Raw genomic sequence first — 113,177 nt, forward strand, 5'->3', positions numbered from 1 at the left:
CGGGCCAGGGATAGGTGAGCTTCCAGGTCGGGACCGGCCCCTCGATCACGCGAGCCCCCTGCCCCGAGGCCCCCGACCATCGGACCGCGGCGAACACAAAGGGCTCGTTCAGCAACGCCGGCGCGTTGCGAACCGACACCGCCGTCAACGCGCCGGTCCCCGACAGGCCGACCATGCCGGCCCCCAGCCCGCCGAGGGGGAACACGATGCGCTCCGCCTTCGCCCCGGAATAGGTGGAATGCGATCCGTTCTGCGCCACGCCAGACATCCTTGACCAATTACCTAGTGACCACTAACTTTCTTGCGACGCGGCGGTCAAGCGCCGAACCCGAGTGTCCCCATGCCCTTTCCCCGCCCGACCCAGGAACAACTCGATTTCTTCGCCCAGCACGGCTGGCTGGTGGTCGAGGATGCGATCCCGCAGGCTGACCTCGACCTTCTGGAAAGCAAGTGCGAGAGCCTGCTGACCGACAAGGAGCGGCTGGCCTTCGACTGGGCCTGGGACGAAAACGAGGATCGCGAGAACCGATCGTTCCGCATCGTCCAATCCTGGCCATCCCTGGTCTGGAAGGAGATCGCCGACCAGCCCTACCGCAAGTGGCTGGTCGACTTCGGCTCGGCCCTGATGCGAAAGCCCATGGCGTTCTGGTACGACCAATATCTGGCCAAGCCGGCCGGCAAGAGCGTGCCCACCGAATGGCACCAGGACGAGGGCTACTGGGGCCGCGATCTCGACGACAAGGGGATTACCTGCTGGATTCCGCTGCAGGACGTCGACGCCACCAACGGCTGCATGCATTTCATCGACGGCGGCCACCTCGACGGCGTTCTGCCCCACCGCCGCGTGGAGGGCATGGCCAGCGACCTCCTGACCTGCAGCCCCGACGAGCAGCGCACCGTGGTCTGTCCCATCAAGCGCGGATCGGTGACCTTCCACCACTCGAAGACGCCGCACATGACCACCGCCAACACCTCGCGGCGCTGGCGCAAGGCGGTCGCCAACCACATGAGCGCCGTCGGCGTCGAAGGCGAAGGCGACCACTACCCGTGGCGCGTGCACGTGAACCAGCGACTGGACATCGCCGGGGCGGCCGAGAAGCGCTGAACTCCGGGCTGGCTTGTTGCGGGAAGCGGCGGGTCGGACCTCGCCTGGGACGCACTCGACGATATCCGGAACGGCGGCAGGGTGCGCGCTTGAGCCTGGCGGCCGGACGTGCTGGGGTTGGAGCCACCTTGGCCTTGATCGCCTCGTCCGTGTCCAGCGCGGCGCTGGCGGGGACGGGCCGTGAGCCCGGCGGCGGCGACGCCCGCACGACTTCTATCCTTCGAACGGACGCCTCGAATTGACAGACACCGCGCCAGCCCCGCCGAAGCGGACGCGGGCCCGACAGCAGAGAGCCGAGGATACGCGCCAGGCGATCCTGGACGCCGCCACCATCGAGTTCGCCGACAATGGGTACGACGGCGCAGCGACCCGGGCCGTCGCGGCGCGCGCCGGGGTGAACCAGCCGCTGGTGACCTATCACTTCGGGAGCAAGGAGGGGCTCTGGCGCGCCGTGATCCAGGCGCTGATCGCCGACTACAGGGCCCAGTACGAGGCGCACCTGACGGAGGTCACCGATCTCGAGCCGGTGGCCCGCCTGCGGGTGATCCAGGAAGAGTTCATCCGCTTCAGCGCCAACGGAACGGTCTTCCACCAGATCATGGCGCACGTTGCGCGCAAGCCGAGCGAACAGCTCACCTGGATGGTCGAGGAATATCTGCGGGACGTCTACGAGACCCGGGCGGAGTTGATCCGCGCCGCCCAGGCGGCCGGCAAGTACGTCGCCGGCGATCCTTTCCACCTGCAGTACCTGTTCCTGGGCGCGGTCACCCGCATCTACCTGCTCGCCGCGGAGGTGGAACAGGTCGCCGGCTTCTCGCCGTCCGACCCCGATTTCCTCGATGAGCACGTGCGGGTCTGCCTGTCCCTCTTCTTCCGGGACTAGGCGTGCGGCGGACTGCATTTTAATTTGATCGATCGATAAAAATAAGTAACATGCCAGTCAGCAGCGCCGGAGAGCGGCTGCGTAGGGAGGGCATGTTGAGCAGCTCATTGAAGAGTGGGCGCCGGCGCACGGCGCTGGCCAGCGCATCGATCGCGGCCTTGGCGGGTCTGGCCGCGTCCTCGGCGACAGCGGCCGAAACGGCCGAAGCGATCGTCGGCGAGGTGGTGGTGACCGCCCAGAAGCGGGCGGAATCCCTTCAGGACGTCCCGATCGCCATCTCGGCCTTCAGCGGCGACCAACTGGCGGCGGCCGGCGTGGACGGCTCGGCCGAGCTCGAAAAGGTCACGCCCGGGCTGGTGATGAGCGAGTCCGGCCGTGACGGCCAGATATTCATCCGGGGCGTCGGTTCAACGCGCCTCAGCGGCGCCGGCGCCGATCCGAGTTCGTCGGTCTACATCGACGGGGTCTACCGCTCGCGCGGCAGCGCGGCCCTTCTCCAGCTCCTGGACGTCGAGCGGGTGGAAGTGCTCCGCGGACCGCAGGGCACGCTCTATGGGCGCAACTCGACGGGCGGCGCCATCCGCTACATCAGCAAGTCGCCGGAGCCGACCTTCGGCGGCGAAATCACCGGCGGGCTCGGCGACTACGACCTGCGCCGGGCGAGCGCGCGGGTCGACATCCCGCTGATCGCGGACCGCCTGCTCGTCCGGGGGTCGGTGCTGCGGGTGAAGCGCGACGGCTACATGAAGAACCTGGAGCGGCCCGGCGAGACCTTCGGCCGCCAGAACCTGACGGCGGGCCGGCTGACGGTGCTATTCACGCCGAGCGAGACGCTGAGCGTCACGCTTCACGCCGGAGCGTCGAAGGACGATTCCGACCAGACCGCGCTGAAGCACTACATCGATCCGCTGGGGCCGTTCAGAAACGCCGAGATCATCGCCGATCCGCGCAAGGTGCGCGCCGACTACGGACCGCGGAAGGCGCCGGTGAAGACCTCCTATGTCGATGCGACGGTCGCATGGGACCTGGGCTTCGCCACCCTGACGTCGATCTCCGGCTATAACTCGCTGGACGCCGGCCCCTATCAGGGCGACCTCGACGTGACTGAAATCGCCGGCGTCACCGACGGGCGCGACGGGCTGCCGAACGGCATTGCGGACGGGGGCAAGACCTACACCCAGGAATTCAACCTCACATCCAAGGGCGCCTCCTCGCTGGAGTGGGTGCTGGGCGCCTTCTACCTGCACGACGACAACTACACGGTCCGTCAGGGGCTCTACGTGCCCCTGATTCCGGCCCTGGCCGCCAACCACACGACCTACAACGCCTTCGGCGACACCGACGCCTATGCCGCCTTCGTGAGCGGTTCCTATCAGGTGACGCCGCAACTGCGCCTGAACGCCGGCCTGCGCTACAGCCGCGAGACCAAGTCGATCGACCGCGGCCGCTACCTGAACTTCGTCCTGCAAGGCGCGACCCATCACGACCGCAAGACCTGGGATTCGTGGACGCCCAGGATCGGCGTCGACTTCACGCTGAACGACGACGCGATGCTGTATGCGTCCTTCTCGAAGGGCTTCAAGAGCGGCGCCTTCAACGCCTCGTCCTTCGATCCGGCGGTCAATCCCGAGAAGATCGACGCCTACGAAGCCGGCGCCAAGACGCGCTGGTTCGACCGTCGCCTGACCCTGAACCTCGCGGCCTTCTACTACGACTACAAGGACCTTCAGGTGCAGGGCCTCGATCCCAACCGGATCGGCGTGGAGATCATCAGCAACGCGGCGGGCGCCGAGATCAAGGGCGCCGAGCTCGAGGCCAACTGGCGGGTGACCTCCAGGTTCCGGCTCGACGGGTCGCTGACCTGGCTGAACGCCGAATACACCGACTTCCCCACCCTGGCCGGCAATCTGAAGGGCAACAAGCTGCCGAACGCGCCGACCCATACGGCGAGCCTTCGGGCGGAGTACACGATCCCGCTCGGGGAAGCCGGCGACCTGCGACTGAACGGCGACGCGTACTTCAGCGCCCGGCGGTACCTGAGCGAGACCAACAACCGGCAGAACGCCTCGCAGCCGGCCTACAGCCTCTACAACGCCCGGGCCACGTTCACGCCCGCCAACGGCAACTGGGACGTCTCGATCTACGGCAAGAACCTCTCCGACGAACTGGTGTTCTCCCGCACGGTGACCCAGGCGGCCCTGCTACGCACCGGCTTCCTGGCCTATCTCGAGCCGCCCCGGACGTGGGGCGCCGAGGTCAGGTTCCGGTTCTGAGGCCAGCGACGCGAACGTCGCCCGCCGGCGCCGCTCCGGCGCGGGCGGGCGACGCCGACGGGTCGTGACGCATGATGCGCACCGCAAATCCAGCCCCATCGCGTGCCGCAGGAACCGAGCCGCAGGCCGAGGGCCTCTACGGCGTCTATGTCCTGGCCGTCCTGGTGCTGGTCTACATCCTGAACTTCGTCGACCGCCAACTGCTCTCGGTGTTGGCCGAGGCCATCAAGCGCGACCTCGGGATCAGCGACGCCGACCTCGGCTTCCTCTTCGGCACCGCCTTTGCGGTCTTCTATGCGGTGCTCGGGCTTCCGCTGGCCAGGCTGGCCGACACCTGGAACCGCAGGACGCTGATCGCCGCGGGGCTGGCCGTCTGGAGCCTGATGACCGCGCTCTCGGGCCTGGCGCGCGGTTTCCTGCCCCTGGCGCTCTGCCGCTTCGGAGTCGGCGCCGGCGAAGCCAGCGCATCTCCGGCCGCCTATTCCCTCCTGTACGATTGCTTCCCGCCCCGGGTCCGCACCACCGTGCTGGCGATCTATTCGAGCGGCGTCTTCCTGGGCCAGGGGATCGGCCTCTTCCTCGGTGGAACCCTGGTCTCGATCTGGGCGCGCCAGTGGCCGGACCCGTCAGCCGCCCCGCTGGGCCTGCACGACTGGCAAGCGGCCTTCATGCTGGTCGGGACGCCGGGCCTGCTCCTGGCCCTCTGGATCCTGACCTTGCGAGAGCCGATCCGCGGACGGCTGGACGGGATCGAGACCGCGCCCCATCCGCACCCGGTGCGCGACGCCCTCGCCGTCCTGCGCGCGATGATCCCGCCGTGGAGCCTGATGGCGCTGATCGCCCAGGGCCGGAGCCGGGGCCCAGCCTGGACCAATATCGCGATCCTGGTCGGCCTCGGGGCGTTGGTCGCCCTCCTGGTGCGGGCGACCGGCGACGCCGAGCAATGGATCGCCCTCGGCGCCGGGGCCTACGCCGTCGTCGCCTGGGCGCAGAACCTGCGCCTGCGGGACCCGGACGCCTTCGGCCAGATCTTCGGCGCGCCAGCGTTGCAGCTCACCGTGTTCGGGGCCGCCGCCGCCAACTTCATGCTCAGCGGCTACGGCTTCTGGACCGTGCCCTACTTCCAGCGCCAGTTCGGGTTGAGCGCGGCCGAGGCCGGGCTGATGGTGGGCGGCGCGACAGCCGCCATGGGCTTCGTGGGCGTCACCATCGGGGGATACGCCGCCGACCAGCTGCGGGCGCGCCACGTGGCCGGCAAGCTGGTCGTGGTGCTGGTCAGCCTGATCGGGTCGCTCGCCTCGGCGATCTGGCTGCTCGCCGGACGGGATCCCGACGCGGCGTTCCACGGGACCCTGTCGCTCCTGCTGTTCTCCTCGGCGGGGCTGGGCCCCTGCGTCTCGACGCTCAACGACCTTGTCACCCCGCGCGTGCGGGCGACCACCTCGGCCTTCGGCTTCATGGTCACCTACCTCGTGGCGGGCGCTCTGGGGCCCTACCTGGTCGGCAAGGTCAGCGACGCCCTCGCCGGCGGCGGCGTTCCGCCCGGCGAGGCGCTGGGCCGCGCCATGGCCGCAAGCCTTCTGATTCCGGTGGCGGGCGTAGGCCTCGTGCTCCTGGCGATCCGCGCCCTGGTCCGCGATGCGTCGCGCCACGACCGCTCCGCCGCCCGCCGTCCGCTCTGATTTCCGTATCGTGTTCAGGATCCTTCATGCCGCCCAGTTCCGAATTCCCGACCGGCCTTGGCCCCCTCTACGAGCTGACCACGCCGCTGGAGACCCGCTCGATCTCGTTCGAGAACCCGACAGGGGCGCGGGGGGGCGGCGGCCGCGCGGCCAGTCCCCTGGGCGTGGGGCGCAAGGGCGCGCCGGCGCGGTTCGTCGCGCCCGGGGAGACCGTGGATCTGGCCGATATCGAAGGACCGGGGACGATCCGGCACATCTGGATGACCACAAGCCTGACGCCCGAGGCGATGCGCGGCCTCGTCATCCGCGCCTGGTGGGAGGACCAGGAACACCCGTCGGTGGAGGCGCCGCTCGGCGACTTCTTCGGCTTCGCGCACGGCTACACCCCGCCCTACGAGTCCGAAATCCATTCCGTCGGCGAGCGCAACGGCCTCAACATCTGGCTGCCGATGCCATTCCGCAAGCGGGCGCGGCTGACGCTCTCCAACGAGCTGGGCAAGCCGACCCCCCTCTTCTACCAGATCGACTACACGCTCGGCGATCGCCACGCCGCCGACGTGGGCCGGCTCCACGCTCTGTTCCGCCGGGAGAACCCCACGACGCCGGGGCGCGACTTCGAGATCCTGCCGCAACGCCGCGGCCAGCCCGGCCGCTACCTCGGCTGCGTCATCGGGGTGCGGCCATTGTCGCCCGACTGGTGGGGCGAGGGCGAGGTGAAGATGTTCCTCGACGACGACGGCGACTTCCCCACCATCGCCGGGACCGGCGCGGAGGACTACGTCGGACTGTCGTTCTGCATCCAGCAGACGCCCTTTCGCCTCCACGGCGCCAACTGGCGGGAACGGGACGACCGGATCGATACCGGCCGCGTGTCCATGTACCGCTGGCACACGCTCGACCCCGTCTTCTGGCGGCGTGAGCTGAAGGTGACGGTGCAGCAGATCGGGCTGGCGGCCACGTCCCGGCCCCCCGCCACCTTCGAGGCGTACGCGGACCTGTTCCGCGAGCGCGCCGACGACTGGTCGGCGTGCAGCTTCTGGTACGAGGCGACGCCCAGCGCTCCCTTGCCGCCGTTTCCGCCACTCGCAGACCGCATCGCCGACCTTCCGCCCGGCCACGCGGCCCAGACCTGATGAATGGAGCCCCTCTCATGAGCTACCCGACCCCGACGCCCGATCAGGTCGCCTTCTTCCAGCGCCACGGCTGGCTGGTCGTCCAGGACGCCATCCCACAGGCGGATCTGGACCTGATCGAGACCCACTGCCAGCGACTGATCGACGAGAAGGAGTCGCTGGCCTACGACTGGGCGTGGGATGCGCGCGAAAGCAAGGACGAGCGCACCTTCCGGATCATCCAGTCGCGGCCGCACTTCGTCTGGCCGGAGATCGAGGACCAGCCGTTCCGGAAATGGCTGGCGATGTTCGGATCAGGCCTGATGAACCTGCAGATGGAATTCTGGTACGACCAGTTCCTCGGCAAGCCGCCCGGCAAGAGCGTGCCGACCTACTGGCATCAGGACGAGGGCTATTGGGGCCGGAACCTCGACGACAAGGGGATCACCTGCTGGATCCCGCTGCACGACGTCGACGCCACCAACGGCTGCATGCATTTCATCGACGGCGGCCACCGGCAGGGCGTCCTCACGCACCACCTCGTCGATGGCGTTCAGAGCGATCTGCTCACCTGCGAGGTCGATGAGGCCGATATGGTGGTCTGCCCGCTGAGCCGGGGCGACGTGACCTTCCACCATTCAAAGACGCCGCACATGACGACCGCGAACACCGGCGACGCCTATCGCAAGGCGCTCGCCAACCACATGCAGGCCGTCGGCGCCGGCGGCGAAGGCGATCACTACCCCTGGAAGGTCAAGGTGAACCAGCACACCGGGGATCGGTCGCGTCCGGGCGAAGGGGCCTGAACGCACCCGGGCGGCGCCGGCGCGTGGCGAACCGCCAGGCCCCCGCGTTCAGCCGCACGTCCGGCCCTGACACGAGCCATCCAGCGGCTTCCAGACGATGGCCCCGGTGCGGCGCGCTCGCGCGGCGGCGCCGTGATCGTCGGCCACCGCGGCGTAGAGGCGATCTCCCCGTCCGTTCACCGCGGGCGCGAAGCAACGCCGCGAGAACGTCTGGGTCTCGAGCGTGCGGCCGGCATGGTCGATGCGCATGACCCGCGGAGACCCGGCGTCGGCGAACCACAGGCCATGCTCTCCGGCCGCGCAGCTTCCGTCGGGCCACGTCCCCGGAGCCGGAGCGATCGTGCGCGCGCCGCTTTCCAGGTCGAAGATCGACACGCGCTCGCCGAAGGTCTCGGGCACGTAGAGGCGCCGCTCGTCGGCGGACAGGCTGATCCCGTTGGGAAAGCGGATGTCGTCGTGGAACAGCACGCCCTGGCGCAGGCTGGGCTCGACGAGGATGATGTTGCCGGACGGGCGCGGCGGCGCGGCGTCCAACTCGGAACCGATCGTCGCCACATAGGCGCGCCCTTCGCGGCTGACACAGAGCCCGTTCGGCCGGAGGCGCGCCAGGGGCGCGACGTCGGCGTAGGTGGAGGGGCCTCCGGCCTTCGTGAAGGCCACCACGCGGCGCCCTACGACATCGACGACAAGCAGCGTCCCGTCGGGCAGCCACCCGATGCCGCCCGGCGTGAAGCCGAGCTCGATCCGCCGCGCTTCCCGGCCGTCCTCGTCCGCGGCGAGGATCAGGTCGGCGCCGGCGTCGATGAACCAGAGCAGGCCGTCACGCCACCTGGGTTCCTCCGGAAACGAAAGTCCGCCGACCAAGACCCTTTCTTCCGGCTCGATCCGCCCCGTCATGACGCACGCAGCGCGTTCAGGACGTAGGCCGTGGTAGTGTAGTGGCCGACCAGGAACAGCAGTTCGATGACGAGTTCGGCGCCGAAGCGATCGTGAAGCCGATCCCAAAGGCCGTCGTCGATCGTTGAGCGTCCGTGCAGCGCGTCCGCAAGGCCGGCCACGAGCTCCCAGCGCGGCTCGGGCCAGGCCTCGGCGGACGCATCCTTCCATCCCGCGAGCATGGCCGCAGGAAGGCCGGCGGCGATCGCAGCCGGCCAATGGCTGCGCCACTCGTAGTCGCAACCGGTGTTGTGGGCGACCCGGAGGATCGCCAGCTCTCGAAGGTCCGCCGGCAGTGCGCCCTTGGTCAGGAGCTCCGAGCCCAGGCCCAACCAGCGGCGGTAGAGGCCGGGATGGTTCGCGATCAGCCGCTGACCGACGGAGGGCGGCGCGCCATAGTGCCCGGCGACGCGCGCGAACAGGGTCGCCAGGGGCTCGCGTTCCGTGTCGGCCGGAACGGGCGCCAGGCGCGGGCCGGGCGATGTGATCGACCCCAGGTTCACGATGCCCCGCCATTGAGCTGTTCCACCAGCGCGAGCCGGTCGTAGACGACCTGCTGGCAGGCGACCTTCCCGTCGACGATCCGGTACCGCGCCACATAGGGGCCCGAGATCCGGACGCCGGTCGGCGCAAGGGTCTGGCCGCCCGGCAGGGCCAGCGGACCGGTGTGCAGACCCGACATGATCGCGAAGTCGACAATCTCGTCGCCGTCGACGAAGCGGTGGGTGGTCTCCACCTCGTTTTCGCTGAACGCGTCGAGCCAGACGTTCTCGGCCAGGACGCGGGCCGCCTTGCCGACCAGTTCCACGCCCGGAGCCTGGTAGCTTACGTCTTCAGCCCAATGCCGCGCGATGCCGTCGAGGTCTGATCGCCGGAAGGCCGCGTGCATGGCGTCCACCACCTGGGCAGGGGTCGGAACGGGTTCGGTCATGGTTGTCTCCTGGCAAGGGGCTGCCGGAGCCGGGGGCGACCCAGCCCCCAGCGGTTCTCGTCACGCCTTCCGGGGCGCGAGGGACGTCGGGTAGCGGTCGCCCACGATCGCATCGGCGGGCGCGGCGCGATCGATGGCGGCCATGTCCTCGCGGCTGAGCGAGACGCCCAGGGCGCCGATGTTCTCTTCCAGCCTGTCCAGCCGGCGCGTGCCGGGTATCGGGACCACGTGCGGCCCGCGCGCCAGGACCCAGGCCAGGGCCAGTTGGGCGACCGTGCAGCCCTTCGCGGCCGCGATCCCGGCCAGCCGGTCCACGACCGTCAGGTTCTGTTCGAGCGCGCCGGGCTGAAAGCGGGGCAGGATCGTGCGGAAATCGGCGCCCGTGAAATCCTCCGGGCTCCTGTAGGCGGCCGTAAGGAGGCCGCGTCCGAGAGGCGAGAACGGAACGAAGAGCGCGCCGATCTCGCCGCAGGCGTCGACCATCGCCTCGACCTCGGGTCCGCGCGTCGACAGGGAATATTCGCTCTGAACCGCGGCGATGGGATGGACGGCGTGCGCTTCGCGCAATTCGCCCACGGTCACCTCCGAGAGGCCGAGGTTCCGGACCTTCCCTGACTCGACCAGGCGCGAGAGTTCGCCCACGCTGTCCTCGATCGGCGTGATCCCGTCGAGCCGGTGGAGATAGAACAGATCGATGGTCTCGACGCCGAGGCGTTGAAGCGACGCCTCGCAGGCGGCGCGGATATAGGCCGGACTTGTATCGCGCCGCTGGTCGGCCGGGGTCGCGCCGCGGACGATGCCGCACTTGGTGGCGATGACCACCCGGTCCCTGTTGGCGCGCACGAAGCCGCCGATCAGCCGCTCGTTCTCGCCGCGGCCGTACATGTCGGCCGTGTCCAGGAAGTTGACGCCGAGGTCCAGCGCGCGCTGCAGCACCCGCTGGGCGTCACCCGGGTCGCTGGCGCCGTAGAACTCGGACATGCCCATACAGCCCAGGCCGAGCCGGGACACCGTGAGCGACGTCGTTGTGGTGGCGGTCTGCATGGAGGTCTCCAGTGTGCTTCAGGCCGACGCGGCGAGGGGGAGCTGGCTCACGACGGCGACGCGCCGGCGGTGGGCCGAGGGTGAAGAGGCGCCGATCAGGCGCGCCGCGGCCCCGCTCGCGGTCGCGCCGGTCACGAACGCGGTTTCCAATTTCGTCATCACCACCATCGGATAGCGGTTGCTTTCTGGATTTCACTTGCTCCGCGACCTAGTCGCTTGCGATCCGGATTGCAACTGCTATTTCGAAGACATGGCGACGCCGCGAAAGAGACTCACCCGCGAGGAAAGCCAGGCGCAGACGCGGCAGCGCATCGTCGACGCGGCGCGGGCCGTCGTGGCCCGCAGCGGCTTCGCTGGGGCCTCGGTGCGCGATATCGCCGAGGAGGCCGGCTACACCCAGGGCGCGCTCTACTCGAACTTCGCCGGCAAGGAGCCGATCATGCTGGAGCTGCTGCGCCAGCACATGCGCGAGGAAGCGGACCAATTGCGCGCCATTGTCGAGGGCTCCGACGCCGGGGCGTCGCTGGCGCGGCTCGGCGCCTGGGCGGCGACGCTCAACGCCGACGTCGACTGGTCGATGCTCGCCCTTGAACTCCAGCTGCTCGCCCACAGATCCGCGACCTTCGCCGCCGAATACGACGCGGTGCACGAGGCCCATGCGGAGGAGCTCGGGCGCATCGTGGCGGCCTTCTACAGATCCCAGGGCCGCGAACCGCAGCTAGACCCACGCGAACTGGCGGCGGGCTACATGGCGCTGGCCCACGGCCTGGCCCTGCAGCGTCGCAAGGACAGCGAGGCCCCAGCCGGGAAGCTCATCATGACGTTCGTCGAGGCCCTGCTCGCCGGCGCCAAGCCGAGCGCCGGCTGAGCCACACGCCGGTCGGGATCAGGACGCCCTGCCGCCTGGACCCGGGCGGGACCAGTTCGGGCCCCATCCTTCCCTTCACACACGATATGACATACGTTCTATTTTAGATGTTTTGAATAGTTCGAGTTTGCCATGATCGTTGTACGTCCCATCGCCTTGGCTGCCGCCATCGCGGCGTCCGCGTTCCCGGTCGCGCCCGGCGCCCATGCGGCGGCCCGCACCGAGCCGGCGCCTGTGGCGAAGGTCGAGACGGGGTGGCTGGTCGGCCGCGACGAGGGCGGGACCTCCGCCTTCTACAACATTCCCTACGCCGCGCCGCCGGTGGGCGAGCTGCGCTGGCGCGCGCCGCGTCCGCCGGCGCGATGGGCCGGGCGCCGCGACGCGCGGACGCCGGGCCCTTCGTGCCCCCAGCAGACGCCGGGCGGCGGACGGCCGAACCTCGGCGGCGTCACGGGTGGGACCGACGAGGACTGCCTGCAGGTCACGGTGTTCGCGCCGCGCCGCGCGCGCAAGGCGCCGGTCATGGTCTGGATCCACGGCGGCTCGCACCGCACCGGCGCGGGCTGGGTCACCAGCGGCGGCGCGTTCGCCCGCGACGGCGTCATCCTGGTTGGCGTGAACTATCGCCTGGGGCCGCTGGGCACGTTCGTCCACCCCGCCCTCCTGGCCGAGGCCAAGCCCGGGGAGCCCGTCGGCAACTACGGGCTGATGGACCAGATCGCGGCCCTGAAGTGGGTCCGGCGCAACATCGCCGCGTTCGGCGGCGACCCCGACAACGTCACCCTGTTCGGGGAAAGCGCCGGCGGGATGAGCGTGCAGTTCCTGATGGCCCAGCCACAGACCCGCGGACTGTTCCAGAGGGCCATCGTGGAGTCGGGCGCGGGCTGGTTCCGACACCAAGGCCTGGAGGAGAAGGCCGCGCAGGGCGTGGAAATGATCCGGGCGGTCGGCCTGGAGAACGCCACGGCGGCCCAGTTGCGCGCGCTGCCGGCGGACGAACTGATCGCCAAGGCCTGCTGCGAGTTCGCGCCGTTCGAGGACGGGCGGCTGGTGAAGGAGACGCCGACCCAGGCCTTCGCCGCCGGCCGGGTTCCCGACGTGCCGCTCATCATCGGCTGGAACTCCGGCGAGGGCGTGCTGATGAGCCCTTCGCGCCCCTACATGTCGGCCACGGTCACGCCCGAGATCCGCGCCGCCTATCCCGAGGAGGCGGCGGCGGGGGAGATGGTGCTGGCGCGGGCGAATTTCGCCGACCGGTTCATGGGCGCGCCCGCCAGGTGGGTGGCGGCGCAGGCCGCCGGAGGCAAGCCCTCGTGGCTGTACTATTTCACCTATGTCGCGACCCGCTTCCGGCCGCGCCCCACGGCCTGGCACGCGGACGAGATCGACTTCGTGTTCGACGAGTTCGACCCATGGACCTCGCCCGACAAGATCAGCGCGGAGGATCGCGCCAAGGCCACCCAGGTGCACAGCTGCTGGGTGGCGTTCGCCAAGACCGGCGTCCCGGCCTGCGCGGGCGGGCCGGCCTGGCCGACCTACGATCCGGCGAGCGACCGCCTCCTGGAGATCGGCCGCGAGAACCGGGTCGTCAGCGGCGTCCGCAAGCCTCAGTTCGACGCGCAGGAACGTCTCGTCCTGCCTGGCTTGCTCGCCTCGCACTAGGCGGCGGGATCAGCCGGCCGCCGCCAGGCTGCGATAGAGGGCGCGCACGCCGAAGGTCCAGGGCGCCGCCGCGTCTGTGTGGACCACGCGGTTGGTGAGGACGCCCAGCTTCGGCGAGCCTATGCGGACGATGTCGCCGGGCGAATGGGTGAAGCCCATGCCGGGCGCGCCGCGATCCTGCGTCGGCGTGAACAGCGTGCCCAGGAACAGCATGGCGCCGTCCGGGTACTGGTGATGCGCGCCGAAGGTCTGGGCGACCAGGTCCAGCGGATCGCGGCTGATCTGGCGCATGCTGCTGCTCCCGGTCAGGGCGAAGCCGTCGAGGCCTCGCACCGAGAGCTGGAGTTCGGCGGTCCTGACGTCATCCATCCCGAACGCCTCGTCGAACAGCCGGATGAAGGGGCCGACGGCGCACGAGGCGTTGTTGTCCTTGGCCTTGCCGAGGAGCAGCGCGCTGCGCCCTTCGAAGTCGCGAAGGTTCACGTCATTGCCGAGCGTGGCGCCCACGACCTCGCCCCGGGCGTTGCAGGCCAGCACGACTTCCGGCTCGGGATTGTTCCACGCCGAGTCCGGCCGCACGCCAATGTCGGCGCCGGCGCCCACGGACGCCATCGGCTGGGCCTTGGTGAAGATCTCGGCGTGGGGGCCCAGCCCCACCTCCAGGTACTGCGACCACAGGCCTTCAGCCTGCAGCACCGTCTTGAGCCGTTCGGCCTCGGGCGAGCCCGGCCGCACACGCCGCCAACCCTCCCCAAGCATGTCGGTCAGGCGCCCGCGCAGGTCGTGCGCCCGGCCCGCGTCGCCGCGGGCCTGTTCTTCGATGACCCGCTCCAGCAGGCTGTCTGCAAAGGTGACGCCGGCCGCCTTCACGGCCTGCAGGTCGCATGGCGCGAGCAGGCGTATCCGCTCGCCGCCCAGGTCCGAAATGCGCCCCAGCGCGAAGCCGCCGGCCTGGCGGACCGCCGCGCAGACGTCGGGAAGGTCGAGCAGGTCGGACATGGTCGGCGCAAGCTCGCCAAGGTCGATCAGCCCGTCGCCCCGGACCGCCACCACCCTCGGCCCGCGCCCTTCCAGCCACACGCGCCCGACGAGGACGGCCCGCTCGGCGTCGTCCGGCAGGAGGTCGGCCGTATCGATGGTCATGCCCCAACTCCGTAGAATTCGGCGGCCGTCCCGCCTCGCACGCGCGCCTGATCGTCGGCCGAAAGGCCGCCAAGCAGGGCGTCGGCCGCGTCCGACCAGGCGGCATAGTCGCCGTTCAGGTTCAGCACCGGCCAATCACTGCCCCACATCAGGCGCGAGGGTCCGAAGGCCTCGATCAGGACGTCGGCATAGGGCCGGAGATCGGCCGGCCGCCAGCCGGGCGCGGCCTCGGTGGCGAGCCCGGAGAGCTTGCAGTAGGCGCCCGTCGCGGCCAGGGCGCGCATCGCCTCGCGCCACCCGGCCAATTCCCCGCCTGCGATGTCGGGCTTGGCGCCATGATCGATCACCACCCGGAGACCGGGGTGGCGCGCGATCCGGCGGCCGAGCGCGGCGAGGTTCGCCGGCCGGACCAGGGCGTCGAACCGCAGGCCGGTCTCGACGATCGCGTCGAACACCGGGTCGAGGTCGGCGCGGGCCAGCCACCCCGCATCGGCGATGTCCTGGACCATGGGCCGCAGCCCCAGCAGGCCCGGTCGGGCCGCGGCGGCGCGCACCCGATCCACGGCGTTCGGCGCCTCGAAATCGATCCATCCGACGACCCCGGCGACGAAGCCGGTCCGCGCCGCCAACTCGAGCAGGAAGTCGGTCTCGGCCTCGCTGGGCGCGGCCTGGACCAGGATCGTCCGCTCGATCGCGCCGGCGGCCAGATGCGGCGCCAGGTCGTCGGGCATGAAGTCGCGAACGATGGCGGCGGGCGCCCGCTCCAGCCAGCCGTAGTCGCCCCGCGCGGGCCGCCAGAAGTGCTGATGGGCGTCAATCCGCACGGCCGGCCTCGCCGTCAGGCCGGATCACGCCCTTGCGCAGGATGATGTTGCCGTAGAGCCGGGCCTCGCCCGTGGCGACGACCACGAACGCTCCGCGCGCGCGTTCGTAGAACGCCTGCCGCTCGATCGGCTCGATCGGCCCGCCATAGCCAGCCCGTCCAAGCGCCGCCGCGAACGCCGCGACGATGGCGGGCGGCTCGTCCTGCGGCGAGACGGCGGCCATGCGCCAGGCCGCGACCGGACCGAAGTCGTCGAGCGGCATCAGGGACGCGACGGCCTCCAGCATCCGCACGGCGTCGACCCCGTCGCCGCGACAGACCCGCCTGGCGATCGACGCGGCGGGAAAGTTGGCGTCGGCGATCACCAGTTCGTCGCCGTGGCCCATCGCCCGCAGCGCCGCGAGCAGATCGGGGCCCAGGATCGGATCGACGCCCTTCAGCATCGGCGAGTGCGCGGTGCAGCAAACATGTTAGTCGCCGGGTTAGATCACAAAGCGCTTGCGATCAACCCTGCAAGCCGGCGCGAGACCGCAGGGCTGGCATTTTACGGCGCCACCCCCTCGCCGCCTTGCGGCCGCCCGCGATGCGGACGCCCCGCCGGCCGCTCCATCTCGGTGTGTTTGACTTCGAACTAACATTCCAGCATTGAGGAAACATGACGCTTCAGACCCAGTCGCGCGACCTGCTGAAGACGGACCGCGTCTACCTCATCCTCCGCCAACGCATCCGCGACCTCGAGCTGCCGCCCGGCGCGCCGCTGCGGAAGGAGGAGCTTGCGGCCGAATTCGGCGTCTCACGCGCTCCAGTCAGCGACGCGATCGCGCGCCTGGCCGAGGAAGGGCTGGTCGACGTGTTCCCGCAGCACGGCAGCTTCGTGGCCGAGATCCGCGCCGCGGACGTACGCGAGGGCCTGTTCATCCGGACGGGCCTCGAGGTCGAAGCCTGCCGCCGCGCGGCGGCGCTGCGGACCCCGGAGCTCTGCGCGGCGCTGACGGCCAACATCGAGGCGCAGGGCGCCGCGCTCGACGCGGGCGACCTGCAGCAGTTCTACGAACTGGATGAAGCCCTGCACGAGCTGATCTTCGGGGCCATGGGCCACACGCGCGTCATGCGGTTCCTCGACTCGGCCCGCGCGCCGCTCGACCGGATGCGGCGGCTGGTCCTGCCCAAGGGCGAACGGCCCCAGGCCACCTACCGGGAGCACCGCTGGGTGGTGGACTCCATCCTGACCGGCGACCCGGAGCTGGCCGGGGCGGCCATGCGGGCCCACCTCAACGCGGTGAGCGAAGCGGTGGAGGAGCAGCTTCGCGCCGCGTCGTCCGAGACGATCCGTTGAACCTTCCCACGCGCGAGTTGCGGCTGCGCGGAGGCGGCGCGCTGCGGCTGAGCGCGCTCGGGTTCGGCGCGGCCCCCCTCGGCAACATGCTCCGGGCGCTGGGCGAAGCCGAGGCGCGCGAAACGGTGGAGGCCGCCTGGGCCGAGGGCGTCCGCTACTTCGACACCGCGCCGCTGTACGGCCACGGGCTCTCCGAACGCCGCGTCGGGGCGGCCCTCGCCGAGCGACCGCGCGACGCGTTCGTGCTGTCGACCAAGGTGGGCCGCCTGCTGGACCCGTGCGCGCCGGGCGAACAGGACGCCGGAATCTACGTCGACGTGCCGCCCGTCCGCGCGCGCTTCGACTATTCCTACGATGGCGTGATGCGCTCGTTCGACGAGAGCCTCGCGAGGCTGGGCCTGGACCGCATCGACATCGTCTATGTGCACGACGTGGACGCGCACACCCATGGCTCCGACCTCGCCGCCGAGGCGCGCATCCGCGAACTGCTCGACCAGGGCGGATGGCGGGCGCTGGATGCGCTGCGGCGTTCCGGGACCATCCGGGCGATCGGCGCCGGGGTCAACGCCTGCCGGCCCTGCGAGCGCCTGCTTGAACTGGCCGATCCCGACGTCTTCCTGCTGGCAGGACGCTTCACCCTGCTGGACCGCAGCGCCGCGGAGCGCCTGCTGCCGGCCTGCGAGGCGCGCGGCGTCGGGCTGGTGATCGGCGGCCCGTACAACAGCGGCGTCCTGGCCACGGGCGCCGTTCCGGGCGCGCGCTACGACTACGCCCCCGCTTCGGCGGCGATCCTGGCGCGCGTGCGGGCGCTCGACGAGGTCTGCCGTCGGCAGGGCGTGAAGCTCGCCGACGCCGCCTTGCAGTTCCCGATCTCGCACCCGGCCGTGGTCAGCGTGATCCCCGGCGGACAGACGGCGGACGAAGTGCGGCGCAACGCGGCCGGTTTCCGGTCGCCCCTGCCCGACGGTCTCTGGGCGGACCTGGACGAGGCCGCGCTTCAGCCGGCGAAGGCGTAGGCGGTCTTCACCCGCGTGTAGAACTCGGCCGCGTAGCGGCCCTGCTCGCGCGGACCGTAGCTGGAGCCCTTGGCGCCGCCGAACGGGACGTGCGGATCGACGCCGGCGGTGGGCAGGTTGACCATCACCATCCCGACGCACGCATCCTGGCGGAAGGCGGTCGCATGCTTCAGCGACGTGGTGCAGACGCCCGCCGACAGGCCGAAGGGCGTGTCGTTCGCCACCGCGAGCGCCTCGTCGAAATCGCGCACGCGGATCACGGCGGCCACGGGCCCGAAAATCTCCTCGCGGGCGATGCGCATGCTGTTGTCCGCCTCGGTGAACAGCGCCGGCGTGAGGAAATGGCCGGGTGTCGGGCGCGACACGCGCTCGCCCCCGAACAGCAGGCGCGCGCCCTCGCGCCGCCCGATCTCGATATAGTCGCAGTCGACCTGGAGCTGCTTTTCGTCGACCACGGGGCCGATGTGGACGCCGCTCTCCAGCGCGTGGCCGACGACCAGCCCCTTCAGACGCTCCACCACGGCGGCGACGAAGCGATCGTGGATCGCCTCGGTGACGATCAGGCGCGAGGAAGCGGTGCACCGCTGCCCCGTGGAATAGAAGGCGCCGTTGACCGCGCATTCGACGGCCAGGTCCAGGTCGGCGTCGTCCAGCACCACGAGCGGGTTCTTGCCGCCCATCTCGAGCTGCACTCGGGCGTTGCGCGCCATGCAGGCCTGCCCGACCCGCGCGCCGGTGGCGACGGAGCCGGTGAAGCTGACCGCGGCGACGCGCGGGTCGTCGGTGAGCGCCGCGCCGACCACCGACCCTGGGCCCATGACCAGGTTGAACACGCCGTCCGGCGCGCCGGCCCGCTGGATGATCTCGGCCAGCGCCCAGGCGCAGCCGGGCGTCAGCTCCGCCGGCTTCAGCACCACGGTGTTGCCATAGGCGAGCGCGGCGGCGGCCTTCCACGCCGGGATCGCGATAGGGAAGTTCCAGGGCGCGATGAGGCCGACCACGCCGAGCGGCTCGCGGGTCACCGACACCTCGACGCCCGGCCGGACCGACCGCAGGGCGTCGCCGGTCAGCCGCAGGGCTTCGCCGGCGAAGAACTTGAAGATCTGGCCCGCGCGGGTGACCTCGCCGACGCCTTCGGACAGCGTCTTGCCCTCCTCCCGCGCCAGCAGCTGGCCGAGTTCGGCGGCGCGGGCGATCAGCTCACTCCCGACGGCGTCCAGGATTTCGCTGCGCCGCTGGATCGATCCGCGCGACCACGCCGGAAAGGCCTGCGCCGCGGCGGCCACGGCGGCGGCGGCCTGCTCCCCGTCGGCCTGGGCGTAGGCGTCGATCACGTCACGGGTGTCCGACGGATTGATATTGGGCCGGGCCGACGGCGAGGCGACCCATTCGCCGCCGATCAGTTGAGGCTTCATCGAGAGACTTCCCATCAGGTGATGACGCCAGGCGCCCAGGGGGTGAATTCAGCATCGCCGAAGCCGTGGCGCTCGCTGGCGCTCGGCTCGCCGCCGGCCAGGTCGATGATGGCCTCGAAGATCTCGCGGCCCTTGTCGGCGATGCTCACGCCGTCCTCCAGGATGTCGCCGCAGTTGACGTCCATGTCGTCGCGCATGCGCCGATAGAGGTCGGAGTTGGTCGCCAGCTTCAGGCTGGGCGCGGGCTTGCAGCCGAAGGTCGAACCCCGGCCGGTCGTGAAGGCGATGAGGTTCGCCCCGGCCGCCACCTGGCCGGTGGCCGACATCGGGTCGTAGCCAGGACTGTCCATGAAGACGAGGCCCCGCGACGGCAGCGGTTCGGCATATTCGATCACCGCGTTCAGCGGCGAGGCGCCGCCCTTGGCCACCGCGCCGAGCGACTTTTCCAGGATGGTCGTGATGCCGCCCGCGATATTGCCGGCCGAGGGATTGTCGTTGAGCGTCCCGCCGTCCGCCGCCGCGTGGGCGCTCCACCAGGCGATGCGCCGATCGAGGGCGGCCGCGACGTCGGGCGACACGGCGCGCGACTTGAGGAGGTGCTCGGCGCCGTAGATCTCCGGCGTCTCGCTGAGGATCACCGTGGCGCCGTGGGCCACCAGGATGTCCGACGCCGCGCCCAGGGCCGGGTTCGCGGTGACCCCCGAGAAGCCGTCCGAGCCCCCGCATTGGAGGCCGAGCGCGAGATTGGAGACCGACACCGGCTCGCGCTCGACTCCGGCCGCCGCGTCCAGCAACTCGGTCACAGCGCGCGACCCGGCCTCGATCGTCTCGACCGTGCCGCCCGTCGACTGGATGTCCATCGTCCGGAGATTGGCCAGGTCGCCACAGGCCTCGACCAGCGCCGACAGCTCGTTGCTCTCGCAGCCCAGGCCCAGCAGCAGCACCCCGGCGAAATTGGGGTGGCGCGCATAGCCGGCGAGCGTGCGCCTCAGCGTCCGGATGCCCTCGCTGTCCCGACCCATCGCGCAGCCGTAAGCGTGGGTCAGGGCCACCACGCCGTCGACGCCGGGCCAGGGCTCGAGCGCGGGCTTGCGGAACCGATCGGCGATGGCGCGCGCGGCGGTGGCCGAGCAGTTCACGGTGGTGATGACGCCCACGTAGTTGCGCGTGGCGATGCGCCCGTCCGCGCGCCGGATGCCCTGGAAGGTGCGCGGTTCGGCCGGCGGGAGTCTGAGAGCGCCGACCGGCTCGCCGTGGCGCGGCCCCAGCCGGTCCGGCATCGCGGCGTTGTGGACGTGGACATGGTCCCCGGCCTCGATCGGCCGGGTCGCGACCGCGATGCTGTTGGCGTACTTCACGACGAGGTCGCCCGGACGCAGGGACGCCACGGCCATCTTGTGACCGGCCGGAATCGGGGCGCGGACCCGGACGCCTTCGACCTCCTCGCCGGGCGCCAGGGGCCGGAGGGCCGTGACCACGTTGTCGCGCGCATGCAGCCGCAGGAAGGAGCGTGTCACGGCGGGCTCAGGCGTGCGTAGCCAGGAAGGCGTCGACATCGCCGACGTCGATGACCTGGGTGCCCAGCTCGATGCGCTTGGGGACCTGCTCGCCGTGGAGGATGCGCATGGCCTGCTCGATCGCCTCGGCGCCCGGCGGCTCGTACACGAACGTCGCGGTCAGGGCGCCGTCCTTCACCCACTTGGCGCCCTCGGTGGGTATGCCGTCGATGCCGATGAAGCGCATCTCGCCCTGCCGGCCCACGTCCTTGGCCGCGAGGTAAGCGCCGTACGCCATGGGATCGTTGTGGGCGTAGACGAGGTCGATGGCCGGGTGCGCCTTCAGGGCCGAGGCCATGATGTTGTAGGCCCGATCCTGCTTCCAGTCGGCGTCCTGCCGGTCGACGAGGCGGACGATCCCCGGCTCGGCGTCGGCGGCCTCGGCGAACCCCTTGTGCCGCTCCTGGGCCGGGGTCGAGGCCATGCCGCCCCAGATCTCGACCATCCGCCCCTTGGCCTTGCCCTTCCCGCCGAGCAGCCCGACGGCGTAGTCGCCGGCCATCCGGCCGATCTTCAGGTTGTCCGAGCCGATGAACTGCCGATAGGCCTCGGTGTTCACCCCCCGGTCCAGGACGATGACGGGGATGCCGGCGGCCGTGGCGGCCTCCACCGCGCCGGTCAGGCCCGCGCTCTCCTTCGGCGAGATCAGGATCAGGTCGACCCGCTGGCGGATGAACGCCTCGACGTCGGACACCTGTTTCTCGGTACGGTCCTGGCCGTCGGCGATGGTCAGCGCGATTTCGGGATGCTTGGCCGCCGCCTCGCGCATCTCCCGGCTGAACAGCACCCGCCACGGCTCGGTCGTGGTCACCTGGCTGAAGCCCAGCCGCCAGCGCGCGGCATTCTTGCTTCCGCCGCAGGCCGCCAGCCCCCCGGCGAGGCTCACGCCCAGGCCGAGCCCGAATATGCGTCTATCGATCATGTGGCGCCTCCCGCGCGGCGCAGCCTGGGCAGGCGACCCTGTTGCAGCGCGACCGCCGCCACGATGATCACGCCCTTGAGGACTAGCTGCGCATTGCTGTCGATGTTGCAGAGCTGGAAGATGTTGGTGAGCAGGCCGAAGATCAGCACCCCAGCGAGCGCGCCCGTCACCGTGCCCTTGCCGCCCGACAGGCTGGCCCCGCCGATCACCACCGCGGCGATGGCGTCCAGTTCCAGGCCGACGCCGGCGTCCGGCTTCCCTTGGCGGTACTGGGCCGCGTAGAGCACCCCGGCGAGCGCGGCGAGAAGACCCGAAAACGCATAGACCGCCACCTTGGCGCGCCCGACCGCCAAGCCCGCCAGGCGTGCGGCCTGTTCGTTGCCGCCGATGGCGTACACCGTTCGACCGAACCGATGCTTGGCCAGGACGACGCCGGCCGCCAGCACCACGGACAAGAACACCAGGCCGGGAACCGGCACGCCGCCCACGGCGGACCGCAGCAGCTCGAAACCGGCCGGGGCGTTGACGCCCGTGTAGATCGGATAGACCGACTGGTCCGCCCCCGCCGTCAGCCGGGCCGCGCCCTGGACCGCCACCATGGTGGCCAAGGTGGCGATGAATGGCTGCAGCCCGCCGACCGAGACCGCCGCGCCATTGATCGCCCCGACGACAAGGCCAGCGCAGAGCACCAGCGCGATCGTCGGGACGACGCCCAGTCCGCCTGGCAGCAGCGGCCCGATCACGGCGAAGACGCCGGCGGCGGTCAGGAGACCGAGCGCGCCCCCGACGCCATGAGCGACCAGCCCCCCGGCGCGGCGGGCCAGCAGCCCGTGGATGGCGGCGTAGACGGCGGCGCCGGTGACGAGGGCCGTGGCGCCGCATCCCAGGACCGCGCCGCGGTTCCAGCCGTCCTGCGTGAGCAGCATCGCCGTGAGGGTGCAGCCCAGGGCCATCACCGAACCGACCGACAGGTCGATGCCGCCGCTCAGGATCACGAAGGTCATCCCGACCGCGATGATCCCCGTGATGGAGACCTGCCGCAGCACGTCGGTCAGGTTTGGCAGGCTGAGGAAGATGCTCGCGCCGCTCGAATCGGCGGGCGACAGCAGGGTCCCGGCGATCAGGACCAGCAGCATCCCCCAATAGAGTTTCGTGGACGCCACCAGCGAAAGCGCGGCGCCGCCGCGGACAGGGTTCATGCCGCCTCCAGGTGCTGGAATTCCGGCTGGACGGGACCTCCGGCCGACGCGAAGTCGAGAAGCGTCTCGGCGGTGGCCTCGCCACGGCTGAACCGGGCGGTCGGCCGGCCGTCCCGCAGCACCAGGATGCGATCCGAGAGCGCCAGCAGTTCCGGCCAGTCGGAACTGGCGAGCACCGTCGCCACCCCGGCCTCGGACAGCTCGCCGATCAGGCCGTAGATGGCGGCCTTCGCCCCGACATCCACGCCCCTTGTGGGCTCGTCCAGCAGCAGCACCCGCGGCCGCCGCGCCAGCCACTTGGCCATCACCACCTTCTGCTGGTTTCCGCCCGACAGTTCGCCGACGGCCTGGTCGGGCCCGGAGGCGCGCACGGACAGCCGGCGCATCATCTCGTCCGCCAGTTCGGCCGCGCGCCGCGCCGAGACCCAGCCCAGGGCGCTGAGGCGGTCCAGCGAAGCCAGGCAGATGTTCGAGCCGATGGACTGGCCCAGGACCAGCCCCGACGCCTTGCGATCCTCGGTCACATAGGCGACGCCCTCGGAGATGGCCTCCCGTGGCGCGCGCGGGTCGAACGCGGCGCCGTTCAGCATCATCCGGCCGGTCCAGGGAGCGGGCGAGGCCCCCGCGATGACCTCCAGGAGTTCGGTACGCCCGGAGCCCATCAGCCCGGCCAGGCCGAGCACCTCGCCCTCGGCCACGCGGAAGCTGACTCGATCGAGGCCGCGCCGCGCGCCACGGTCCCGCCGGACCAGATCGGCGACCTCGAGCACGGTCCGCCGCGGCGTATCGGAGGTCGACGGCGACGGGGTGGCGATCGCTTCGCTGACGTCCCGGCCGAGCATGTGCCGGATCAGGTCGGGCCGCGACACCGCCGCGGCCGGCGCGTCGCAGACGACACGGCCGTCCCGCAGGATAAGCATGTCGGTGGCGACGGCGAACACCTCGTCCAGCCGGTGCGAGGTGAGGATGATGGCCACGCCCTCCTCCCGCAGCGCGCCGACCAGGGCCAGGAGCCGGTCGGCCTCGGCGGCCGAAAGCGCGGCGGTGGGTTCGTCGAGGATGAGTATCCGCGCGCGGGTCGCCAGCGCCTTGGCGATCTCGACCACCTGGCGTTCGGCCACGGAAAGGGCGCCGACGCGCTCCGACGGAAGCCGCGCCAAGCCCAGGCGGGCCAGGATTTCGGCCGCCGCCGCGTTCATCGCCCGCACGTCGACCAGCCCGGGCCCGCGCGTCGGCTCGCGGCCCAGGAAGATGTTCTCCGCCAGGGTCAGTTCCGGGACGAGCTGCAGCTCCTGATGCACCATCGCGATTCCGGCGCGATGGGCGTCGGCCGGTCTCCGGAACGTCAGCGGCTCGCCGCCGACCGCCAGCCCGCCGCTATCCGCTTCGAGCGCGCCGCACAGGATGTTCATCAGGGTGCTCTTGCCCGCGCCGTTCAGCCCCATGAGCGCGAGCACCTGGTGGGGCCGCACCGTCAGCGAAACCCCCTGGAGCACCGGGTTCGCGCCGAACCGCTTCCAGAGCTCGCGGGCTTCCAGGAGGGGCGGCGGCAGGCCGTCGTCGCCTCTCCCCGCTCCCTCCTGCGCCGCAGCCGCCGACATCGTCATCCCCATCGCTTCTAACATGTTAGTAACAAGCATGCGAAGACGCTTCCAGCCATTTTCCGTGGCGTCGTCAGATCATAAACATGTCAGATGGCGGTGACCTGCGAGATAGCGCCCAGGAAGCGGTCGAGGGTGATGTTGCGACCGCAGACAACGACCGCCACGTTCCGCCCCTTGAGGCGCCCGGCGGAAGCCTCCAGCCCGGCCAGCGCCAGCCCCGCGGCGCCTTCGACGATCCAGTGCTCGTGCTCGGCGAGACGGCGCATGCCCGAGACGATCCGCGCCTCGTCGACCTCCACGCAGGTCGGGGCGATCGCCGCGGCGATCCCTATGGTCACCGAGCCGGGCTCCACGCCGCCGGCGGTGGCGTCGGAGATGGTCGGCGTCTCGTCCACCGGAACCGCCTTCCCCGCGCGCATGGAATGCAGCAGGCTGACCGCGTTCGCCGGCCAGGCCGCCACCACCTCGACGTTCCGGCCGCACGTGGCCATGACCGCGCCGACGCCAGAAAGCAGTCCGCCCCCGCCGACGGCGACCACCACTGCGTCGAGCGTCGGGGCCTGGTCCAGCAGTTCGACGGCCAGCGAGCCCTGGCCCGCCACCACGTCGGGGTCATTGTACGGCGAGACGTAGGTGAGATTGTCGGCGTCCGCCGCCGCGCGACCCGCGATCTCGGCGGCCAGAGGATCGCCCTCATGCAGGACGAGCTTCGCGCCCTGGTCCGCAATGGCCTGCAGCTTGGCCGCCGAGGCCGAGGCCGGCGCATGCACGGTCACGGGAACGCCGAGCTCCCGGCCCGCGATGGCCAGGGCCAGGCCATGGTTCCCCGTGGATGCGGCGACGACGCCCCGTCGCCGTTCGACCTCCGAGAGCCGCGACAGCTTCGTATAGCCGCCCCGGAACTTGAAGGAGCCGCCGGGGAGCAGATGTTCGCACTTCAGCAGGACCTCGCAGCCGCAAAGGCGCGAGAGGGCCGGGCTGTGCGTGAGAGGGCTGGCCGGCGTGCGCCGCCGCAGGCGCCTTTCGGCGTCGCGCGAGCTGGCGGCGATGTCAGCGAGCGTTTGACGCGAAGCGTCGATCCGCGCCAAATCCGACGCACTCATCGTCACCTCGGCAAAGTTGCGGAACGCACCATTTGCCCCCCAGCCAGACGCATGCTATTTCCAGAATAGACTGTTTGTCAAATTCGATGGGGATGCGATGCGCGAGCTTTCGGACGGCCAGGCCTATACGCCAGGCCTGGAACCCAGTTTCGCCGTCGCCGAAGGCATCGCGATGCTGTTCTCGCCCTTCGTGGAGGTGGTGATCCACGACCTCGCCAGCGAGGCCATCGCCCACATCGCGAACCCCCAGTCCCGCCGCACGCCGGGGGACCCGTCGCAGCTCGAGGAACTGGACTTCAATCCGTCTCAGCGGGTCATCGGGCCGTATGAGAAGACCAACTGGGACGGGCGGCGGATGAAGTGCGTCTCGATCGTGCTGCGCGAAGCCGACCGGCCGATCGGCATGATGTGCATCAACGTCGACGTTTCCGCCTTCGACCAGGTCCGCCGCGCGCTGGACGGCTTTCTGGGCGCCCCGCCCCAGGACGACAACGTCAAGGCGCTGTTCGTCCACGACTGGCACGAACGCATCAACCGCTTCGTCACCGACTGGTGCGCCGAGCGGAATATCCAGCTGTCGAACATCGACCGCGCGTCGCGGCGCGAACTGATCGACGGCCTGAACGGCATCGGCGCGTTCCAGGCGCGACGCGCCCCGGCCTATGTGGCGCGCATCCTCGGGGTCAGCCGGGCGACGGTCTACAACGAGCTGAGCGCCCTCCGCCAGGACTCCAACCCGGCGTGAAATGGTTCGACAAGGAAGCCATCCTGGCGGCCATCGACGCGGATCAGGTGATCGAGACGATCACCCGGGCGTTCGTCGACCATTCCGCCGGGAAGGTGCAGTCCCTCGCCGTCGGCCACCTCAGGTTCGACCGTCCGCCCGGCGACGTCCACGTCAAGGGAGCCCACATCGGCGGGCGCGACCTCTTCGCGATCAAGATCGCCGGCAGCTTCTACGAGAACCCCACGCGCGGCCTGCCGTCCAGCAACGGCATGATGCTGGTCTTCGACGCCCTGACTGGCGCGCCCCTCGGGGTGCTCTCGGACGAGGGCGCCCTGACGGACCTGCGCACCGCGGTCGCCGGCGCCATCGCCGCGCGGCTGATCGCCCCGACGAACCCGCGCATCCTGGGCGTGGTGGGAGCGGGCACGCAGGCCGCGCTCCAGGCCCACTGGATCGCCCGCACGACCTCGGTTGAGAAGGTCAGGGTCTGGGCCCGCTCGCCCGAGCGCGCCGACCGGCTTGCGGGCCTGCTGCGCGCCGAGGGTCGCGACGCCGAGACCGCAGTCAGCCTGGGCGACCTCTGCCGCGAAGCCGACATCATCGTGACGACGACGCCCGCGCGCGACCCGCTGATCCGCGCCGACGCCGCCCGCCCGGGGCTGCGGGTGGTGGCGGTCGGCGCGGACGCCCCGGGCAAGCGCGAGCTGGCGCCGGAGTTGGTCGCGGCCGCCCAGCTCATACTCGTGGACTCGCGCAGCCAGTGCGCGGCCTACGGAGACAGCGCCGGCGTCGTGGAACCGGCGCGGATGGTCGAGATCGGCGAGGCCCTGGCCGCGCCGACGGCCCTGCGCCTGCCCGACGGGGCCATCGCCATCGCCGATCTGACGGGCATCGGCGCGCAGGACGCGGCCATCGCCGAACTGGCCTGGCGCAGTCTCAATCCATCCTAGGGGGACATCGTTTGAGTTCGATCCAGAAGCGCGCCATCCGGCTCGCCCAGGCCTTCGCCGCCGCCGGCGCGATCGCGATCGCCACGCCGTCGTTCGCCGCCGCCCAGGCCGTCGCGACCGCGTTCACCCCCACGGCCTCGCAGGCGGCGCTGATCGAACGCGCGCGCGCCGCCGGCGCGAGCGATCTGACCACGCGCAGCGCGGCCGACGGCGGGATGATCCTCAACGGAAAACTCGACGGCCGGCAGTTCGCCCTGGCGATCCCGCCGGGCTGGACGGGCGACGCCCTGCTCCACGCCCACGGCTACACCCTGCCCGGCTCGCCCCTGGAGGTCTCAACCGACCCGACCTCGCCCCTCTCCGGCGGCGCCGGGATCATGGCCATCGCCTATCGGGACGGTCTCGCCGCCGGGCACAGCGCCTATGGCAAGTCGGGCATGGCCGTGGAGGCCGGCGTCGTCGCGACCCTGCGGCTGCAAGCGTTCGTGAAGGCGCTCGGCGCGCGGCGGGTCTACGTGAACGGCGCGTCCATGGGCGGCAACATCGTCATGGCGCTCATCGAGACCCGGCCCGACGCGTTCGCCGGGGCGATCGCCCAGTGCGGGGTGACCGACGGCTGGGAGAGGGAGCTCGGCCAGCTGAGCGACCTGAGGGCCGCCTACAACTTCCTCACCGCCGGCACGCCGTACGCCCTGCCGGGCGTCCAGGACGTCACCCGGTCGGCCCTGCCGATCGCGCCGCCGCCTGGCGAGAACGGCGACCTGTTCCGGCTCAAGCAGGCGCAGCAGTTCACCGCGCCCATCGTGGCGCTGTTCAAGGCCGCCAAGGCGGCGCCGGAGGGGCGCGAGGCCCGGATCGTCCGCCAGATCGCCTCCATCGGCGGCTTCGAGCCCGAACTGGCCTCGTTCGCCCTGCCCCTGACCACGCTGGGGTTCGGCGCGGACGACATGCGCGAGACGTTCGGCGGACAGGTCTACGGCAATGTCGGAAAGGTCTATCGCAGCCTGGAGATGACGCCGGCCGAAGCCGAGGCCTTCAACCGCGGCGTCCAGCGGTTCGCCGCCGATCCGGCCGCCGTGGCCAAGGCGCGCCAGTGGCGACAGGTTACGGGCCGGTACCGCACGCCGCTGGTGACGATCCACAACCGCATCGATTCCCTGGCGCCCTACGCGCACGCCGAGAGCCTGACCCGCATCGTGGCCAAGGCGGGCAACGGCGCCCGGCTGATCCAGTTCACCGCCCCGGCGGTCGAGGGCCCGCTGCCCATTGGCGGCAAGGGCTACGAGCACTGCGGCTTCAACCAGGACGAAATCCAGAACACCTGGCGCACGCTGCGCACCTGGGTGGAGACCGGCCGACGGCCCGCCGTCCCGGAATGATGCTCAGGCCGGATAGTCGGTGAGCGCCTCGCCCAGGGATTCGCGCAGCGGCTCCAGCCATGGCTCGAACATCCGCCACCGTCCGATCCCGTCGGACGAGATGGGCCGGCGCACCTGATCGGCGCTGGCCGTGCGCACGGGCCGCGGATTGCGGTGGAAGTCCAAGCATGCTGGATCGAACGGCAGGCCGCAGGCTTCGAGCAGGGCCCGGATCTCCCGCTCGGGATCGGCCACGAGCCGCTCGTGGAACACCCGCCAGACCCGGCCCGGCAGCACCTCGTCCACATGGGCCATCAGGCGCACGTAGTCGGCGTAGTAGCGGCCGATGTCGGTGAGCCCGTACGCGAAGGGCTGACCGCGCGCGAAATGCTGCACGAAGCACGAGACGCCGCAGTCCAGCGGATGGCGCCGCGCGTCCACGATCCGCGCATTGGGCAGGATCAGGTGGATGAGCAGGACGTGCATCCAGTTGTTCGGCATCTTGTCGATGAACCGCGCCGCGCCGCGGCGCCGATGGATGCGCGTGCCGTCGAGGTACCGGCGGCCCAGCTCGGCCAGGGCGTCGGCGTCCAGCGCCAGGAGCGCGCGCACATAGGCCTCGCCGGAACCGTCCGTCCGCGCCTCGATCTCGGCGGCCATGGTCGTGATGTCGGCCAGCTCCATCGTACCTTCCACGTCGGGATGGCTGGCGAGGATCTGCTCCAGCAGGGTCGAACCCGACCTCGGAAGGCCCACGATGAAGATGGGGTCGGGCGAAGGATCGCCGCCGCCCTGGCGATCCGCCAGGACCGATCGGTCGACGTGGCGGCGCAGGGCGTCCACATGCATGGTGGTCGCGTCCGCATCGTAAGGCAGGCTTTCGCGGCGCATTTCGTTGGCGCGGGCGTAGTGGGCGAAGGCGTCCTGTGCCCGCCCCTCGATCTCGCGCCCGCGGCCGAGGGCGAAATGCAGGTGCATGCGATCGTCCGCGCTCAGGCCGTCCTGCGCGAGCGCGGCCTCCATCCGCGACAGGTCTTCGGCGGCGAACCGGAAGGTCTTCAGGTTGGCCAGGCTCCACCAGGCTTCGCCCAGAGAGGGCGCCAGCGCCACGGCCTGACGGTAGGCGCCGACGCAGTCGTCGCGCCGGCCGACAGTCTTCAGCGCGTGGCCGCGGCTCATCCAGAGCCGGGCGTCCCTGTTCGGGCCGTCATGGGCCAGCACCGCGTCGTAGTCGGCGATCGCCGCCTCGTAGTCGCCGGCGCGGCTGAGGATCGCCGCGCGCGTCACCCTGTAGCCGAGGTCATCGGGCGTCGCGGCCAACAGCAGGTCGATGTCCTCCAGGGCCGGGGCCGCCCGTCCGCGCCGATGCCGCGCGACCGCCCGGTTGAAGCGCGCGGCCGCGAAGCCGGGCGCAAGCTCCAGGGCGCGGTCCAGCAGCGCCTCGGCGTCAGCGAGCCGTTCGATCCGGATCGCGAGCTCGGCCAGCATGCGGATCGCGGCGACTTCGGTCGGCCTCGCCCGCAGGATCGCGCGCAGCCTCGGCTCGGCGTCCTCCAGACGGTTGGAGGCGAGCGCCATCGCGGCCTCGCGCATTTCCGGATCGCGGGGCGCCGCCTCGACCTGGCGCAGATAGGCCTCGGCCGCGGCTTGCGGATCGCCGGCGACCAGCAGCGCGTCGCCCAGCATCCGCCAGGCATGGGGATGGTCGGGATCCTGCGCGAGCAGTTCGCGCAGACGCAAAATGGCGCCCGCAGCCTGTTCGGCTGCGGGCGAGTCTGGCGTCGGACGGGTCGTGGGGAGGGAGTTGTCCGTCTGAGCCTCCTTAGAAGGTGCGCGAGACTTTCACGCCGACGTTACGCGGGCGGATCGGCACCTGGTAGATTCGGCTGCAGACCGAAGCCGGGCACGAGGTGAGGCGCGCCAGTTCTCCGCGGCTGTCGAGCACGTTCCGCGCATAGACCGAGATGCGCCAGTCGACCCAGTCGGCGCCCGCGGCGAGATCCAGCGTCTCGAAGCCGGGGCTCTTGCCCTGGATCACGCGGTCACGCGTCCGCAGGCTGCTCCAGTTGCCCCCCTGGTGCGCGCCCGTGGCTTCCACGAACATCTCGGCGTCCCCCATCGTCCAGTCGTATCGCACCGAGAGCGAGCCCTTGAACGTGGGCGCGAACGGCAGCCGCGAGCCGGCCGGCGCGATGGGCGTGGCGCAGGTGAGGATCGGATTCCCGTTGGCGTCGATCCGCCCGCAGTAGTTGTCCAGCAGCTTGGCGTCGATGTAGGAGGCCGCGCCGTTGATCGAGAAGCCATGGCCCAGGACCGCGGCGAAGTCGGTCTCGACGCCGCGCGAGCGCGCCTGGCCCACGTTGCGCACCTCGGCGATGTTCGCCGTCGTCTGCACGAAGAGCTGGAAGCCGTCCCAACGATCGTTGAAGACGGCGCCGTTGAAGCGCACGCGCCCGTTCGCCCACGTGGTCTTCCAGCCCGCCTCGTAGTTCTTCAGGTAGTCGGGCTCATAGGCGGCCGACTGCGGCGCGCGGTTGATGCCCCCCGGCCGGAAGCCCTCGGAGTAGGTGACGTAGAACAGCCGGTCCCGGTCCGGTCTCCACGTCGCGTTCAGACGTCCCGAGAAGCCGTGGCCCTTCGCCGTGCGATCGACGTTCGTGCATGGACCGTCGCCGTAGATGGTCGGCCCGAAGCAGCGACCCTCGCTGCCACGCAGTCCGAAGAAGCCGACGATGTGGTTCGACGCCTTGAACAGGCGGCCGCCGGCCGTGAGGGTCAGCGAGGGCAGGATGTCGTAGGAGACCTCGCCGAACGCGGCGTAGTCCCGGTCGGTCCGCTGCTGATCCGTGAGCCATTGGGTGTTGGGCCAGCCGGTCACCGACAGCGAGGTGGCCAGGCCGTCGATGATGTACTGGCTCTGCAGCTCGTGGCGCTGGACCTGGAAGAACAGCCCGCCGGTGGCGCGCAGGCGCTTGTCCTGCGGCGTCGCGATCCGCAGTTCGTGGCTGTCGTGCGTGTACTGGCTGATCGAATGGGTGTGCTGGGACGGATCGATGAGCTGTCCCGCGTTGTTCTGGATGATCTGCCCCATGCCGAACAGGGTGTCGTAGAAGTACGAGTAGTCGGAGTAGTCGAAGTAGGTGTTGAACTTCCGGTTCAGGTAGGCGCCGGCGTAGGTCACGTCGAGATCGCCGACCTTGCCCTGGATCGTCATCGCGGCCTGCCAGTAGGTGTCGTCGCGGTGGTCCGGGAAGAAGCGCTCGACCTTCAGGTCGCGGCCCAGGATCTGATAGGTGTTTCCATCGGCCTTGGTCTTCTGGATCAGCAGCCCCGGCGTGACCGTCCAGTTCTCGTTCAGGTCGACCCGCAGCGCGGCGCGGGCGCCTGAAACCTCGACCTGGTTGAAGTCCTTCTTGGCGATGTCAGCATTGCTGATGGTGATGCCGGAGCTCGGATAGGTCCGGGTCGCGGGGACGTTGTCGATGTAGCCGGGATCGATCCGGTTCCACGCGACCGCCCGCAGCGTGACCTGGTCGGAGACCGGCACGTTGATCATGCCCGCGATCGAATAGCCGACGCCGCCCTTGAAGGTGGTGTTGCCCTCGACGTCGAGGCGGCCCTTGGTGACGCCCGGCTCGGGCTTGTTGGTGATGATCCGCAGGGTGCCCGACTGGGAGCTGGCGCCGTAGAGCGTGCCCTGGGGTCCGGCCAGGGCCTCGACCCGGCTGATGTCGAACATCTGGATGTCGAGGGTGCCCTGGATCGTCGTCACCGGCTGTTCGTCCAGGTAGACGCCGACGCTGGGCAGCGAGCCCGAGGCGCCGCCGTCGGGGCCGCTGGAGATGCCCCGCATGAAGATGTTGCCCACGCCCGGCACGATGCTGCGGATCGAGACCGACGGCAGATGGCGGGCGATGTCGACGAAGTCCTTGGCGTTCAGCCGGTCGATCTTCTCCTGACCCAGCGCCAGGATGCTCAACGGCACGTCCTGAACGTTCTCGGCGCGCTTCTGGGCCGTGACGATGACGGCCTCCAGTTCGGACGGCGCCGCCGCCGCGGCTTCTGCGGCCATGGCGAACGTCGGACCGCTCAGCGCCAGCAGGGACACCGCCCCACCGCACATCAGCTCCATGGTTCGGCTTCGACGCACCCTCATTGAATCCCCCTCTTCTGAATTGGCTTCTTTGATTTCGTCTAACTTAGACTTTTTGTCAATCACAGAGCATGGAGAGCCGCGGCGGGCGCCCTTCCACGCCGGCTTCAGGTTCGGGCCAGTCCTCGCCAGGCGCCCAGAATGGTCCACCCCACCGCGGCGGCGGCCACCACGGCGGCGGTGGTCAGCACCATCGGCCATTCCTGTGTGGCCATGACCGCGACGACCAGCATCGCGGCCGCCGCTCCGAGGACGCGGGCCATCCAGGCCAGGCGCGCGCCGCCCCGGCCCCGCAGCCGGATCAACGCCGCGCCGGCCATGGCGTAGACGCAGAGCATGAAGATCACCGCGGCGTTGATCACGAGCGTGAACTGGCGCGCGATCGAGGGCTGGGCGATGAGCACGATGATGACGGTGAGCAGGACGCCGTTGGCGATGAAGTTCGCCCGCGATGGCGGGCGCGGTTCGGCGGGCGGCGCGCGCATCTCCACGGCGAGCTGGCCGGCCGTCGAGGTCAGGAGCACCCATCCGCCGAGCGTGCCACCGGCCTTGAACGCCGCGCACAGGGCGACGACGACGGCGAATGACGCGCCGGCCATCCGTCCCGCCGCGTCGGCGAAGGGCGCGGACGACGCCGCCAGGACGCTTGCCGGCAGGATGCCGGTCAGCGCCGTGCAGGCGGCCAGGTACACGACCGCTGCGATCAGCACGCCGCCCAGGGTGGCGATCGGCGCGGTTCGCTCCGGGTCGCGCAGGGCGCCGGCCGCGACGCAGGCGCTTTCCAGGCCCAGGAAGGCCCACAGGATCAGCACCACCGCGCCCGGCAGGACCTCCGCCGCCGGCTTGCCGCTGACATTCCATGACGCGCTGAACACGGCGGGATCGAACATGAACCAGCCGAACACGCCGGCCGCGAGCACGGGGGCCAGGCCGATGGCCAGGGTCCAGCCCTCGAGCTGCGCCACCAGCCTGGGACCGGCCAGATTGAGGAGGACGAACAGCCAGGCGACCGAGACGGTGCAGGCGGTCGCCGCCGGCACGCTCGCAAGCGATGGGACCAGCGCGGTCAGATAGCCCGTGACCGCCAACGCCAGGGCGACGTTCCCCAGGACGCCCTGCAGCCAGTAGAGGACGGCGGCGACGAAGGCCGTGCGTGGGCCGAACGCCGACGAGATCGAGCCGACGAAGCCCATCGCCTGGTCATGGCCCAGCATCGCGAGCCAGGCGAAGACTCCGGCGAAGACGAGCGCCATCGCAATGGCCGCGAACCAGCCCAGCAGGCTGATCGACCCGATGGCCGCCAGGCTGGCCGGCAACAGGTAGACGCCCGAACCGATCATGCTGCCCGCGACCAGCAAGGTCGCCAGCAGCGGCCCGAGCGTTCCGCGGGCGGCGCTCACGAACGTCCTTGCCTCGTCACGTTCGGCGGCTCAGTGCGGCTTGGCCGTGGCCGCCTTGAGGGCGGCGTCGATGGTGGCCAGCGCCTTGTCGGTGATGGCGCCTTCCGACACGCCCTGCAGATCGCGCAGGCTCATTGCCTTGAACTGTTCGTACGCCGGGTGCGTGGCCAGCGCCGGGAGCTCCCGGTTGACGATCTCGCGCCCCTCCCAGCTCATCATGATCGCCTCGATGGGGCTGTCGATCGTCAGCGGTCCGCCCGCGACGAAGGCCGGGCGCGCCGGCTCCACCAGCGGCTTGAACTGCAGCGCCGCGTCATCCGGCAGCTTCGGGAACGCCGCGTGCGGCTCGGCCTGGTACCAGAACGCCACCGACGAGAAGCCGTCGTCCAGTGGCCGGTAGCGCAACGGCGACTTCCACCCCAGGGCCTGCACCGTCACGCGAAGGTCCGACTTGAACCGGATCGGATCCAGGATGTGCCAGCGGTACTCCCCGATCCGCCGCTCCCGGCCGGACATGTAGTACTGGGTGGCCATGTCGGTCTTGTTGTGGGCGTGGAAGCCCGAATAGGCCGTCGAGTAGTCGGTTTCCTCGAGACGGCCCGTACCCCGGTGGCGATAGCCGTAGGAGCCGAGGAAATAGTCCTCCTCGCCCGTGTAGTTGATGGTCGGGAAATCGCGGTCGCCGTCGAGGTAGAACTTGAACTCGCCCTCGCCCCACCAGCCGGGGCTGAAAGCCGAGTGCGTCAGGTAGGTGCCCACATAGTGGCCCCGCCCCTTCACGCCATCCAGCAGCACATAGACGTCCTTCGGCTTCAGCCGGTCGACCTGGCGGAACTGGGCGTGGAAGTAGGCCGCGTCAGGCGGCACGTCCTGCAGCGCGTAGTCGATCTGGTAGTAGACCTCGTTGGTGTGCTGCGAGCGGTTCTCCAGCTCGATGCGGAACTTCCTCCGGAACGGCATCTGCCAGAAGCTGTTCAGGCCGCTCTCGGGGTTCACCGCCACCACCGCCGAATCGATCAGCGCGGTCGATTCCTTGCCGAAGGCCGCGGCGAAGAAGTCGCCGACCGGCGTCTCCACGGAGGGCGTGGCCTCGCCGTCCCAATAGATGCGCAGGATCATCGAGCGGTAGGTCCCCTTGCCGCCGATGGTCATCCAGATGTGGTTGATGATCCCGGGGCCGGACGCCTCGCCCAGCACCGTCCGTCCGCCCGGCGGGATCTCGATGTACGGATTGACCTTCCAGCCCAGTCCGAGGTCGGTGGCCTGGACGCCGGCGCTGCCCTTGTCGAGCGGCGTGCGCGAGCCGCCGCCCTTCTCGCCGGTCAGGTTCTCGGGGCTGATCGAGCGGCTCTCGGCATCGCTCAGACGGTAGAGATCGCCCACCGGGGGTCGCGCCGCCGCGCCCGTGGCGGCGAACGCCAGCATCGCCATCGCCAGTCCGGCGCCTTTCGCCGCAACCCGCACCGCCGAACAGATCATGCGCAACCCCCTGCCCCGACGCGTATGCGCTGGAGGACCACTAGAGATATTCTAATGTGGATTCTTTGTCTAATCCATTGGCGCCGGATCAGGGGAGGCCAGGCGCCCCGCCCGCCACGGCCGGCGCGGCGGTTCCGCGCGCCGGCGGGATCTGCATGACGGCGTCGGACGGCAACGCCGGGAACGGCGCGTGCGGCTCCAGCTGGTACCAGTAGGCGACCGAGGCCAGGGAATCCGACAGCGCGAGATAGCGCCCGTTCCCGCTCACCCGCGTCGGGGTCGCGTCCTTCCAGCCCAGGTTCTGGATCGTGACCTTCAGATCCTTCTGGAACCGGATCGGGTCCAGGACGTGCCACCGATATTCCCCGTGGCGTCGCTCCCCGTCGGCCCGGAAGTAGTCGGCGTCCACCTCGGCGGGCTTCAAGGCGTAGAAGCCGGAGTAGAGCGAGGCGTAGTTCACCTCGCGCGGTCGCCCGTCGGCCCCGCGCTTCACATAGATGTACGAGCCGAGGAAATAGTCCTCCTCTCCGGTGCCGGCGATCGTGGGGTATTCCTGGTCGCCGTCCATGTAGAACTTGACCTCGCCCTCGCCCCACCAGCCGGGGCTGAAGGCGCCGTGCCCGAGATAGGTTCCCACGTACTGGCCCTGGCCGCGAACGCCATCCAGGATCGTGTAGACGTCGCCCGCCTTGAGCGGATTGGCCATGCGGAACTGGGCGTGGAAATAGCCGGCCCGCGGCGACACGGGCTCCAGCGCGTAGTTGATCTGGTAGTAGACGCGAAGGATCTTGCTGCTGCGATTTTCGATGGTCATGCGGAACTTCTTGCGGAACGGCATCTGCCAGAAGCTGTTGAACCCGCTGCCCGGGTTCACCGCGACCATCGCCGAATCGATCACGGGCTCGGCCCCACGGCCCCAACCGGCCGCGAAGAAGTCGCCGACCGGCGCCTCGACCGAGGGGGTGGCTTCGTCGTCCCAGTAGATCCGCAGGATGGCCGAGCGATATTCCGCCAGGCCGCCCAACGTCATCCAGACGTGATTGATGATCCCGGGTCCGGCCGCCTCACCCAGGCGATAGGTCGTCCCCGGGGCGATGTTGACGTAGGGATTGACCTTCCAACCCTTGCCCAGCTCGGCGGCGGCGTAGGATGCGCTGCCGTCCTTGGCCTCGAGTCGCGCGCCGCCGCCCCTTTCCCCCGTCGGGTTTTCAGGGCTGATCGACCGGGACTGGGCGTTCGTCACCTCGAACAAAGGAATGGCGCCCGGCGCGGGCGCGGCGGCGGCGGCCGGGCCGGCGCCCACTGCGATCATGGCCAGCGCCAGAATCGTTCCAACCAACCCACGCATTCGCCACCCCTCCGATACCATCTAACATTCTAGTAGCGAGAAATTTAGATCGAATCGACGGATTCTTCCGAAGATTCCCGCCATCACACATGTCAGGATCGAAGATGCGGCCTCTCCGCGCCCGGCCTCAAGGCTTCGGCGCGACGCTCAGCAGATAGTCGAGCGCCGCCAGGCTCTGGGCCCGCACGCCCACCTCCAGCGCCGCCTCGTCCACCACGTTGAACAGCGGCGAGTGGTTCACGCCCGGGGGGAAGCCGATACCGAGGTCGTAGAACAGCCCCGGCATCTCCTGCTGGTAGAAGGCGAAGTCCTCGGCGCCGGTGATGAACTCGATGTCGTCGCGCACGTCGCCGCGCGCGGCGCGCAGGAGCGTCGGCTTCATCTGCGCCGTCAGCGCCGGATCGTTGCTGGTGACCGGGTTCGGCGGACCCCACTCGATATGTCCGCTTCCGCCATATCGGGCGGAGATGCTTTCCACGGCCTTCTCGGCCCGCGCCATGATCTCCTTTCGCAGGCCCGGATCAAACGAGCGCAGCGTCCCGGTCATGGTCAGCTCTTCGGGGATGATGTTGTAGCGCACCCCCGCGTTGATGGTGGAGACGGACAGGATCGTCGGCGTGACCGTGACCTTGATCTGGCGTGCGGCGATCTGGTTGAAGGCCTGCACCACGTCAGCCGCCATCGACACGATATCGATCCCGGCCCACGGATTGGCGGCATGGGTCTGCCGGCCGTTGAGCACGATCCGGTAGCTGTCGTCGGCCGCCATCATCGGACCCGACCGCCACGCCAGGCGGCCAGGCTCGCCGGGCGCCACATGCAGGCCGAAGATCGCGCCGGGCCGCGGCGAGTTCAACGCGCCTTCCTTGACGACAAGCGCCGCCCCGCCCTCCTCGCCCGCCGGTGGCCCCTCCTCGGCCGGTTGAAGCAGCAGCACCACCGTTCCGGGAATGTCGGCGCGCATCCCGGCGAGCACCTCGGCGGCGCCCATCAGGATGGCCACGTGCGCATCATGCCCACAGGCGTGCATCACCGGCACGGTTCGGCCGTTGTACTCGGCCGTGGCCTTGGAGGCGAAGGAAAGCCCCGTTTGCTCGGCCACCGGGAGCGCGTCCATGTCGGCCCGAAGGGCCACGACGCCACCCGGCCTGCCACCTTTCAGGATGGCCACGAGGCCGGTCTTGGCGACCCCCGTGCGAACTTCGAAACCGAGCTTGCGCAGGTGCTCGGCCACCAGCTTGGAGGTGCGGAACTCGCGGTTGCCCAGCTCGGGGTGCTCATGGATGTCGCGCCGCCAGGCGACCACCTTCGGCTGCACCGCGCTGGCTGCGGCGAACACCGCCGCGTCGAATGGTCCGGGCGGAGGCGGCGCTTCCCGCGCAGGGCTGGGCGTGACGATCGCCAGCGAAGTCGCCAGCGCCAGCGCGACGCCCTTCGTCGTAGCCGCCCAATCCATGTGCGTTTCCCCCCAAAGATCGCGCAGACATCTGTTCCAGTATGGACAATTTGTCAAATCCAGGTCGATGGACCTGTCTGTCGGTCGCAACGAACCGCGATGGCCTGACGCTTCAGCCGATGCTGGTCTTGAGGCTCCGGTCGCGGCGCCGTGCCGGGCGGGGGCGTCCGGCCCGATTCAGAAGCGCATGGGACGATAGAAGCCGCCGGCCGCAACCCCGCGGGATGTCACGCGCCGCGCAGCAGGGCCTGCAGGCGGTAGGCGGCGACCACCGCCTCGCCGCGCGCCGCGACCGCCGCGCTCTGCGCCGCCAGCAGGTCGCGCTGGGCGTCCAGCAGGTCGAGCGTGGGCTTCTGGCCGACCCGGACTTCCTGGCGCACGTCGTCCAGCGCGCTGGAGGCCGCCGCCGTCTGGGCCGTGGCCGCGACCAGCACGGCCTTGGCGGCGGCGAGGTCGGACCAAGCGGAGATCACCGCCTCGCGGACGTTCGCCTCGGCCCCGTCGCGAGCGGCGCGAGCGGCGCGGACGCCGGCCTTGGCCTCGGCCACCTTGCCGCCGATGGCCCCCCCGGCGAACAGGGTCCAGCGGCCTTGGACGCCCACCGTGACGTCGTCGGCCTGATAGCCGGGGAAGAACTTGTCGCGCACGGTCGAGGCCGTCGCCGTCAGGGCCACCGACGGCAGCCGCCCCGCCTCGGCGTAGCGGGCTCCGGCCTCGGCGGCGCGCAGGCCCGCCTGGGCCGCCACCAGCGCCGGGCTGGCGCGCAGGGCCTCGGCCACGGCCTCGTCCAGGCTGGCGGGCGGGGCCGGGCCGTCCGGCAGGGGCTCCAGCGCCTCGGGCTCCACGCCGATCACCGCCAGGAAGTGCGCGCGGCCCCGGGCCACCGCGCCCTGGGCCCGGGCGAGGCCGGCGCGGGCCTCGGCCAGCCGGGCCTCGGCCTGGTTGACGTCGGTGCGCGGGATCTCGCCGCGCTCGAAACGAAGCTGGGCCTGGCGGCCCGCCTCGACCATCCGCTCGACCTGCGCCTGGTTCAGCGCCAGCATCTCGCGTGCGCTCAGCACGCCGACATAGGCGTCGGCCACGCGCGCCGACAGCAAGGCCCGCGCGCCGCCGGCCTGGGCGAACGCCGCATCCCGCCCGGCTCGAGCCTGGTCGAAGGCCGCCAGCGCGGCGCCGCCCGAGAACAGCGGCTGGCGCAGCTCGATGGCCGCCGAGCGCGGCTTCACGTCGGCCTCGCCGAAGCCGAAGAACCCGCCGAGGTCGGTGGTCCCGGAACCGGCGTCGGCCATCACCGACACGCTGGGCAGGAACCCGGCCCGCGCCTGGGTCACACGCGCGGCGGCCGCGTCGGCCTGGGCCCGGCTCTGCGCGAGGTCGGGATTGGCCTTGGCCGCCAGGGCGATGGCCTCGTCCAGGGAGAGCGCGCTCGCAGCCGCCGGCGCGACCAGGGCCGCGACCGCCACGGCCACGGCGAGGCCGCCGCGCCAGCTCACCGGAAGGCGACGCCGGGCTTCACGCCCAGCCGCTTGAAGATCATCGCCGCCGGGCAGAAGCCGGTGAACGCGGCCTGCATCATGTTGAGGCCCGCGAAGATCGACAGCGCGATCCACCAGGGATGGACGAAGTGGGCCAGGGCCACGCCGAGCAGGACGACGAAGCCCGCGAACGCCAGCACGGCGCGATCGACGGTCATCTCTCAATCTCCGTTTGGAAAGGGGGCGGGGCACGCCGCGCCTCAGGTCTTGAGCTTGCGGACGCCCATGACGTCCAGCGCCAGCTTCTCGTAGAACGGCTCGCTCTCGCCGCGCCGAACCTTGCCCAGGAAGTATTTCTCGAAGCCCACCTTGGCGAGATGGACCCACTTGCCGCTGGCCGACCAGTTGACGTTGCGGGGCGGGATCTGCGGCTGGGCGACGAACGCCACCCCGCCGTCGCCGAAATCGGCCAGGCAGATGGCGTTCCAGGTGGCTTCGTGCGCCGGCTCGCCGCCGGCGAGGATCGCCTTCAGGTTCCGCGCGATCGCGGTGACCATGCTCTCGATCATGAAGCCGGTCTTGGGCACGCCCACCGGCACCGGCGTCTTGCCGGTCGGCGCGATCGCCACGCAGACGCCCAGCGCGAAGATGTTGGGGAAGGCCGGATTGCGCTGGTGCTTGTCCACGACGATGAAGCCGCGCGGATTGGTCAGGCCCTCGATGCCGCGCACCGCCTCGACACCCCGGAAGGCCGGCAGCATCATCGAATAGGCGAAGGGCAGGTCGTGCTTGGCCTTGGTGGAGCCGTCCTCGGCCACCTCCTCCACATGCATCACGCCGTCCTCGACCCCGGCCACCTTGGCGTTGGTGATCCACTTGATGTGGCGCTCGCGCAGCTCGCTCTCGAGCAGGCCCTTGGTGTCGCCCACCCCGTCCAGGCCCAGGTGGCCGACATAGGGTTCGGAGGTGACGAAGGTCATCGGCACCTTGTCGCGGATCTTCCGGCGCTTGAGCTCGGTGTCCAGGATCATCGCGAACTCGTAGGCCGGGCCGAAGCACGAGGCGCCCTGCACCGCGCCGACCACGATGGGGCCGGGGTTCTCCACGAAGCGGTCGAAGGCCGCCGCGGCGTTCTCGGCATGGTCGATCTGGCAGATCGACTGGGTGAAGCCGCCCTCGGGGCCCAGGCCCGCGATCTCGTCGAAGGCCAGCTCCGGCCCCGTGGCGATCACCAGGTAGTCGTAGTCCAGCGTCGAGCCGTCGTTCAGCTCCATGCGGTTCTCGGCCGGGATCAGCCGGCTCGCGCCCGAGGTGTTGAAGGCGATCCCGCGCTTCTTGAACACCGGGGACAGTTCGGCCGCGATCTCGGCCCGCTTGCGCCAGCGCACGGCCACCCAGGGGTTGGACGGGACGAAGTAGAACGCCTCGCCCTTGTTGACGACATGCACCTCGGCGCGGTCGCCGACGGCGTCCTTGATCTCGAATGCGGCCACGGCGCCGCCCAGGCCGGCGCCGAGAATCGCGATGCGCGGCTTGCTCATCAAACGGTCTCCTCCAGTCACCCTGGCGTCCCGGCGCAGGCTTTCGCCGATCGGCGTAGCCCGCCTTGACAACGATCACATCGTTCCGCGGTCGGTCGCGATACCGGTTCAGGGTCGTCGCTTGACTGAATATTTGAAATCACGCATATACGCAACTATGAATTTTAACGTCGAGCGGATGCGGGCTTCAGCCCATGACGCCTGCGGCCTCCTGAAGGCGCTGGCCAATCCGCATCGCCTGATGATCGTCTGCTCGCTGATCGACGGAGAGAGGTCGGTCGGCGCGCTGGCCCAGTCCCTCGGGGTCCGCGAGACCCTGGCCTCGCAGCACCTGGGCCTGCTGCGGCGCGACGGCGTGGTCACCACCCGCCGCGAGGGGCAGACCATCTACTACGCGCTCGCCAGCGGTCAGGCCCGCGCGGTGATCGAAACCCTGTCCAACCTCTATTGCGCCACCCCCTGAGGCGAGGAGAACCCATGTCGACGACCCCCAAAATCCGTGACCTCACGCCCCAGGACGTGAGCGCCGCGCTGACCGCGCATCGCATCCTGCTGATCGACGTGCGCGAGCCGGCCGAGTTCGCCGCCGAACGCATCCACGGCGCGCTGAACTATCCGCTGTCGACCTTCGATCCCGGCGCCCTGCCCCCCGCCGGCGACCGGCTGATGGTGTTCCAGTGCGGTTCGGGCAAGCGTTCGGCCATGGCCCTGGAACGCTGCCAGGCCGCGGGTCACGCCGTCGATTCCCACCTGGGCGGCGGCATCATGGCCTGGAAGGCCGCCGGACTGCCCACCGTGTCGCTCGACGTCGCCACCGGCGGCGTCCGCGACGCCCGCTAGCAACGCGAGGGGGCCGGGGCATGGCGAGGCGGTTTGCACTCATCGGCGCGCTGGGCGCGGCCCTGGCGCTCGCGGCCTGCGGCGGCGAGAAGTCGGCCGAGCCGGCGGCCGCCGCGGCCCCAAAGGCGGGCCGCCTGACAGTGCGCGTGCAGACGGTCGCGGACCTCAAGCCCGCGCCGGCGACGTTGACCACCCGCGACATGGCCGAGGCCCGGGCCCGCATCCCCGGGACCCTCGTGAGCCTTTCCGTGAAGGAGGGCGACACGGTCCGCGCCGGCCAGGCGATCGGGCGTGTCCACGACGAACGCATCGCGCTGGAGACCCGCGCCTACGACGCCCAGACCAACGCCGCCGCCGCCGAAGCCGCCCGCGCCCAGGCCGACCTCGAACGCACCCGCGATCTCTTCGCCCACGGCGTCTACGCCCAGGCCCGCCTCGACCAGGTGGAGGCCCAGGCCAAGGCCGCCAGCGCCGCCCTGGCGGCCGCCCGCGCCCAGCGCGGCGCCAGCGCCGAGCTCGGCGCCCAGGGAACCGTGCTGGCCCCCGCCGCCGGCCGGGTCCTGACTGCGCCCGTGCCGGTCGGCTCGGTGGTCAGCCCCGGTCAGTCGATCGCCACCATCACCGCCGGACCCCTGGTGGTTCGCCTTGAGCTGCCCGAGGGCGCGGCCGGCGCCCTGAAGGTGGGCGACACAGTCCGTCTCAACGCCGACGACCTCGGCGGCGCCGCCAGCGAAGGGCGCATCGTCCAGGTCTATCCGGGCGTCAGCGGCGGCCAAGTCATGGCCGACGTCACCGCGCCCGCCCTGCCCGACGAATTCATCGGCCGGCGCGTGCGCGCCAGCGTGAAGGTGGGCGAGCGCCAGGCCATCGTCGTGCCGCGCCGCTACGTCGCCACCCGCTACGGCGTCGACTACGCCCGGCTGGTGGCCGCCGACGGAACCGTCTCCGAGACTCCGCTGCAGACGGCGGCCGGCCCCACGGCCGATACCGTCGAGGCGCTGTCGGGCCTGCGCGCCGGCGACGTGATCGTTCCCGCGGTCGTGGCCAGATGAACCTCGGAGTCTCCGGTCGGATCACGCGGGCGACGATCCGTTCGCCCCTGACCCCGCTGTTCCTCCTGGCCGCCATCATGGTGGGCCTGCTCGCCCTGGTCTCGATCCCCCGCGAGGAGGAGCCGCAGATCAGCGTGCCGATGGTCGACATCATGGTCGCCGCGCCCGGCCTGCGCGCGCCCGACGCCGTCGAGCTGGTGGGCAAGCCGCTGGAGACCATCGTCAAGAGCGTGACCGACGTCGAGCACGTCTACACCTTCGCCGACGACAACCAGGTGATGGTCACCGCCCGCTTCAAGGTGGGCGTGGATCCGGACGCCGCGGCGGTGCGCATCCACGAGAAGATCCGCGCCAACTACGACCGTATCCCCGCCGGGATTCCCGAGCCGCTGATCCAGACCCGCGGCATCAACGACGTGCCCAGCCTCGTGCTGACCCTGTCGCCCAAGCCGGGAGCCGCCGGCCAGTGGACCGACCAGGCCCTCTACGAGATCGCCGGCAAGCTCCGCACCGAGGTGGCCAAGGTCGACGACGTCGGCCTCACCTTCATCGTCGGCGGCCGGCCCGAGGAGATCCGGGTCGAACCCGACCCGGCCCGCCTCGCCCTCCACGGCGTTTCGCTGGGCGCCTTGATGGACACGGTCCGCCAGGCCAACCGCGCCTTCCCCGCCGGCCAGGTCCGCAACGCCGGCCAGGCGCTGGACGTCATGGCCGGGCGAACGCTGGCCACGCCCACCGAGATCGGCCTGCTGGCCCTGCCGTCGGCCAAGGGCGAGAAGGTCTATGTGCGCGACGTGGCCGACGTGGTCCGGGCCCCGCGCGAGGACCAGGCCCGCGCCTGGCGTTCGCTCCGCGCGGGCCAGACCTGGACCGAGGCGCCGGCCGTCAGCTTGGCCATCGCCAAGCGCAAGGGCGCCAACGCCGTCGTCGTCTCCCACGCGGTCCTCGCCCGCGTGGCCACGTTGAAGGGGACGTTGCTGCCCGCCAGCCTGGACGTGGCCGTCACCCGCGACTACGGCGAGACCGCCAACGAGAAGGCCAACGAGCTTCTCTTCCACCTGGGCCTGGCGACCCTGTCCATTGTCGCCCTGATCGGCTTCACGATCGGCTGGCGCGAGGCGGGCGTCACCGCGGTGGTGATCCCGACGACCATCCTGCTCACCCTCTTCGCCTCCAACCTGATGGGCTACACCATCAACCGGGTCAGCCTGTTCGCGCTGATCTTCTCGATCGGCATCCTGGTCGACGACGCCATCGTCATGATCGAGAACATCGCCCGCCACTGGGCGATGAACGACGGGCGCAGCCGCATGGACGCGGCGGTCGACGCCGTGGCCGAAGTGGGCAACCCGACCATCGTGGCGACGATGACCGTGGTCGCCGCCCTGCTGCCGATGCTGTTCGTCTCGGGCCTGATGGGCCCCTACATGGCGCCGATTCCGGTGAACGCCTCGGCGGCCATGGTCTTCTCGTTCTTCGTGGCCGTGGTGATCGCGCCGTGGCTGATGGTGCGCTTCGCCCGCGGCGCGCTGCACCCGGGCCACCACGAGGGCCAGCATGCCGGCGGGCGCCTGGGCCAGGCCTACCGCAAGGTGGCCGGGCGCGTGATCGCCACGCGCAAGTCCGCGCTGCGGTTCCTGCTGACGGTGGGCGCCGCCACCCTCGTCGCCTGCGCCATGTTCGCCACCAAGACGGTGACGGTGAAGCTGCTGCCGTTCGACAACAAGTCCGAGCTGCAGGTCGTCCTCGACATGCCCGAGGGGACCGCCCTGGAGGACACCCAGCGCGCGCTGTCCCAGGCTTCCGCCATCGCCCAGACGCTGCCCGAGGTGACCGCCGTCGACGGCTACGCCGGAACCGCCTCGCCGTTCAACTTCAACGGCCTCGTGCGCCACTACTACCTGCGCAACCGCCCCGAGATGGGCGACCTCGCCGTCACCCTGAAGCCCAAGGGCGAGCGCAAGCGCAACAGCCACGCCGTGGCGCTCGACCTGCGCAAGCGCCTGGCCAAGGTGGCCCTGCCCGCCGGCGCGGCGATCAAGGTGGTCGAGGCCCCGCCGGGCCCGCCGGTGATGGCCACCCTGCTGGCCGAGGTCTACGGCCCCGACGCGGCCACCCGGCGCGGCGTCGCCCAGAAGGTGAAGGCGATCTTCAAGGACGTGCCCTACATCGTCGACGTCGACGACAGCTGGGGCCAGCCCCGCCCCGGCCTGCGCCTGACCCCCGACCGCGAGCGGCTCGAGGCCCTGGGCGTGCCGGAAGGCCAGGTGTTCGACTCCATCGGCGCGGCCCTGGGCGGCCAGGTGCTGGGCTACGCCCACCGCGGCGAGAGCCGCGATCCGCTGGAGATTTCGGTCCGCCTGCCGCAGTCGGCCCGCACCTGGGGCGAGGGGCTGGCCGCCATGCCGGTGGCCCAGGCCCGCGACGGCCGGCTGGTGGAGCTGGGCGAGGTGGTCCGCGCCTCGAACGAACCCGCCGCCACCCACGTCTTCCGCCGCGACGGCCGCGACGTCGACATGGTGATGGCCGAGCTGGCCGGAGCCTACGAGGCGCCGATCTACGGCATGCTGGCCGTCGACAAGCAGATCAAACAGGCCGACTGGGGCGCCCTTCCCCGGCCCGACATCCGCCTGCACGGCCAGCCGCCCAGCGAGGCGAAGCCGACGGTGCTGTGGGACGGCGAGTGGGAGATCACCTGGGTCACCTTCCGCGACATGGGCGCGGCCTTCGGCGTGGCGATCCTGGGCATCTACGTCCTGGTGGTGGCCCAGTTCAAAAGCTTCCGCCTGCCGTTGGTGATCCTCACCCCGATCCCGCTCACGCTGGTGGGCATCGTCATCGGCCACATCCTGTTCCGCGCGCCCTTCACCGCCACCTCGATGATCGGCTTCATCGCGCTCGCCGGCATCATCGTGCGCAACTCGATCCTGCTGGTGGACTTCATCCGCCACAGCCAGGCCGAGGACAAACCGCTGCGCGACGTGCTGCTGGAGGCCGGGGCCATCCGCTTCAAGCCGATCCTGCTGACGGCGCTGGCGGCGATGATCGGCGCGGCCGTGATCCTCACCGACCCGATCTTCCAGGGCCTGGCGATCTCACTGCTGTTCGGCCTGGCGTCGTCGACGCTGCTGACGGTGCTCGTGATTCCGGCGATCTACGTGGTGTTGCGCGACGACGGGCGTCCGGCGAGCGCATAGGGACAAACGCTGTGCGCGCGCTTGTCTTTGTATTCGAATATTCTACATCAAGCATATGACGACCGTCGCAGAACTCCCCTCGCGGGAGGAAATTTCCGCCCTGGAGCACTGCTCCCAACAGGCCGCGCGGCTGCTCAAGCTGCTGGCCAGCGAGCAGCGCCTGATGGTGCTCTGCCGCCTGCTGGAGGGCGAGGCCTCGGTGGGCGATCTCGCCGCCTACGCCAAGCTGGCCCATTCGGCGACGTCGCAGCATCTCGCCAAGATGCGCGCCGAGGGGCTGGTGGAAACGCGGCGCGAGGCCCAGACCATCTACTACCGGCTGGCCGATCCGGCCGCCGTGCGCATCCTGCAGACGCTGTCGGAAATCTACCGCGGAGCCTAGTCGCCCTCGCTCTCCAGACCGCCCGCGAGGTAGGTGCGGATCTGGGAGCCGCCGGCCAGCGTGCGGCTGACCGGGCAGCGCTCGGCGATCGTGAGGAGCCGGGTCCGTTCGTCGTCGGTCAGCGCGCCCACCAGCTCCAGTTCGCGCTCGAAGACGTCCTGCGCCGCGCCGGCCGAACGGCGGGCCACCTGCTGCACCCGCGCCTCGACCCGCTCCAGCGCCATGCCCTTGCGGTCAGCGTAGAGGCGCACCGTCATCGTCGTGCAGGCGGCGAGCGCCGCCATCAGGAGGTCGTAAGGGTTGGGCCCCGCCCCCAGGCCGCCGGCCGAAACCGGCTCGTCGGCCGTCAGGCTGTAGGGACCCATGCGTATGCTGGTCCCGAAGGTCCCCTCGCCGGTTTCGACGGCCAGCGTCGCCTTGTCTTCGATCAAGCTCGCGTCATTCATCGTCCCGGCCGTCGTCGCCCGAATCCATCATGTGGAACTCATGCCACATGCCGTTGAGGATTCCGAAGGCGACGGCGAGGCCGAGACCGAGGACCCAGGTGAAGTACCACATACGCGTCTCTCCTCGGCCGGCTCAGTAGAGGTCGGGATTGGTGTGCAGCGCCGCCGTGGTCGAGCGGCCCCACATCACCTTGAAGGCCCAGGCGGTGTAGGCGAGCACGATCGGCAGGAAGACCACGGTCACCAGCAGCATGATGAAGAGCGTCATGTGGCTGGACGAAGCGTTCCAGACGGTCAGGCTCGAACGCGGATCGATGCTGCTGGGCAGGATGAACGGGAACATCGACAGGCCCACGGTGGAGATGATGCCGAAGGCGCCCAGCGACGAGCCGAGGAAGGCCGGCGCCTCGCGGCCCGCGCGGATCCCGAACAGCGCCAGCGCCGTTCCCGCGAAGCCCAGCAGCGGGGCGATCCACATCCACGGATAGGCCCCGAAGTTGGACAACCACGCTCCCGGCGCGGCGGCGGCCGCGGCCCGCAGCGGGTTCGACGGACCGGCCGGATCGACCGCGCCGTCGAGCCGGAAGCCCAGGCCGCCGAACGCCACGAAGGCGTAGCCGACCGCGAACAGCAGGATGGCGGCGGCGGCGGCGAAGGTCCCGATGGTGCGCGCGCGGTCGCGCACGCGGCCGGGCTCGGCCTTCATGGTCAGCCACGCCGCCCCATGCGTCACCAGCATGGCCACCGACAACAGGCCGCAGACTAGGGTGAACGGGGTGAAGAGGCCGAAGAACGTGCCTTCGTAGAACGCCCGCAGGTCGCTATCGAGGCGGAAGGGGACGCCCTGCAGCACATTGCCGACGGCCACGCCGAACACCAGCGCCGGCGCGAAGCCGCCCACGAACAGCGCCCAGTCCCAGGCCGTGCGCCAGGCTTTCGACGGCCGCTTCGACCGGTACTTGAACCCCACCGGCCGCAGGATCAGCGACGCCAGCACGGCGAACATCGCCAGGTAGAAGCCCGAGAAGCTCACCGCGTAGACGAAGGGCCAGGCGGCGAAGATCGCCCCGCCGCCCAGGATGAACCACACCTGGTTGCCCTCCCAGGTGGGAGCGATCGTGTTGATCACCATGCGCCGCTCGTCGTCGTCGCGGGCCACGAAGGGCAGCAGCGAGGCGACGCCCAGGTCGAAGCCGTCGGTGATGGCGAACCCGATCAGGAGGACGCCCATCAGGCCCCACCAGATGACCCGCAGCGTGGGATAGTCGAGGGGAAGTTCCATCGCGCAGCCTCCTATTCGGCGGGCGCCAGAGGGGTGACGGGCTCGGACGGCGAGGCCGGGCCCTCATGGTGGGCGTAGGGCCCGCGCCGGATCGTGCGCACGATCAGCCCCACCTCGATCACCGCCAGTCCGCCGTACAGGGCGGTGAAGCCGACGATGGTCATCCAGAGCTGGGGAACGGTCAGGCTGGAGGCGGCCAGGAAGGTGGGCAGCACGCCGTCCACCACCCAGGGCTGGCGTCCGATCTCGGCCAGCACCCAGCCCGACTCGGCGGCGATCCAGGGCAGCGGCAGCATCGCCACCGCGGTCCAGAGGATCCATTTGGTCTCGCACCGGCGCAGGCTGGCCAGCAGGAAGGCCGCACCGAAGACGGCGACCTGCAGGAAGCCGATGCCCGCCATGATGCGGAACACCCAGAACATCACCGGCACGTCGGGCACCGTGTCCCAGGCGGCCTTGCGGATCGTGGCCGCGTCGGCGGTCCGCGGATCGGCGACATAGCGCTTCAGCAGCAGGCCGTAGCCCAGGTCGCGCTTCGTCTGCTCGAAGTCGGCGCGGGCGGCCACGTCGCCGGGCTGGGCCTTCAGGCGCTCCAGCGCGTCATAGGCCTTCACGCCGTGCTCGATGCGGTCCTCGGCGACCGCGACCAGCTCGAAGATGCCGGCGACAGGCTTGTCGATGCTGCGCGTGGCGATCAGGCCCAGCACGTAGGGAATCTTGATCTCGGCGTGGGTCTTGCGGTCGGCGAGGCTGGGGATGCCGAAGGCGGTGAGGCCCGCGGGGGCGGGCTCGGTCTCCCACATGGCCTCCAGCGCCGCCAGCTTCATGCGCTGGTTGTCGGTGAGGGTGTATCCGCTCTCGTCGCCCAGGACGACGACCGACAGGGCCGAGGCCAAGCCGAACGCCGCGGCCACGGTGAACGAGCGCCGCGCCACCCTCGGCCACTTGCCGCGCAGCAGCATCAGCGCCGAAATCCCCAGGACGAAGACCGAGGCCGTGACGTAGCCCGCGCTGACGGTGTGGACGAACTTGGCCTGGGCGACCGGGTTGAATAGCACGTCGCGGAAGCTGGTCACTTCCATGCGCATGGTGTCGGGATTGAAGGCCGCGCCGACGGGGTTCTGCATCCAGCCGTTGGCGATCAGGATCCACAGCGCCGAGAGGTTGGAGCCCAGGGCGACCATGAACGTCACCGCCAGGTGGCCCACCCGCGAGAGCCGGTCCCAGCCGAAGAACATCAGCCCGACGAAAGTCGCTTCGAGGAAGAAGGCCATCAGGCCCTCGATCGCCAGCGGCGCGCCGAAGATGTCACCGACGTAGTGGGAGTAGTAGGACCAGTTGGTCCCGAACTCGAACTCCATGGTGAGCCCGGTGGCCACGCCCAGCACGAAGTTGATGCCGAAGATCGTCGCCCAGAACCGCGTGATGGTCCGCCAGATCGGCCGGCGGGTCATCACATAGATGCTCTCCATGATGACCAGCAGGAACGACAGGCCCAGCGTCAACGGAACGAAGAGGAAGTGGTACATCGCCGTCAGGGCGAACTGCAGGCGGGAGAGCTCGACGACGCTCATGTCCATGACGCGATCCTCTGCCTTGGCGCCCCTACTCGACGCGGGCGTTGGGCATCTATATCGATACCTGCTTAGATGCGCAATTACGCAAACTTAGCTCCGTGACCCCTTACGATGCGAAGCTCGCGCGGCGGGCCCTGAAGGTCTGGGGTCGGGGTGCTGATGCGCCCGAATGGCCCGTCGCCGCCTTGATCCTTGTCAACGTCGCGGCCGCCGCCGGTTTCGCCGGCGCCCTGGCCGCCGCGATCGCCGGGCCGGCGCGCGGACCCGCGATCGCGGGCCTGGCCGCCGCGCTCGGAATCCGCGCCGCCGCGGGCTGGGCGACCCAGCGGCTCGCCGCGCGGCGGGCCCGCGCGGCGACGAGCGCCGTGCGCCGGCGGGTCGCGGGCGCCATCCTCGCGCGGGGCCGCGGTGATCCCTCCACGCTCGGCGAGCGCATCGCCGCGGCGGTGGACGAGGTCGAGGCCCTCGAAGGCTACTTCGGACGCTACGCGCCGGCCGCTCTGGAGGCCCGCCTGGCGCCGCCGCTCATCGCCGCGGCGGCGGCCCTGGCCAGCCCCGTGGCGGCCGCCATCCTGATCGTCACCCTGATCCCCTTCGGCGCGGCCATGGCCCTGGCCGGCGGGGCCGCGGCCGTGGAGTCGCGCCGGCAATTCGAGGCGCTGGCCCGGCTGTCCGGCCTGTTCGTCGACCGCGTCCGGGCGCTGCCGGCGATCCTCGCCTTCCAGGCCGAAGCCGCCGAGACGGGGCGCGTGGCCGCCGCCTCGGCCGACGTCGCACGGCGAACGCTCGGCGTGCTGCGGATCGCCTTCGTCTCTTCGGCGGCGTTGGAGTTCTTCGCCGCCCTGTCGGTGGCGCTGGTGGCGGTCTACTGCGGCTTCTCGCTGCTGGGGCTGTTGCCGTTCCCCGCGCCCGAGACGCTGGACTTCCGCCGCGCCTTCTTCGCCCTGGCGCTGGCGCCGGAGTTCTACGCCCCGATGCGCAGGCTGGCCGGCGCCTACCACGAAAAGCAGCTCGGCGAGGCCGCCGCCGCTCGCCTCGCGCCCTTGGCCGATGGTCCGCTCCCGGCGACTCCCGCAACGCCGGCCCTTTCCGACCCGCCGGGGATCCGCCTGGAGGGCGCGACGCTGCGCTTCGGGGAGCTGGCCATCGGCCCCATCGACACCACGCTCCCTGCGGGCGGCCTCATCGCCCTGACGGGACCCACGGGATCGGGCAAGTCCACACTGATGGCGGCCATCCTCGGCCTGGCCCCGCTGGCCGCCGGCGCGATCCGGGTGGGCGATCTGCCCTGCGGCGCCGACGCCGCGCACCTGGCCGCCTGGGCGGGACAGCAGCCCGTCTTCCTGCCGGGGACCATCCTCGACAATCTCCAGGCCGCCGCGCCGGGGATCACCCGCGAAGCCGCGTTTCGGATGGCGACCGCCGTAGGGCTCGGCCCCGCCCTCGCCGCGCGGCCGGGCGGCCTCGACACCGTGCTCGACGAGCGGGGCTCCGGCCTTTCGGGGGGCGAACGCCGGCGCCTCGCCCTGGCCCGCGCCCTCCTGAAGCCCGCGCCGCTGCTGATGCTGGACGAACCCACCGCCGACCTCGATCCCGCCGCCGAGGCCGAGATCGTCGCCCTGATCCGCGAGGCGGCCGGGCGACGGACGGTGATCGTCGCGACCCACTCGCCGGCCCTGGCCGCCGCCGCAGACTGGGTGGTGGCCCTGGCATGAGCGAGCGTTCCCCCACCCGCCGCTTCCTGGCGGGCCAGCTTCGCCGGCGGCGCGGCGACCTGCTGCTGGCCACCGTCGCCGCCGTCGCCGCGGCGGGATCGGCGACCCTGCTGCTGGGCGTGTCGGGCTGGTTCCTCGCCGGCGCCGCCCTGGCCGGACTGGCGGGCCCCGCCGCGGTCCAGGCCTTCAACTACCTCTTGCCTAGCGCGGGCCTCCGCGCGTTCGCGATCCTGCGGACCGTCGGCCGCTACGGCGAGCGGCTGTTCGGCCACCGGGCCGCCCTGCAGGCGCTGGCGGCGCTGCGGCCCGCCCTGTTCGCCGGCCTCGCCGCGGCCCCCGCGCGCCGGGCGCTCGCCCTCTCGGCCGGCGAGGCTTCCGCACGCCTCGTGCAGGACGTGGACGCGGTGGAGACCGCCGTGGTCCGCCGCCCGGCGCCCTGGGCCGCGGCGGCGGCGGCGGGCGCGGCGGCGGCCGTCATCGCGCTCGCCTCGCCCTGGGCCGCGCTGGTCTTCCTCGCAGGCCTGGGACTCCAGCTCGCCGCCGCCGCCCGGCTCGCGCCGCCCCTCACCACCGCCCCGGCGCACGCCCAGCTCGCCGCGGCGGGACGCCTGAAGGACGCGCTGGGCGCCTATGGGCCCGCTGCGGTGGAGTTGCATTGCTTCGGCCTCGCGGAGCGGGCCGTCGACGCCGTCATGGCCGAGGACGCGGCCCTCTCGGTGGCCGCGCTGCGCCGCCAGGCCGGGGAAGCGGCGCTGGAGCTGATCGAGACGCTGGCGGGCGCGGCCGCCGTGCTGGGCGTCGCCGTCGTGGTCCGCGATACGCCCATGCCCCTGTCCGCCCTGGCGGTTCTGGCCGCGCTGGCCGGGCTGGAGGGCGCCGCCAGCCTGCTGCGCGCCGCCGAGGAGCGGTCGCGCCTCGACGCGGCCATCGAGCGCCTGGACGCCGCGATCGGGGATCCCACGCCACGAGGCGGAGCGGCGCCGGCCGACGCGGACCTCTGGATCGATGGCGAGCGCCTGGCCCCCGGCGCGCGGCTCGCGATCGCCGGCCCGTCGGGCGGGGGCAAGACCAGCCTGCTGCTGATGCTCGTGGGCCTGCGCGAGGCCGAGGCCGGCCGTATCCGCATCGGCGGCGTGGCCCTGGAGGACCAGCCGCCCGGCTGGGCCCGCGGCCTCTTCGCCTATGCGCCGCAGGACGCCGGCCTGATCAGCGGGACGGTGGCCGAGAACCTGCGCCTCGCCGACCCCGCCGCCGACGACGCCGCGCTGTGGGCCGCCCTCGACGAGGCCCAGCTCGCCGAACGAGTCCGCCGCCTGCCTCAGGGCCCGGACACCTGGATCGGCGACGCCGGCGCGACGCTGTCGGGCGGCGAGCGCCGGCGGCTCGCCCTGGCGCGGGCCTATCTGCGCGACGCGCCGTGGCTCCTGCTCGACGAACCCACCGAAGGGCTGGATCAGGCGACCGAGCGCGCCGTCGTGGCGGCGTTGGCGGCACGGCTCGCCCGCACAGGCCAGGGTCTGATCGTGGTGAGCCACCGCGACGAGCCGCTCCGGCTGGCCAGCCGGCGGCTGGAGGTTCAGCCGTTCGCCGCCCGCCAGGCCACATAGGCCGCGACCGCCAGCACCAGGCCCGCGAAGAGGCGTCGCGCCAGCACCGCGCGGCCGGCCAGCAGCGCCGCGCCGCGGACGCCGATCGCACCGCCCGCCAGGCCGCCCAGGATGAACAGCCCGGCCACCGGCCAGTCGACCTGGCCCGTCAGCGCATAGTTGAACGAGGTCGCCGCCCCGAACACCATCACCGAGACCAGCGACGAGGCCGCCGCATTGGCCAGCGTCATGCCCGTGGCCGCCATCAGCCCCGGCACGATCAGGAAGCCGCCGCCGATTCCGAAGAAGCCGGCCGCCACCCCCGTCAGGAGGCCCAGCGGAGCCAGGCGCGCCATCAGCGGCCAGGTGATGTGAACCGCGGGATCGCCCTCCGACTTCGGCCGCCGCAGCATCGAGAGCGCGATCGCCGCCATGGCGAAGGCGAAGAACAGCAGGAGGCGCTGGCCGTCGACCATCTTCGCCAGGCTGGAGCCGGCGAACGATCCGATCAGGCCGGCGGCGGCGAACACCGAGGCGCAGGGCCACTTGACCCGCCCGCCCCGCGCATGGCCCGCCAGGTTGATCGCCGCGTTCACGGCGACGGCCGCGGTCGACGTGCCGATGGCCACGTGCGGATCGCGCACGCCCACGGCGTACAGCAGGAGCGGCGTCGCCAGCACCGAGCCGCCGCCGCCGAACACGCCGAGCAGCGCGCCCACCAGGAGGCCGCTGGCGATCGCGGCGAGAACCGAGGTCAGGGTCAGGGAAATCACGGTTTGCGCCCTTGTATATGCATATATTCGCATATATGTTTGAATGCGACATTGCAACAGGGATCCGCCATGACCGTCTCCGCCACGTCCGCCCAGGGCTTCATCGCCGAGGCGACCGAGATCGTCCGCGACGCCATCGCCCGCCCATCGCTGCGCCCCGTCGTGAAGGCGTTCTTCGACGAGGCGACCTTCACCGTCACCTACGTGGTCCGCGACCCGGCCTCCACGAAGTGCGCGATCATCGACAGCGTGCTCGACTACGACCCGGCCGCGGGCCGCACGGCCGAGCGCTCGGCCGACGTGGTCGACGACTATGTCCGCTCCGAGGGGCTGGAGGTCGTCTGGCAACTCGAAACCCACGCCCATGCGGACCACCTATCGGCGGCGCCGGTGCTGAAGGCCCGGCTGGGCGGGCGCACCGCCATCGGCGGCCGGATCACCCGCGTGCAGGAGACGTTCGGCAAGCTGTTCAACGCCGGCCGCGCCTTCGCCCGCGACGGCAGCCAGTTCGACCACCTGTTCGAGGACGGCGAGCGCTTCGCCATCGGCGGACTCAAGGCCATCGCCCTGCACACTCCGGGGCACACGCCCGCCTGCATGTCGTACGTGATCGGCGACGCGGTGTTCGTGGGCGACACCCTGTTCATGCCGGACTACGGGACCGCCCGGTGCGACTTCCCGGGCGGGAATGCGGCGACGCTCTACCGCTCGATCCGCAAGCTGCTGTCACTGCCGGCCGAGACGCGGATGTTCCTGTGCCATGACTACAAGGCGCCAGGCCGCGATGACTTCCGCTGGGAGACGACCATCGGCAAGCAGCGCGACGGCAACATCCACGTGCACGACGGCGTCGGCGAGGCCGAGTTCGTGGCCATGCGCGAGGCCCGCGACGCCACCCTCGACATGCCGCGCCTGATCCTGCCGTCGGTGCAGGTGAACATGCGGGCCGGCCAGTTGCCCGAGCCCGAGGACAACGGCGTGCGCTACCTGAAAATCCCGATCAACGCGGTCTGACCGGCCGGGTCAGACGCTGGAGATCCAGTTGGCGACCCGGAGCTTGAGGTTGAACAGGTCCTCCTTGGCCCAGCGGAAGAAGGTGTCGCTGGCCTGCGGATCGGCGTCGATCTCCTTGAGCCGCGCGGCGAGGGTGGCCTTCTGGCGGTTGAGGTCCACGAGTTCGCCGGCCGCCTCCACCCGCTTCAGCCCACCCTTGGCGCGCATCGCCTCGGCCTTGGCGATCTCGGCTTCCACGTCGGCGAGCATCAGCTCGACCTCCTGGCGGATGAGGGATTTCGGCATGGTCGGAGCCTCCGTTCAAAGCGACTGATGCGGATGATGGAAGCCTATCTGGGCGAAGCCGCGGCGCACAGCATTGACCGGCGTCACGGCGCCGGCCCGCGGCGGGCCCAGGCCGCCTCCGCCGCCAGCGCCCCCGACACGACGTCCTGGACCTCGGCGGTGATCTGCTCCTGGCGAAGCAGGCGCTCCTGGCCCGACAGCTCGTCCAGCTTCTGCTCGATGTTGAGCCGCGCCGACTCCATGGTGGCCAGGCGCGCGGCGTTCTCGCTGGCGAAGCTCTCCAGGGCGCCCAGCGCCAGCTCGGCGAAGACGTGCTCACCGATCAGCCGCTCGACCAGCCGCGCTGGGGGCAGGTTGGTCACCGGCGGCGGCCCCGCGCGCCGCGACGAGAACCGCGCGAGATCGATCGGCAGCACCGTGCGCCGGCAGGCCTCCACCTGGGTCGCGCCGCTGGGCCTGGCGAACAGTACGTCGGCCCGCCGGAAGTCGCCCCGGGTGAAGCCCGCGTAGAGCGCGTCGGCCACGCGCCGGGCGACCTCGCCCACGCCGCTCGCCTGGCTCGCCATCTCCGATGTCCAGGCGACCGGGAGGCCGCGCCGCTCCGCCAGCGCCGTCGCGCGAGAGCCGAGCAGGTAGATCGCCGTCGCCGTCTTCGGGACCTGGTCCAGCAGGCGTTCGCTGAACGCGCCCGCGAAGCCGTGCTCGGCGCCGTAGACCACCACCGCCAGCGGGCCGTCCGTCCCGGTCTCGTCCGCTCGAGCCTCCGGATCGAGCAGGGCCAGCGCCTCCCCCAATCCGCCGGCGATCACCTCGGCGTAGGCGCGATAGCCGGCCAGGCTGTCGCGCGCCTGCTGGCTGTGGGTGGCGGCGATGCCGCGCATGGCCCCGATCACCGCCTTCAGCTTGCCGATGCTGGCGATCCGCGCCTCGGTGTCGGCCAGCGCGCTCACGGGCTCTCGCCCTTGCCGGCCGGCGCCACGGCCTGGGCCAGCCGGGTCAGGCTGTCCTTCAGCTCGTCGCGCGCGGCGGGGTCGAGCCGCCGTTCGGTCTCGATCCGGGTCATCAAGGGCCCGCAATGGGCCTCCAGCCAGCCCGGCGTCTGCGCGCGGAAGGCGTCGATCCTGTCGAGCGGCAGGGCGTCGAGCAGGCCTTCCTGCAGCGCGAACAGTTCGGCGACTTCGTTCGCCAGCGGCATCGGCGCGTACTGCGGCTGGGTCAGGATCGCCCGGATACGGCGGCCGTGGTCGATGCGCGCCTGGGTCCGCGGGTCGAGCGTCGTGGAGAACCGCGTGAACAGTTCCAGTTCCAGGAACTGGGCGTAGTCGAGCCGCAGGCCGCCCGCGAGATCCTTCAGCACCGGCGCCTGGGTCTTGCCGCCCACCCGGCTCACGCTCAGCCCAATGTCCACCGCCGGCTTCTGACCCTCGTCGAACAGCTTCGAGCTCAGCACGATCTGGCCGTCGGTGATCGAGATCAGGTTGGTCGGGATGTAGGCGCTGAGGTTGCCGCCCTCGGTCTGGGCGATCGGCAGGGCGGTCAGCGAGCCGCCGCCCAGGGCCGGCGACAGCTTGGCCGCCCGCTCCAGCATCCGCGCGTGGATATGGAACACGTCGCCGGGGTAGGCCTCGCGCCCGGATGGCTGGCGCATCAGCAGCGACAGTTCGCGGTGGGTGGCGGCGTGCTTGGTCAGGTCGTCGATCACGACCAGGGCGTGGCCGCCGCGGTCGCGGACCTGCTCGGCGATGGTCATGCCGGCGTAGGGCGCGATCCATTGCAGGCCGGGCGGGGTCGCGGGGCCGGCGACCACGAAAACACAGCGTTTCGGATCCCCATACGCGCCGATCGCCTCGATCACCTGGCGCGTGGACGACGACTTCTGGCCGACCGCGACGTAGACGCAGACCACGTCCGAGCGGCGCTGGTTGATGATGGTGTCGGTGGCGATCGCCGTCTTGCCGGTCTCGCGGTCACCGATGATCAGCTCGCGCTGGCCGCGGCCCAGGGCGAAGAGCGCGTCGATCAGCTTGACGCCGGTCTGCAGCGGCTCGGTCACCAGATCGCGGTCGATGATGCGCGGCGCGGGCCGCTCGATCGGGTCGAACCGCTCGGCGACGATGGCGGGTCCGCCATCCAGCGGCCGCCCCAGCGGATCGACCACCCGGCCCAGCAGCCCCTCGCCCACCGGTACGGACGCCACCGTCCCCAGCGGCCGCGCCGCGTCGCCCGCCGCCACCGGCAAGTCGTCGAGCAGCACGACGCCGACTTCGGTCTCGTCGAGGATCTGCACGAGCCCGGTCGCTCCGCTCTCGAAGCGCACCAGGCCGCCGAGTTCGAGGTCCGGCAGGCCGCGTAGGCGCGCCACTCCGTCGCCGGCCTGTTCCACGAAGCCCAGCTGCTCAGGGCGCGGGGTCAGGTCGGCAGCCGCCAGCCGCCCCTCGGCCCCCTCCAGCCACGCGTCGACGGCGGACCTAAGCGTCGTCACGGACAAGCTCCGCCTCGATCCGGTCGAGATCCTCGGACCAGGTGCGGCGCAGAACCGTGAAGGGGAAGCGCACCTCGGCCCCGGCGATGAGTCCGGGATCCACCCGGAACACCGGCGCGGCCGGAACCCCCAGCACCTGCTCCAGCCGTTCGCGCAGCCGCCTGGTCCTGGCCGCCGAGAGCGGCGCGGCGCTCGCCACCTCGAAGACCGCGCCCGGTTCGCCCAGGCGGCCGGCGATCTGCGTCCGGGTCTCGGCCGGCAGGGCTTCCAGGTCGGCGCAAAGCTGGTCGACGAGGTGGTCCTGCACCGCTTCGGCGAGGTCGCGGTCCAGCAGCTTGCGCGCGATGGCGCCGCCCAGCGTGGCCGCCCGCCGGCCCACCGTCCGCGCCGCCTCGGCCTGTTCGCGGGCCAGCGCCTTCCGGGCCTCGGCCGTCAGCGCCTCGGCGTCGTGGCCGGCCTTCTCCAGCAGGGACTTGCGCTCGGCCTCGGCCGCCGAACGCGCCTGGGCCAGCACCTCGTCGCGCGATTTCGCCAGCGCCGCGCGCTCGGCTTCGAGCTGGCTCCGCTCGGCCTCCACCGCCGCCCGGGCCTGGGCGCCGTCGGCCGTCAGCCGGTCGGCCTCGGCCTGGCGCGCGGCGATCGCCGCCAGCACCGGCTTGTAGAGGAACCGGTGGAGCAGCCACACCAGGATGAGGAAGTTGGCCGCCTGGAGTCCCAGGGTCCAGAAGTCGATCTGCATCAGTGGACGAACGGATTGGCGAACAGCACCAGGAGCGCGATCACGAGCGCGTAGATGGCGGTGGTCTCGATCATCGCCAGGCCCACGAACAGGGTCCGCGAGATCACCCCGGCGGCGTCGGGCTGGCGGGCGATGGCGTCCATGGCCGCCGCCACGGCCTTGCCCTCGGCGAGCGCCGGGCCGATCGCGCCCAAGCCCACCGAGAAGGCGGCGGCGATGATGCTGATATGGGGCAGGTAATCCATGCGGGCCTCACGCTGAGCGGGACGAACTCACCGCTCCGCCGATGAAGACCATCGCCAGCACGGTGAAGATGTAGGCCTGGATCAGGCCGGTGAGCAGTTCGAGCGCCATGAACGGGACCGGCGCGAACAGGCCGACCAGCGAGAGCACGACGCCGATGATGAAGACCCCGCTCATGATGTTCCCGAACAGGCGGACCATCAGCGAGAAGGCGCGGGTGAACTCCGAGATCAGGTTGAGCGGCAGCATCAGCCAGGTCGGCCGGGCGAAATCGGCCAGATAGGGGCCCAGCCCCTTGGCGCGCACGCCGAACCAGTGGGTGGCGCAGAAGACGATGGCCGCCAGCGCCGCGTCGGTCTCGATGTGGGCCGTCGGCGGCTCCAGCCCGGGGATCAGCGAGAGCAGGTTGGCCGAGGCCACGAACACGAAGAGGCCGCCCAGGAAAGCGATGTAGGGTCCAGGATCGGCCCGCAGCGTCTCGCGGACCTGCCCCTGCACGCCCGTGACCAGTAGTTCCAGCGCCGCCTGGAGCCGGCCGGGCCGGGTCTTGAGGTTCCGCGTGGCCAGCGCCGCGCCCACGGTCAGCGCCGCCATCAGCCCCCAGGTGGTCGCCACCGTGTCGGAGATCGGAACCGGCCCAAGGTGGAAGATGACCGTGGTGCTGAGGGGGGAACGGATCACGCCACGCCCCCCAGCCGCCGCACCACGACGATCCGCGCGAGCACGACGCCAAGCGCGCAGGCCAGCAACGGCCCGGCGCCCTGCAAGGCGGCCAGGACCAGCAGGGCCGCCATCACGGCGAGCCGCCCGAAGTGGATGGCCGCCGAGCGCCACACCGCGCCCTCGACGTAGAGGGAGGCGTTCTTGCGCAGCAGCAGGAAGCTCGCCGCGCCCAGCGCCAGGCCGGCCGCGAAGAACGCCGCGAGGCGGGCGAGGTCGCCGAGGCTCATGAGCGGTCCTCCCTCTGAATCTCCTCGATCCGGCGCCAGGCCAGCACGCAGCCCAGCGTCAGGCCGGCCACGATCAGCGCGCCGGTCCAGAAGATGCCGGCGTCGAACCGGCGGTCCAGCCAGCGGCCCAGGAACAGTCCGCCGACGGTGGGCGTCACGACGAGCCAGCCCAACGCCCCGATCATGGCGAGATTGCGGGCCAGGGACCGTTCGCCGTGCGCCTGCCAGTAGGCCCGCCGGGCGGCGCGGCGGGCCACGGAGCGGGCCAGATCGTCGCCGTTCGGAGGCTCGCTCATCCGCGGTCCCCCAGCCGGGCGCGGGGCCGCAGATAGCCCACGATCTGGCGGATGGCCTCGAGGCGCAACTGTTCGGCGCGGCCGTGGGCGCTGGCCGCCTCCGCCGCCTTGGCCGACATGCGCTCGCGGACCAGGGCCTCCAGGGCGGCCAGGTCGTCCCCGGGCACGGCCTCGCGGGTGGCGACCGACACGGCCTGACCGCCCGTCACCGTCAGCAGGCCGCCCCGCACCGCGCAGTAGCTCTCACCGCCGTCGGCGCGCCGCCAGCCCAGCACCGAGGGGACCAGCGCGGTCACGAACTCGGCGTGGCGCGGCCGGATGCCGAACTCGCCGCTCTCGTCCTCGGCCCGCACGGCGGCGATGTCGGACAGGTCGGCGACGATCGTGTCAGGCGTGGTGATCAGCAGCCTCATGCCGCGGCCGCCTTGGCCTCGCGCCCCCGCGCCTCGTCCAGGTCGCCCACCATGTAGAGCGAGCTCTCGGCCCAGCCATCCGTCTCGCCCTCGAGGATTGCGCGGCAGCCCGCCAACGTCTTCTCGATGGGCACGGAGCGTCCCGCGTCGCCCGTGAAGGCCTCGGTCACGCGGAAGGGCTGGGTCAGGAAACGCTGCAGTCGCCGGGCCCTCACCACGGTGCGCCGGTCGTCGGCCGAAAGCTCGTCCATGCCGAGCAGCGCGATGATGTCCTGCAGGTCGTGGTAGCGGGCCAGCGCGCCGCGCACATCGCCGGCCAGGCGGTAGTGCGCTTCGCCCACCACGAGCGGATCCAGCAGCACCGACGACGAGCGCAGGGGATCGATCGCCGGATACATCGCCTGGGCCGCCATCTCCCGCGACAGCACGACCGAGCCGTCGAAGTGGCTGAACAGCGCCGTGACCGCCGGATCGGTGAAATCGTCGGCCGGCACATAGACCGCCTGGATCGCCGAGACCGTCGCGCCGGGCGCCGAGGCGATGCGCTCTTCCAGGTCGGCCACTTCGCTCGCCAGGGTCGGCTGGTAGCCCACCCGCGACGGCAGCCGGCCCAGCAGGCCCGAGATCTCCCCACCCGCCTGGACGAACCGGAAGACGTTGTCCATCAGCAGCAGGACGTCCTGCTTGCGCACGTCGCGGAACCATTCAGCGATGGTCAGCGCGCTCAGCGCCACGCGCCACCGCGCGCCCGGCGGCTCGTTCATCTGCCCGTAGACCAGCACGGTCCGCTCCAGCACGCCCGAGCCGCGCATCTCCAGCAGCATCTCGTGACCCTCGCGCGAGCGTTCGCCCACGCCCGCGAACACCGAGATCCCGCCGTAGCTTTCCACCATGCTGCGGATCAGTTCGGTGATCAGCACCGTCTTGCCCACGCCCGCGCCGCCGAAGAGGCCCGCCTTGCCGCCTCGCGCCAGCGGCGCCAGCAGGTCGATGACCTTGACGCCCGTTTCCAGCAGCTCGCGCCGCCCCGTCTGGTCGGCCAGCGCCGGCGGCGGCCGATGGATCGGCCAGCGCAGGGCGTCGTCCGCGAAGGGCGCGCCGCCGTCCTGAGCGTCGCCCAGCACGTCGACCAGGCGTCCCAGCATCATCTCGCCGACCGGCACGGCGATCGGCCGGCCCGTGGCGCGCGCCGGCGTCCCGCGCCGCAGGCCGTCGGTCGCCTGCATCGACACCGCGCGCACGGTGTGTTCGTCGAGATAGGCCTGGACCTCGGCCACCAGCGGCCGGGCCCCTTCCACGGCCAGGGCCTCGTTCAAGGCCGGCAGGCCATCGTCGAAGCGAACGTCCAGCACCGATCCGCGCACCGACACCACGCGTCCGGCGGCGGGACGCGGCGTCGATGCCGGAGGTGGTTCCGTTGCGGCCAGGTCCGTCATGATGGGAAGCCCGATGGGGCGCTGACGCCGAGCATAGGCACGCTAGCATAGCGTGGCGCGCCGTCACGGCCTTGACGCGCGTCAAGCACGCCACACGCCGCGCCTGTGGACGGGCGGCGCCTGCGACTTGGCCTTGCGGCGGCAGTGGGACAAGGTGGGGTCCGTACCTCAGCCTGCGGAAGGGAGCGCATGGCCGAACCCTATGATGTGATCGTCGTCGGCTCGGGGGCCGGCGGCGGAATGAGCGCGTACCACCTGACCCGTTCGGGCCTGAAGGTGCTGATGCTGGAGGCGGGCCGCGACTACGACCCGACCACCGAGACCCCGATGTTCAACATCCCGGCCCAGGCGCCGCTGCGCGGGACCTCGACGCCCGACAAGCCGTTCGGCTTCTACGACGCCACGGTCGACGGCGGCTGGGAGGTGCCCAACGAGCCCTACACGGTGGCGGAGGGGTCCGAGCCCTTCATCTGGTGGCGGCCGCGGATGCTGGGCGGGCGCACCAACCATTGGGGCCGCATCTCCCTGCGGTTCGGGCCGCTCGACTTCAAGCCGCGCAGCCGCGATGGCCTGGGCTACGACTGGCCCATCACCTACGACGACCTCGCCCCCTGGTACGACAGGACCGAAAAGCTGGTCGGGGTGACCGGCGCGTCGCCGCCCATGGGCCTGACCAACACGCCCGACTCGCCGCCCGGCTGCCTGCTGGAGGCGCCGCCGCCCCGGGCCTTCGAGCTCTTCTACGCCCGCGCCTTCAAGGCCATGGACATCCCGGTGATCCCCATGCACGGGGCCGTGGTCACCCAGGCGATGAAGGACCGCAACACCTGCGTCTTCGCCACCGCCTGCGGACGCGGCTGCGCGCTGGGCGCCAACTTCCAGTCGACGACGGTGCTGATCCCGCCGGCCAAGGCGACCGGCAACCTGACGATCCAGGCCAACGCGCTCGTCTACCAGGTCGACCTCGACAAGGCCGGCAAGGCCAAGGGCGTCACCTACGTCGACCGCGTCACCGGCGAGCATCACTCGGTCACGGCGAAGGCTGTCGTGCTGGCGGCCGGATCGGGCGAGACCGCCCGCATCCTGCTGAACTCCAAGAGCTCGGCCTTCCCCGACGGCCTCTGCAACACCCACGGCATGGTCGGCCGCTACCTGATGGACAGCGTCGGCCTGAACGTCACCGGCCAGTTCCCGGCGCTGGAGGGCCTGCCGCCCACCAACGACGACGGCATGAGCGTCGAGCACACCTACGTGCCTTGGTGGGGCTACGACCGCCACAAGGAGCTGGGCTTCCCGCGCGGCTATCACATCGAGATCGGCGGCGGCCGTCAGATGCCCTCCGTCGGCATGGCGCGCCTGCTGGACGAGGACGACCTCAGCGTCGGCGACGACCTGCGCGCCAACCTGCGCAACCGCTTCGGCAGCGTGATCAGCTTCAACGGCCGCGGCGAGATGATCCCCAACGACGACTGCTATTGCGAGCTCGATCCGAAGGTGAAGGACAAGTGGGGCATTCCGGCCCTGCGTTTCCACTGGAAGTGGGGCGAGAGCGAGACGCGCCAGGCCGCCCACATGACCCAGACCTTCCTGGAGGTGATCGACCGCCTGGGCGGCAAGGCCCTGGGCCAGGTGGAGACCGACGGGCGCAAGGCCATCTCCAAGGGCGGCGAGATGATCCACGAGGTCGGCACCGCCCGCATGGGCGCCTCGGAGAACGACTCCGTGGTCAATCAGTACGGACAGAGCTGGGCCGTGCCGAACCTGTTCATCACCGACGGCGCGGTGCTGGTCTCCAGCCCCGACAAGAACCCGACGCTCTCGATCCTGGCGCTGGCCTGGCGCTCCGCCGACCACCTGGCGCAACTGGCCAAGACTGGGGGACTGGCATGAGCGACGAGACCCCCAAGCCCTACCAACCCAAGATCGACCGCCGCACGGCGCTCATCTGGGTGGGCGTGGTCGGGGCGGCCACCGCCGTCGGCGCGGGCGTCGTCGTCTATGGCCACAAGACGGGCGGCAAGGCCGAGGCCCAGGGCTACGGCACCGATCCCAAGCTGGTCGAGCCCGAGAAGGCGCCCTGGCCGCGGATCATGAGCGAGGCGCAGTTGCAGACCGCCGCCATCCTCGCCGACTTCATCCTGCCCGCCAGCGGGACCGCGCCCGCGGCCAGCGCCCTCGGCATCCCCGACTTCGTCGACGAATGGGTCAGCGCGCCCTACCCCGACCAGCTGAAGGACCGCCCGGTCATCCTCGAGGGGCTGGACCGGCTGACTCCGTCGATCCAGCCGCCGGAGGGGCGGCAGGCGGCGCTGGAGGCCCTGGCCAAATCCGATGACGAGAAGACCCGCGCCTTCTTCAAGCGTTTCCGGGCGCTGACGATCGGCGCCTACTACACCACCGAGGCCGGCTTCAAGGACATCGGCTACATCGGCAATGTGGCGCGCACGTCCGACCCCGGGCCCTCCGCGGCGGTGAAGGCGGCGCTGGAAGTCCAGCTCGTCAAGCTGGGTCTCTAGGAGTGATGCGCATGAAGCTGCTCGCGTTCGGCCTGGCGCTCCTGGCCGCCGGCCCCGCCCTGGCCCAGCCCAACGTGCTGACGCCGGCCGAGCAGGCCGCCGGCTGGAAGCTGCTGTTCGACGGCCATTCGACCGCCGGCTGGCGCGGGTTCAAGGCCTCAGCGCCCGATCGCGGCTGGCATGTCGAGGACGGCGCGCTCATGCCCGATCCGAAGACGTCCAAGGACATCATGACCAAGGACAGCTTCGAGAACTTCGAGCTCGCCTTCGAATGGAAGATCAGCCCCAAGGGCAATTCCGGGGTGATGTTCCATGTCGTCGAGGACGGCGACGAGACCTATTTCAGCGGCCCCGAGTACCAGATCCTCGACAACTCCCGCGGCGAGCCGCCGAAGGAGCAGGCCGGATCGCTCTTCGCGCTCTATGCGCCGGTGGGCGCCGTCACCAAGCCCGTGGGCGAGTTCAACACCGCCCGCCTCGTGGTCGACCACGGCCACGTCGAGCACTGGCTGAACGGGGTGAAGGTGGTCGAGTACGACCTGGGCTCCGACGACTTCAAGGCGCGGGTCGCCGCCAGCAAGTTCAAGGCCTGGCCGCAGTTCGCCGCCAGCCCCACGGGTCACATCGCGCTCCAGAACCACGGCGACGCCGTAGCCTTCCGCGACATCAGGATCCGCGTCCTGAAGTAAGGCGCGCGGCGACGCCGCCCGCGCCTAGCGCGCGTTGTTGGCGGCCATCTCCGTCAGGCGATGAAGCTCGGACTTGGTGATGCACTTGGGCGCCGACCAGGCCTTACCTTCGTCGGCGAGAACCTGCTTGGCGGTCACGAAGTCGGGCGTGCCGAGGTCGCGCGAGAAGGCGCGCCAGTTCCGCTCATCCTCGCTGCAGACGTAGAGCACCTTGGTCGCGGCCGCGGGGTCCTGCCGATCCACGGCCGGCGTAACCGTCGCCGCCCGAGCCTGCTGTTCCTGAGCCTGGGCGACGCCGCCCGCCAGGGCGGTCGCGGCGATGACCAGAAGAGCCATTCGCATAGCTGTTCCTCCTTTGGATGGGGTCGACCCCACTCTTGAGAGGAAGCGTAGCTCAACTTCTCGAATTGAAAAGCCAATATGACGAAGTCGCGACAATTCGATCACAAGACTGCGGAATGGCGCGCCTGAACCCGTGTTTTGACGGCCCGAAACCCGCCTTCAGCGCCTGTAGAGCGTAATATATGACACTTTTATTGCACTTTTTTATCTATCGTCATCGCAGCGAGGACCAAACCGTCACCCGCCGTTTCCTCGATCGCGCGAGGCCGGCAGGCGTCGTTCGGGGCCACCCGCCTTGGCGGGCGCCCGTCGGCCTTCGATTCTGGTGAAGTCGGCGCCGTCGCGGCGCGCCTACTCCGGCAGTTCCATCAGCTCAATGTTGCGGAACTCGATCGGATTGCTCTCGCCCTGCAGCGAGACGTAGCCGCGATCCAGCGGCGCGGTTCCGCGGGCGATCAGGGCCGCGGCATGGGGATCGTCGGGGTCGAGGTTGGCGAAGCGCTTGTACTCGGTGGGGTCCAGATGGATGTCGCCGTATTCCATGACGAGCTGGCCGTTCACGTACTGGCGCACCAGCCGCGAGCCGTGGACCTCCACCTCGAACTTCACCCACTCGCCGTCCTGGAAGGTGGGCGAGGTCGAGTCCTTGCAGTGTCCCTTGAACGGGACGCCGTCGATCGAGACGGTCACCCCGGGCGTGCAGACGTTGCCCGTCGGCCGCGTCTGGCCCGGCGCGCCGCCCAGGATCTGCGCCTCCACCGAGACCGGATAGGGCTGGTCCAGCGCCATCTCGCCGGGCGCCTGGCCATGGATCATGATCCCGCTGTTGCGCACGGCCCAGGCCGCCGCGCCGGGCGTCGGCTGGTCCACGAAGCGGTACTCCAGCCGCATCCGGAAGGTCGACAAGGGCCGGTCGTAGATCAGGTGCGTGAACTCGTCCTTGAACACCGGATACTGGTCGTAGGCGATCTTCAGCACCCCGTCCTTCACCCGCACGGTGTCGCGCCAGTTCTCGCCCGCCGGATGGTGGTTGATCTTGACCACCCAGCCGTCGAGGTTCCGGCCGTTGAACATCGGCTTCCAGCGGCCCTTCTCGGCGGCCCCGGCCGGGACCGCGAGCGCCAGGGCCGCGGCGAAGGCGACGCGGCCGATCATCACGAGGTCGCCCAGGCCCGGCCGATCTCCTTGACGGGCACACAGCCGTGATAGGCGCCCGGCACCGGGTCGTAGCGCAGCGCCTGGGTGGCCCCGATCTGCGAGGTGAAATAGCCCGTCGAGACCAGGTCCTTGAGCTGGCGGAAGCCGTCCGGGCCCTTGGCCCTGCGCGCCTCGGCGTCGAGGCGGGCCAACAGCGCCGTCCGCTCCGCCGGCTCCAGGGCGGCGAAGGCCTTGCCGCTCGCCGCCTGCGCGGCCGCGTCGATGGCGTCCAGCGCGGCCTTGATGCGCGCGGCGTCGTCCGGCCGGCTCCAATCGGCCAGCGTCCGGTCGACGAACTGCGGGACCCCGGCCGCCAGCGCGCCGGGCGTATCGGTGACGGGCAGCATGGCGTCGGCGGCGGCCGACAGCGTGCGAGCCTGGTCGGCGTTCAGCGCCCTCGGTGTCCAGGTCGCCACCGCCTCGGCGGCGCCGGCGATCGTCGGCAGCGTCCAGCCGGCGAGCAGCGCCCCGGCGGTCAGGCGGAAGGCGCCACGGCGGCTCAGCATGGGATGCGCGCCCATCACAGATCCCCCTTCTTGCCGGCTTCGACCGCGAACGCCGCGGCGCGCGCGGTCAGCGCCATGTAGGTCAGCGACGGGTTCACGCACGAGGCCGAGGTCATGGCCGCCCCGTCGGTGACGAACACGTTCTTGCACTCCCAGACCTGGTTGTGGGCGTTCAGCACCGAGGTCTTGGGATCGCGGCCCATCCGGGCCGTCCCCATCTCGTGGATGCCCAGGCCCGGCCCGTAGTCGCCGTTGTACTCGGTGATGTTCTTGAAGCCCGCGGCCTCCAGCATCTCGGCGGCTGCGGAGATCATGTCCTTGCGCATCGCGTTCTCGTTCTCGCGGATCGAGACGTCGAAGGTCAGCGTCGGCAGGCCGTGCTGGTCCTTCACCTCGTGGTTCAGGGTCACGCGGTTGTCGGCGTAGGGCAGGATCTCGCCGAAGCCGCCCAGGCGGAACAGCCAGGGCCCCGGCTGGCTCATCGCCGTCTTGCCGGCGGCGCCGGGCGGCGGGTCCATGCCGTAGCCTGCGCGGTCCCAGCCCACGCGGCCCGCGCCACCCTGGTAGCCGAAGCCGCGCATATAGTCCTTCCGCGCCGTGCCGGCGTCGCCCAGGTTGCGGAACCGCGGCACATAAATTCCGTTCGGCCGCCGGCCCGAGTAGTACATGTCCTCGAACCCCGGGACCAAGGCGCCGGCGCCCACGCCCAGGTGATGGTCCATCACGTTGCGGCCCAGCTGGTCCGAGCCGTTGCCCAGGCCGTTGGGGAACCGCTTGCTGGCGGAGTTCAGCATGATCCAGGCGGTGTTCAGGGCCGAGGCGCAGAGGAAGATGATCGGGGCGTAGAACTCCATGTCCTCGCCGGTCTCGGAGTCCAGCACGTGGACGCCCGAGGCCTTGCCCGCCTTCTCGTCGTAGATCAGCGAGGTGACGATCGAATTGGGCCGGATCGTGAAGTTGCCGGTCCGCTCGGCGGCCACCAGGGTCGCCGAGTTCGACGAGAAATAGGCCCCGAACGGACAGCCGCGGATGCACAGGTTGCGGTACTGGCAGGGCCCGCGGCCGAGCGCGATCTGCTCCTCGGTGGGCTTGGTCAGGTGGGCGGCGCGTCCGATGGTGATCCGCCGCTCCGGGAAGACCGCCTCGACGCTCTTCTTGAAGGCCTTTTCTGCGCAGTTCATCTCCATCGGCGGCTGGAAGACGCCGTCGGGAAGCTGCGGCAGTCCCTCCGCCTGGCCGCTGATCCCGGCGAACCGCTCCACATGGTCGTACCAGGGGGCGATGTCGGCGTAGCGGATCGGCCAGTCGACGCCGACGCCCTGCTTGGCGTTGGCCTCGAAGTCGAGGTCCGAGTGGCGGTAGCTCTGCCGCGCCCACATCAGCGAGCGGCCGCCGACGTGATAGCCGCGGATCCAGTCGAACCGCTTGGTCTCGGTGTAGGGCTCCTGGTCGTCGCGGACGAAGAAGTGCTGGCTGAACTCAGTCAGCGCGTAGCCCGTCCGCTGCTGGACCTTGTAGCGGGCGTCCAGCTCGGCCGGCGGAAGCTGGGCGCGGGGATATTTGGCGTCCCACGGATCCATGCCGGCGGTCGTGTAGTCCTCGACGTGGCGCACCATCCGGCCGCGGTCGAGCACCAGGGTCTTCAGCCCCCGCTCGGTCAGCTCCTTGGCGGCCCAGCCGCCGCTGATTCCGCTGCCCACGACGATGGCGTCGTAGGTGTGTTCGTCGCGTGCGCGATTGTTGAGATTGGCCATCTAGAGCCCCAGCAGCTGGCGGTTGCGGGCGGCGTCCACGCCCGAGCTTGCGAAATCGTCGAAGGCCCGGTCGGTGACGCGGATGATATGGTCGCGGATGAAGGGCGCGCCCTCGGCGGCGCCGACCTCGGGGTGCTTCAGCGCGCACTCCCATTCCAGCACCGCCCAGCCCGGATAGTCGTAGGCGGCCAGCTTCGAGAAGATCGCCCCGAAGTCGATCTCGCCGTCGCCCAGCGAGCGGAACCGGCCAGGCCGGTCCACCCAGCCCTCGTAGCCGCCGTAGACCCCCGAACGGCCGGTGGGCCGGAACTCGGCATCCTTCACGTGGAAGGCGCGGATGCGCTGATGGTAGCGGTCGATGAAGTCCAGGTAGTCGAGCTGCTGCAGCACGAAGTGGCTGGGGTCGTAGAGGATGTTGGCGCGCGGGTGCCCGCCCACCGCCTCCAGGAACCGCTCGAAGGTCGCCCCGTCGTGCAGGTCCTCGCCCGGATGGATCTCGTAACAGCAGTCGACGCCCGCCTCTTCGAAGGCGTCGAGGATCGGCCGCCAGCGCCGCGCCAGCTCGGCGAACGCCTCCTCGATCAGGCCCGCCGGCCGCTGCGGCCACGGATAGAAGTAGGGCCAGGCCAGCGCGCCCGAGAACGTCGCGTGCGCGCTCAGGCCCAGCCGCTGGCTGGCCTTGGCCGCCAGGGTCACCTGCCGCACCGCCCATTCCTGGCGGGCCTGCGGCTTGCCGCGCACCTCGGGCGCCGCGAAGCCGTCGAAGAGGGCGTCGTAGGCCGGATGCACCGCCACCAGCTGGCCCTGCAGGTGGGTCGAGAGCTCGGTGATCGCCAGGCCGTGCTCGGCCAGGCGGCCCTTGATGTCGTCGCAATAGGCCTGGCTCCCGGCCGCCTGCTCCAGGTCGACGAACGAGCCCGGCCCGGTCGGCAGCTGCACCCCCTCGTAGCCCAGCCCCGCTGCCCACGCCGCAATGGTGTCCAGCCTGTCGAACGGCGGCGTCGGCCCCGCGAACTGGGCCAGGAAGATGCCCGGGCCCTTCAACGTACGCATGCGGCCTCTCCTTCCAGGGCGACCCAGCCCCTCTCGTCGCGGCTGGCCGCGACAGCGGTCTCGACGAAGGCCATGCCGCGAAGGCCGTCATTGATGTCGGGGACCATGTCCGCGTTCGCCCGGCCCTGCGCGATCGCATCGGCGAAGTCGCCGTACAGGTTGGCGAAGGCCTCGATGAACCCCTCGGGATGTCCGGTCGGCAGGCGCGTGGCCCCCCGGGCCGCCGCGCCGAGGTAGGGCGATCCCGCGTGCAGCGTCTGGCTGGGCCCCTCCAGCCAGTCGACGGTCAGTTCGTTGGGCCGTTCGTGCGACCAGCCGAGGCCGCCCTTCTCACCATAGACATTGATCCGCAGGCCGTTGCGGGCGCCGGCCGAGATTTGCGAGGCGATCAGCACCCCGCGCGCCCCGCCCTCGAACCGCAGCAGCACGTTGCAGTCGTCGTCCAGCGTCCGGCCGGGCGCCACCGCGGCCACGTCGGCGCACAGCCGCTCCACCCGCGCCCCGCCCACGAACTCGGCGATGTTGAAGGCGTGCACGCCGATGTCGCCGATGCAGCCGCCGGCCCCAGCCCGCGCCGGGTCGGCCCGCCACGCCGCCTGGGGATTGCCCGACCGTTCGATCGGCTCCGACAGCCAGCCCTGGGAATATTCCACGACGATCTTGCGCACCGCGCCCAGGTCGCCGCGCCGGACGATCTCGCGCGCCTCGCGCACCATCGGATAGCCCGTGTAGACATAGGTCAGGCCATAGAGCCGACCCGAGCCGCGCACGATCCCGGCCAGCTCGCGCGCCTCGGCGAGGCTCAGGGTGGCCGGCTTGTCGCTCATCACGTGCAGCCCGGCCTTCAGCGCCGCCGCCGCCGCCTCGAAGTGCAGGTGGTTGGGCGTGACCACCGCCAGCAGTTCGGCTCCATCCGGCCGGGCCGCCTCGGCGGCGATCATCGCGGCGACGTCGGGATAGGCGCGGTCGTCGGCCAGGCCCCAGGCCCGACCCGCCGCCGCCGACTTGGCCGGGTCGCGGCTGAACGCCCCGGCCACCAGCCGGATCTTGCCGTCCAGTTCGGCGGCCATGCGATGCACCGGCCCGATGAACGCACCCGGGCCGCCGCCCGCCATGGCGAGCCTTATGGGGCCGCGTCGGCTCACGCGGCGACTTGGGCCAGGTAGTCGTAGCTGATCTTCGCCGCCTCGATGCGCGGCCGGGTGAACGGCGGCTCCTGCTCCACGAAGAAGCCGCGCACGCCGGCGCCGTAGGCCTCGGGCAGCAGGCGCTTCCAGTCCAGCGTCCCCGAACCGATCTCGGCCGGGTCCATCTTCAGTGCGAAGTTGGGCTCCGTGTCGGCCTTGATGTCCTTCACGTGCATCATGCTGACCCGGCCCTTGTGCTTGGCCAGGAAGGCGTAGGGGTCGGTCCCGCTGGCCGCCACCCAGCCGATGTCGACCTCGAAGGTGACCAGGGTCGGATCGGTGTTGGCGAACAGGATCTCGATCCCGGTCGTCGAGCCGACCGGCGCGAATTCAAAGTTGTGGTTGTGGTAGCCGACGCGGACGCCCGCGCCCTTCAACGCCGCGGCCTTCTCGTTGAGATAGTCGGCGTTCATCTTCCAGTCGTCGGCGGTCATGCCGGCCGCCACCCGGTTGAGGTAGCCGCCGATGCCGCCGTCGGCCGCGTTGGGCGCGCCGAACCGCTCGGGGATGTAGAGGCTGGGCATCACGGCCGTCTCCACGCCCAGCGTCTGCAGGTCGGACGCCAGCTTGCCCATGTCGCCCTGGAAGCTGCCGTCGCCGCCGCGCGCTTGGATGTGGGCGCTGGGCGCCTTCAGGCCGGCGCGGTCCAGGGCCGCACGGAAGTCGGCGGCCGAGCGGCCGTACAGCCCCGCCAGCTCCACCGTGCGATAGCCGATGCCGGCCACCGCCTTCAGCGTGCCGTCCAGGTCCTTCGCCGCGTCGGGGCCCAGCGTGTAGAGCTGGATGCCGATGGGCAGGTCGTGGCCCCGGAAGAACGGCGCGGCGGCCGCGGGCCCGCTCACGGCCGCGCCTGCGAGGGCGGCGCCGGCGGCCAGGAAGCCGCGGCGATCAAGGTGTGGCCTCAACAAGGGGAGCCTCCGTGTCGATGTCAGCGTCGGCCGGTCCGCGCTGCGGCGGCCGGAAGAACAGGGCGAGGGCCAGGATGGCGACGGCCGCCATGCCGGTCGGAACCAGGAACAGTGTGCGGTAGTCCACGACGCCGGCCGCATCGGTCCAGCGCGCGATCAGCGCCGGGAACAGGAAGCTGGCGATCACATTGCCGACGCCCAGGATCAGCAGGTTGAACAGCCCCTGGGCGCTGGCCCGCACGTCGGCGGGGCAGGCGTCGTCGACGAAGATGTACACGCTGGCGAAGAAGAAGGCGTAGCAGATGCCGTGCAGCAGCTGGACGGCCACGATGGTCGGCACGCTGTCGGCGAAGAAGGCGAAGATCGCGAACCGGGCGGCGTGGCCCAGGATCCCCACGATCATCGTCGCCTTCCAGCCCAGCCGGGCCAGCACCGCACCCAGCACCAGCATGGTGATGATCTCGGCCGCCTGACCCAGGCTCAGCACCACCATCGACAGGTTGCCCGCGATCCCCACCCGGTTGGTCAGGAAGGCGTCGGCCATCACGAAATAGCCGTTGTGGATCACGCTATCGATGAAGGTGACCGCGAACAGCACGGCCATGAACGGCGTCTTCAGCAGGCCAAGCGCCTCGCGCCAGGCCAGCGGGTCGGCGGCCTCGGCGCCGCGCTTGGGCGGTGTGTGCGGCAGGGTCAGGGAGAAGGCCGCCGACACGAACGACAGCGCCGCCCCCACCAGGAAGATCGAACGCACCTCGTTGGGCCCGGCATGCGCGCTCAGCAGGAAGACGAACGGCCAGCTCACCAGCATCCAGCCCAGGGTGCCGCCCATGCGCACCGCGCCGAACTGCTTGGCCGGGTCGGCCAGGTTGGCGAAGGCCAGCGAGTTGGTCACCGACAGGGTCGGCACATAGACCAGGCTCCAGGCCAGGTAGCCGGCGAAGAACGGGCCGAAGTCCTTCGAGAACGCCACCAGCAGCAGCGCGAGCCCGCCCAGCACGTTGCTCGCCGCCAGGAACCGCTCGGACGCGAAGTTCCGGTCGGCGAACTGGTTGGAGAAGAAGATGCCCAGCAGGGCGGCGAGTCCCCAGCAGCTTCCCACCAGCGACTGCTGCCACGGCGCGAAGCCCAGCATGCCCATGTAGGGGAACAGCTTCGGCGCGCTGGCGCCCCAGATCGCGATCTGCAGCGCCATCATCAGGAACAGGCGCGCCTGAACCGTCATGCTCGAAGGTCCTCCCCGACCCAGCCTAACGCGGCGGCGCTCCTTGAGTCGGCGCCGCTCACGCGATGTAATCGTTTACACAGCTAGCAAGGGCCGCCATCCGAGGCAACCGCCATATGACGCGCCGCGATCAAAGGAGCTTCGCCTTGATCCCCGGGGCGCAGCCCGCCAGTTTCGGGCCGATGGCCACCATCCAGGATGTCGCCCGAAGCGCCGGGGTCTCGACCGCCACCGTCTCGCGGGTGCTGAGCGCGCCCGAGCGGGTCGCGGAGGCCACGCGCGCCCGGGTGATGGCCGCCGTCGCCACCCTCGGCTACGCCCCGAACGTCGCGGCCAAGACCCTGCGCACCCTGCGCACGGAGAAGATCCTGGTGACGGTGCCCGACATCTCGAACCCGTTCTTCTCCAAGGTGATCCGCGGCGTCGAGGAGGCGGCCCAGGCCGCCGGCTATTCGGTGCTGCTGGGCGACACCCGCCACGAGGCGGACCGCGAGGAGCTCTACGGCCGCATGCTCCGGCGCAAGGAGGCTGACGGCCTGATCTTCCTGGGCCACCGCCTGCCCGACAGCGTGGTCGATCTGGTCGAGAGCCTGGGCCCCCGCGCGCCCGTCGTGAACGGCTGCGAGTACAGCCCCGACCTGCGCGTCTCCAGCGCCCACATCGACAACGAGCGCGCCGCAGCCGAGGCCATGGAACACCTCTACGGACTGGGGCACGTGCGGGTGGGCGTCATCACTGGTCCCCTGGCCAGCCCGCTCAGCCGCGACCGCCTGGCGGGCGCGCAGGCCGCCGCCGCCGCGCGGGGCCGGACCGGAGAGCTGCGCGTGGCGACGGGCGACTTCTCCATCGAGTCCGGACTGGAACAGGCCGACGCCCTGCTCTCAGGCGAGGCCCCGCCCACGGCCATCTTCTGCTTCAGCGACGAGATGGCCATGGGCGCGCTGGAGGCCATCCGGCGGCGCGGCCTGGCCTGCCCCCGGGACGTCTCGGTCGTGGGCTTCGACGATATCCGCTACGCCGCCCACCTGGACCCGCCGCTCACCACCGTCAGCCAGCCGATGGAGCGGATCGGCCACGAGACCGTGCGCCTGCTGCTCGACGTGCTGTCGGGCGCCGCTCACGAGGCGCGCAACGTCACCCTGCCCCACCAACTGGTGGTGCGCGCCAGCACGGGCGCGCCCTGACCCCTGCTCATCCCGGCGAAGGCCGGGATCCAGATGGAGAGGCACGGAAGCGGGCTCGACGGGCAAGGAGTGTTTCCGACCCACATCGGCGTTCTGCGATCTGGACCCCGGCCTTCGCCGGGGCGAGCGGGCCAAGGATTGAGTCAGCGACAGGCCCTCGATCCGCTAACCTCCCGCAAAGCGCGGAGGAGACGCGGCATGGCTGCCTACGAGACCCTGATCTGCGACGAGCCGCGGCCCGGCGTGGCGCGCATCGTCATCAACCGGCCGCAGGTGATGAACGCCTACAACTGGCGCATGTGCGAGGAACTGCAGGACGCCATCGCCGCCTACCGCGATAACGACGCCCAGCGGGCGCTTATCCTGACCGGCGCAGGCGGGCGGGCCTTCTGCACCGGCGGCGACCTGTCGGGCGGCAATCCGGAGCATTCGCGCAAGGTCGCCGAACAGCCCATGGGCCACGGCCGCGAGATGCGCGACGGGATGCAGGCCGTCGTCCTGGCGCTGCGCCGGCTCGACAAGCCGTCGGTGGCGATGGTCCAGGGCTATGCGGTGGCGGGCGGCCTGGCCCTGGCGCTGGGCTGCGACCTGCGGATCGCCGGGGCCTCGGCCAAGCTGGGCGACACCTCGGGCAAGGCGGGCCTGCTGCCCGACGAGGGCGGCGCCTGGCTGTTCCCCCACGCCATGGGCCTCGACCGGGCGCTGAAGATGAGCTGGCTGGCCGAGATCTACGACGCGGCCACGGCCCGCGACCTCGGCCTCGTCACCGAGGTGGTCGCCGACGACGCCCTGGAGGCCCGCACCCTCGACCTCTGCGAAGCGCTGGCGGCCAAGGCGCCGCTGGCCGTGCGGCTGGTGAAGATGATGATGGGCAAGGCCCTGGAGACGCCGCTGGAAAGCTCGATGGCCGACGTCCAGATGGCCGTGATGATCACCAACCCCAGCGCCGACGTCCGCGAAGGCGTCGCCGACGTCCGCGAGAAGCGCGCCCCGAAGTTCGAGGGGCGGTGACGGCATAGGCCGTCATCCCGGCCAAGCCTCGCGCCAGGGAGGCGCCGAGCCGGGACCCAGGGTGGCTCTCAACGAGGTCGGAGACGGTTGGATTGTCGGCACTCGCGGCCAAGCTATCTTCGGCGATGGTCGGTGCGCTGCATGAAGGGGAGGCGTGGTTGGAACTGCATACGATCGACGGGCGGCTGAAGCCAGGTGATGCATTCAAGATGATCGCCACCGGCTATTTGTGGGGGGCCGGCGCTCTCTTCGTCCCTGCCATTACGCTGATGACCATCATCATTTTCCTCTCAGGAGCACCCATCGAGACGAACGGTGGGATCGTCGAGGGAAGTCAACGGCTGAAAGTATTAGCCCCGGTTATCTTAGCGCCGATTATCGTAGCGGGGCAGGCGGTGATGATCGGTGGCCTAGTCGTGTTCGGGCTGTGGCTCTACGAAAAGAGAAGACCCATCCGCGTCATCAACCATGGTGGCGATGCCTGACCACCAATGGATATCCGCAACGGGTCGATAGCGGCTATTGGCTGGCAGTTTGCAGCGTCGCCGTTTGAGCTGCTAGGTCCCGGATCTCCGCTACGCTGCGTCCGGGACGACGCCCAAGTTGGTCACCACGTGTCCACGAACCGCCGTCTCCGGCCTGTCACCGGCGGCACCGGGCAGCTCGTCAGGCCGCGCACCAGCCAGCTCCGCGTCTCGGCGGGATCGATCACGGCGTTGATCTCCAGCACCTCGGCCACCGAGGTCGCCTTGCCCACCTGGTACATCCGGCCCAGAAGCTTATCGAACAGCGCCTGGCGCGCGACCGGATCGGTCTCGGCCTCCAGTTCCTTGCGGTAGCCCAGGCGCACGGCGCCCTCCAGGCCCATCGGCCCGAACTCCGCCGTCGGCCAGGCGATGGTGAAGGCCGCCGCCGAGAAGTCGCCCGCCGTCATCGCCTGGGCGCCGAGGCCATAGCCCTTGCGCAGCACCACCGCGAACAGCGGCGCCGACAGGCTCTGGGCGGTGACGAACAGGCGCGAGCCGCGCCGCACCGCCGCCGTCGCCTCGCTCTGCGGCCCCACCATGAAGCCGGGCGTATCGCACAGCGACAGGATCGGCACGCCGAACGCATCGCAGAGCTGCATGAAGCGCCCGCCCTTCTCGGCGCCTTCGGAATCGATCGCCCCGCCCAGCCAGCGCGGGTCGTTGGCGATCACGCCCATGGGCCGGCCCTCGATTCTCAGGAAGCCGGTGATCATCCCGGGCCCGTAGCCGCCGCGAAGCTCGATCCAGGACCCCGTGTCGGCGAGCGTTTCGATCACCGGCCGCACGTCGTAGGCCTTCACCCGGTTCTCGGGGATCAGGTGGCGCAGCGTGCGCTGGTCGGCGCAGGTCCATTCGCCCGTCGGCCCCTGGAAGATGCCCAGCAGATGCTTGGCCGCCGCCGTCGCCGCCGCCTCGTCCTCGACCAGCAGGTCCAGCGTCCCGTTGGCGTAGAGCACGTCCGAGGGCCCGATCTCGTCGGGCGTGTAGACTCCCAGGCCGCCGCCCTCGATCATCGCCGGTCCGCCCAGCCCGATGTTCGAATACCGGGTGGCGATGCAGATGTCGGCGCAGCCGAAGAACACCGCGTTGCCCGCGAAGCAGCGGCCGGAATTGATCGCGATCCGGGGCGCCAGCCCCGACAGCCGGGCGAAGGTGGTGAAGCTGGTGGTGTCCAGCGACGAGGCCGACAGCCCGCCCACGTCCACGTCGCCGGGCCGCCCGCCGCCGCCCTCGGTGAACCACACCATCGGCAGCTTCCAGTGCTCGGCGTATTCGAGGATCTGGTCGGTCTTCTTGTGGCCGAAGTGGCCCTGGGTGCCGGCCAGCACGGTGAAGTCGTAGGCCAGGCCCGCGACCGGCTGGCCGTTCACGTCGCCCACGCCGGTGACGATGCCGTCGGCCGGCGTGTTGGCCCGCAGGTCGTCCAGGCTGCGCCGCCGGCGCTGGGCGGCGATGGCGAACGCGCCGAACTCCTTGAACGAGCCGGGGTCGAACAGGTCGTCCAGGTTCTCCCGCGCCATGCGCTGGTTGGTGCGCCGCCGCCGCGCGATCGAGTCCGGGCGGTTCTCGTCCAGGGTCAGGGCCTGGCGCGCCAGCACGTCGGCCAGGTCCGGGCGGATCAGGTCGAGGTCGATCTCGGCGGCGGCCACGGCCTCCAGCTCGTGGTCGCCGGGCGCGATGAAGGCCAGCGGCCAGCCCTCGTCCACCGTCTCGCCCAGGGCCGTGGGCACGGCCTGCACCACGCCGCCCACGGGAGCGGTCACCTCGTGCTGCATCTTCATGGCTTCCATCACCGCCACCACCTGGCCGGGGCGCACGAGGTCGCCCACGGCGGCCTGCACGGCCACCAGCGTGCCGCGCAGCGGGGCGGCGGCCACCGCGGTGCCGGCCGGGGCCGCCGGCGCCTCGCGTGCGCCCGTGGCGGCCTGGGCCGTGGCCCGCTCGGCCGGCTCGAACGCGGCGGCGCGCTCCAGGAGGCCCGCGAGGCCGGCCTCCACGAACGTCGTGTCGACCGGCGCGGCCAGGGCCTCGGAGTCCAGGATCGCGCGCAGCAGCGGCAGGTTGGTCGCCACGCCCTCGACGCGGAATTCGGCGGCGGCGCGCCGGGCGCGGGCCAGGGCGCGGCCGAAGTCCGGGTCGGGACTGGCCACGATCAGCTTGGCCAGCAGCGGGTCGTAGTTGGAGCTGGTGGCGTAGCCGCCGTAGCCGCAGCCGTCGACGCGCACGCCCGGCCCGCTGGCGGGCTCGTAGGCCGCGAGCACGCCGCCCGCGGTGCTGGCCACCGTCCCGTCGGGCCGCAGCGCCTCCATGTTGATGCGGAGCTGGATCGCGTGGCCGCGCACCGGCGGCGGCCCATCGCCGAGGCCGCAGTCGGCCAGGCTCTCGCCGTCCGCCAGGCGCAGCTGGAGCTGCACGAGGTCGAGGCCGGTCACCTCCTCGGTGACCGTGTGCTCCACCTGCAGGCGCGGATTGGCCTCGATGAACACGCCCGGCCCGTCGCCCGACAGCGGGACCAGATATTCGAACGTCGCCAGCCCCTTCAGGCCGCCGGCCTTGGCCAGCTTCACCGACCAGGCCTGCAGGTCGGCCCGCACCCGGGGCGCGAGCCCCGAGGCCGGGGCGATCTCGATCACCTTCTGCCGCGCCCGCTGCACCGAACAGTCGCGGTCGTGGATGGCTGCCGCGTCGGTCCCGTCGGCGGCGATCTGCACCTCGATGTGCCGGACGGCCGTCAGCAGCGCCTCGGCGTAGAGCCGTTCGTCGCCGAACGCCGCCTTGGCCTCGCCGGCGCAGAGCTCGTAGGCGCGCGCCAGGTCGTCGCCCGGCCCCACGCGGCGCATGCCGCGCCCGCCGCCGCCGGCCACCGCCTTGATCATGATCTCCGCGGCCGGGCCCAGCCCCGCCTGGAAGGCCTTCACCTCGTCCAGGCTCGCGCCCGCCGAGGTTCCGGGCGCGACCCCCACACCCTCGCGGATCGCCAGGGCGCGGGCGGCGGCCTTGTCGCCGAACAGGTCCAAGCTCTCGGGCGCGGGGCCCACGAAGGTCAGCTTCGCCGCGGCGCAGGCCCGCGCGAACGCCGCGCTCTCCGACAGGAAGCCGTAGCCGGGGTGAACCGCGTCGCAGCCTTCCGACTTCGCCGCCGCAGTCAGGGCGTCGATGTCGAGATAAGCCCGCGCGCCCGACGCCGGCAGCGCGACCGCCGCCTCCGTGGCCTGGCGGTGCAGCGAGGCGGCGTCGTCCTGGGCATAGACGGCGACGGCCGGCAGGCCGAGGTCGGCGGCGGCGCGGGCGATGCGGATCGCGATCTCCCCGCGGTTGGCGATCAACAGGCGTTTCAGTGGAAGCTCCCCGGTACGCGTTTTTCTGGTTTCCCGGCTGGACCGCCGGCTCATACAAAACAAGCGTTATGTATCACGTCCGCCGGCGGAGGCGAGTCACGCCGCGACGGCGCGGCCCGCGGCCCGCTCGAACACGACGCGGCCGTCGACCAGCGTCGCGGCCACCAGCTCCGTATCCAGCATCCGCAACGCCTCCGCGCGCGGGACCGACAGCAGGCACAGGTCGGCGCGCGCGCCCACGGCCACCCGCCGCCGCCGTCCGCCCGGCCGCGCGAAGCCGCCCAGGTACAGCGACAGGGCCGCCGCCGGCGCCAGCGTCTCACCCTCGCCGACCGCCGCGCCCGAGGCGGTCCGCCGGCTCACGGCCGCCCGCATCGCCGTCCAGGGATCGGGCTCGCCGTAGGGCGCGTCCGAACTCGCCGCCAGCCGGACGCCGGCGCGCTTCAGGCTCGCCAGGCGATAGAGGTTGTCGTGGTCGCCCACCGGGACCTCGGCCAGGTAGCGGTCGCCGCGCTCGGCCACGAACCCCGGCTGGGTCACCACGGTCAGCCCCAGGCGGGCGATCTGCGGCACGGCCTCGGGCGCGATGACGCTGCCATGCTCGATCCGGTCGCCGGGCCGGGCGCCCGCCGCTTCGAAGGCCGCCAGCGCGAAGGCCAGTTCCGTCGCCGTCGCGCAGTGCATGGCCACGCCCCGCCCCCAGTCCCGCGCTTCGGCGATGCGGGCGACCAGCGCGTCGAGGTCGGGAAGCCGCGCCTCGTCCAGCAGCACCTTCACCGGCCCCAGCCGCACGCCTGGCGGCGGTTCGAGGTCGCCGCCGCTCATCAGCATCAGCCGCTGCGGCAAGTCTCCGTTCGCATGCGCCGCCGCCAGGATCGCCGCGGCCTCGGCGTCGGTGTTGGCGCTGGTGTCGGTGAGCCCCGTGACGCCGTAGGCCGCCAGCCGCGCGCCAAGCGGAGCCAGCGGCGGCGGCGTGCGGCCCAGCCGTTCACCCAGCCAGGCGTCGCCACGCCAGATCCGCCCCGTCGGGCGGCCGTCATCGCCCCTCTCCACGCAGGCCGGCGCCGGCTCGCCGCGCAGGACCGCCCCCAGCGCCCGGCTGTTGAGGATCCACAGCGACCCGCTGCGGTGCTGCACGCGCAGGGGATGGCGCGGCGCCATCCGGTCCAGCGCCATGGCGTCCAGCAACGGCTCGGCGCCCTCGTGGTAGCCCACGGCCCGGATCCAGGCCCCGGCCGGGCGCCGCGCCGCCGCCGCGCCGATCCGGGCGGCCACGTCGGCCAGGCCACGCGCTGTCTCCAGCGCCACGGAGTCGGCCCGCGCCGCCGTGGCCAGGATGTGGATGTGATGGTCGATCAGGCCGGGGATCAGCGCCCCGCCCCGCCCGTCCAGCTCCGCGCCGCGGCCGGCGAGCCGCGGCCCGATCGCCGCGACCCGGCCGCCCTCGATCCGCACGTCCAGGCCGCCGCGGCCGGCGACCTCGACATCGCGGAGGATCAGCGCGGCGGCCGCCCCCTCCGTCGGCCTCACCGACACCTCCCCCGCGTCGCAGGGGAGGAGCGCTCCTCCCCCGCCTGCGGGGGAGGGGGACCGCGGACCGCGGTGGAGGGGGCGCGGGCGCGCCGCCATCCGGCCCCTAACCTCTCACGCGTCCGCCATCGCTGAAGACCCGCTGCGCGCGAACTTCACCAGCCGCTCGAGGATGATCTTCTCGGCGTCGGACATGATCCCGTCGATCAGCTCTTTCACCGTCGGAATGTCGTGGATCAGCCCCACGACCATGCCGCAGCTCCAGCCGCCGGCGTCCATCTTCCCTTCCTTCATGATGGCCGGATAGACGCCGGCCACTTCCGGGGCGATGTCGGCGAAGGTGATCTTGTCGCCCAGCGTCCGCTCCTTCTCCAGCAGCCGCTCCACGCCGGCGTTGGTCAGCACGCGCTCGGTGTTGCGCAGCGGGCGCATGATCAGCCGGGTGTCCAGTTCGTTGGCGTGGAGGATGGCCTGCTTCACGTTCTCGTGGATCGGCGCTTCCTTCGTCGCCATGAAGCGCGTGCCCATGTTCATGCCCTCGGCGCCCAGCGCCAGCGCGGCGGCGAGCTGGCTGCCGGTGGCGCAGCCCCCCGAGGCCACGAACGGGATCTTCAGCTCCTCCGCGGCGCGGGGCAGCAGCACCCAGTTGCCCACGTCGTCCTCGCCCGGGTGGCCGCCGCATTCGAAGCCGTCGACGCTCACCGCATCGCAGCCGATCGCCTCGGCCTTCAGCGAGTGGCGCACCGAGGTGCACTTGTGGATCACCTTGATGCCGGCCTCCTTCAGCGCCGGCAGCCACTTCTGCGGATTGTTGCCCGCCGTCTCGACCGCCTTGACCCCGCTCTTCACGATCGCCTCGACGAAGCCCGGATAGTCGGGCGGCGTCACCGCCGGCAGGAAGGTCAGGTTCACGCCGAACGGCTTGTCGGTCATCTCGCGGCAGCGGGCGATTTCCTTGGTCAGGTTCTCGGGCGTGCCCTGGGTCAGGCCGGTGATGATGCCCAGCCCCCCGGCGTTGGACACGGCCGCCGCCATCTCGGCGTAGCCCACCATGTGCATGCCCCCCTGGATGATGGGGTGCTCGATGCCGAACAGCTCGGTGATGCGGGTCTTCATGGCGTTCTCCAGCCTTCTCGTGATCCTTGGGCGGCGGGCGGCCCCCCGCGCGTCCGCCATCTTGCCGAGGAATCCGCCGCTGACCAGCCGTCCCCGGCGTCAACCGCGCGCGGCTGGGAAAGCCGACGCGCCCGGACTAGGCTCGCGCCTAGCACACGGACGCCGGCGAACGGCGCGGAGGAACGCCCATGACGGCCCTGCTGAAGGAACTCGAATCCACCGTCGGCGCCGCCGGCGTCGCCACCGGCGAGGCCGCCGCCGAACAGGCCTTCAGCCCCTGGGCGCGGCTGGGCAGGCCGCTGGCCATCGTGCGCCCCCGCTCGACCGAGGAGGTCTCCCGGGTGCTCAAGGCCGCCCACGCCGCCGGCGCCGCCGTCGTGCCCTGGGGCGGGCGCACGGGGCTGGTGGAAGGCGCGGCGGCCGAAGGCGCCATCGCGCTTTCCCTCGAACGGATGAACGCGGTCGAGGCCATCGACCGCACGGGCTCGACCATGACCGTCCAGGCCGGCTGCGTGCTCCAGGCCGCCTGCGACGCGGCCGACGAGGCCGGTCTGTTCCTGCCGCTCGACCTGGGCGCCCGCGGCTCGGCCACCATCGGCGGCAACATCTCCACCAACGCCGGCGGCAACCGCGTCCTGCGCTACGGCATGATGCGCGACATGGTGCTGGGGCTGGAGGCCGTGCTGGCCGACGGCACGGTCGTCTCGGCCATGAACCGCCTGATCAAGAACAACACCGGCTACGACCTGAAGCAGCTCTTCATCGGCTCGGAGGGCACGCTGGGGGTCGTCACCCGCGCGGTCCTGCGCCTGCGGCCCAAACCCACATCGCAGAACACCGCCTTCCTCGCCGTGGACGGCTTCGACGCCCTGCCCAGGCTGCTGCGCTTCCTCGAAGCCGAGCTGTCGGGCGCGCTCTCCGCCTTCGAGGTGATGTGGCCCGAGTTCTATGAGCTGGTGACCACCGAGCCCGCCAAGGGCAAGCCCGTGCTGCCCCACGGCCATCCCTACTACGTCCTCGTCGAGACGCTGGGCGCGCACCCCGAGGCCGACGCCGAACGTATCGAGACGGTGCTGGGCGAGGCGCTGGAACAGGGCTTCATCGTCGACGCCGCCATCGCCAAGAGCCAGGCCGAGCGCGACCGCATGTGGGCCCTGCGCGACGACGTCGGCCAGGTGGCCCGCAACGGTCCCATCGTCACCTTCGACGTCAGCCTGCCGATCCCCGACATGGAGGCCTATGTCGCCCGCGTCCGCGCCGACCTCACGGCCCGCTGGCCGGCCGCCACCTGCGTGGTCTTCGGCCACCTCGGCGACGGCAACCTGCACGTCATCGCCGGCGCCGGCGACCGCAGCCTGCGCCACGCCATCGAGGAGGTCGTCTACGCGCCGCTCAGGCCCATCGGCGGCTCGATCTCGGCCGAGCACGGCATCGGCCTGCAGAAGAAGGCCTTCCTCGACGTCTCGCGCTCGCCGCCTGAACTGGCCCTGATGCGCACCCTGAAAACCGCCCTCGACCCCAAGGGAATCCTCAACCCCGGCAAGGTCGTGGGCTGAGCGGCGATAACATCGCGGGTGGATGGTTCCGCCGCGGCCCGGCTTGCAGTAGGCAGCATCCATGCCCGCGCTGGACTTCGCCCGCCCTGCCCGCACGCTGCGCGAACGCGCCGCGCACCGGCTCTACATCCGGCGGACGTGGCGCACGGCCTTCATCATCGCGGTGGCGGTCCTGGGCGGCCTGGCGGCGGCGGGGTTCGCCAAGCTGTGCGACGAGGCGATGCGCATGCACGCCCGGCTCTACGACATGTCGCCCTGGCTGACCCTGCTGCTGATGCCGGCCGGCTTCGTCGCGGCCACCTGGCTCACGCGCCGGTTCGCCCCCGAGGCCGCGGGCAGCGGCATCCCCCAGGTGATCGCCGCGGCCGAGCAGCGCTGGCGGGGCCGCTGGGGCGGCCAGCGGGTGACGCTCAAGACCGGCGCCTGGAAGGTGGCGCTCTCCTATCTGATGCTGCTCTGCGGGGCTTCGATCGGCCGCGAGGGGCCGACGGTCCAGGTGGTGGCGGGCATACTGCGCACGCTCACCCGCGGCCTGAAGGGCGGGCCGGGGCGGCGCGTCCTGATCATCGCCGGCGGCGCGGCCGGCGTGGCGGCGGCCTTCAACACCCCGATCGCCGGCGTGGTCTTCGCCGTGGAGGAACTGGCGAAGAGCTTCGAGCGGCGCACCCACACCACGGTGATCCTGGTGGTCGTGGTCTGCGGCCTCACCTCCTACGCCCTGCAGGGCGACTACGCCTATTTCGGCGTGCTGCGCGGCGGCTCGGCCCTGGGCACGGCCTGGCTGGCCGCGCCGCTGATCGGCCTGACCGGCGGCCTGCTGGGCGGGGCCTTCTCTCGCGCGCTCGCCGCCCTGATCGGACCGCGCGCGGGGCCGGTCGGCCGGTGGCGCGCCGGCCATCCGATCGCCTTCGCCGCCCTCTGCGGCCTCGCCGCGGCGGCCGTCGCGGCGCTCTCGGGCGGGCTGAGCTTCGGCGCCGGCTACGACGAAGCCAAGTCGCTGCTCAACGATCATCCGGGCCGCGGCCTGATGCTGGCGGGTTCGAAGTTCGTGGCCACCCTGGCCGCGTCCAGCTGCGGCGCGCCCGGCGGCATCTTCGCGCCCTCGCTGGCGATCGGCGCGGGCCTGGGGGCGGCGTTCGCCCAGTCGGGCCTGGCGTTCGCCGGCCGCGACGCGGTGGTCCTGGGGATGGGCGGCTACCTCGCCGGCGTCGTCCAGGCGCCCCTGACCAGCGCGGTGATCCTCATGGAGATGACCCGCGACCCCGGCCTCGTCGGCCCGCTGATGCTCACCACCCTGGTCGCGCGCTGGGCCTCCAGCCTGATCATGCGCGAGCCGATCTACCACCACCTGTCCGGCAACTGGCGGCTGACCCCGGCCAAGGCCTAGCCGTTCGACCCGGCGGCGCACCAGAGCCTTGCGGAGGCCGTCCCCGAGCGGTCAAAGTGGGCCCAACCCGGACGCTCCATGTTCCGGGAAACGGGGGAAGCCGATGTCCGAGATCACTCGCCGCGCGTTCGGCGCGCTCACCGTCGCCGGCGCCGCGGCCGGCCTGGCCGGGCCCGCCGCCGCCAAGCCCGCGGCCCCGCCGCCGCCGGCCTGGCCCGACGCCACCGAGACCGCCGCCATGATCCGCCGGGGCGACATCTCGGCCCTGGAGGCGACCCAGGCCGCCATCGGCCGGGCCGAGGCCCTGCAGGGCAAGCTCAACTTCCTGGTCAACTCCGACTTCGACCGCGCGCTCGACCGCGCCAGGGCCGGCGGGGTCATCGGCCCGTTCGCCGGCGTGCCCTTCCTGATCAAGGATCTCGAGGACTTCTGGGGCCTGCCCACCCGCTACGGCTCGCGCGCCTTTCTGAACGCGCCGCCGGCCCGCGAGCAGGACGAGCTGGTCCGCGCGTTCCTCAAGACCGGCGTCAACGTCATCGGCAAGTCGGCCACGCCCGAGGCCGGCTTCCTGCCGACCACCGAGCCGCTCGCCTTCGGCCCGACCCGCAATCCGTGGGACGCCACGCGCTCGTCGGGCGGCTCGTCGGGCGGCGCGGCCGTGGCGGTGGCCGCCGGGGTCGTGCCGGTCGCCCACGCCAGCGACGGCGGCGGCTCGATCCGCATCCCTTCGTCGTGCTGCGGCCTGTTCGGCCTGAAGCCGTCGCGCGGCCGGATCGTCGGCTCGCGCGGCGCGACCAAGATCTCAGACCTCGGCGTCAACCACGTGGTCTCGCGCAGCGTCCGCGATTCCGCCGCCATGCTCGCCGCCATCGAGGACCGGGGCGACGGCGCCCAGCTGGCCCAGGTCGGGCTGGTGTCGGCTCCGCTCAAGCGGCGCCTGCGCGTCGGCCTCCTGATCGACGGCACGTCCGCCAAGCCGCCCACCCCCGAGGTCAAGGCCGCCACCGAGAGCGCGGCCAAGCTGGTGGCCAGCCTGGGCCACCATGTGGAGCCCACGTCGTGGCCCGTCGATCAGGCCTTCATGGACGACTTCCTGCTGCTCTGGGCCTCGGGCGCCGCCGGCCTGGCCGACAGCATCTCGAAGATGGCCGGCCGCCCCGCCGACGACACCCTGCTGGAGCCGTTCAGCCTGGGGCTGGTCAACCTCGCCCGGACAGCGCCGCCCGACGCCCTGCCCAAGGCCGTGGCTCGCCTGCAGGCGAACGCCGACGCCTACGGGGCCTGGTTCGACAAGAACCGCTTCGATGTCGTGATGTCGCCGGTGCTGAACGCCCCGCCCCCGCCGCTGGGCTTCGTCGGCCCCGAGGTCCCCTACGACACCCTGGTCGAGCGGCTGATCGCCTACGTGGGCTACACGCCCTACCACAACATCGCCGGCGCCCCGGCCATGAGCGTGCCCCTGACCCTGACCGACGCGGGCCTGCCGGTCGGGACCCAGTTCGCCGCCCGCGTGGGCCAGGAGGGCCTGCTGCTCCAGCTCGCCTACCAGCTCGAGGCCGCCCGGCCCTGGGCGCAGCGGGCGCCCGCGATCCACGCCTGATCCGCCTCAGCCGGCGCCGATCAGCTCGTCGGCGGCCTGGGCGGCGATGGCCTGCGCCTCCGCGCCCGGCACGCCCAGGCCCTGCAGGATCAGGGCGTTCATCTGCTGGGCGAGGCCCACGGCGGCGGATTTCGAGGGTTCAGCCGCCGTGCGCGCCACGGCGGCCTGCATCACGCCCATCACGAACAGCGCGGCCGCTTCCAGGGTGGCGATGGCGAACCGGCCCGACGCCAGGCCCGCCCGGATGTCGTCGACCAGCCCCCTGTTCACCGGCGACTGCAGGTTGATGAGCCCCGTCTGGATGCGCACCAGGGCCCGCGCCCGCTGGGGATCGTCCAAGGCGAAGCGCAGATAGACGCTGTTCGCGCGCGCCATCCGCCGGGCCGGATCCTCGACGCCCGCGTTGGCCTCGCCGATGGCGGTCTCGATGCTCGCGCGGATCTCCGCCACCACCGCCCGCACCAGGGCCTCGCGGTCGGCGAAGTGGTTGTAGAAGCTGCCCTTCGCGACATCGGCGGCCTGCACGATGTCGTCGATCGCCACGGCGTCGACCGGCCGCTCCGAGAAGAGCTGGCGGCCCGCCCGCAGCAGGGCCTCCCGGGTGCGCTGGGCGCGGCCGGGCTTGGGCCGCCGGGACTCGGCTGCGGAGGTCATGTCCCCTTGTGAAGGCGCCCGCGCCTCGGCCGCAACTCGCGTCACGCCGAAACGGCCGCCCGCAGCGGCGCGCGCCACGCCGCGGGCTCACCGACCCCGAAGACGTATCGATCCGGCCGCACCAGCACCGCCGGGGCGCCCTTCGCGTCGAGCCAGGCCGCCAGCGCCTCGCGGTAGGGAGCCAGCCGCGGGGCGTCGATCGAGACGGCCGTGACGTCGGGCGCCTCGGGAACCGCGCCGCGGGCGATCAGCCAGGCGCCCGGACCCAGCGCGTCGTCCAGCCCGACCCCGTCCGCCCACGGCTGGGGCGCCAGTACGCCGGCGCCGTCGCCCTCCATCAGCAGGCCCGGCCCCAGCCGGGGCGAGGCCATGCCCGCCGCCTTCGGGCCACGCGCCAGCATGGCCGCGTCGCGCTGGGCGGCGACCTGCGGATCCAGCGTGCAGACCGTGCGGCCCATGCCGATGGCGAGCTCGATATAGGCCCGCACGTGCGGCTCGCGCTCGGTCTGATAGGTGTCGAGCAGGGCCGCGTCAGCGCCCTTCAGCACCGCCGCCAGCTTCCAGGCGAGGTTGGCTGCGTCCCGCAGCCCCGAGCACATGCCCTGGCCGGCGAAGGGCGGCATCTGGTGGGCGGCGTCGCCGGCCAGGAGCACGCGGCCCACGCGCCAGGCCTTCGCCACCAGCCCGTGGAAGCGGTAGACCGCCCGCCGCTCAAGTTCGACCGGCCCGCAGTCCCAGGTGGCGATCAGCGGCTGTATGAAGTCGTCCGCCAGCACCTGTTCGGCCGTCTCGCCCGGCTTCAGCATGAACTCCCAGCGGTGCCGGCCCGGGCCCATCAGCACGCAGGTGGTGGGCCGCTCGGGATCGCAGATCTGCAGGTTCACCTCGGGCGTGCGCGCGCCATCGCCCACCTTGGCGTCGATGACCAGCCAGGGCTCGTCGAAGCCGTAGTCGAACAGGCCCACGCCGAGCGCCGTACGCACCACGCTGGAGCCGCCGTCGCAGCCCACGAGGTAGCGCGCCCGAACCGTCCGCTCGCCGCCCGCGTCCTCGATCCGGGCGGAGACACCCGCGCCGTCGTCGCTCAACGACAGCAGCCGCGCGCCCAGCCGCACCTCGACGCCGAGCTGGGCCGCCACCTTGGCCCGTAGCGCGTTCTCAAGCCCTGGCTGGTGGAACATGTAGCCCGACCGCCAGCCCGCGCCGGGCCGGCCGGCGGGCGCGTCGAACCGCATCAGCAGCTGGCCGTCGGCGGCGCGGAATTCGTAGTCCGGAACCGGCCGCGCATGCGCCAGCACGTCCTCGGCGATCCCGAGCTGCTGGAAGAGGCGCATGGCCTCGTGGTCGAAATGGGCGGCGCGGGGCAGCGGATAGACCTCGCGGTCCCTCTCCACCACCAGGGTCCGCACGCCCAGGTCGCCGAGCAGGGCGGCCAGCGCCGCGCCCACCGGGCCCATACCCACGATCAGGACGTCGCAGTCGGCCGCCATCACGTGGGCTCCGGGGCCAGGGCCTCGACGCAGGTGTTCTCGATGGCGCCCAGGCCGTCGATCTCGATGCGCACCTTGTCGCCCGGCCGCAGGAACTTCGGCGGCTTCATCGCCGCGCCCACCCCGCCGGGGGTGCCGGTGAAGATCAGGTCGCCGGGCTCCAGGGTCATGGCCCCCGACAGATGCTCCACCTGGTCCCAGACGTCGAAGACGAGGTGGCGGGTGTTGGAGCTCTGGCGCGTCTCGCCGTTCACCACCGCGCGGATGTCGAGGCCGTGCGGGTCGATCTCGTCGGCGGTGGTGATCCAGGGGCCGAAGGGGGCGTGGGTGTCGAACGACTTGCCCAGCGTCCATTGCGGCGTGCGGTGCTGCCAGCGCCGCTCGGTGACGTCGTCGCCGACGCAGTAGCCGAACACCGCGGCGGGCGCGGCCTCGCGCGCGATCCGGCGTCCGCCCGCGCCGACCACGGCGACCAGTTCGGCCTCGTAGTCGACATAGCCCGCCGCCGGCGCCTCGATCGGATCGAAGGGGCCGTTGGCGGCGCTCGGCGCCTTTGCGAACCACACCTGCTGTTGCGGCGCCTCGACTCCGCTCTCGGCGATGTGGTCGGCGTAGTTCAGGCCGATCGCGAAGATCTTCCCCGGCCGCGGGATCGGCGCCAAGAGCCGCACGTCCGCCAGCGGCAGGCCGCTCTCGGCGCGGTCGGCGATCGCGCGCACCTCGCGCTCGACCTGGGACCAGGCGGCGATCAGCGCGATCATGTCGGTCGGCAGGCCGGGCGCCGCGCGTCCGAGCGAGACGATGCGGTCGCCCAGGACGAGGCCGAGCTCGGGCGGGCCGCCGGCGGTGAAGCGGGCCAGTTTCATGATGTCGTCCTCAGCCGAGGGTGGGGGGCGGCGGCGGGCCCCACTGGACGCCCAGGAGGTCCTGCAGGGTGGCGGTGTTGGCGGGGTCGTCGGCGGTGAACAGGTCGCCGTCGGTCCAGTGCTCCAGGGTGTGGCCCCAGGGGTCGCGCCAGTAGTCGAAGACCTGGCTGCCCAGGATATGGCGGCCCACGCCCCACTCGGCGTGCCGGCCGGCGGCCTTGAGCCGGTCGTGGCCGGCCATCAGGTCGTCGAGGTCGGCCACCTCGAAGGCGGCGTGGTTGAAGCCGGGGCCGCGCGGGCTCTGCATCAGGAACAGCGTGTGGTGGTCGGTCGGCGTCGCCCCGCGGTCGCAGCGCAGGAAGGCGCCCAGCGAGAATTCCGGCGACACCGCGATCTCGTCCGAGGTGATGAAGCCGAAGCGGTCCTTCCACCAGCGTTCGGAGGCGCGGAAGTTCGACACGTTCAGCACCGCGTGCCCCAGCCGGACCACGTGGGCCGCGCCCGCGCCGGTCCGCTTCGTCGCCCGCTGCCGGGGATGGGCCGCGGCAGTGTTCCACGGCGGCCGGACCGGCAGGTCCAGCGCCGGCGCGGCGGCCTGGCCGGCCACCACCTCCACCACGTGGCCGTCCGGATCGGTCAGCCGCACGGTCTGTCCGCCGCCCGGCGCGTCCAGCGGCGCCACTTCGGCGTTCTCGGCGCGGGCCAGGACTTCGAGATCGGCCACCGAGGCGGCGCGCAGGCCCAGGCCCGCGAACCCGGGCTCGCCCTCCTGCGTGGCGTGCAGGAACGGCGCGGGCCCGGCGCCGCGGGCGTAGAGCGTGTCCCCGTGGCGCTCGGCGATCAGGCCGAAGTCCTCAAGGAACGCCTCCATCTCGCCGAGGTCCGGCGCGCGGAAGCGCACGAACGCGATGTCTTCCACCCTTATCAGGCTCACGGCCGGCTCCGATTGACCATTTGGTCAATCATGTGCCCCGGGCAACGCCTCGGTCAAGCGGAACTATGACCATTTGGTCAAATCGCAGTCCGCGCGGCGCGACGGAGCTTGGCCGCTTGCGTTTCTGACTTTTTAGTTCAATACTGACGTTATCGTCATTTATAGGCCGTCATGACCCCGCTCCCCGCACCGCGCATGGACAGACGCCGGGTCCGCACCCGCGCCGCGCTGCTGCGCGCAGGACAGGCGCTGTTCGCCGACCGCTCGGTGGACGGCGTTTCGATCGACGACATCGTCGCGGCGGCCGACGTCGCCAAGGGCAGTTTCTACAACCACTTCCCCGACAAGGAGGCCCTGGCCCAGGCGCTGGCCGACGAGGTCCGCAAGGGTGTCGAGGCCTTCGTTGCGGAGGTGACCGACGGCGTCGCCGATCCGGCCGAGCGCATCGCCCGCTCGCTCTGCGGCTTCGCCCGCCTGGCGCTGGAGAATCCGCCGGGCGTGCGGCTGCAGAACCGCCTGTTCCACGGCGCGGCCATCCCCGACCTGCCCATGAACCGCGGCGTCCGGGCCGACATCCGCGCCGGCCTCGACGCGGGCCAGTTCGTGGGCGTCTCGCTCGAAGCCGGCGTGCTGATGGCCGTGGGCCTCGTGCAGATCGCGGTGGCCCGCGTGCTGAACCACGACACCCCCGCCGAGGCCGCCGCCCTGTCGCGCGACCTCGCGTTCGGGCTGCTGCGGGGCCTCGGCCTCGACGCCGCCTCCGCCCGGGCGACGGCCGCCAAGGCCGCCGCCGCGATCTTCGCCGGACATCCCTCCGCCGCCTGACCCCATCCCAGGAACCCCGACCATGCGCATCACCAAGGTCGTCATCACGATCTACGCCCTGCTGTTCGCCCTCCTCGGCGTCGGCTTCTGGGTCGCGCCCGAACTGCTCGCCGCGCGCTTCAACATCGTGGCCTTGGGCGTCCCCGGCTTCTCCACTCTGCGCGGCGACATGGGCGGCATGTTCTTCGCCCTGTCGGCGCTTTGCCTCGTCGGGCTGTGGACCGGCCGGCGCGCGCCGCTGATGGCTGCGGCCCTGGCCCTGTCGGCGGTCATCGTGGGCCGCCTGCTCGGCTGGGCGGTGACCGGCTCGCCCGCGGGCCTCGCGGCCAACCTGCCTATCGAGATCGGCGCCGTCGTGGTCCTGGCGCTGCATGTGCGCGGCCAGAAGGACCCGCCGGCCGAACCGGTTCCGACCGGCCGCATCGCCCGCAACGCCGCCATCTGGGCGGGGGGCGCCGCGGCGGTCGCGGCGGTGATGGCCCTCGCCCTGCACAGCCCCGCGATCCAGGACCGGATGTTCGCCGCGTTCGTCCGTCAGAACGTGGGCCGCGACAACTCGGCCCTGCTGGGCGACGACGCCCTGCGCGTGGCCACCTGCGGCACCTCGGCGCCGCTCCCCAGCCTCGCCCGCGCCAAGGCCTGCGTGGCGGTGATGGCCGGCGGCAAGATCTACATCGTCGACTCAGGCCCGGAGTCGACCAAGAACCTCATGCTCTGGGGCCTGCCGCTCGACCGCGTGGCCGGCGTGATGATCACCCACTTCCACTCCGACCACATCGGCGACCTGGGCGAGCTGAACCTGCAGACCTGGGTGCCCGGCCGGCCCGCGCCGCTGGCCGTCTACGGCGGGCCGGGGATCGAACAGGTGGTGGCCGGCTTCAACGAGGCCTACACGCTCGACGAGGGCTATCGCACGGCCCACCACACCGCCGAACTCATGCCGCCGGCGACGGCGCAGATGATCGCCCACACCGTGACCATGCCCGAGGTCCCCGGCCCCGGCGGCGTCCGCTCGACCGTGGTGCTGGACGATGGCTCGATGAAGGTCACGGCCATCGAGACCAACCACGCCCCGGCGCGCCCGGCCTACGCCTACCGCTTCGACTTCAAGGGCCGCTCGGCGGTGATAACGGGCGACACGACCAATTATGCGCCGCTGGCCGTGGCCTCTAGCGGGACCGACATCCTGGTTTCGGAGGCGCTGAACCGCGAGATGATCCGCACGCTGGAACAGTCGGCCCGCGAGAAGAACCGGCCGCGCGTCGCGCACATCATGCGCGACATCCAGAGCTACCACATCTCGCCGACCGAGGCGGCCGACATGGCCAACAAGGCCGGCGCGCGCCTGCTGGTGCTCTACCATCTGCTGCCGGCGCCGGATAACGGCATCGCCAAGGAGATCTTCGCCCGCGGCCTCGACAGCGCCCGGCATGGCGGCAAGTGGGACCTGGCCGACGACGGCAGCCTCTACACCCTGCCTGTCGGCTCCACGGCCTTCGAGATCGGCCGCGTCCCCCAATAGGCGCGGCCGGCGGGGCTGGTCAGAGCAGCCCCAGGGCCTCCCACATGGCCATGGCCAGGCCCAGGCCGCGCACGTCGCCCTGCGTCGTGCCGGCCATCTTGTTCATGGCGTAGCCGAAGCTGGTGCGGGCATCCATGTCGATGATGGCCAGCGAGCCGCCGTAACCGCCCCAGTAGATGGTGTTGGGGTTGGGCAGGGGCAGCAGGCCGCCCGACAGCCCGAAGCCCATGCCGTAGCGCGCCGGCGTTCCCAGGATCAGGTCCTGGCCCTCGATCTGCAGCTCCAGCGCCTTGCGGCAGCCGGCCTCCGACAGGAAGCGCTTGCCCTTGGCCACCCCGCCGTTGGCCAGGATGGCGTGGACCTCGGCGATGCCGCGGGCGTTGGCCGTGCCGCCGGCCGCGGGAATCTCGGCGCCCCGCCAGGCCCGGGTGCGCGTTGCCAGCACGTCGACACCCGGGTTGTTGGACATGTTGGCCTGGATCTCGGTCTGGCCCCCACCCTCGCCGATGGCGGCCCCCGGCGGCGGCGGGATCAGGTCGGCGACCCGGCCGTCTTCCGAGGCCGGCAGGCCGATCCAGAAGTCGGCGCCCAGCGGCTCGGCGATCTCCTCGCGGAACACCGTGCCCACCGTGCGCCCGGTGATCCGGCGGATCACCTCGCCCACCAGATAGCCCTGGGTGATGGCGTGGTAGCCCGGTGCGGTCCCCGGCTCCCAGAACGGCGCCTGGGCGGCCAGCAGGCTGACGCACTTGTCCCAGTCGTAGAGGTCGTCCTTGGAGATCTTCTCCTTCCAGCCCGACAGCCCCGACGCGTGGCTCATCAGGTGGCTGACCTTCACGCGGTCCTTCCCGTTCGCCGCGAACTCGGGCCAGTACTTCGCCACCGGCGCGTCGAAATCGAGGTCGCCACGGTCGGCGATCATCAGCGCGGTCAGCGCCGTCACCGTCTTGGTCGTCGAATAGACGTTGATGATCGTGTCGCGGGTCCAGGGCCGGGTCTTGGCCTCGTCGGCGAAGCCGCCCCAGAGGTCGACGACGATCTCGCCCTCCACCGTGGCGCAGAACGCCGCGCCCACGTCGGCGCCATTGTCGAGGTTGCCCTCGAAGGTCGTGCGCACGCCCGCGTAGCGGTCGTGGACGTGTCCCTGCACGGATCCGTCGGCCATGTCGTTTCCCCCTATGCCGGTATCAGGCCCTGTAGCCTGGCGGCGGTTTCCCTCACCCGTTCCGGCCCGCCCAGCAACTGGCGGTTCTGGCCGATGCGCTTGAACCAGTAGTGCAGCCCCAGCAGGTCCGTCATCCCGATCCCGCCGTGCACCTCGGTCGCCGTGCGCGCCACGAAGCGGCCGATCTCCGACAGGTGCGCCTTGGCGTGGGCCGCCATCAGCGGCGCCTCGTCGGGCGCGTGGTCGAAGGCGTAGGCGGCGTACCAGACCAGTGCGCGCGCCGGCTCCAGCTCGGCGGCCATCTCCGCGCACAGGTGCTTGACCGCCTGGAAGCTGCCGATGGTGCGGCCGAACTGCTTGCGCTCCTTGGCGTAGGCCACGGCCTTGTCCAGCATCGCCTGGGCCGCGCCGAGCGTGTCGGCCGCCAGCATCACCCAGGCCGCGTCGCGCAGCCGCTCAAGCGCCTGGTTCGAGGCCAGGGCTTCGGCCGGTGTGTCGCGGAAGGTCAGCTCGCCCAGCCGCCGGGTCGCGTCGATGCTGGGCATGATCTCGGCGGTTTCGGCCGCCGCCGCCAGGTGCAGCGCGCCCTTGCGGTCGGCCACCACGATCAGGTCGGCGCCCGGGGCGTCCAGGGCGAACAGCGACTTGCCGGTCAGCCGGCCGCCGTCCGCGCTTACGCCCGCCCCCTCGCGCGCGCCGGCGATGGGCTCGGAGATCGCCGCCCCCGCCACCGCCTCGCCGGACGCCAGCTTCGGCAGCCAGCGCGACCGCTGCTCGTCCGACCCGGCCAGCGTCAGCGCCAGCGGCGCCAGCACCGCCGAGCCCAGGAATGGCGTCGGCGCCACCACGCGACCCAGCGCCTCGGCCGCCAGCGCCGCCTCCAGCAGCCCCAGGCCCAGGCCGCCATGCTCCTCGGGAACCATCAGGCCCGGCAGGCCCAGCTCGGCCAGGCCCGCCCAGATGTCCGGGGCGGAACAGGCGTCGGAATCGGCGAACCGCCGCACCCGGTCCAGCGGCGAAAGGTCGGCCAGGGCCTTGTTCAGGCTGTCCTGCAGCAGGGTCTGGTCTTCGGAGAGCGCGAACCGCATTCAGGCCTCCACCGCCTTGGGCTCGCGCGGCATGCCGAGGCCCCGCTCCGAGATGATGTTCTTCTGGATCTGGGCGGTGCCGCCGCCGATGATCAGCCCCAGGTCGAACATGTAGTTCCGCTGCCAGTTCCCCTTGGCCCGCAGGTGCGGCCCGTCGTGGTAGAGGATGCCCAGTTCGCCCAGGGCGTCGATGGCCAGCGCCGCCACCTGGTGGTTCAGCTCGCAGCCCTGCAGCTTGACGATCATCCGCGCCAGGCCGGCCGTCTCGTCGGTCATGGTGCGCAGGCCGTTGAACTTCATCGAGAAGACCCGCGCCTGGAGCTGCATCAGCCGGTCGCGGAAGACCGGATTGTCGATGATCCGCTGGCCGTCGACCGTCTCGCTCGCCATCAACTCGATCAGGGCCTTCAGCCGCGCCTCGGTGGCGTTGGGATCGCCCAGCATCCCGCGTTCGTGCTTCAGCGTCGTGTTGGCGACGAACCAGCCGCGGCCGCGCCCGCCCACCACATTGGCCTTGGGCACGCGCACATCGGTGAAGAACACCTCGTTGAACTCCGCGTGGCCGGTCATGGTCTTCAGCGGCCGCACCTCGATCCCCGGCGTATCCATCGGGAAGAGGATGTAGCTGATGCCCTCGTGCTTCGGCTTGTCGGGCTCGGTGCGCACCAGGCAGAACATCATCTGCGCCTGGGCCGCGGTGCTGGTCCAGATTTTCGACCCCGAGATCAGGAAGTCGTCGCCGTCCTCCACCGCGCGGGTCTGCAGGCTCGCCAGGTCCGACCCGGCGCCGGGTTCGGAATAGCCCTGGCACCAGAGGATGTCGCCATTGAGCGTCGGCGGGATCCAGCGCGTCTTCTGTTCCTCCGAGCCCACCTCCAGCAGGGTCGGGACCAGCATCGAGATCCCCTGCCCGGCCATGCCGCGCGGGGCGTTGGCGTCGATGAAGGCCTCGGCGATGATCCGCGACTTCAGGATGTCGGGCTCGGCGCCATAGCCGCCATAGGCCTTGGGGATCGTGCGCGCCGCATAGCCGTTGGCGATCAGCAGCTTCTGCCACGCCTTGGGGTCCTTCGGCGCGCCGGCCTCGTACTCGTCCGCGTGCGCCGCCAGGAAGCCCCGCACCTCCTCGCGGAAGGCCGCCAGTTCAGGCGTGAGCGTCAGGTCCATGGCCCGCCCCGTCTCGCTTCTCGTTTCCTCATATGGCAGTGCATCGCCTTTCGACCGCCGAAGCAACGGCGCCGCGACGTAAGCCGCGCGCCCGAAGGAGACGCCGATGAACAAGCTCTGGCCGGCCGCCGCAGCCGCGCTCTGCCTCTCCGCCTGCGCCCAGCCCGGCTCGGACGATCCCCTCGCCGGCTTTGGGCCGAACCCGAGGCTGCCGGCGCCCCGGCACAGCCTCATCCCCATGGTCGGGATTCCGAAGGTGGTCGGCTGGACGCGCGACGCCGCCCCGCGCGCGCCGGCGGGCTTCACGGTGACCCGCTTCGCCCAGGGCCTCGACCACGCGCGCTGGCTCTACGTCCTGCCGAACGGCGACGTGCTGGCGTCTGAATCCGCCTCCGAACCCAGCGAGGCCGACGTCAACAGCCAGGGGATCAAGGGCTTCTTCGCCAAGATGCTGATGAAGAACGTCGGCTCCGCCCGGAAGAGCCCGGACAAGATCGTCCTGCTGCGCGACACCGACGGCGACGGCGTGGCCGAGACCAGCGCTATCTTCGCCCACGAGGGCCTGCACCAGCCCTTCGGCATGACCCTGGTGGGCGGCAAGCTCTACGTCGCCAACTCCGACGGCGTGGTCGCCTTCGACTATGTGGACGGCCAGACCCAGGCCTCCGGCCCGCCCGTCAAGGTGTTCGACCTGCCCGGCGGGCCGATCAACCACCACTGGACCAAGAACGTCGTGGCCAGCCCCGACGGGACCAAGCTCTACGCCACGGTCGGCTCCAACTCGAACATCGGCGAGAACGGCATGGAAGCCGAGACCGGACGCGCCGCCATCTGGGTCTACGACATCGCCTCGGGCCAGGCGCGGGTCTTCGCCAGCGGCATCCGCAACCCCAACGGCATCGATTTCGAGCCGACGACCGGCGCGATGTGGACGGTCTCCAACGAGCGCGACGAGATCGGCCCCGACCTGCCGCCCGACTATCTCACCAGCGTCAGGGACGGCGGCTTCTACGGCTGGCCCTACAGCTACTGGGGCAAGCACGTGGACGACCGCGTGAAGCCGCAGAAGCCCGACCTCGTGGCCAAGGCCATCGCGCCCGACTACGGCGTGGGCGCCCACACCGCCGCCCTGGGCCTGACCTTCTACAGGGCCGACGCCTTCCCCGCTCACTACCGGGGCGGCGCCTTCATCGGCCAGCACGGCTCGTGGAACCGCCAGCCGCTCAACGGCTACCGGGTGGTCTTCGTACCCTTCGCCGATGGCAAGCCGCAGACGCCGGCCGAGGTGTTCCTCACCGGCTTTCTGAACGCGGAAGACGAAATCCAGGGCCGCCCGGTCGGCGTGGTCGTCGACAGGTCGGGCGCCCTGCTGGTGGCCGACGACGTGGGCGGGATCGTCTGGCGCGTCGCGCCGGCCAAGCCCGCCCCGTCCGAGGGGCCTAGCCCATCTTGAAGACGCAGATCTTGTTGCCGTCGAGATCGCGGAAATAGGCCCCGTAGAAGTTGTCGGTGCGCGCGCCCGGCGCGCCTTCGTCGGCGCCGCCGGCGGCCAGGGCCGCGGCGTGCGCGGCGTCGACGGCTTCCTTGGTCGCGGCCGGGAAGCCGAACATGCTGCCGTTGCCGCACGAGGCGGTCTTCTCGTCGTAGGGCTTGCACACGGCGACCATGCCCGGCGCGGCCTTGCTGCCGTAGAACTGCATGCGGTCGCCCATGGCGAAGGTGCGCTGGCCGCCCAGGGCGGCGAACACGGCGTCGTAGAACTTGGTGGCGTTGTCGAGGTTGTTGGTGCCGATGGTGGCGTAGCCGATCATGGGTATCCCCTTCCGATGGGACGGAAGGTCTAGCCGATGACCTGCGCGGAAGCGCAAGCGGAGACCGCGCGATCGCGACGATCTCCGCTCACAGCGCCGACGATCAGCGGTAGCGCCAGACCAGCCCCACGCCCACCATCCGCGGCGCCCCGGCGATGAACGTCGGCAGGCCCAGGCTGTCGCCCGTGTTGCCCGCGTCGATGATGTAGTCCTCGCCCGTCAGGTTGGTGGCGAAGGCCTCGAACGTCAGCGGCATCGCCTCGGGCGTCCACGACACGCGCAGGTTCAAGAGGCCGTAGGCCTTCTGGACCTCGTCCTGGATGTTGTCGGCCACGAACACGTTCGGCGGCTGCTGGAAGGCGGCGCGGTCGTTGCTGTCGTCGAAATAGACCTTGGACTGCCACACGTAGCTCGGCCGCACGTCGACCTCGCCGCCCAGCAGGGCGAACCGCCACGACGCCGCCAGGGAAAGCGTGTGGTCGGGCGACAGCCGCAGGCGATTGCCGTCATAGGCGCCGCCGTCGAACCGGGCGTGGTTGAAGGCGTAGGTCGCATAGAGGTTGAGCCCCTCCGCCGCGGCCAGGTCGAGCTGGCCTTCGAAGCCGTAGGCCTTGGCCTTGCCGGCGTTGGTGGTCACGAACAGCGTCCCCCGCTGCTCGACGGTCTGGAAGTTGTCGTAGTCGTAGCGGTAGACGGCCGTGTCGACCCGCAGCCGCCGCTCGAACAGCGCCAGCTTGGCGCCGGCCTCGTAGCTGTCGACCGTCTCGGCCTTCACCGTGCTGAACCTGGCGGCCGCGCCGGGCGTCGACGGCCCGGCCGTCGCCAGCACTTCGGGCCGCCGGCCGCGCGCCACCGAGGCGTAGAGGTTGGCGTCGGGCGAGACGGCGTAGCGGGCCACCGCGCGCCAGGTGATCCCGTCGTCCTTCAGCGACTGGGACGAGGTCTGGCCGTTGCCGGTCGTCGGCTGGAACGTAAGGCCGAACAGCGGCAGCTGGCTTTCCGGGATCGCCTGGACGATCGGCAGTTGCAGGGCGCCGATGATCGCCTGGGCCTGGGCGAGGCTCTGCGCCGTCCCGGTCGCGGCGAGCTGGGCCGCGCCGAGGGCTCCGCCCAGCACGCTGCGCCCGCCGACGACGCGCGAGCTGAACCCCGTGGTCTTGTCGTCGCGGGTGTAGCGAACGCCCGCCGACAGCTCGAGCTTCTCGGTCACGCTGATCGTGGCGTCGGCGAACAGGTCGTACGAGTCCAGGTCGCTGGTGTCGGTGGCCTCCTCGACGTGGTTCGAGCGCAGGTTGGCGGCGATGGCCGCGGCCTGGGCCGGTGTCAGCAGCAGCTTTCCGCCGCTCAGCTGGCCGACCAGCCCCTGCAGCAGGGCGCCGGTGAACGCGCGGTTGTCGAACAGCGCCGCGGGGGCCGGCGTCGTGGCCGGCAGGCCCGTGCCCGCGGCCGAACCGCTGAGCTGGCCCGTCACCACCGCCAGCGCCATCCGTTCGTCGAACTGGAGCGGGACGCGGTGATGGTCCCTGGCCGAGAACAGGTCGCCGCCGATGAAGCCCTTCACCCGGCCGCCGTTGTCGAAGGTGATCCGCAGCTCCTGGCTCCACTGGTCGCCGTCGCCGTCGTTGAGCCCGGTCAGGATCGGCAGCGACAGGCCGTCGGGATCGAAGACCTCCTTGCTGGCGTAGTCCCGCCAGGCGGTGATCGAATCCACGCTGACGGCGTCCGACAGCCTGTACGAGACCAGGCCGGTGGCGCCGCGCACCTTGCGGTCGACGCCGAGCTTCATCCCGCCCTGGAAGTTGGCCGGCGCGGCCAGCGCCGCGGGGCTCTGCGGCGAGCGGTCGGCCAGCACCTGGCCGGTCGCCGGGTCGGTCGGGGAATAGCCGCCGGCCTTGAACGCCGTGCCGCTCGGATGGTCCTCCTGGTAGTTGAAGATCAGGTCGGCGGTGAACCGGTCGGTCGGCTCCCAGCGGATGGCGGCCCGCGCCGCGCCGCTGTCCACCGACTGGAAGTCCTCGCCGCCGAGCGCGTTCTTCACATAGCCGTCGCGCGTCCGGTAGCGGCCGGCGAACCGCACGGCGAGCTGGTCGCCCATCGGCATGTTCACCGCGCCTTCCATGAGCCTGTAGCTGTAGTCGCCGAGCTCGCCCCGGGCATAAGCGTCCACGCCCGCCGTCGAGGCCTTCTTCTCGATCAGGTTGACCCCGCCGATCAGAGCGCCGCGGCCGAACAGCGTCGACTGCGGCCCCTTGGCCACCTCCACGCGCTCCAGGTCGAACAGCTCGACGTACGAGCCCTGGGCCTTGGAGATCGAAACGCCGTCCTGGAACACCGAGACGCGCGCCTCGGCGAAGGCGTCGGTGGAGTCCGAGGTGATGCCGCGCATCACGAAGCCGGGGTTGTTCGGCGACTGGTCCTGCACCTTGAAGCCCGGCGTGAATTGCGACAGGCCCGCGAAGTCCTGCACGCCCAGGGCCTCGAGGCGGTCCGAGCCATAGGCCGTCAGCGACATCGGCACGTCGATGGCCTGCTGCTGCTGCTTCTGGGCGGTGACGACGATCTCCTGGATCGCCGGGGCCTCCTCGGCGGCGGCCGCTCCGCAAACGCCGGCCAAAGCCACACTGCTCGCCGCGGCCGCCAGCCGCGCACGTGAAATGGTCATCGTCTATCCCTACGCAAAGCGCGTTGGGGCCGCCCTAGCGTGGCTGCACGACGGATCGATGACGAACGGCGTTCGACTCGAGCCGATGCGTTATCGGCGATCACAAGTGAGGCGCCCGTGCATCGCTTTCCCTTACGCAGCAAGGGATTCCGGCGCTTCGGCCGGCCTCAGCCGAAGGTCTTGCGCAGGCGCAGGGTGACGCTGCCCTTGAACTCCAGGTCGCGCTCGTCGACGTAGTCCAGCCGACCCAGGCTGCGCGGGCCGATGTAGACCTCGCGGATGCGCCGGGCGTCGCGCATCGTCACCCCGTTCAGCTCCAGCCGCACCGAGGTGTCGGGCCGCGGCTTGATCTCGCCGTAGACCACCACCCAGGTGGAGTACTTCTTGGTCTCGACCTCAGAGAGCCGGAAATAGCGTTCGCGGTACTGGCCGATCACGTCGACGCCCCAGGTGGCGTTCCAGTCGGGCAGGTCCTGGCTGTAGTGCGCCTCCCAGTCGACCGGGTGCTGGCCCGAAATCTCCCGTTTCTGGCCCGTGATCGGGTCGGTGACCTTGGTGTCGCGCCACGTGGATTGCAGCTTGAGCTGGCCCGAGCGCACGCCCAGCCGGTCCAGCGGCAGGGTCACGCTGGCCTGCACCTCGCGCTTGGTCCCCTTGCCGATGTTGTCGGGCCGATCGGCGGCCGCCTGGCCGGTGACCGGATCGCGGATGATCGCGCCCGTCGCGTCGCGCGCCGGGCCACGGTCGACGGTGTCGGTGATATCGTAGTGGCGCACCGTGATCAGCGCCGCGCCGCCGTCCCAGAACCGCCGCTCGTAGGCGGCCTCGTACACCCACGCCTGCTGCGGCGTCAGGTCCGGGTTGCCGGCCACCACCGTCCCGGTCGAAGCCACGTTCGGCGAGGCGACGAAGTCGTCGAAGTTCAGCTGGCCCACCTCGCGCTCGACCCGCACGCGCAGCTGGCTCTTCGCGTCCGGCGACCAGGTCAGCGCCGCCCGCGGCTTCAGGAAGTGCAGCGACTTGCGCAGCGCCACATCGCCGTCCGACGTGACGCGTGAGGCTTCCTGGCGGGCGCCGGCCTCCAGCGTCAGGGTCGGCGCAGGCCGCCACGTGGCGCGCGCGAAGCCCTCGCCGCGCAACTCCTCCACGGTGACATTGGCGGCGGGCACGGCGATCGCGACGCCGTTGACGTTCAGCTCGGTCTCGCTGTCGAGGTGGTTGAACGCCCCCTCGACGCCGGCCTCGATGGTCAGGCCGGGCAGGCCGCGGGCGCGCAGCTCCACCCGCCCCGTGCTCTCCGTCGACTTGCGGTCCAGGGCGAAGTCGCGCGCCAGGCCCGGCGCCTCGAAGTGGACGTCGGTCTGCAGGTGGCTGAACTGCTGGAAGGCGGTGGTCTCCAGGTCGACCCCGCCGCCCAGCGGCCGGCTGAACCGCCCGCCCAGCTCCAGCTGCTTCTTCCGGTTGTCGTCGAACTCGTATTCCAGGCCCGAGCGGCTGCGGTAGTGGTCGTAGAGCTCCACGGTTCCGGGATTGATGATCAGCGCGCCGTTGACGTGCGCCTGGCCGCCGAACAGCGGCGTCTCGTAGGCCGCCGTGGTGTTGATCCGCGTGCCCCAGCTCTCGGTTCCGATCTTGGAGGCCAGGCGCACTGAGCCGTCGGCGTTGTAGCGGATGCGCGGCCCGTCGCCGTATTCGGTGTTGGTCAGGATGCCGGTCCCCAGCACCTGGCTGAATTCGGCCGCCCGGCCGCCCGGCCAGCGCCACTGTCCCTCGAACCGGACGCCCGGCAGGACCAGGCCGTTGTAGGCGGCGATCAGGCTGGGCGAGAACGCGCCGTGGAACCCGGCCGTCTGCTTGCGCACGACATTGGCCAGGATGGTGCGGCCTTCCATGTCGATGCCGGGCGCGCCGCCACGGATCAGCTCGATGCGCTCGACCGAGCCGGCCGGGATGCGCTTGAGGATCTCGTCCAGCCCGTCGTTCTTGGCCACGGGCGGCTGGCCGTCGATCAACACATTGCCGCCCGATCCCGCCAGGCCGCGGACGGCGACGCCCTTGTCGAAGGTGAAGCCCGGGACGCGCAGCACCATGTCGTAGGCGCTGGTCGGCCGCGAGTCGGCGAAGAAGGCCGGCGGATAGGCGATCACGCCGCGGCCGGCCTCGTCCGGCGCGGCTTCGACCGGCGGCGCAGGTTCCTGAGCGGCGGCCGGCGCGACCGCCGCGGCGATGAACAGCCATGGGCCCATCTTCGGGGTCCCCTCCCTGGCCGTCACCTTCGCGCGCTTCGCGCCGACAAGCTACCAGCGTTCACTTACCGCTGAAATTTCGAAGAAGCGGTGCGGCATCGGCGTAACAGGCGCCGCTACGATACGCCTGCCGCCTAGGTGCGGTTCGTCACCGGGATCAGGGCGCCCGTCACCGCCCCGGCCGCCTCGCTCGCCAGGAACAGCATCACCGCGGCGAGGTCGCCGGGCGCGACCCAGGCCGAGAAATCGGCGTCCGGCATATCCTTGCGGTTGGTCGGCGTGTCGATGATCGACGGCAGCACGGCGTTCACCGTCACCCCGTCGCCCTTCAGCTCCTCGGCCAGCGCCTGGGTCAGGCTGTGGACCCCGGCCTTGGCGGCGGCGTAGGCGCCCATGCCCAGTCCCGCCTTCAGCGCCGCGGCCGACCCGACGCTGACGATCCGGGCCGCGGCGCTGCGCTTCAGGTGCGGGATGGCCGAGCGGCTGGCGTTGGCCGCGGTCAGCACGTTCAGCCGGTACATGGCCGGCCAGCTCTCCCACGACCCGGCCTGCAGCGTCTCCCAGGTGAAGCCGCCGGCGATGTTCAGCAGGGCGTCGATCCCGCCGAACCGGTCGGCGGTGGCGTCGATGGCCGCGCCCGTCTGGTTGGCGTCGGTCAGGTCGACGCCGGCCAGCACCAGCACGTCCGGCCCCGAGGGCAGGCCCGCCGGCGCGTCCTTGGCGAAGTCGATCAGCGCCAGCCGCGCGCCCTGCCCGGCCGCCGCCCTCGCCACGGCCTGGCCCAGCACCCCGAAGGCGCCCGTGATGGCGATGACCCGCGCGCTCATTCCGAACCCCTTGAATCGTCATGGCCGGGCTTGTCCCGGCCATCCATAAGCACCGCAATTCGGGGGCGACCCGCAAGCGGCGGCGTATCTGGATCCCCCGGACGAGCCGGGGGATGACGGTCAGACGAGCGCTACAGCCGTTCCACGATCGTGACGTTGGCCATGCCGCCGCCTTCGCACATGGTCTGCAGGCCGTACTTCTTGCCGCGGTTCTTCAGCGCGTACAGCAGGGTGGTCATCAGCTTGGTGCCCGAGGCGCCCAGCGGGTGGCCCAGCGCGATGGCGCCGCCGTTGACGTTCAGGCGTTCCGGATCGGCGCCCGTCTTCTGCAGCCACGCCACCGGCACCGAGGCGAAGGCCTCGTTGACCTCGAACAGGTCGATGTCGTCGATCGACAGGCCGGTCTTCTTCAGCGCCCGCTCCGTCGCCGGGATCGGGGCCTCCAGCATGATCACCGGGTCGTGGCCCAGCAGCGACAGGTGGTGGATCCGCGCCAGCGGCGTCAGGTTGTGCTCCTTCAGCGCCTTCTCCGACACGATCATCACGCCCGAGGCGCCGTCGCAGATCTGGCTCGACGTGGCCGCCGTGATCCGGCCGCCCTCGCGCAGCAGCTTCACGCCGCGCATGCCGTCGAGGCTGACATCGTAGCGGATGCCCTCGTCGCTATCGTGGCGCACGGTGTTGCCTTCGGCGTCCAGGCCGTCGATGGCCAGGATCTCGTCCTTGAAGGCCCCGCCCTGGGTCGCCGCGATCGCGCGCTGGTGGCTGTGGTAGCCGAACTCGTCCAGCTGGTCCTTCGTCAGGCCGTACTTCTCGGCCATCATCTCGGCGCCCATGAACTGGCTGAACTGGATGTTCGGGTAGCGCTCTTCCTGCTTCGGGCTCTTCGGAACGCCGAAGCCTTCCTTCGCCGCCAGCGTGACCGACAGGCCCATCGGCACGCGGGTCATGCTCTCGACGCCCGAGGCGATCACCACGTCCATGGTGCCGCTCATCACCGCCTGGGCGGCGAACTGCAGCGCCTGTTGCGAGCTGCCGCACTGGCGGTCGACCGAGGTGCCCGGCACGCTTTCCGGCAGCTTGGACGACAGCACCGCGTTGCGCGCGACGTTGGTGGACTGCTCGCCCACCTGCATGACGCAGCCCATGATCACGTCCTCGACCGCCGCCGGATCGACGCCGGCGCGATCCACCAGCTCGTTCAGGACCACGCCACCCAGGTCGGTGGGGTGCCATCCACGCACGCGCCCGCCCTTGCGGCCGCCGGCGGTGCGGGTTGCGGCGACGATATAGGCCTCGGCCATTTGAGTGCTCCGTTGACTCGTCAGTTGCGCCTGGAGAGGCGCTTTCTCCCCCTCTAGCGGGGCGCCGCTGCGTAAGACAACGCGCCTACCCGAAGGCGGCCGCCAGGATCCGTTCCAGCCACGCCTGGTCGATCGCGTCGAACGCCGCGGGCCGGTCGGAATCCACGTCCAGCACGCCGATCAGCCGGTCGTCCGGGCCGGTCACCGGCACGACGATTTCGCTGGCCGAGCGGCTGTCGCAGGCGATGTGGCCGGGAAAGGCGTGGACGTCGTCCACCACCTGGGTCTGGCCGGTCGCCGCGGCCACGCCGCACACCCCGCGCCCGAAGGCGATCCGCAGGCAGCCGAGACTGCCCTGGTACGGGCCCACCACCAGTTCGTCGGCCTTGGCCTCGTCCACCACGTAGAAGCCGGTCCAGAAATAGTGGTCGAAGCTGTTGGCCAGCATCGAGGCGACGGTCGCCATCCGGGCGGTGCGGTTGGGCTCGCCGTCCAGCACCGCGGCGATCTCCTCGGCCACGGCGGCGTAGCGGGCGGCCTTCTCGGCGGGCAGGACGGTCTCGTTGAAGGCTTCGGCCATGGGCGGTCATGTAGCGGGCGCGCGCCGCGCCGGCCAGGGGCGCGCGCTAGGCGCCAGGCGGCGTGGGACGGGCGAACACGTCCTCCACCGTCAGCAGGAGTTCGTCCGAAGAGAACGGCTTGGAGAGGCTGGCGTCGGCGCCCAGGCGCTCGGCGGCCTTGAGGAGGTCCAGCTTGCCGAGGCTGCGCCCCGACATGGCGACGATGGCGACGTCCGGCCACCGGCGCCGCGTCTCCCGGATCAGCTCCACCCCGTCGCCCAAGGGCATCATAATGTCGGTGATCAGCAGATCGGGCATGTCGGCGGGGATATCGCGCAGCGCCTCGTCGGCGCCGGGCGCGCTCCTGACGTCGTAGCCGGCGGCGCTCAGGACACGGGCGAGCACGCCGCGGAGCGCGTCATCGTCGTCGACGATCAGTATGGACCTCGCCATGGGTCATCCCCCGCTGAGGATCGCCATCTGGTTGCTTAGACCCAAGAACGCCACCCGGCCAGTCCAGGCCGACCCAGTTTGGGGGCGCGCGGCCCGACGCGCATCGCCTGATCTCACATGGCCGGCTGGACAAACCATGCGCCGCCGCTTCTTCTGCGCGGCCTGTTCGGCAGTCCGGGGAGAACGCGATGCGGTGGGCGGTGTTGGCGGCGGCGGCGGTTCTGTCGTTGGGAAGCGCGGTGCGGGCCGAAGTTCCCGAATCCCCCGCCGCGACGCTCGGCCCCCGCGACCTGTTCGGGCTGCAGCAGGCCGCCGATCCCCAGGTCCGTCCCGACGGCGGGGCGATCGCCTACGTCCGGGTCAGCAACGACATCATGGCCGACAAGGCGCAGCGCTCGATCTGGCTGGTCGATCCCCGCACGGGCGCCCAGACGCCCCTGGTCGCCGACGGCAAGACCAATTTCGCGCCCCGCTGGTCGCCCGACGGCTCGCGTCTGGCCTATGTGGCCGCCGGCGAGAACGGCGCGCAGCTCTACGTCCGCTGGATCGACGCCGGCCGCTCCGCCCGCATCGCCGACCTGGAGCAGGCGCCCAACGACATCGCCTGGTCGCCCGACGGCAAGACCATCGCCTTCACCATGCTGACGATCGACGAGCCCAAGCCGCTGGCCGCGCCGATGGCCAAGCCGCAGGGCGCCAAGTGGGCCGACCCGCTGAAGATCATCGATCGGGTGACCTATCGCGCCGACGGCGCCGGCCTGCTGAAGCCCGGTTACCGACACCTGTTCGCGGTCGCCGCCGACGGCGGCGCGCCGCGCCAGCTCACCTTCGGCAAGTTCGACGACGCTGGCCCCATCGACTTCACGCCCGACGGCAAGGCGATCCTCTTCGCCACCAACCGGGCTGAGAACTGGGAGCGGGATCCGGGCGAGGCCGAGGTCTACAGCGTCGGCGTGGACGGCGGCCCGATCACGCGCCTGACCCACCGCGTCGGACCCGACTTCGCCCCCGTGGCTTCGCCCGACGGATCGAAGATCGCTTACGTCGGCTACGACGACGCGCGCCACCGCGGCTACGAGAACGTCCAGCTCTACGTGATGGACCGCGACGGCTCGAACCCCCGCTCGCTGACCGCCGGCCTCGACCGCAGCGTCGCCGCCCCGCAGTGGGCCGCCGACAGCAAGAGCCTCTACGTCGCCTACGAGGACCAAGGCCACACCAAGGTCGCCCGCGTCGGCCTCGACGGGAAGGTCGAGACCCTGATCCAGCAGATCGGCGGCGGCGGCCTCGACCGCCCCTACACCGGCGGCGAGTTCTCGATCGCCAAGGGCGGGCTGATCGCCTTCACCGACTCCACGCCCGAGCACCCGGCCGATCTGGCGGTCCTGCGGGGCGGCAAGGTCCAGCGCCTGACCGACCTCAACGCCGGGCTGTTCGCCGGCAAGACCCTGGGCAAGGTCGAGGCGCTGCCGGTCAAGTCGAGCTACGACGGCAAGGCCATCGGCGCCTGGATCGTCACCCCGCCCGGCTTCGACCCGTCGAAGAAATACCCGCTGATCCTCGAGATCCACGGCGGCCCGTTCTCGGCCTACGGCCCGACCTTCTCCACCGACGACCAGCTCTACGCGGCCGCCGGCTATGTGGTGGTCTATTCCAACCCGCGCGGCTCCACGTCCTACGGCGAGGATTTCGCCAACACCATCGACCGCAACTATCCCAGCCACGACTACGACGACCTGATGAGCGTGGTGGACGCGGCCATCGCCAAGGGCTTCGTCGACGACAAGCGGCTCTATGTGACCGGCGGCTCGGGCGGCGGGGTGCTGACCGCCTGGATCGTCGGCAAGACCGACCGCTTCCGCGCGGCGGCCACGCAGAAGCCGGTGATCAACTGGGCCAGCGAGGTGCTGACCACCGACGGCTACGTCTTCATGGGCCCCTACTGGTTCGGCAAGATGCCGTGGGAAGACCCCGAGGCCTACTGGAAGCGTTCGCCGCTCTCGCTGGTGGGCAATGTGAAGACCCCCACCCTCGTGGTCGTCGGCGAAGAGGACAACCGCACCCCGCCGTCCGAGGCCGAGCAGTACTTCGCCGCCCTGCAGTTCCGCGGCGTGCCGACGGCGCTGATCCGCGTTCCGGGCGCCAGCCATGGCGGCATCGCCGCACGTCCGTCCCAGTCGGCGGCCAAGGCGGAGTCCATCGTCGCGTGGTTCGAACGCTTCAAGTGAGGGCCGGCGACTCCGGAGCAGGTGTCAAGTCTCGCGGATCATGGTTTATTCGCCCGGACACGCTCTAGTTCGGGGGAATGTTCAGGATGGCGCGGGAAGCGCCCCACGACGCCCTTCGCGTGGCGACGCGACTGTCGATCGGCTTTGCGCTTGACCTGGTCAAGCTCGGTGGCTTTGGCCGCGATGTGATCGATGGCCTGCTCCTGGCCGCGATCAGTCAGGCGAACGTCGCCCAGATCACCCGGGACCCGGAGCTTCAGCGGCTCTACGCCAGGCTGGACCAGCCGCCGCCCGACGAGCTGCGCCGGCCCGTCAGCATCAACGCCGTCGCCAACTCGCTGCGGATTCCGTTCGAGACGGCGCGGCGGCGCGTGGCCGCGCTCATCGAGATCGGCGCCGTCCAGTCCGTTCCGCGCGGCGTCATCATCCCGACAGCGCCCCTGACTTCGCCGGCCTACAAGGCGGTCGCCGAGGCCTACTATCAGCTGGTCCGGAACCTCTATGTCCGCCTTCGCGGCATCGGGCTGCTCGATGAACTTCCCAAGCCCCGGGTCGGCGGCTTCGATCCCGCGAACCCGCCGGTCCGGCTCGTCCTGCGCCTGTCGTCGAACTACATCCTGCGGTTGGCCGAGCCGATCTCGCTGCACATCGGCGACCTCGTGAGCGGGCTGATCCTGCTTGAGATGTTCCAGGCCAACACCGAGCACCTGCCCGACACGGAAGGCGGCCGCGCGGACGGCGACTGGTCGCCCGACAGCTTCGTGGACGACGCCCATCGGCGGCCGGTTCGCGCGGCCGCCCTCTCCGAGCGTTTAGGAATCCCCCCGGAGACGACTCGTCGCCGGCTGGCGCGGCTGCTGAAGGACGGCAGATGCGAACGAATCGAGGACGGATACGTCGTCACGTCGCGGGTCTTGGCCAAGGAACTGCTGGTCAAGTTCGTTCTGGACAATCAGTCGCAGCTCTACCGCCTGTACGCTGCATTGGCAGATCTTGGGGTCGTGGCCGAGTGGGAACACGAAATACAGTCGTTGCAGGGCGCAGCCTGATCGAAACGAGAACGAGCCATGCCCCCAAAATGGGTAGGCGTCGGTTTTCCAAGGGCGCCACGCTGCCTCAACTTAAGGACGTACCTCGGGGGAGGTTCAGACGTGGAGGCTGCGCCGTCGGGGGGCGGAGCGGCCTCCCAATCAAGAAGTCGAGGACATGATCGGTCCATTGCAACAAGAGTTCGAGGACGCTGCGGGAGAGGCTCCGGCCGCCCGGAATGACGGGCCGCACCCCGTCGACCGCCATGTGGGCCTGCGCATCCGCATGCGACGCAAGGAGATGGGCGTCAGCCAGGAACGGCTCGCCGACGCGCTGGGGATCACGTTCCAGCAGGTGCAGAAGTACGAACGCGGCGCCAACCGCGTGAGCGCATCGAAGCTGTGGGAGATCGCCGCCGCGCTCAAGACGCCGGTGGCCTACTTCTACGACGGCCTGGGCGACCAGGACGCCGTGTCCGCCCAGCGCGAAGCCGCCCAGGAGTTCATGCTTTCGACCGAAGGCGCCGAGCTGATGGCGGCCTTCCCGCGCATCGCCGAAGCCGCCATCCGCCGCAAGATCGTCGAGCTGGTCCGCGTCGTCGCCGACGAGTACTAGCCGGCCACGGCCCTGACGTCGTCGTCGTCGGCCACGGCCGTCGCCGCATCGAGCGCGGCGAACAGGGCTTCTGCTTCGATCGGCTTGGCGACATGGCCGTCCATGCCTGCGGCCATGTATTGCTCGACCTGATGCGACATGGCGTTGGCGGTCAGCGCGACGATGGGCGTGCGCGCCCGTCCGGTGCTGCGCTCGCGCTCGCGAATCCGCGCGGTGGCGTCCAGGCCGTCCATCTCGGGCATCTGGATGTCCATCAGCACCACGTCCCAGGCCTCCCGCGCCCAGGCCTCGACCGCGGCGCGGCCGTTGTCGACCACGGTCGGCTCGACGCCGAACTGGTGCAGCAGGGTCTTCAGGACGAGCTGATTGACGGCGTTGTCCTCCGCGGCGAGCACGCGCAGGGCCACCTGGGGTCGCTCGGGCGCGGCCTCGACGGACCCGACCGGCAGGCCGGCGGCGGGCTTGGCGTCGCCCACCCTGGCCAGGGGGACCCGCAGGGTGAAGCAGGAGCCACGCCCCAGTTCGCTCTCGACGACGATGTCCCCGCCCATCAGGCGGGCCAGCTCGCGGCAGATCGACAGGCCCAGGCCCGTGCCGCCGAAGCGCCGGGTGGTGGATGAATCGAGCTGGTCGAACTTTCCGAACAGGCGGTCGAGGTTCTCGCCCGACACGCCCACCCCGGTGTCCCGCACCGACACGCTCAGCGCCTCGCCGTCGTAGGCGGCCGTCACGCGGATCTCGCCGTGGTCCGTGAACTTCAGGGCGTTGGAGATCAGGTTGTAGAGGATCTGGCGCAGGCGGGTGGGGTCGCCCCGGTAGCGGCCCCGCGCCGGCTCGACGTCGAGCGCGAAGGAGAGGCCCTTCTTGTTGGCCAGGGCGGTGAAGGCCGAATGCGCCCCGCGCGCCACCTCGCCGAGGTCGAACTCGATCGACTCCAGCTCCAGCCGGCCCGCCTCGATCTTCGACAGGTCCAGCACGTCGTTGAGGATCGCCAGCAGGCTCTCGCCCGACTGGTGGATCACGGTCAGCCGCTCGCGCTGCACGGCGCTGAGGCCGTCGGCGGCCATGGCCTGGGCCATGCCCAGCACGCCGTTGAGCGGGGTGCGGATCTCGTGGCTCATGGTGGCCAGGAAGGCGCTCTTGGCGCGGTTGGCCGCCTCGGCCGCCAACTCCTTCTCCTGGGCCCGCGCGCGGGCCTGGCGCAGCGCCCCGCGCGAACGGTCGAGCAGGCGGCGCGCCGAATGCAGGAAGTTGACCATGGCCACCAGCGCCGCGCCCGCCGTGATCAGGGCCGGCGTCGACAGGCCGGAGTCCCAGGCCAGCTTGGCGGCGAGGGCGCCGAGCGTCGCCGCGTAGGGCGTCAGGAACAGGCGGAACTGGTTCAGGTCGGCGTAGTACTGCAGCAGCACATAGGCGCAGCCGATCATCGCCGCGGTCAGGGCGAAGGCCTGGGCGATCGGCTGGCCGGTCAGCCAGAGCGCGCCGATCGGCAGGCACTGCGCGACGGTGGCCGCGAAGCTCGAGGCCGTGCTGAGCCGCCACAGGCGGCTCGCCGCCGGCCCGGGTCCGGCCTTCTCCATCGCCGACACCAGCCGCTGGCTGACGGCGAGCCCGCTCCAGATCGCCGCCAGCCAGGCGATCGACCAGGCCCAGGGCAGATAGCTGGCCATGACGGCCGCCATCGCGAGGCTGGAGATGATCCGCGGAATGAAGTTGCGGGTCGAGGCCGCGAAGAAGGCAAAGCCCGACGGGCCGGAGGACGACGCCTTCGGTTCAGCCTCCCCGACGCTGTCGACCACCCGCGTCAACAGCTCCTCCCCTGATGTTTTTTCCGAACCTAGCGACGCTAAGTTAACCACACGTCAACCGAGCAAGGCCTGCACGCACTGGTCGTGTTCGGCCCCGGTGTCGGAACGAAGCCCGCCGGCGCGTCCTTGGGGCGTAGAGATTTGGAGGAGACGAATGAGACCCCTGGTTCCACTGATCGCGCTGGGCGCGCTCGCCGCCTGTTCGCCGCCGCCGGCGCAGAAGCCCGCCGAACCCGCCGCGAAGGCCGCGCCCGCCCCGCAGGCGCCCTCAACGGCCGACGCCGGCGACTATGTGATGGACCTCTCGCATACCAGCGTGAACTTCCGGCTCTCGCACATCGGCCTGTCGAACTACACCGCGCGCTTCACCCGGATGGACGGCAAGCTCGCCTTCGATCCCGCCAACCCGGCGGCCCAGAGCGTGACCGCGACCATCGACGCCCATTCGCTGCAGACCAACTATCCCGATCCCGCCAAGCTCGACTTCGACGCCCAGGTGGAGAAGCAGTTCCTGGAAGCCGACAAGTTCCCCACCATCACCTTCGCCTCCACGAAGGTGGAGCCCACGGGCCCGCGCACCGCCACCATCACCGGCGACCTCACCCTCCATGGCGTCACCCGTCCGATCACCCTCGAAGCCACCTACAACGGCGGCTACAAGGCCGGGCAGATGGACCCCGCCGGGGCTCGTGTCGGCTTCTCGGCCCACGGCGCCTTCAACCGCTCCGACTTCGGGATCGCCTACGGCCTGCCGGCCCCCGGCACGACGCTCGGCGTCGGCGACCGGATCGACGTGGCCATCGAGACCGAGTTCACCAAGAAGTAGGCGGGCGACCCGCCTCAGGCGCGGCCGGCCAGCCTTCGGGCCAGGGTGGCCGCCGCGCGCAGCGGCGCGGTGATCCGCCAGCTGGTCGAGCTTTCGATGGCGGCGACCCGCTCCAGCGCGGCCTCGACCCTCGCCCGCAGCTCGTCGACGTCGCCGCCGACCGACTCGCTCTCCGGCGGCAGGTCCAGCGACGCGCAGCTGGCCCGGAAGGCCTCGCGCTGCGCCTCCAGGCTCGACCCCTCCGGCAGGCGGCGCAGCGCCAGGAGAAACTCGTGCGAGCCGGCCGGCGTCGGCGCCAGCAGGGCGATCTCGAACGGCAGCAGTCCCAGCCGGCTGCACAGGTCCAGCGCGCCCAGCAGGCTGCGCGGCGTGAAGGCCCAGCAGTGGGCGTCGATGTACTGGCCAGCCTCCTCCATCTCGCGACAGATCGCGAAGGCCGCCCGCGCGCTCGCCGTCA

103 protein-coding genes and 1 pseudogene (2 of these 104 cut by a window edge) are annotated in these 113,177 nt (G+C 71.1%); 37 read left to right on the forward strand and 67 right to left on the reverse strand.

The window, feature by feature from the left end; genetic code table 11:
* Positions 1-259, reverse strand: the 5' end (the start) of a protein-coding gene (locus GC203_RS03795; protein ID WP_293451497.1) for a GH116 family glycosyl hydrolase. 2,174 nt of this gene lie to the left of the window's left edge; only the first 259 of its 2,433 coding nucleotides appear in the window; it begins with the start codon at positions 257-259; the stop codon falls past the left edge of the window.
* 81 nt (positions 260-340) lie between these two features.
* On the opposite strand from GC203_RS03795, the gene GC203_RS03800 reads away from it, so the two are divergent.
* From GC203_RS03800 to GC203_RS03825, 6 genes are all read left to right on the forward strand, one after another.
* Entirely contained in the window at positions 341-1,105 is a 765-nt protein-coding gene (locus tag GC203_RS03800) for a phytanoyl-CoA dioxygenase family protein (protein ID WP_293451499.1), read from the forward strand.
* Positions 1,106-1,343: 238 nt separating this feature from the next.
* A complete protein-coding gene (locus GC203_RS03805) occupies positions 1,344-1,988 on the forward strand; it encodes a TetR family transcriptional regulator (RefSeq protein ID WP_293451501.1) in 645 nt (214 codons plus the stop codon).
* A 158-nt stretch (positions 1,989-2,146) separates the two neighbouring features.
* Entirely contained in the window at positions 2,147-4,261 is a 2,115-nt protein-coding gene (locus tag GC203_RS03810) for a TonB-dependent receptor (RefSeq protein WP_293451503.1), read from the forward strand.
* A 71-nt stretch (positions 4,262-4,332) separates the two neighbouring features.
* Complete coding sequence (locus GC203_RS03815) at positions 4,333-5,943, forward strand: MFS transporter (RefSeq protein WP_293451505.1); 1,611 nt, start codon at positions 4,333-4,335, stop codon at positions 5,941-5,943.
* 26 nt (positions 5,944-5,969) lie between these two features.
* Positions 5,970-7,076 (forward strand): glycoside hydrolase family 172 protein, encoded by a 1,107-nt coding sequence (locus GC203_RS03820; RefSeq protein ID WP_293451507.1) that lies wholly within the window; start codon positions 5,970-5,972, stop codon positions 7,074-7,076.
* 17 nt (positions 7,077-7,093) lie between these two features.
* Positions 7,094-7,861: a phytanoyl-CoA dioxygenase family protein gene (locus GC203_RS03825; RefSeq protein ID WP_293451509.1), complete on the forward strand. Its 768-nt coding sequence runs from the start codon at positions 7,094-7,096 to the stop codon at positions 7,859-7,861.
* A 48-nt stretch (positions 7,862-7,909) separates the two neighbouring features.
* On the opposite strand, the gene GC203_RS03830 is transcribed toward GC203_RS03825, so the two are convergent.
* From GC203_RS03830 to GC203_RS03850, 5 genes are read right to left on the reverse strand one after another with little or no spacing between them, the layout of a single operon-like run.
* Positions 7,910-8,725, reverse strand: coding sequence for an SMP-30/gluconolactonase/LRE family protein (locus tag GC203_RS03830; RefSeq protein ID WP_293451511.1), 816 nt, complete (start codon positions 8,723-8,725; stop codon positions 7,910-7,912).
* Between the two features lie 29 nt (positions 8,726-8,754).
* On the reverse strand, positions 8,755-9,300 hold the full coding sequence (locus GC203_RS03835; RefSeq protein WP_293451513.1) for a carboxymuconolactone decarboxylase family protein: 546 nt from the start codon (positions 9,298-9,300) through the stop codon (positions 8,755-8,757).
* On the reverse strand, positions 9,297-9,728 hold the full coding sequence (locus GC203_RS03840; RefSeq protein ID WP_293451515.1) for an ester cyclase: 432 nt from the start codon (positions 9,726-9,728) through the stop codon (positions 9,297-9,299). Before GC203_RS03840 ends, GC203_RS03835 begins: the two co-directional genes overlap by 4 nt.
* Positions 9,729-9,788: 60 nt before the next feature.
* Positions 9,789-10,772: an aldo/keto reductase gene (locus GC203_RS03845; protein WP_293451517.1), complete on the reverse strand. Its 984-nt coding sequence runs from the start codon at positions 10,770-10,772 to the stop codon at positions 9,789-9,791.
* A gap of 18 nt (positions 10,773-10,790) precedes the next feature.
* Positions 10,791-10,931 (reverse strand): hypothetical protein, encoded by a 141-nt coding sequence (locus tag GC203_RS03850; protein ID WP_293451519.1) that lies wholly within the window; start codon positions 10,929-10,931, stop codon positions 10,791-10,793.
* Between the two features lie 91 nt (positions 10,932-11,022).
* On the opposite strand from GC203_RS03850, the gene GC203_RS03855 reads away from it, so the two are divergent.
* Both GC203_RS03855 and GC203_RS03860 read left to right on the forward strand, forming a co-directional pair.
* Positions 11,023-11,640 (forward strand): TetR/AcrR family transcriptional regulator, encoded by a 618-nt coding sequence (locus GC203_RS03855; protein WP_293451521.1) that lies wholly within the window; start codon positions 11,023-11,025, stop codon positions 11,638-11,640.
* Between the two features lie 132 nt (positions 11,641-11,772).
* Positions 11,773-13,302 carry a carboxylesterase family protein gene (locus GC203_RS03860; RefSeq protein ID WP_293451523.1) on the forward strand — a complete coding sequence of 510 codons (1,530 nt, stop codon included), beginning with the start codon at positions 11,773-11,775 and terminating at the stop codon, positions 13,300-13,302.
* A 9-nt stretch (positions 13,303-13,311) separates the two neighbouring features.
* On the opposite strand, the gene GC203_RS03865 is transcribed toward GC203_RS03860, so the two are convergent.
* The 3 genes from GC203_RS03865 to GC203_RS03875 are packed head-to-tail and all read right to left on the reverse strand — an operon-like array spanning position 13,312 to position 15,711.
* Positions 13,312-14,439 carry a fumarylacetoacetate hydrolase family protein gene (locus tag GC203_RS03865; protein ID WP_293451726.1) on the reverse strand — a complete coding sequence of 376 codons (1,128 nt, stop codon included), beginning with the start codon at positions 14,437-14,439 and terminating at the stop codon, positions 13,312-13,314.
* 2 nt (positions 14,440-14,441) lie between these two features.
* Positions 14,442-15,269 carry an amidohydrolase family protein gene (locus GC203_RS03870; RefSeq protein WP_293451525.1) on the reverse strand — a complete coding sequence of 276 codons (828 nt, stop codon included), beginning with the start codon at positions 15,267-15,269 and terminating at the stop codon, positions 14,442-14,444.
* A complete protein-coding gene (locus GC203_RS03875; protein ID WP_293451527.1) occupies positions 15,259-15,711 on the reverse strand; it encodes an RbsD/FucU domain-containing protein in 453 nt (150 codons plus the stop codon). Before GC203_RS03875 ends, GC203_RS03870 begins: the two co-directional genes overlap by 11 nt.
* Before the next feature lie 212 nt (positions 15,712-15,923).
* Here GC203_RS03875 and GC203_RS03880 point away from each other — a divergent pair, with 212 nt between their 5' ends.
* Both GC203_RS03880 and GC203_RS03885 read left to right on the forward strand, forming a co-directional pair.
* A complete protein-coding gene (locus GC203_RS03880) occupies positions 15,924-16,604 on the forward strand; it encodes a GntR family transcriptional regulator (protein ID WP_293451529.1) in 681 nt (226 codons plus the stop codon).
* Positions 16,601-17,620 carry an aldo/keto reductase gene (locus GC203_RS03885; RefSeq protein WP_293451531.1) on the forward strand — a complete coding sequence of 340 codons (1,020 nt, stop codon included), beginning with the start codon at positions 16,601-16,603 and terminating at the stop codon, positions 17,618-17,620. Before GC203_RS03880 ends, GC203_RS03885 begins: the two co-directional genes overlap by 4 nt.
* Here the strand turns inward: GC203_RS03885 and GC203_RS03890 are convergent.
* The 6 genes from GC203_RS03890 to GC203_RS03915 form a co-directional block, all read right to left on the reverse strand.
* Positions 17,602-19,035, reverse strand: coding sequence for an aldehyde dehydrogenase family protein (locus GC203_RS03890; protein ID WP_293451533.1), 1,434 nt, complete (start codon positions 19,033-19,035; stop codon positions 17,602-17,604). The genes GC203_RS03885 and GC203_RS03890 overlap by 19 nt on opposite strands.
* 14 nt (positions 19,036-19,049) lie before the next feature.
* Positions 19,050-20,552 (reverse strand): altronate dehydratase family protein, encoded by a 1,503-nt coding sequence (locus tag GC203_RS03895; RefSeq protein WP_293451535.1) that lies wholly within the window; start codon positions 20,550-20,552, stop codon positions 19,050-19,052.
* A gap of 7 nt (positions 20,553-20,559) precedes the next feature.
* The gene (locus tag GC203_RS03900; protein ID WP_293451537.1) at positions 20,560-21,513 is read right to left on the reverse strand and encodes a substrate-binding domain-containing protein; all 954 of its coding nucleotides are present in this window, start codon (positions 21,511-21,513) and stop codon (positions 20,560-20,562) included.
* Positions 21,510-22,712 (reverse strand): ABC transporter permease, encoded by a 1,203-nt coding sequence (locus tag GC203_RS03905; protein WP_293451539.1) that lies wholly within the window; start codon positions 22,710-22,712, stop codon positions 21,510-21,512. The genes GC203_RS03900 and GC203_RS03905 overlap by 4 nt, the downstream gene beginning before the upstream one ends.
* Positions 22,709-24,319: a sugar ABC transporter ATP-binding protein gene (locus tag GC203_RS03910; protein WP_293451541.1), complete on the reverse strand. Its 1,611-nt coding sequence runs from the start codon at positions 24,317-24,319 to the stop codon at positions 22,709-22,711. Before GC203_RS03910 ends, GC203_RS03905 begins: the two co-directional genes overlap by 4 nt.
* A gap of 83 nt (positions 24,320-24,402) precedes the next feature.
* Positions 24,403-25,419 carry a threonine/serine dehydratase gene (locus tag GC203_RS03915; RefSeq protein ID WP_293451543.1) on the reverse strand — a complete coding sequence of 339 codons (1,017 nt, stop codon included), beginning with the start codon at positions 25,417-25,419 and terminating at the stop codon, positions 24,403-24,405.
* Positions 25,420-25,516: 97 nt separating this feature from the next.
* Here GC203_RS03915 and GC203_RS03920 point away from each other — a divergent pair, with 97 nt between their 5' ends.
* Genes GC203_RS03920 through GC203_RS03930 form a run of 3 tightly spaced genes read left to right on the forward strand, consistent with a single transcriptional unit; the run spans position 25,517 to position 28,475 of the window.
* Positions 25,517-26,164: a PAS domain-containing protein gene (locus tag GC203_RS03920; RefSeq protein WP_293451545.1), complete on the forward strand. Its 648-nt coding sequence runs from the start codon at positions 25,517-25,519 to the stop codon at positions 26,162-26,164.
* Positions 26,161-27,096, forward strand: coding sequence for a hypothetical protein (locus GC203_RS03925; protein ID WP_293451547.1), 936 nt, complete (start codon positions 26,161-26,163; stop codon positions 27,094-27,096). Before GC203_RS03920 ends, GC203_RS03925 begins: the two co-directional genes overlap by 4 nt.
* An 11-nt stretch (positions 27,097-27,107) precedes the next feature.
* Entirely contained in the window at positions 27,108-28,475 is a 1,368-nt protein-coding gene (locus tag GC203_RS03930; RefSeq protein WP_293451549.1) for an alpha/beta hydrolase, read from the forward strand.
* A gap of 3 nt (positions 28,476-28,478) precedes the next feature.
* On the opposite strand, the gene GC203_RS03935 is transcribed toward GC203_RS03930, so the two are convergent.
* The 10 genes and pseudogenes from GC203_RS03935 to GC203_RS03980 all read right to left on the reverse strand — a co-directional run bounded on the left by GC203_RS03935 (position 28,479) and on the right by GC203_RS03980 (position 41,306).
* Complete coding sequence (locus GC203_RS03935) at positions 28,479-30,047, reverse strand: sulfotransferase (protein ID WP_366501439.1); 1,569 nt, start codon at positions 30,045-30,047, stop codon at positions 28,479-28,481.
* 3 nt (positions 30,048-30,050) lie between these two features.
* A pseudogene (locus GC203_RS03940) lies at positions 30,051-30,209 on the reverse strand (tetratricopeptide repeat protein); the annotation flags it as partial.
* Between the two features lie 67 nt (positions 30,210-30,276).
* Positions 30,277-32,586: a TonB-dependent receptor gene (locus GC203_RS03945; protein ID WP_293451551.1), complete on the reverse strand. Its 2,310-nt coding sequence runs from the start codon at positions 32,584-32,586 to the stop codon at positions 30,277-30,279.
* Between the two features lie 128 nt (positions 32,587-32,714).
* A complete protein-coding gene (locus tag GC203_RS03950) occupies positions 32,715-34,007 on the reverse strand; it encodes an amino acid permease (RefSeq protein ID WP_293451553.1) in 1,293 nt (430 codons plus the stop codon).
* A gap of 30 nt (positions 34,008-34,037) precedes the next feature.
* Positions 34,038-35,486, reverse strand: a complete 1,449-nt coding sequence (locus tag GC203_RS03955) for a glycoside hydrolase family 172 protein (protein ID WP_293451555.1) — start codon at positions 35,484-35,486, stop codon at positions 34,038-34,040.
* Positions 35,487-35,574: 88 nt separating this feature from the next.
* Entirely contained in the window at positions 35,575-36,834 is a 1,260-nt protein-coding gene (locus tag GC203_RS03960) for a glycoside hydrolase family 172 protein (protein WP_293451557.1), read from the reverse strand.
* 127 nt (positions 36,835-36,961) lie between these two features.
* A complete protein-coding gene (locus GC203_RS03965) occupies positions 36,962-38,290 on the reverse strand; it encodes an amidohydrolase (RefSeq protein WP_293451559.1) in 1,329 nt (442 codons plus the stop codon).
* Positions 38,291-38,517: 227 nt separating this feature from the next.
* Complete coding sequence (locus GC203_RS03970) at positions 38,518-39,783, reverse strand: TolC family outer membrane protein (protein WP_293451561.1); 1,266 nt, start codon at positions 39,781-39,783, stop codon at positions 38,518-38,520.
* Positions 39,780-39,983, reverse strand: coding sequence for a DUF2892 domain-containing protein (locus GC203_RS03975; RefSeq protein ID WP_293451563.1), 204 nt, complete (start codon positions 39,981-39,983; stop codon positions 39,780-39,782). Before GC203_RS03975 ends, GC203_RS03970 begins: the two co-directional genes overlap by 4 nt.
* Before the next feature lie 42 nt (positions 39,984-40,025).
* Entirely contained in the window at positions 40,026-41,306 is a 1,281-nt protein-coding gene (locus GC203_RS03980) for an FAD-dependent oxidoreductase (protein WP_293451565.1), read from the reverse strand.
* A gap of 178 nt (positions 41,307-41,484) precedes the next feature.
* On the opposite strand from GC203_RS03980, the gene GC203_RS03985 reads away from it, so the two are divergent.
* Genes GC203_RS03985 through GC203_RS04005 form a run of 5 tightly spaced genes read left to right on the forward strand, consistent with a single transcriptional unit; the run spans position 41,485 to position 46,777 of the window.
* Positions 41,485-41,769 (forward strand): metalloregulator ArsR/SmtB family transcription factor, encoded by a 285-nt coding sequence (locus GC203_RS03985; protein WP_293451567.1) that lies wholly within the window; start codon positions 41,485-41,487, stop codon positions 41,767-41,769.
* Between the two features lie 14 nt (positions 41,770-41,783).
* On the forward strand, positions 41,784-42,146 hold the full coding sequence (locus GC203_RS03990; protein ID WP_293451569.1) for a rhodanese-like domain-containing protein: 363 nt from the start codon (positions 41,784-41,786) through the stop codon (positions 42,144-42,146).
* A 20-nt stretch (positions 42,147-42,166) separates the two neighbouring features.
* Positions 42,167-43,198, forward strand: coding sequence for an efflux RND transporter periplasmic adaptor subunit (locus GC203_RS03995; protein WP_293451571.1), 1,032 nt, complete (start codon positions 42,167-42,169; stop codon positions 43,196-43,198).
* A complete protein-coding gene (locus GC203_RS04000; protein ID WP_293451573.1) occupies positions 43,195-46,395 on the forward strand; it encodes an efflux RND transporter permease subunit in 3,201 nt (1,066 codons plus the stop codon). Before GC203_RS03995 ends, GC203_RS04000 begins: the two co-directional genes overlap by 4 nt.
* Before the next feature lie 55 nt (positions 46,396-46,450).
* Positions 46,451-46,777: a metalloregulator ArsR/SmtB family transcription factor gene (locus GC203_RS04005; protein ID WP_293451575.1), complete on the forward strand. Its 327-nt coding sequence runs from the start codon at positions 46,451-46,453 to the stop codon at positions 46,775-46,777.
* On the opposite strand, the gene GC203_RS04010 is transcribed toward GC203_RS04005, so the two are convergent.
* The 4 genes from GC203_RS04010 to GC203_RS04025 are packed head-to-tail and all read right to left on the reverse strand — an operon-like array spanning position 46,774 to position 50,085.
* On the reverse strand, positions 46,774-47,208 hold the full coding sequence (locus GC203_RS04010) for an OsmC family protein (protein WP_293451577.1): 435 nt from the start codon (positions 47,206-47,208) through the stop codon (positions 46,774-46,776). The genes GC203_RS04005 and GC203_RS04010 overlap by 4 nt on opposite strands.
* Positions 47,209-47,215: 7 nt before the next feature.
* Positions 47,216-47,335, reverse strand: a complete 120-nt coding sequence (cydX, locus tag GC203_RS04015; protein WP_293451579.1) for a cytochrome bd-I oxidase subunit CydX — start codon at positions 47,333-47,335, stop codon at positions 47,216-47,218.
* Between the two features lie 21 nt (positions 47,336-47,356).
* Positions 47,357-48,505, reverse strand: coding sequence for a cytochrome d ubiquinol oxidase subunit II (cydB, locus tag GC203_RS04020; protein ID WP_293451581.1), 1,149 nt, complete (start codon positions 48,503-48,505; stop codon positions 47,357-47,359).
* Between the two features lie 11 nt (positions 48,506-48,516).
* On the reverse strand, positions 48,517-50,085 hold the full coding sequence (locus GC203_RS04025; protein ID WP_293451583.1) for a cytochrome ubiquinol oxidase subunit I: 1,569 nt from the start codon (positions 50,083-50,085) through the stop codon (positions 48,517-48,519).
* Positions 50,086-50,267: 182 nt separating this feature from the next.
* Between GC203_RS04025 and cydD the strand changes: the two genes are divergently transcribed.
* Positions 50,268-51,797: a thiol reductant ABC exporter subunit CydD gene (gene cydD, locus GC203_RS04030; protein ID WP_293451585.1), complete on the forward strand. Its 1,530-nt coding sequence runs from the start codon at positions 50,268-50,270 to the stop codon at positions 51,795-51,797.
* Positions 51,794-53,404: an ATP-binding cassette domain-containing protein gene (locus tag GC203_RS04035; RefSeq protein WP_293451587.1), complete on the forward strand. Its 1,611-nt coding sequence runs from the start codon at positions 51,794-51,796 to the stop codon at positions 53,402-53,404. Before cydD ends, GC203_RS04035 begins: the two co-directional genes overlap by 4 nt.
* Here GC203_RS04035 and GC203_RS04040 read toward each other — a convergent pair.
* Positions 53,374-54,147 (reverse strand): sulfite exporter TauE/SafE family protein, encoded by a 774-nt coding sequence (locus GC203_RS04040; protein WP_293451730.1) that lies wholly within the window; start codon positions 54,145-54,147, stop codon positions 53,374-53,376. The two genes, GC203_RS04035 and GC203_RS04040, sit on opposite strands and share 31 nt — an antisense overlap.
* A gap of 78 nt (positions 54,148-54,225) precedes the next feature.
* Between GC203_RS04040 and GC203_RS04045 the strand changes: the two genes are divergently transcribed.
* The gene (locus tag GC203_RS04045) at positions 54,226-55,170 is read left to right on the forward strand and encodes an MBL fold metallo-hydrolase (protein WP_293451589.1); all 945 of its coding nucleotides are present in this window, start codon (positions 54,226-54,228) and stop codon (positions 55,168-55,170) included.
* A 9-nt stretch (positions 55,171-55,179) separates the two neighbouring features.
* Here the strand turns inward: GC203_RS04045 and GC203_RS04050 are convergent, their stop codons facing one another.
* From GC203_RS04050 to atpD, 10 genes are all read right to left on the reverse strand, one after another.
* Positions 55,180-55,455 (reverse strand): hypothetical protein, encoded by a 276-nt coding sequence (locus GC203_RS04050; RefSeq protein ID WP_293451591.1) that lies wholly within the window; start codon positions 55,453-55,455, stop codon positions 55,180-55,182.
* Positions 55,456-55,538: 83 nt separating this feature from the next.
* Complete coding sequence (locus GC203_RS04055) at positions 55,539-56,405, reverse strand: F0F1 ATP synthase subunit gamma (RefSeq protein WP_293451593.1); 867 nt, start codon at positions 56,403-56,405, stop codon at positions 55,539-55,541.
* The gene (locus GC203_RS04060) at positions 56,402-57,937 is read right to left on the reverse strand and encodes a F0F1 ATP synthase subunit alpha (protein WP_293451595.1); all 1,536 of its coding nucleotides are present in this window, start codon (positions 57,935-57,937) and stop codon (positions 56,402-56,404) included. Before GC203_RS04060 ends, GC203_RS04055 begins: the two co-directional genes overlap by 4 nt.
* Positions 57,924-58,676, reverse strand: coding sequence for a F0F1 ATP synthase subunit delta (locus GC203_RS04065; protein WP_293451597.1), 753 nt, complete (start codon positions 58,674-58,676; stop codon positions 57,924-57,926). Before GC203_RS04065 ends, GC203_RS04060 begins: the two co-directional genes overlap by 14 nt.
* Positions 58,676-58,921 (reverse strand): F0F1 ATP synthase subunit C, encoded by a 246-nt coding sequence (locus GC203_RS04070; protein ID WP_293451599.1) that lies wholly within the window; start codon positions 58,919-58,921, stop codon positions 58,676-58,678. The genes GC203_RS04065 and GC203_RS04070 overlap by 1 nt, the downstream gene beginning before the upstream one ends.
* A 7-nt stretch (positions 58,922-58,928) precedes the next feature.
* Positions 58,929-59,600 carry a F0F1 ATP synthase subunit A gene (locus GC203_RS04075; protein ID WP_293451601.1) on the reverse strand — a complete coding sequence of 224 codons (672 nt, stop codon included), beginning with the start codon at positions 59,598-59,600 and terminating at the stop codon, positions 58,929-58,931.
* The gene (locus GC203_RS04080) at positions 59,597-59,869 is read right to left on the reverse strand and encodes an ATP synthase subunit I (RefSeq protein WP_293451603.1); all 273 of its coding nucleotides are present in this window, start codon (positions 59,867-59,869) and stop codon (positions 59,597-59,599) included. Before GC203_RS04080 ends, GC203_RS04075 begins: the two co-directional genes overlap by 4 nt.
* Positions 59,866-60,165, reverse strand: a complete 300-nt coding sequence (locus GC203_RS04085; protein ID WP_293451605.1) for an AtpZ/AtpI family protein — start codon at positions 60,163-60,165, stop codon at positions 59,866-59,868. The genes GC203_RS04080 and GC203_RS04085 overlap by 4 nt, the downstream gene beginning before the upstream one ends.
* A complete protein-coding gene (locus GC203_RS04090; RefSeq protein WP_293451607.1) occupies positions 60,162-60,578 on the reverse strand; it encodes a F0F1 ATP synthase subunit epsilon in 417 nt (138 codons plus the stop codon). The genes GC203_RS04085 and GC203_RS04090 overlap by 4 nt, the downstream gene beginning before the upstream one ends.
* Entirely contained in the window at positions 60,575-61,948 is a 1,374-nt protein-coding gene (atpD, locus tag GC203_RS04095; RefSeq protein WP_293451608.1) for a F0F1 ATP synthase subunit beta, read from the reverse strand. Before atpD ends, GC203_RS04090 begins: the two co-directional genes overlap by 4 nt.
* A gap of 255 nt (positions 61,949-62,203) precedes the next feature.
* On the opposite strand from atpD, the gene GC203_RS04100 reads away from it, so the two are divergent.
* The 3 genes from GC203_RS04100 to GC203_RS04110 are packed head-to-tail and all read left to right on the forward strand — an operon-like array spanning position 62,204 to position 65,219.
* Positions 62,204-63,904 (forward strand): GMC family oxidoreductase, encoded by a 1,701-nt coding sequence (locus tag GC203_RS04100; RefSeq protein WP_293451610.1) that lies wholly within the window; start codon positions 62,204-62,206, stop codon positions 63,902-63,904.
* Positions 63,901-64,530: a gluconate 2-dehydrogenase subunit 3 family protein gene (locus GC203_RS04105; protein ID WP_293451612.1), complete on the forward strand. Its 630-nt coding sequence runs from the start codon at positions 63,901-63,903 to the stop codon at positions 64,528-64,530. Before GC203_RS04100 ends, GC203_RS04105 begins: the two co-directional genes overlap by 4 nt.
* Positions 64,531-64,541: 11 nt before the next feature.
* Positions 64,542-65,219 (forward strand): DUF1080 domain-containing protein, encoded by a 678-nt coding sequence (locus GC203_RS04110; protein WP_293451614.1) that lies wholly within the window; start codon positions 64,542-64,544, stop codon positions 65,217-65,219.
* A gap of 24 nt (positions 65,220-65,243) precedes the next feature.
* Here the strand turns inward: GC203_RS04110 and GC203_RS04115 are convergent, their stop codons facing one another.
* The 8 genes from GC203_RS04115 to GC203_RS04150 form a co-directional block, all read right to left on the reverse strand.
* Positions 65,244-65,561, reverse strand: coding sequence for a hypothetical protein (locus GC203_RS04115; protein WP_293451616.1), 318 nt, complete (start codon positions 65,559-65,561; stop codon positions 65,244-65,246).
* A gap of 351 nt (positions 65,562-65,912) precedes the next feature.
* Positions 65,913-66,716, reverse strand: coding sequence for a DUF1080 domain-containing protein (locus GC203_RS04120; RefSeq protein WP_293451618.1), 804 nt, complete (start codon positions 66,714-66,716; stop codon positions 65,913-65,915).
* Positions 66,716-67,279 (reverse strand): gluconate 2-dehydrogenase subunit 3 family protein, encoded by a 564-nt coding sequence (locus tag GC203_RS04125; RefSeq protein WP_293451620.1) that lies wholly within the window; start codon positions 67,277-67,279, stop codon positions 66,716-66,718. The genes GC203_RS04120 and GC203_RS04125 overlap by 1 nt, the downstream gene beginning before the upstream one ends.
* The gene (locus tag GC203_RS04130; RefSeq protein ID WP_293451622.1) at positions 67,279-69,018 is read right to left on the reverse strand and encodes a GMC family oxidoreductase; all 1,740 of its coding nucleotides are present in this window, start codon (positions 69,016-69,018) and stop codon (positions 67,279-67,281) included. Before GC203_RS04130 ends, GC203_RS04125 begins: the two co-directional genes overlap by 1 nt.
* Positions 69,019-70,071, reverse strand: a complete 1,053-nt coding sequence (locus GC203_RS04135; RefSeq protein ID WP_293451624.1) for a sugar phosphate isomerase/epimerase — start codon at positions 70,069-70,071, stop codon at positions 69,019-69,021.
* Positions 70,059-71,186, reverse strand: coding sequence for a Gfo/Idh/MocA family oxidoreductase (locus GC203_RS04140; protein ID WP_293451732.1), 1,128 nt, complete (start codon positions 71,184-71,186; stop codon positions 70,059-70,061). Before GC203_RS04140 ends, GC203_RS04135 begins: the two co-directional genes overlap by 13 nt.
* 26 nt (positions 71,187-71,212) lie before the next feature.
* Positions 71,213-72,163 carry a sugar phosphate isomerase/epimerase gene (locus GC203_RS04145; RefSeq protein WP_293451626.1) on the reverse strand — a complete coding sequence of 317 codons (951 nt, stop codon included), beginning with the start codon at positions 72,161-72,163 and terminating at the stop codon, positions 71,213-71,215.
* On the reverse strand, positions 72,147-73,391 hold the full coding sequence (locus GC203_RS04150) for an MFS transporter (protein WP_293451628.1): 1,245 nt from the start codon (positions 73,389-73,391) through the stop codon (positions 72,147-72,149). Before GC203_RS04150 ends, GC203_RS04145 begins: the two co-directional genes overlap by 17 nt.
* A gap of 182 nt (positions 73,392-73,573) precedes the next feature.
* On the opposite strand from GC203_RS04150, the gene GC203_RS04155 reads away from it, so the two are divergent.
* The 3 genes from GC203_RS04155 (at position 73,574) to GC203_RS04165 (ending at position 76,071) form a co-directional block, all read left to right on the forward strand.
* The gene (locus GC203_RS04155; protein WP_293451734.1) at positions 73,574-74,575 is read left to right on the forward strand and encodes a LacI family DNA-binding transcriptional regulator; all 1,002 of its coding nucleotides are present in this window, start codon (positions 73,574-73,576) and stop codon (positions 74,573-74,575) included.
* 198 nt (positions 74,576-74,773) lie between these two features.
* A complete protein-coding gene (locus tag GC203_RS04160; protein ID WP_293451630.1) occupies positions 74,774-75,586 on the forward strand; it encodes an enoyl-CoA hydratase/isomerase family protein in 813 nt (270 codons plus the stop codon).
* A gap of 92 nt (positions 75,587-75,678) precedes the next feature.
* The gene (locus GC203_RS04165) at positions 75,679-76,071 is read left to right on the forward strand and encodes a hypothetical protein (RefSeq protein WP_293451632.1); all 393 of its coding nucleotides are present in this window, start codon (positions 75,679-75,681) and stop codon (positions 76,069-76,071) included.
* 122 nt (positions 76,072-76,193) lie between these two features.
* On the opposite strand, the gene GC203_RS04170 is transcribed toward GC203_RS04165, so the two are convergent.
* The 3 genes from GC203_RS04170 to GC203_RS04180 all read right to left on the reverse strand — a co-directional run bounded on the left by GC203_RS04170 (position 76,194) and on the right by GC203_RS04180 (position 82,097).
* The gene (locus GC203_RS04170; protein ID WP_366501426.1) at positions 76,194-79,439 is read right to left on the reverse strand and encodes a carboxyl transferase domain-containing protein; all 3,246 of its coding nucleotides are present in this window, start codon (positions 79,437-79,439) and stop codon (positions 76,194-76,196) included.
* 108 nt (positions 79,440-79,547) lie between these two features.
* Positions 79,548-80,981, reverse strand: a complete 1,434-nt coding sequence (locus GC203_RS04175; protein WP_293451636.1) for an amidohydrolase family protein — start codon at positions 80,979-80,981, stop codon at positions 79,548-79,550.
* A gap of 114 nt (positions 80,982-81,095) precedes the next feature.
* The gene (locus GC203_RS04180) at positions 81,096-82,097 is read right to left on the reverse strand and encodes a nitronate monooxygenase family protein (protein WP_293451638.1); all 1,002 of its coding nucleotides are present in this window, start codon (positions 82,095-82,097) and stop codon (positions 81,096-81,098) included.
* A 188-nt stretch (positions 82,098-82,285) separates the two neighbouring features.
* Here GC203_RS04180 and GC203_RS04185 point away from each other — a divergent pair, with 188 nt between their 5' ends.
* The 3 genes from GC203_RS04185 (at position 82,286) to GC203_RS04195 (ending at position 86,640) form a co-directional block, all read left to right on the forward strand.
* The gene (locus tag GC203_RS04185) at positions 82,286-83,653 is read left to right on the forward strand and encodes an FAD-binding oxidoreductase (protein WP_293451640.1); all 1,368 of its coding nucleotides are present in this window, start codon (positions 82,286-82,288) and stop codon (positions 83,651-83,653) included.
* A gap of 61 nt (positions 83,654-83,714) precedes the next feature.
* Positions 83,715-85,040 (forward strand): chloride channel protein, encoded by a 1,326-nt coding sequence (locus GC203_RS04190; protein WP_293451642.1) that lies wholly within the window; start codon positions 83,715-83,717, stop codon positions 85,038-85,040.
* A gap of 103 nt (positions 85,041-85,143) precedes the next feature.
* Positions 85,144-86,640 carry an amidase gene (locus GC203_RS04195; RefSeq protein WP_293451644.1) on the forward strand — a complete coding sequence of 499 codons (1,497 nt, stop codon included), beginning with the start codon at positions 85,144-85,146 and terminating at the stop codon, positions 86,638-86,640.
* 6 nt (positions 86,641-86,646) lie between these two features.
* On the opposite strand, the gene GC203_RS04200 is transcribed toward GC203_RS04195, so the two are convergent.
* From GC203_RS04200 to GC203_RS04215, 4 genes are read right to left on the reverse strand one after another with little or no spacing between them, the layout of a single operon-like run.
* Positions 86,647-87,294: a TetR/AcrR family transcriptional regulator gene (locus GC203_RS04200; protein WP_293451646.1), complete on the reverse strand. Its 648-nt coding sequence runs from the start codon at positions 87,292-87,294 to the stop codon at positions 86,647-86,649.
* A 41-nt stretch (positions 87,295-87,335) separates the two neighbouring features.
* Positions 87,336-88,784: a bifunctional 3-(3-hydroxy-phenyl)propionate/3-hydroxycinnamic acid hydroxylase gene (locus tag GC203_RS04205; protein WP_293451648.1), complete on the reverse strand. Its 1,449-nt coding sequence runs from the start codon at positions 88,782-88,784 to the stop codon at positions 87,336-87,338.
* Entirely contained in the window at positions 88,784-89,650 is an 867-nt protein-coding gene (locus GC203_RS04210) for a fumarylacetoacetate hydrolase family protein (RefSeq protein WP_293451650.1), read from the reverse strand. The genes GC203_RS04205 and GC203_RS04210 overlap by 1 nt, the downstream gene beginning before the upstream one ends.
* Before the next feature lie 10 nt (positions 89,651-89,660).
* Positions 89,661-90,584, reverse strand: a complete 924-nt coding sequence (locus GC203_RS04215; RefSeq protein WP_293451652.1) for a VOC family protein — start codon at positions 90,582-90,584, stop codon at positions 89,661-89,663.
* Between the two features lie 195 nt (positions 90,585-90,779).
* On the opposite strand from GC203_RS04215, the gene GC203_RS04220 reads away from it, so the two are divergent.
* A complete protein-coding gene (locus tag GC203_RS04220; protein WP_293451654.1) occupies positions 90,780-91,409 on the forward strand; it encodes a TetR/AcrR family transcriptional regulator in 630 nt (209 codons plus the stop codon).
* Positions 91,410-91,431: 22 nt separating this feature from the next.
* The gene (locus GC203_RS04225; protein ID WP_293451656.1) at positions 91,432-92,931 is read left to right on the forward strand and encodes an MBL fold metallo-hydrolase; all 1,500 of its coding nucleotides are present in this window, start codon (positions 91,432-91,434) and stop codon (positions 92,929-92,931) included.
* Between the two features lie 19 nt (positions 92,932-92,950).
* Here the strand turns inward: GC203_RS04225 and GC203_RS04230 are convergent, their stop codons facing one another.
* Genes GC203_RS04230 through GC203_RS04240 form a run of 3 tightly spaced genes read right to left on the reverse strand, consistent with a single transcriptional unit; the run spans position 92,951 to position 96,351 of the window.
* Positions 92,951-94,096, reverse strand: coding sequence for a serine hydrolase domain-containing protein (locus GC203_RS04230; protein WP_293451658.1), 1,146 nt, complete (start codon positions 94,094-94,096; stop codon positions 92,951-92,953).
* An 11-nt stretch (positions 94,097-94,107) separates the two neighbouring features.
* Positions 94,108-95,184: an acyl-CoA dehydrogenase family protein gene (locus GC203_RS04235; protein WP_293451660.1), complete on the reverse strand. Its 1,077-nt coding sequence runs from the start codon at positions 95,182-95,184 to the stop codon at positions 94,108-94,110.
* The gene (locus tag GC203_RS04240) at positions 95,185-96,351 is read right to left on the reverse strand and encodes an acyl-CoA dehydrogenase family protein (RefSeq protein ID WP_293451662.1); all 1,167 of its coding nucleotides are present in this window, start codon (positions 96,349-96,351) and stop codon (positions 95,185-95,187) included.
* Between the two features lie 106 nt (positions 96,352-96,457).
* Between GC203_RS04240 and GC203_RS04245 the strand changes: the two genes are divergently transcribed.
* Positions 96,458-97,804, forward strand: a complete 1,347-nt coding sequence (locus GC203_RS04245) for a sorbosone dehydrogenase family protein (RefSeq protein WP_293451664.1) — start codon at positions 96,458-96,460, stop codon at positions 97,802-97,804.
* Here the strand turns inward: GC203_RS04245 and GC203_RS04250 are convergent.
* From GC203_RS04250 to GC203_RS04280, 7 genes are all read right to left on the reverse strand, one after another.
* Positions 97,791-98,162 (reverse strand): VOC family protein, encoded by a 372-nt coding sequence (locus GC203_RS04250; protein ID WP_293451666.1) that lies wholly within the window; start codon positions 98,160-98,162, stop codon positions 97,791-97,793. The genes GC203_RS04245 and GC203_RS04250 overlap by 14 nt on opposite strands.
* A gap of 103 nt (positions 98,163-98,265) precedes the next feature.
* Positions 98,266-100,824 carry a TonB-dependent receptor gene (locus GC203_RS04255; protein ID WP_293451668.1) on the reverse strand — a complete coding sequence of 853 codons (2,559 nt, stop codon included), beginning with the start codon at positions 100,822-100,824 and terminating at the stop codon, positions 98,266-98,268.
* A gap of 167 nt (positions 100,825-100,991) precedes the next feature.
* Complete coding sequence (locus GC203_RS04260) at positions 100,992-103,070, reverse strand: TonB-dependent receptor (protein WP_293451670.1); 2,079 nt, start codon at positions 103,068-103,070, stop codon at positions 100,992-100,994.
* Positions 103,071-103,204: 134 nt separating this feature from the next.
* Entirely contained in the window at positions 103,205-103,897 is a 693-nt protein-coding gene (locus tag GC203_RS04265) for an SDR family NAD(P)-dependent oxidoreductase (RefSeq protein ID WP_293451672.1), read from the reverse strand.
* A 131-nt stretch (positions 103,898-104,028) separates the two neighbouring features.
* Positions 104,029-105,201 (reverse strand): acetyl-CoA C-acetyltransferase, encoded by a 1,173-nt coding sequence (locus tag GC203_RS04270; RefSeq protein WP_293451674.1) that lies wholly within the window; start codon positions 105,199-105,201, stop codon positions 104,029-104,031.
* An 85-nt stretch (positions 105,202-105,286) separates the two neighbouring features.
* Entirely contained in the window at positions 105,287-105,781 is a 495-nt protein-coding gene (locus GC203_RS04275; RefSeq protein WP_293451676.1) for a GAF domain-containing protein, read from the reverse strand.
* Between the two features lie 46 nt (positions 105,782-105,827).
* Positions 105,828-106,214: a response regulator gene (locus GC203_RS04280; protein WP_293451678.1), complete on the reverse strand. Its 387-nt coding sequence runs from the start codon at positions 106,212-106,214 to the stop codon at positions 105,828-105,830.
* Between the two features lie 188 nt (positions 106,215-106,402).
* Here GC203_RS04280 and GC203_RS04285 point away from each other — a divergent pair, with 188 nt between their 5' ends.
* The 3 genes from GC203_RS04285 (at position 106,403) to GC203_RS04295 (ending at position 110,086) form a co-directional block, all read left to right on the forward strand.
* Positions 106,403-108,442: a S9 family peptidase gene (locus GC203_RS04285; RefSeq protein ID WP_293451680.1), complete on the forward strand. Its 2,040-nt coding sequence runs from the start codon at positions 106,403-106,405 to the stop codon at positions 108,440-108,442.
* A 77-nt stretch (positions 108,443-108,519) separates the two neighbouring features.
* On the forward strand, positions 108,520-109,491 hold the full coding sequence (locus GC203_RS04290; RefSeq protein ID WP_293451682.1) for a hypothetical protein: 972 nt from the start codon (positions 108,520-108,522) through the stop codon (positions 109,489-109,491).
* 157 nt (positions 109,492-109,648) lie between these two features.
* Positions 109,649-110,086: a helix-turn-helix transcriptional regulator gene (locus tag GC203_RS04295; RefSeq protein ID WP_293451684.1), complete on the forward strand. Its 438-nt coding sequence runs from the start codon at positions 109,649-109,651 to the stop codon at positions 110,084-110,086.
* Here GC203_RS04295 and GC203_RS04300 read toward each other — a convergent pair.
* Positions 110,083-111,885, reverse strand: a complete 1,803-nt coding sequence (locus GC203_RS04300) for an ATP-binding protein (RefSeq protein ID WP_293451736.1) — start codon at positions 111,883-111,885, stop codon at positions 110,083-110,085. The two genes, GC203_RS04295 and GC203_RS04300, sit on opposite strands and share 4 nt — an antisense overlap.
* A 163-nt stretch (positions 111,886-112,048) precedes the next feature.
* On the opposite strand from GC203_RS04300, the gene GC203_RS04305 reads away from it, so the two are divergent.
* Positions 112,049-112,720: a YceI family protein gene (locus tag GC203_RS04305; RefSeq protein WP_293451686.1), complete on the forward strand. Its 672-nt coding sequence runs from the start codon at positions 112,049-112,051 to the stop codon at positions 112,718-112,720.
* 14 nt (positions 112,721-112,734) lie between these two features.
* Here the strand turns inward: GC203_RS04305 and GC203_RS04310 are convergent, their stop codons facing one another.
* Positions 112,735-113,177, reverse strand: partial view of a methyltransferase domain-containing protein gene (locus GC203_RS04310; protein ID WP_293451688.1) — the end only. It continues 538 nt past the right edge of the window; 443 of the gene's 981 nt are visible here — the last part of the coding sequence; its start codon lies off the right edge, out of view; it ends in the stop codon at positions 112,735-112,737.

The sequence above is a fragment of the Phenylobacterium sp. genome (assembly GCF_016124325.1).
Classification (GTDB): domain Bacteria; phylum Pseudomonadota; class Alphaproteobacteria; order Caulobacterales; family Caulobacteraceae; genus Phenylobacterium.

What these genes read in the sequence shown, in the direction of transcription:
- GC203_RS03880 (WP_293451529.1), top strand. Translation starts at nt 15,924, where the DNA reads ATGACGCTTCAGACCCAGTCGCGCGACCTGCTGAAGACGGACCGCGTC.
- GC203_RS04245 (WP_293451664.1), top strand. Translation starts at nt 96,458, where the DNA reads ATGAACAAGCTCTGGCCGGCCGCCGCAGCCGCGCTCTGCCTCTCCGCC.
- GC203_RS04230 (WP_293451658.1), bottom strand. Translation starts at nt 94,096, where the DNA reads ATGGCCGACGGATCCGTGCAGGGACACGTCCACGACCGCTACGCGGGC.
- GC203_RS04305 (WP_293451686.1), top strand. Translation starts at nt 112,049, where the DNA reads ATGAGACCCCTGGTTCCACTGATCGCGCTGGGCGCGCTCGCCGCCTGT.
- GC203_RS04295 (WP_293451684.1), top strand. Translation starts at nt 109,649, where the DNA reads ATGATCGGTCCATTGCAACAAGAGTTCGAGGACGCTGCGGGAGAGGCT.
- GC203_RS04200 (WP_293451646.1), bottom strand. Translation starts at nt 87,294, where the DNA reads ATGACCTCCGCAGCCGAGTCCCGGCGGCCCAAGCCCGGCCGCGCCCAG.
- GC203_RS04210 (WP_293451650.1), bottom strand. Translation starts at nt 89,650, where the DNA reads ATGAAACTGGCCCGCTTCACCGCCGGCGGCCCGCCCGAGCTCGGCCTC.
- GC203_RS03900 (WP_293451537.1), bottom strand. Translation starts at nt 21,513, where the DNA reads ATGATCGATAGACGCATATTCGGGCTCGGCCTGGGCGTGAGCCTCGCC.
- GC203_RS03855 (WP_293451521.1), top strand. Translation starts at nt 11,023, where the DNA reads ATGGCGACGCCGCGAAAGAGACTCACCCGCGAGGAAAGCCAGGCGCAG.
- GC203_RS03920 (WP_293451545.1), top strand. Translation starts at nt 25,517, where the DNA reads ATGCGCGAGCTTTCGGACGGCCAGGCCTATACGCCAGGCCTGGAACCC.
- GC203_RS04005 (WP_293451575.1), top strand. Translation starts at nt 46,451, where the DNA reads ATGACGACCGTCGCAGAACTCCCCTCGCGGGAGGAAATTTCCGCCCTG.
- GC203_RS03845 (WP_293451517.1), bottom strand. Translation starts at nt 10,772, where the DNA reads ATGCAGACCGCCACCACAACGACGTCGCTCACGGTGTCCCGGCTCGGC.
- GC203_RS04070 (WP_293451599.1), bottom strand. Translation starts at nt 58,921, where the DNA reads ATGGATTACCTGCCCCATATCAGCATCATCGCCGCCGCCTTCTCGGTG.
- GC203_RS03960 (WP_293451557.1), bottom strand. Translation starts at nt 36,834, where the DNA reads ATGCGTGGGTTGGTTGGAACGATTCTGGCGCTGGCCATGATCGCAGTG.
- GC203_RS04035 (WP_293451587.1), top strand. Translation starts at nt 51,794, where the DNA reads ATGAGCGAGCGTTCCCCCACCCGCCGCTTCCTGGCGGGCCAGCTTCGC.
- GC203_RS04080 (WP_293451603.1), bottom strand. Translation starts at nt 59,869, where the DNA reads ATGAGCCTCGGCGACCTCGCCCGCCTCGCGGCGTTCTTCGCGGCCGGC.
- GC203_RS04180 (WP_293451638.1), bottom strand. Translation starts at nt 82,097, where the DNA reads ATGAAGACCCGCATCACCGAGCTGTTCGGCATCGAGCACCCCATCATC.
- GC203_RS04135 (WP_293451624.1), bottom strand. Translation starts at nt 70,071, where the DNA reads ATGCGTACGTTGAAGGGCCCGGGCATCTTCCTGGCCCAGTTCGCGGGG.
- GC203_RS03905 (WP_293451539.1), bottom strand. Translation starts at nt 22,712, where the DNA reads ATGAACCCTGTCCGCGGCGGCGCCGCGCTTTCGCTGGTGGCGTCCACG.
- GC203_RS04090 (WP_293451607.1), bottom strand. Translation starts at nt 60,578, where the DNA reads ATGAGGCTGCTGATCACCACGCCTGACACGATCGTCGCCGACCTGTCC.
- GC203_RS04285 (WP_293451680.1), top strand. Translation starts at nt 106,403, where the DNA reads ATGCGGTGGGCGGTGTTGGCGGCGGCGGCGGTTCTGTCGTTGGGAAGC.
- GC203_RS04100 (WP_293451610.1), top strand. Translation starts at nt 62,204, where the DNA reads ATGGCCGAACCCTATGATGTGATCGTCGTCGGCTCGGGGGCCGGCGGC.
- GC203_RS04130 (WP_293451622.1), bottom strand. Translation starts at nt 69,018, where the DNA reads ATGGCCAATCTCAACAATCGCGCACGCGACGAACACACCTACGACGCC.
- GC203_RS04150 (WP_293451628.1), bottom strand. Translation starts at nt 73,391, where the DNA reads ATGACGGTTCAGGCGCGCCTGTTCCTGATGATGGCGCTGCAGATCGCG.
- GC203_RS04050 (WP_293451591.1), bottom strand. Translation starts at nt 55,455, where the DNA reads ATGCCGAAATCCCTCATCCGCCAGGAGGTCGAGCTGATGCTCGCCGAC.
- GC203_RS04190 (WP_293451642.1), top strand. Translation starts at nt 83,715, where the DNA reads ATGCCCGCGCTGGACTTCGCCCGCCCTGCCCGCACGCTGCGCGAACGC.
- GC203_RS04275 (WP_293451676.1), bottom strand. Translation starts at nt 105,781, where the DNA reads ATGGCCGAAGCCTTCAACGAGACCGTCCTGCCCGCCGAGAAGGCCGCC.
- cydB (WP_293451581.1), bottom strand. Translation starts at nt 48,505, where the DNA reads ATGGAACTTCCCCTCGACTATCCCACGCTGCGGGTCATCTGGTGGGGC.
- GC203_RS04225 (WP_293451656.1), top strand. Translation starts at nt 91,432, where the DNA reads ATGCGCATCACCAAGGTCGTCATCACGATCTACGCCCTGCTGTTCGCC.
- GC203_RS04140 (WP_293451732.1), bottom strand. Translation starts at nt 71,186, where the DNA reads ATGGCGGGCGGCGGCCCGGGTGCGTTCATCGGGCCGGTGCATCGCATG.
- GC203_RS04260 (WP_293451670.1), bottom strand. Translation starts at nt 103,070, where the DNA reads ATGGGCCCATGGCTGTTCATCGCCGCGGCGGTCGCGCCGGCCGCCGCT.
- GC203_RS04250 (WP_293451666.1), bottom strand. Translation starts at nt 98,162, where the DNA reads ATGATCGGCTACGCCACCATCGGCACCAACAACCTCGACAACGCCACC.
- GC203_RS04110 (WP_293451614.1), top strand. Translation starts at nt 64,542, where the DNA reads ATGAAGCTGCTCGCGTTCGGCCTGGCGCTCCTGGCCGCCGGCCCCGCC.
- GC203_RS04045 (WP_293451589.1), top strand. Translation starts at nt 54,226, where the DNA reads ATGACCGTCTCCGCCACGTCCGCCCAGGGCTTCATCGCCGAGGCGACC.
- GC203_RS03915 (WP_293451543.1), bottom strand. Translation starts at nt 25,419, where the DNA reads ATGAGTGCGTCGGATTTGGCGCGGATCGACGCTTCGCGTCAAACGCTC.
- GC203_RS03985 (WP_293451567.1), top strand. Translation starts at nt 41,485, where the DNA reads ATGCGGGCTTCAGCCCATGACGCCTGCGGCCTCCTGAAGGCGCTGGCC.
- GC203_RS03975 (WP_293451563.1), bottom strand. Translation starts at nt 39,983, where the DNA reads ATGACCGTCGATCGCGCCGTGCTGGCGTTCGCGGGCTTCGTCGTCCTG.
- GC203_RS03875 (WP_293451527.1), bottom strand. Translation starts at nt 15,711, where the DNA reads ATGCTGAAGGGCGTCGATCCGATCCTGGGCCCCGATCTGCTCGCGGCG.
- GC203_RS03955 (WP_293451555.1), bottom strand. Translation starts at nt 35,486, where the DNA reads ATGATCTGTTCGGCGGTGCGGGTTGCGGCGAAAGGCGCCGGACTGGCG.
- GC203_RS04160 (WP_293451630.1), top strand. Translation starts at nt 74,774, where the DNA reads ATGGCTGCCTACGAGACCCTGATCTGCGACGAGCCGCGGCCCGGCGTG.
- GC203_RS04280 (WP_293451678.1), bottom strand. Translation starts at nt 106,214, where the DNA reads ATGGCGAGGTCCATACTGATCGTCGACGACGATGACGCGCTCCGCGGC.
- GC203_RS03860 (WP_293451523.1), top strand. Translation starts at nt 11,773, where the DNA reads ATGATCGTTGTACGTCCCATCGCCTTGGCTGCCGCCATCGCGGCGTCC.
- GC203_RS04085 (WP_293451605.1), bottom strand. Translation starts at nt 60,165, where the DNA reads ATGAGCGAGCCTCCGAACGGCGACGATCTGGCCCGCTCCGTGGCCCGC.
- GC203_RS04270 (WP_293451674.1), bottom strand. Translation starts at nt 105,201, where the DNA reads ATGGCCGAGGCCTATATCGTCGCCGCAACCCGCACCGCCGGCGGCCGC.
- GC203_RS04025 (WP_293451583.1), bottom strand. Translation starts at nt 50,085, where the DNA reads ATGGACATGAGCGTCGTCGAGCTCTCCCGCCTGCAGTTCGCCCTGACG.
- GC203_RS04000 (WP_293451573.1), top strand. Translation starts at nt 43,195, where the DNA reads ATGAACCTCGGAGTCTCCGGTCGGATCACGCGGGCGACGATCCGTTCG.
- GC203_RS04205 (WP_293451648.1), bottom strand. Translation starts at nt 88,784, where the DNA reads ATGGCGGCCGACTGCGACGTCCTGATCGTGGGTATGGGCCCGGTGGGC.
- GC203_RS03825 (WP_293451509.1), top strand. Translation starts at nt 7,094, where the DNA reads ATGAGCTACCCGACCCCGACGCCCGATCAGGTCGCCTTCTTCCAGCGC.
- GC203_RS03850 (WP_293451519.1), bottom strand. Translation starts at nt 10,931, where the DNA reads ATGACGAAATTGGAAACCGCGTTCGTGACCGGCGCGACCGCGAGCGGG.
- GC203_RS04255 (WP_293451668.1), bottom strand. Translation starts at nt 100,824, where the DNA reads ATGACCATTTCACGTGCGCGGCTGGCGGCCGCGGCGAGCAGTGTGGCT.
- cydX (WP_293451579.1), bottom strand. Translation starts at nt 47,335, where the DNA reads ATGTGGTACTTCACCTGGGTCCTCGGTCTCGGCCTCGCCGTCGCCTTC.
- GC203_RS04125 (WP_293451620.1), bottom strand. Translation starts at nt 67,279, where the DNA reads ATGGGCGCGCATCCCATGCTGAGCCGCCGTGGCGCCTTCCGCCTGACC.
- GC203_RS04195 (WP_293451644.1), top strand. Translation starts at nt 85,144, where the DNA reads ATGTCCGAGATCACTCGCCGCGCGTTCGGCGCGCTCACCGTCGCCGGC.
- GC203_RS03945 (WP_293451551.1), bottom strand. Translation starts at nt 32,586, where the DNA reads ATGGAGCTGATGTGCGGTGGGGCGGTGTCCCTGCTGGCGCTGAGCGGT.
- GC203_RS03890 (WP_293451533.1), bottom strand. Translation starts at nt 19,035, where the DNA reads ATGAAGCCTCAACTGATCGGCGGCGAATGGGTCGCCTCGCCGTCGGCC.
- GC203_RS03800 (WP_293451499.1), top strand. Translation starts at nt 341, where the DNA reads ATGCCCTTTCCCCGCCCGACCCAGGAACAACTCGATTTCTTCGCCCAG.
- GC203_RS03980 (WP_293451565.1), bottom strand. Translation starts at nt 41,306, where the DNA reads ATGAGCAAGCCGCGCATCGCGATTCTCGGCGCCGGCCTGGGCGGCGCC.
- GC203_RS04240 (WP_293451662.1), bottom strand. Translation starts at nt 96,351, where the DNA reads ATGGACCTGACGCTCACGCCTGAACTGGCGGCCTTCCGCGAGGAGGTG.
- GC203_RS04155 (WP_293451734.1), top strand. Translation starts at nt 73,574, where the DNA reads ATGGCCACCATCCAGGATGTCGCCCGAAGCGCCGGGGTCTCGACCGCC.
- GC203_RS04265 (WP_293451672.1), bottom strand. Translation starts at nt 103,897, where the DNA reads ATGAGCGCGCGGGTCATCGCCATCACGGGCGCCTTCGGGGTGCTGGGC.
- GC203_RS04185 (WP_293451640.1), top strand. Translation starts at nt 82,286, where the DNA reads ATGACGGCCCTGCTGAAGGAACTCGAATCCACCGTCGGCGCCGCCGGC.
- GC203_RS04220 (WP_293451654.1), top strand. Translation starts at nt 90,780, where the DNA reads ATGGACAGACGCCGGGTCCGCACCCGCGCCGCGCTGCTGCGCGCAGGA.
- GC203_RS03995 (WP_293451571.1), top strand. Translation starts at nt 42,167, where the DNA reads ATGGCGAGGCGGTTTGCACTCATCGGCGCGCTGGGCGCGGCCCTGGCG.
- GC203_RS04235 (WP_293451660.1), bottom strand. Translation starts at nt 95,184, where the DNA reads ATGCGGTTCGCGCTCTCCGAAGACCAGACCCTGCTGCAGGACAGCCTG.
- GC203_RS04105 (WP_293451612.1), top strand. Translation starts at nt 63,901, where the DNA reads ATGAGCGACGAGACCCCCAAGCCCTACCAACCCAAGATCGACCGCCGC.
- GC203_RS03990 (WP_293451569.1), top strand. Translation starts at nt 41,784, where the DNA reads ATGTCGACGACCCCCAAAATCCGTGACCTCACGCCCCAGGACGTGAGC.
- GC203_RS04290 (WP_293451682.1), top strand. Translation starts at nt 108,520, where the DNA reads ATGTTCAGGATGGCGCGGGAAGCGCCCCACGACGCCCTTCGCGTGGCG.
- GC203_RS03910 (WP_293451541.1), bottom strand. Translation starts at nt 24,319, where the DNA reads ATGACGATGTCGGCGGCTGCGGCGCAGGAGGGAGCGGGGAGAGGCGAC.
- GC203_RS04120 (WP_293451618.1), bottom strand. Translation starts at nt 66,716, where the DNA reads ATGATCGGCCGCGTCGCCTTCGCCGCGGCCCTGGCGCTCGCGGTCCCG.
- GC203_RS03820 (WP_293451507.1), top strand. Translation starts at nt 5,970, where the DNA reads ATGCCGCCCAGTTCCGAATTCCCGACCGGCCTTGGCCCCCTCTACGAG.
- GC203_RS03935 (WP_366501439.1), bottom strand. Translation starts at nt 30,047, where the DNA reads ATGCGCGAGGCCGCGATGGCGCTCGCCTCCAACCGTCTGGAGGACGCC.
- GC203_RS03840 (WP_293451515.1), bottom strand. Translation starts at nt 9,728, where the DNA reads ATGACCGAACCCGTTCCGACCCCTGCCCAGGTGGTGGACGCCATGCAC.
- GC203_RS04065 (WP_293451597.1), bottom strand. Translation starts at nt 58,676, where the DNA reads ATGCAGATCGACTTCTGGACCCTGGGACTCCAGGCGGCCAACTTCCTC.
- GC203_RS03965 (WP_293451559.1), bottom strand. Translation starts at nt 38,290, where the DNA reads ATGGATTGGGCGGCTACGACGAAGGGCGTCGCGCTGGCGCTGGCGACT.
- GC203_RS04115 (WP_293451616.1), bottom strand. Translation starts at nt 65,561, where the DNA reads ATGCGAATGGCTCTTCTGGTCATCGCCGCGACCGCCCTGGCGGGCGGC.
- GC203_RS03815 (WP_293451505.1), top strand. Translation starts at nt 4,333, where the DNA reads ATGATGCGCACCGCAAATCCAGCCCCATCGCGTGCCGCAGGAACCGAG.